This window comes from Cobetia sp. BL01, from assembly GCF_056493605.1.
Genome location: NZ_JBVBEE010000004.1, coordinates 169,278 through 284,620 on the forward strand (window position 1 = coordinate 169,278; position 115,343 = coordinate 284,620).

At 63.3% G+C, this 115,343-nt stretch carries 94 protein-coding genes (1 of these 94 only partly in view); 63 read left to right on the forward strand and 31 right to left on the reverse strand.

From position 1 onward, the window contains the following. From ACZYGA_RS09490 to ACZYGA_RS09515, 6 genes are all read left to right on the forward strand, one after another. A protein-coding gene (locus ACZYGA_RS09490) for a PepSY domain-containing protein (protein WP_174775669.1) crosses the window boundary here: on the forward strand, nt 1–342 show its 3' portion. 138 nt of this gene lie to the left of the window's left edge; 342 of the gene's 480 nt are visible here — the last part of the coding sequence; its start codon lies beyond the left edge, outside the window; its stop codon occupies nt 340–342. 90 nt (nt 343–432) lie between these two features. Beyond that, nucleotides 433–1,152, forward strand: a complete 720-nt coding sequence (locus ACZYGA_RS09495; protein WP_077378872.1) for a response regulator transcription factor — start codon at nt 433–435, stop codon at nt 1,150–1,152. Next, nucleotides 1,149–2,513 (forward strand): sensor histidine kinase, encoded by a 1,365-nt coding sequence (locus ACZYGA_RS09500; RefSeq protein ID WP_077378875.1) that lies wholly within the window; start codon nt 1,149–1,151, stop codon nt 2,511–2,513. The genes ACZYGA_RS09495 and ACZYGA_RS09500 overlap by 4 nt, the downstream gene beginning before the upstream one ends. Nucleotides 2,514–2,911: 398 nt before the next feature. Further along, nucleotides 2,912–3,583: an ankyrin repeat domain-containing protein gene (locus ACZYGA_RS09505; RefSeq protein ID WP_077378878.1), complete on the forward strand. Its 672-nt coding sequence runs from the start codon at nt 2,912–2,914 to the stop codon at nt 3,581–3,583. Between the two features lie 26 nt (nt 3,584–3,609). Continuing rightward, a complete protein-coding gene (locus ACZYGA_RS09510; RefSeq protein ID WP_303565846.1) occupies nt 3,610–4,107 on the forward strand; it encodes a DUF3592 domain-containing protein in 498 nt (165 codons plus the stop codon). A gap of 79 nt (nt 4,108–4,186) precedes the next feature. Continuing rightward, the gene (locus ACZYGA_RS09515; protein ID WP_084209393.1) at nt 4,187–4,726 is read left to right on the forward strand and encodes a retropepsin-like aspartic protease family protein; all 540 of its coding nucleotides are present in this window, start codon (nt 4,187–4,189) and stop codon (nt 4,724–4,726) included. Between the two features lie 152 nt (nt 4,727–4,878). Here ACZYGA_RS09515 and gnd read toward each other — a convergent pair whose 3' ends face one another. From gnd to ACZYGA_RS09530, 3 genes are all read right to left on the reverse strand, one after another. Next, on the reverse strand, nt 4,879–5,862 hold the full coding sequence (gene gnd, locus ACZYGA_RS09520) for a phosphogluconate dehydrogenase (NAD(+)-dependent, decarboxylating) (protein WP_077378886.1): 984 nt from the start codon (nt 5,860–5,862) through the stop codon (nt 4,879–4,881). Between the two features lie 168 nt (nt 5,863–6,030). Further along, nucleotides 6,031–7,284 (reverse strand): ribonucleotide-diphosphate reductase subunit beta, encoded by a 1,254-nt coding sequence (locus ACZYGA_RS09525; RefSeq protein ID WP_479399009.1) that lies wholly within the window; start codon nt 7,282–7,284, stop codon nt 6,031–6,033. Nucleotides 7,285–7,565: 281 nt separating this feature from the next. Further along, nucleotides 7,566–10,466 (reverse strand): ribonucleoside-diphosphate reductase subunit alpha, encoded by a 2,901-nt coding sequence (locus ACZYGA_RS09530; RefSeq protein WP_084209391.1) that lies wholly within the window; start codon nt 10,464–10,466, stop codon nt 7,566–7,568. Between the two features lie 617 nt (nt 10,467–11,083). Between ACZYGA_RS09530 and ACZYGA_RS09535 the strand changes: the two genes are divergently transcribed. From ACZYGA_RS09535 to ACZYGA_RS09550, 4 genes are all read left to right on the forward strand, one after another. Beyond that, nucleotides 11,084–11,794 carry a winged helix-turn-helix domain-containing protein gene (locus ACZYGA_RS09535; RefSeq protein ID WP_077378895.1) on the forward strand — a complete coding sequence of 237 codons (711 nt, stop codon included), beginning with the start codon at nt 11,084–11,086 and terminating at the stop codon, nt 11,792–11,794. A gap of 3 nt (nt 11,795–11,797) precedes the next feature. After that, entirely contained in the window at nt 11,798–13,459 is a 1,662-nt protein-coding gene (locus ACZYGA_RS09540; protein WP_479399011.1) for an ATP-binding protein, read from the forward strand. 65 nt (nt 13,460–13,524) lie between these two features. Next, nucleotides 13,525–13,989 carry a lipocalin-like domain-containing protein gene (locus tag ACZYGA_RS09545; RefSeq protein WP_279874762.1) on the forward strand — a complete coding sequence of 155 codons (465 nt, stop codon included), beginning with the start codon at nt 13,525–13,527 and terminating at the stop codon, nt 13,987–13,989. A gap of 214 nt (nt 13,990–14,203) precedes the next feature. Next, nucleotides 14,204–14,410, forward strand: coding sequence for a cold-shock protein (locus ACZYGA_RS09550; protein WP_077378903.1), 207 nt, complete (start codon nt 14,204–14,206; stop codon nt 14,408–14,410). 232 nt (nt 14,411–14,642) lie between these two features. Here the strand turns inward: ACZYGA_RS09550 and ACZYGA_RS09555 are convergent, their stop codons facing one another. Further along, nucleotides 14,643–15,554 carry a LysR family transcriptional regulator gene (locus ACZYGA_RS09555; protein ID WP_479399012.1) on the reverse strand — a complete coding sequence of 304 codons (912 nt, stop codon included), beginning with the start codon at nt 15,552–15,554 and terminating at the stop codon, nt 14,643–14,645. A gap of 537 nt (nt 15,555–16,091) precedes the next feature. Here ACZYGA_RS09555 and ACZYGA_RS09560 point away from each other — a divergent pair. Both ACZYGA_RS09560 and ACZYGA_RS09565 read left to right on the forward strand, forming a co-directional pair. After that, nucleotides 16,092–17,114, forward strand: a complete 1,023-nt coding sequence (locus ACZYGA_RS09560) for an MliC family protein (RefSeq protein ID WP_479399014.1) — start codon at nt 16,092–16,094, stop codon at nt 17,112–17,114. A 166-nt stretch (nt 17,115–17,280) separates the two neighbouring features. Further along, a complete protein-coding gene (locus tag ACZYGA_RS09565; RefSeq protein WP_084209388.1) occupies nt 17,281–17,901 on the forward strand; it encodes an FMN-dependent NADH-azoreductase in 621 nt (206 codons plus the stop codon). A 142-nt stretch (nt 17,902–18,043) separates the two neighbouring features. On the opposite strand, the gene ACZYGA_RS09570 is transcribed toward ACZYGA_RS09565, so the two are convergent. Together ACZYGA_RS09570 and ACZYGA_RS09575 are read right to left on the reverse strand one after the other, a co-directional pair. Continuing rightward, the gene (locus ACZYGA_RS09570; RefSeq protein WP_136939070.1) at nt 18,044–18,670 is read right to left on the reverse strand and encodes an IMPACT family protein; all 627 of its coding nucleotides are present in this window, start codon (nt 18,668–18,670) and stop codon (nt 18,044–18,046) included. 26 nt (nt 18,671–18,696) lie between these two features. Beyond that, nucleotides 18,697–19,173: a LexA family protein gene (locus tag ACZYGA_RS09575; protein WP_077378921.1), complete on the reverse strand. Its 477-nt coding sequence runs from the start codon at nt 19,171–19,173 to the stop codon at nt 18,697–18,699. A gap of 478 nt (nt 19,174–19,651) precedes the next feature. Between ACZYGA_RS09575 and ccmA the strand changes: the two genes are divergently transcribed. The 13 genes from ccmA (at nt 19,652) to ACZYGA_RS09640 (ending at nt 35,430) form a co-directional block, all read left to right on the forward strand. Further along, a complete protein-coding gene (ccmA, locus tag ACZYGA_RS09580; RefSeq protein WP_479399139.1) occupies nt 19,652–20,365 on the forward strand; it encodes a cytochrome c biogenesis heme-transporting ATPase CcmA in 714 nt (237 codons plus the stop codon). Beyond that, nucleotides 20,362–21,084, forward strand: a complete 723-nt coding sequence (ccmB, locus tag ACZYGA_RS09585) for a heme exporter protein CcmB (RefSeq protein ID WP_077378925.1) — start codon at nt 20,362–20,364, stop codon at nt 21,082–21,084. Before ccmA ends, ccmB begins: the two co-directional genes overlap by 4 nt. A 150-nt stretch (nt 21,085–21,234) precedes the next feature. Continuing rightward, nucleotides 21,235–22,032 (forward strand): heme ABC transporter permease, encoded by a 798-nt coding sequence (locus ACZYGA_RS09590; protein ID WP_479399140.1) that lies wholly within the window; start codon nt 21,235–21,237, stop codon nt 22,030–22,032. After that, nucleotides 22,032–22,226, forward strand: coding sequence for a heme exporter protein CcmD (gene ccmD / locus ACZYGA_RS09595; RefSeq protein ID WP_077378928.1), 195 nt, complete (start codon nt 22,032–22,034; stop codon nt 22,224–22,226). Before ACZYGA_RS09590 ends, ccmD begins: the two co-directional genes overlap by 1 nt. 81 nt (nt 22,227–22,307) lie before the next feature. Beyond that, entirely contained in the window at nt 22,308–22,805 is a 498-nt protein-coding gene (gene ccmE, locus ACZYGA_RS09600; RefSeq protein ID WP_084209386.1) for a cytochrome c maturation protein CcmE, read from the forward strand. Then, nucleotides 22,805–24,805 carry a heme lyase CcmF/NrfE family subunit gene (locus ACZYGA_RS09605; protein ID WP_479399016.1) on the forward strand — a complete coding sequence of 667 codons (2,001 nt, stop codon included), beginning with the start codon at nt 22,805–22,807 and terminating at the stop codon, nt 24,803–24,805. The genes ccmE and ACZYGA_RS09605 overlap by 1 nt, the downstream gene beginning before the upstream one ends. After that, a complete protein-coding gene (locus ACZYGA_RS09610) occupies nt 24,802–25,371 on the forward strand; it encodes a DsbE family thiol:disulfide interchange protein (protein ID WP_479399018.1) in 570 nt (189 codons plus the stop codon). The genes ACZYGA_RS09605 and ACZYGA_RS09610 overlap by 4 nt, the downstream gene beginning before the upstream one ends. After that, on the forward strand, nt 25,368–25,901 hold the full coding sequence (locus ACZYGA_RS09615) for a cytochrome c-type biogenesis protein (RefSeq protein ID WP_103751472.1): 534 nt from the start codon (nt 25,368–25,370) through the stop codon (nt 25,899–25,901). Before ACZYGA_RS09610 ends, ACZYGA_RS09615 begins: the two co-directional genes overlap by 4 nt. Further along, nucleotides 25,898–27,235, forward strand: coding sequence for a c-type cytochrome biogenesis protein CcmI (gene ccmI / locus ACZYGA_RS09620; protein ID WP_479399020.1), 1,338 nt, complete (start codon nt 25,898–25,900; stop codon nt 27,233–27,235). The genes ACZYGA_RS09615 and ccmI overlap by 4 nt, the downstream gene beginning before the upstream one ends. A gap of 250 nt (nt 27,236–27,485) precedes the next feature. Continuing rightward, nucleotides 27,486–31,004: a chromosome segregation protein SMC gene (gene smc, locus ACZYGA_RS09625; protein ID WP_479399021.1), complete on the forward strand. Its 3,519-nt coding sequence runs from the start codon at nt 27,486–27,488 to the stop codon at nt 31,002–31,004. 283 nt (nt 31,005–31,287) lie between these two features. Then, nucleotides 31,288–32,523 carry a cell division protein ZipA gene (locus ACZYGA_RS09630; protein WP_479399023.1) on the forward strand — a complete coding sequence of 412 codons (1,236 nt, stop codon included), beginning with the start codon at nt 31,288–31,290 and terminating at the stop codon, nt 32,521–32,523. Between the two features lie 421 nt (nt 32,524–32,944). Continuing rightward, a complete protein-coding gene (gene ligA / locus ACZYGA_RS09635) occupies nt 32,945–35,053 on the forward strand; it encodes an NAD-dependent DNA ligase LigA (RefSeq protein ID WP_479399141.1) in 2,109 nt (702 codons plus the stop codon). Nucleotides 35,054–35,127: 74 nt separating this feature from the next. Beyond that, nucleotides 35,128–35,430, forward strand: a complete 303-nt coding sequence (locus ACZYGA_RS09640; RefSeq protein ID WP_240499610.1) for a YheU family protein — start codon at nt 35,128–35,130, stop codon at nt 35,428–35,430. A 148-nt stretch (nt 35,431–35,578) separates the two neighbouring features. Here ACZYGA_RS09640 and ACZYGA_RS09645 read toward each other — a convergent pair whose 3' ends face one another. Further along, nucleotides 35,579–36,889 carry a 2-hydroxycarboxylate transporter family protein gene (locus ACZYGA_RS09645; protein ID WP_084209380.1) on the reverse strand — a complete coding sequence of 437 codons (1,311 nt, stop codon included), beginning with the start codon at nt 36,887–36,889 and terminating at the stop codon, nt 35,579–35,581. Nucleotides 36,890–37,158: 269 nt separating this feature from the next. Here ACZYGA_RS09645 and ACZYGA_RS09650 point away from each other — a divergent pair, with 269 nt between their 5' ends. Both ACZYGA_RS09650 and ACZYGA_RS09655 read left to right on the forward strand, forming a co-directional pair. Continuing rightward, nucleotides 37,159–38,928, forward strand: a complete 1,770-nt coding sequence (locus ACZYGA_RS09650) for an ATP-binding protein (RefSeq protein ID WP_479399025.1) — start codon at nt 37,159–37,161, stop codon at nt 38,926–38,928. 63 nt (nt 38,929–38,991) lie between these two features. After that, a complete protein-coding gene (locus ACZYGA_RS09655; RefSeq protein ID WP_479399026.1) occupies nt 38,992–39,729 on the forward strand; it encodes a response regulator in 738 nt (245 codons plus the stop codon). Between the two features lie 82 nt (nt 39,730–39,811). Here the strand turns inward: ACZYGA_RS09655 and mnmC1 are convergent, their stop codons facing one another. From mnmC1 to ACZYGA_RS09670, 3 genes are all read right to left on the reverse strand, one after another. Further along, entirely contained in the window at nt 39,812–42,154 is a 2,343-nt protein-coding gene (mnmC1, locus tag ACZYGA_RS09660; protein ID WP_479399028.1) for an FAD-dependent 5-carboxymethylaminomethyl-2-thiouridine(34) oxidoreductase MnmC1, read from the reverse strand. Between the two features lie 143 nt (nt 42,155–42,297). Next, nucleotides 42,298–42,597 (reverse strand): YciI family protein, encoded by a 300-nt coding sequence (locus ACZYGA_RS09665; RefSeq protein ID WP_077378958.1) that lies wholly within the window; start codon nt 42,595–42,597, stop codon nt 42,298–42,300. After that, on the reverse strand, nt 42,597–43,178 hold the full coding sequence (locus ACZYGA_RS09670; RefSeq protein ID WP_479399029.1) for a septation protein A: 582 nt from the start codon (nt 43,176–43,178) through the stop codon (nt 42,597–42,599). Before ACZYGA_RS09670 ends, ACZYGA_RS09665 begins: the two co-directional genes overlap by 1 nt. 255 nt (nt 43,179–43,433) lie before the next feature. Here ACZYGA_RS09670 and ACZYGA_RS09675 point away from each other — a divergent pair, with 255 nt between their 5' ends. From ACZYGA_RS09675 to ACZYGA_RS09685, 3 genes are all read left to right on the forward strand, one after another. Next, on the forward strand, nt 43,434–44,438 hold the full coding sequence (locus tag ACZYGA_RS09675) for a PHP domain-containing protein (protein ID WP_240499608.1): 1,005 nt from the start codon (nt 43,434–43,436) through the stop codon (nt 44,436–44,438). A gap of 163 nt (nt 44,439–44,601) precedes the next feature. Continuing rightward, nucleotides 44,602–45,225 carry an L-threonylcarbamoyladenylate synthase gene (locus ACZYGA_RS09680; protein ID WP_077378966.1) on the forward strand — a complete coding sequence of 208 codons (624 nt, stop codon included), beginning with the start codon at nt 44,602–44,604 and terminating at the stop codon, nt 45,223–45,225. Nucleotides 45,226–45,400: 175 nt separating this feature from the next. Beyond that, nucleotides 45,401–46,210, forward strand: a complete 810-nt coding sequence (locus tag ACZYGA_RS09685) for a 5'-nucleotidase, lipoprotein e(P4) family (RefSeq protein WP_404625945.1) — start codon at nt 45,401–45,403, stop codon at nt 46,208–46,210. Nucleotides 46,211–46,331: 121 nt separating this feature from the next. On the opposite strand, the gene ACZYGA_RS09690 is transcribed toward ACZYGA_RS09685, so the two are convergent. Together ACZYGA_RS09690 and ACZYGA_RS09695 are read right to left on the reverse strand one after the other, a co-directional pair. Next, complete coding sequence (locus ACZYGA_RS09690) at nt 46,332–47,372, reverse strand: ion transporter (protein WP_084209376.1); 1,041 nt, start codon at nt 47,370–47,372, stop codon at nt 46,332–46,334. Between the two features lie 178 nt (nt 47,373–47,550). Further along, a complete protein-coding gene (locus ACZYGA_RS09695; RefSeq protein WP_479399030.1) occupies nt 47,551–48,558 on the reverse strand; it encodes a CYTH domain-containing protein in 1,008 nt (335 codons plus the stop codon). Nucleotides 48,559–49,037: 479 nt separating this feature from the next. On the opposite strand from ACZYGA_RS09695, the gene ACZYGA_RS09700 reads away from it, so the two are divergent. The 7 genes from ACZYGA_RS09700 (at nt 49,038) to glrR (ending at nt 58,208) form a co-directional block, all read left to right on the forward strand. Then, nucleotides 49,038–49,718 carry a TIGR00153 family protein gene (locus ACZYGA_RS09700; RefSeq protein WP_077378976.1) on the forward strand — a complete coding sequence of 227 codons (681 nt, stop codon included), beginning with the start codon at nt 49,038–49,040 and terminating at the stop codon, nt 49,716–49,718. 41 nt (nt 49,719–49,759) lie between these two features. Further along, complete coding sequence (locus ACZYGA_RS09705) at nt 49,760–51,043, forward strand: inorganic phosphate transporter (RefSeq protein WP_077378980.1); 1,284 nt, start codon at nt 49,760–49,762, stop codon at nt 51,041–51,043. A 203-nt stretch (nt 51,044–51,246) separates the two neighbouring features. Continuing rightward, nucleotides 51,247–51,942, forward strand: a complete 696-nt coding sequence (locus ACZYGA_RS09710; RefSeq protein ID WP_479399032.1) for an aspartate/glutamate racemase family protein — start codon at nt 51,247–51,249, stop codon at nt 51,940–51,942. A gap of 147 nt (nt 51,943–52,089) precedes the next feature. Beyond that, entirely contained in the window at nt 52,090–53,400 is a 1,311-nt protein-coding gene (argA, locus tag ACZYGA_RS09715) for an amino-acid N-acetyltransferase (RefSeq protein ID WP_077378983.1), read from the forward strand. Between the two features lie 1,211 nt (nt 53,401–54,611). Continuing rightward, the gene (locus tag ACZYGA_RS09720; protein ID WP_077378985.1) at nt 54,612–56,108 is read left to right on the forward strand and encodes a sensor histidine kinase; all 1,497 of its coding nucleotides are present in this window, start codon (nt 54,612–54,614) and stop codon (nt 56,106–56,108) included. Between the two features lie 44 nt (nt 56,109–56,152). Next, a complete protein-coding gene (locus tag ACZYGA_RS09725) occupies nt 56,153–56,719 on the forward strand; it encodes a hypothetical protein (protein WP_077378987.1) in 567 nt (188 codons plus the stop codon). A 121-nt stretch (nt 56,720–56,840) separates the two neighbouring features. Further along, nucleotides 56,841–58,208 carry a two-component system response regulator GlrR gene (gene glrR / locus ACZYGA_RS09730; RefSeq protein ID WP_127736341.1) on the forward strand — a complete coding sequence of 456 codons (1,368 nt, stop codon included), beginning with the start codon at nt 56,841–56,843 and terminating at the stop codon, nt 58,206–58,208. 292 nt (nt 58,209–58,500) lie between these two features. Here glrR and xseA read toward each other — a convergent pair whose 3' ends face one another. From xseA to ACZYGA_RS09750, 4 genes are read right to left on the reverse strand one after another with little or no spacing between them, the layout of a single operon-like run. After that, entirely contained in the window at nt 58,501–59,871 is a 1,371-nt protein-coding gene (xseA, locus tag ACZYGA_RS09735; protein ID WP_479399033.1) for an exodeoxyribonuclease VII large subunit, read from the reverse strand. Next, on the reverse strand, nt 59,832–61,526 hold the full coding sequence (locus tag ACZYGA_RS09740) for a tripartite tricarboxylate transporter permease (RefSeq protein WP_479399035.1): 1,695 nt from the start codon (nt 61,524–61,526) through the stop codon (nt 59,832–59,834). Before ACZYGA_RS09740 ends, xseA begins: the two co-directional genes overlap by 40 nt. 18 nt (nt 61,527–61,544) lie before the next feature. Next, nucleotides 61,545–61,985: a tripartite tricarboxylate transporter TctB family protein gene (locus tag ACZYGA_RS09745; RefSeq protein WP_084209370.1), complete on the reverse strand. Its 441-nt coding sequence runs from the start codon at nt 61,983–61,985 to the stop codon at nt 61,545–61,547. After that, complete coding sequence (locus tag ACZYGA_RS09750; protein WP_255304463.1) at nt 61,982–63,007, reverse strand: Bug family tripartite tricarboxylate transporter substrate binding protein; 1,026 nt, start codon at nt 63,005–63,007, stop codon at nt 61,982–61,984. The genes ACZYGA_RS09745 and ACZYGA_RS09750 overlap by 4 nt, the downstream gene beginning before the upstream one ends. Nucleotides 63,008–63,186: 179 nt before the next feature. Between ACZYGA_RS09750 and ACZYGA_RS09755 the strand changes: the two genes are divergently transcribed. The 5 genes from ACZYGA_RS09755 (at nt 63,187) to guaA (ending at nt 69,797) form a co-directional block, all read left to right on the forward strand. Continuing rightward, the gene (locus tag ACZYGA_RS09755) at nt 63,187–63,858 is read left to right on the forward strand and encodes a response regulator (RefSeq protein ID WP_077378999.1); all 672 of its coding nucleotides are present in this window, start codon (nt 63,187–63,189) and stop codon (nt 63,856–63,858) included. Then, nucleotides 63,855–65,243: a sensor histidine kinase gene (locus tag ACZYGA_RS09760; RefSeq protein WP_479399036.1), complete on the forward strand. Its 1,389-nt coding sequence runs from the start codon at nt 63,855–63,857 to the stop codon at nt 65,241–65,243. Before ACZYGA_RS09755 ends, ACZYGA_RS09760 begins: the two co-directional genes overlap by 4 nt. A gap of 59 nt (nt 65,244–65,302) precedes the next feature. Then, the gene (locus ACZYGA_RS09765; protein ID WP_479399038.1) at nt 65,303–66,334 is read left to right on the forward strand and encodes an ABC transporter substrate-binding protein; all 1,032 of its coding nucleotides are present in this window, start codon (nt 65,303–65,305) and stop codon (nt 66,332–66,334) included. A 253-nt stretch (nt 66,335–66,587) separates the two neighbouring features. After that, nucleotides 66,588–68,057, forward strand: a complete 1,470-nt coding sequence (guaB, locus tag ACZYGA_RS09770) for an IMP dehydrogenase (RefSeq protein ID WP_077379374.1) — start codon at nt 66,588–66,590, stop codon at nt 68,055–68,057. Between the two features lie 165 nt (nt 68,058–68,222). Then, nucleotides 68,223–69,797, forward strand: a complete 1,575-nt coding sequence (gene guaA, locus ACZYGA_RS09775) for a glutamine-hydrolyzing GMP synthase (protein WP_077379004.1) — start codon at nt 68,223–68,225, stop codon at nt 69,795–69,797. Nucleotides 69,798–69,970: 173 nt separating this feature from the next. Here guaA and ACZYGA_RS09780 read toward each other — a convergent pair whose 3' ends face one another. The 3 genes from ACZYGA_RS09780 to ACZYGA_RS09790 form a co-directional block, all read right to left on the reverse strand. Further along, complete coding sequence (locus ACZYGA_RS09780; RefSeq protein ID WP_479399039.1) at nt 69,971–70,588, reverse strand: hypothetical protein; 618 nt, start codon at nt 70,586–70,588, stop codon at nt 69,971–69,973. Then, a complete protein-coding gene (locus tag ACZYGA_RS09785) occupies nt 70,585–71,778 on the reverse strand; it encodes a DUF3500 domain-containing protein (protein WP_479399041.1) in 1,194 nt (397 codons plus the stop codon). The genes ACZYGA_RS09780 and ACZYGA_RS09785 overlap by 4 nt, the downstream gene beginning before the upstream one ends. A 142-nt stretch (nt 71,779–71,920) precedes the next feature. Continuing rightward, a complete protein-coding gene (locus ACZYGA_RS09790; RefSeq protein ID WP_479399042.1) occupies nt 71,921–72,811 on the reverse strand; it encodes a pseudouridine synthase in 891 nt (296 codons plus the stop codon). A gap of 317 nt (nt 72,812–73,128) precedes the next feature. Between ACZYGA_RS09790 and ACZYGA_RS09795 the strand changes: the two genes are divergently transcribed. Further along, nucleotides 73,129–74,409 carry an NAD(P)-binding domain-containing protein gene (locus ACZYGA_RS09795; protein WP_479399044.1) on the forward strand — a complete coding sequence of 427 codons (1,281 nt, stop codon included), beginning with the start codon at nt 73,129–73,131 and terminating at the stop codon, nt 74,407–74,409. A gap of 74 nt (nt 74,410–74,483) precedes the next feature. Here the strand turns inward: ACZYGA_RS09795 and ACZYGA_RS09800 are convergent, their stop codons facing one another. Continuing rightward, nucleotides 74,484–74,663 (reverse strand): hypothetical protein, encoded by a 180-nt coding sequence (locus tag ACZYGA_RS09800; protein ID WP_479399045.1) that lies wholly within the window; start codon nt 74,661–74,663, stop codon nt 74,484–74,486. A 352-nt stretch (nt 74,664–75,015) separates the two neighbouring features. Here ACZYGA_RS09800 and ACZYGA_RS09805 point away from each other — a divergent pair, with 352 nt between their 5' ends. Then, nucleotides 75,016–76,719, forward strand: a complete 1,704-nt coding sequence (locus ACZYGA_RS09805) for a DUF262 domain-containing protein (RefSeq protein WP_077379013.1) — start codon at nt 75,016–75,018, stop codon at nt 76,717–76,719. A 117-nt stretch (nt 76,720–76,836) separates the two neighbouring features. Here the strand turns inward: ACZYGA_RS09805 and ACZYGA_RS09810 are convergent, their stop codons facing one another. Continuing rightward, nucleotides 76,837–77,151: a hypothetical protein gene (locus ACZYGA_RS09810; protein ID WP_077379015.1), complete on the reverse strand. Its 315-nt coding sequence runs from the start codon at nt 77,149–77,151 to the stop codon at nt 76,837–76,839. Nucleotides 77,152–77,367: 216 nt separating this feature from the next. Continuing rightward, nucleotides 77,368–77,829, reverse strand: a complete 462-nt coding sequence (locus tag ACZYGA_RS09815) for a hypothetical protein (protein WP_479399047.1) — start codon at nt 77,827–77,829, stop codon at nt 77,368–77,370. A gap of 295 nt (nt 77,830–78,124) precedes the next feature. On the opposite strand from ACZYGA_RS09815, the gene ACZYGA_RS09820 reads away from it, so the two are divergent. Further along, nucleotides 78,125–78,565, forward strand: a complete 441-nt coding sequence (locus tag ACZYGA_RS09820; protein WP_077379019.1) for a hypothetical protein — start codon at nt 78,125–78,127, stop codon at nt 78,563–78,565. 338 nt (nt 78,566–78,903) lie between these two features. Here ACZYGA_RS09820 and ACZYGA_RS09825 read toward each other — a convergent pair whose 3' ends face one another. Further along, on the reverse strand, nt 78,904–80,433 hold the full coding sequence (locus tag ACZYGA_RS09825) for a hypothetical protein (RefSeq protein ID WP_479399048.1): 1,530 nt from the start codon (nt 80,431–80,433) through the stop codon (nt 78,904–78,906). 835 nt (nt 80,434–81,268) lie between these two features. Here ACZYGA_RS09825 and dbpA point away from each other — a divergent pair. From dbpA to ACZYGA_RS09840, 3 genes are all read left to right on the forward strand, one after another. After that, nucleotides 81,269–82,669, forward strand: a complete 1,401-nt coding sequence (gene dbpA / locus ACZYGA_RS09830) for an ATP-dependent RNA helicase DbpA (RefSeq protein ID WP_077379020.1) — start codon at nt 81,269–81,271, stop codon at nt 82,667–82,669. A gap of 224 nt (nt 82,670–82,893) precedes the next feature. Beyond that, nucleotides 82,894–83,466, forward strand: coding sequence for a GNAT family N-acetyltransferase (locus tag ACZYGA_RS09835; protein WP_077379022.1), 573 nt, complete (start codon nt 82,894–82,896; stop codon nt 83,464–83,466). A gap of 225 nt (nt 83,467–83,691) precedes the next feature. Further along, the gene (locus tag ACZYGA_RS09840) at nt 83,692–83,859 is read left to right on the forward strand and encodes a hypothetical protein (RefSeq protein ID WP_164850377.1); all 168 of its coding nucleotides are present in this window, start codon (nt 83,692–83,694) and stop codon (nt 83,857–83,859) included. 170 nt (nt 83,860–84,029) lie between these two features. Here the strand turns inward: ACZYGA_RS09840 and ACZYGA_RS09845 are convergent, their stop codons facing one another. Next, nucleotides 84,030–85,388: a NarK family nitrate/nitrite MFS transporter gene (locus tag ACZYGA_RS09845; RefSeq protein ID WP_077379024.1), complete on the reverse strand. Its 1,359-nt coding sequence runs from the start codon at nt 85,386–85,388 to the stop codon at nt 84,030–84,032. A gap of 609 nt (nt 85,389–85,997) precedes the next feature. Between ACZYGA_RS09845 and ACZYGA_RS09850 the strand changes: the two genes are divergently transcribed. The 3 genes from ACZYGA_RS09850 (at nt 85,998) to ACZYGA_RS09860 (ending at nt 88,654) form a co-directional block, all read left to right on the forward strand. Then, nucleotides 85,998–86,573, forward strand: coding sequence for an ANTAR domain-containing response regulator (locus ACZYGA_RS09850; RefSeq protein WP_077379026.1), 576 nt, complete (start codon nt 85,998–86,000; stop codon nt 86,571–86,573). 50 nt (nt 86,574–86,623) lie between these two features. Beyond that, nucleotides 86,624–87,832, forward strand: a complete 1,209-nt coding sequence (locus tag ACZYGA_RS09855; protein ID WP_084209361.1) for a CmpA/NrtA family ABC transporter substrate-binding protein — start codon at nt 86,624–86,626, stop codon at nt 87,830–87,832. Between the two features lie 201 nt (nt 87,833–88,033). Next, complete coding sequence (locus ACZYGA_RS09860) at nt 88,034–88,654, forward strand: TetR/AcrR family transcriptional regulator (protein ID WP_077379030.1); 621 nt, start codon at nt 88,034–88,036, stop codon at nt 88,652–88,654. Nucleotides 88,655–88,837: 183 nt separating this feature from the next. Here the strand turns inward: ACZYGA_RS09860 and preA are convergent, their stop codons facing one another. The 4 genes from preA to ACZYGA_RS09880 all read right to left on the reverse strand — a co-directional run bounded on the left by preA (nt 88,838) and on the right by ACZYGA_RS09880 (nt 94,222). Then, nucleotides 88,838–90,202 (reverse strand): NAD-dependent dihydropyrimidine dehydrogenase subunit PreA, encoded by a 1,365-nt coding sequence (gene preA / locus ACZYGA_RS09865; RefSeq protein WP_141392783.1) that lies wholly within the window; start codon nt 90,200–90,202, stop codon nt 88,838–88,840. Beyond that, nucleotides 90,202–91,593, reverse strand: coding sequence for an NAD(P)-dependent oxidoreductase (locus ACZYGA_RS09870; RefSeq protein WP_479399050.1), 1,392 nt, complete (start codon nt 91,591–91,593; stop codon nt 90,202–90,204). Before ACZYGA_RS09870 ends, preA begins: the two co-directional genes overlap by 1 nt. Nucleotides 91,594–91,792: 199 nt before the next feature. Continuing rightward, nucleotides 91,793–93,235 carry a dihydropyrimidinase gene (gene hydA, locus ACZYGA_RS09875; RefSeq protein WP_479399051.1) on the reverse strand — a complete coding sequence of 481 codons (1,443 nt, stop codon included), beginning with the start codon at nt 93,233–93,235 and terminating at the stop codon, nt 91,793–91,795. A gap of 84 nt (nt 93,236–93,319) precedes the next feature. After that, nucleotides 93,320–94,222 (reverse strand): nitrilase-related carbon-nitrogen hydrolase, encoded by a 903-nt coding sequence (locus ACZYGA_RS09880; RefSeq protein ID WP_084209357.1) that lies wholly within the window; start codon nt 94,220–94,222, stop codon nt 93,320–93,322. Nucleotides 94,223–94,991: 769 nt separating this feature from the next. On the opposite strand from ACZYGA_RS09880, the gene ACZYGA_RS09885 reads away from it, so the two are divergent. Next, nucleotides 94,992–96,518: an NCS1 family nucleobase:cation symporter-1 gene (locus tag ACZYGA_RS09885; RefSeq protein ID WP_170877479.1), complete on the forward strand. Its 1,527-nt coding sequence runs from the start codon at nt 94,992–94,994 to the stop codon at nt 96,516–96,518. 125 nt (nt 96,519–96,643) lie between these two features. Here the strand turns inward: ACZYGA_RS09885 and ACZYGA_RS09890 are convergent, their stop codons facing one another. Beyond that, the gene (locus ACZYGA_RS09890) at nt 96,644–97,537 is read right to left on the reverse strand and encodes a LysR family transcriptional regulator (RefSeq protein WP_077379042.1); all 894 of its coding nucleotides are present in this window, start codon (nt 97,535–97,537) and stop codon (nt 96,644–96,646) included. A gap of 239 nt (nt 97,538–97,776) precedes the next feature. Here ACZYGA_RS09890 and ACZYGA_RS09895 point away from each other — a divergent pair, with 239 nt between their 5' ends. The 10 genes from ACZYGA_RS09895 (at nt 97,777) to ACZYGA_RS09940 (ending at nt 111,935) form a co-directional block, all read left to right on the forward strand. Continuing rightward, on the forward strand, nt 97,777–98,886 hold the full coding sequence (locus ACZYGA_RS09895) for an S-(hydroxymethyl)glutathione dehydrogenase/class III alcohol dehydrogenase (protein WP_077379043.1): 1,110 nt from the start codon (nt 97,777–97,779) through the stop codon (nt 98,884–98,886). A gap of 133 nt (nt 98,887–99,019) precedes the next feature. Next, on the forward strand, nt 99,020–99,883 hold the full coding sequence (gene fghA / locus ACZYGA_RS09900) for an S-formylglutathione hydrolase (protein WP_404983504.1): 864 nt from the start codon (nt 99,020–99,022) through the stop codon (nt 99,881–99,883). 690 nt (nt 99,884–100,573) lie between these two features. Next, nucleotides 100,574–101,863 carry a choline metabolism transcriptional regulator GbdR gene (gbdR, locus tag ACZYGA_RS09905; RefSeq protein WP_240499605.1) on the forward strand — a complete coding sequence of 430 codons (1,290 nt, stop codon included), beginning with the start codon at nt 100,574–100,576 and terminating at the stop codon, nt 101,861–101,863. Between the two features lie 289 nt (nt 101,864–102,152). Beyond that, nucleotides 102,153–102,914 carry a monofunctional biosynthetic peptidoglycan transglycosylase gene (gene mtgA, locus ACZYGA_RS09910; RefSeq protein WP_479399143.1) on the forward strand — a complete coding sequence of 254 codons (762 nt, stop codon included), beginning with the start codon at nt 102,153–102,155 and terminating at the stop codon, nt 102,912–102,914. 248 nt (nt 102,915–103,162) lie between these two features. After that, on the forward strand, nt 103,163–104,173 hold the full coding sequence (locus tag ACZYGA_RS09915; protein ID WP_279856141.1) for a dipeptidase: 1,011 nt from the start codon (nt 103,163–103,165) through the stop codon (nt 104,171–104,173). A gap of 123 nt (nt 104,174–104,296) precedes the next feature. Then, nucleotides 104,297–104,833 (forward strand): DUF5943 domain-containing protein, encoded by a 537-nt coding sequence (locus tag ACZYGA_RS09920; RefSeq protein ID WP_043333737.1) that lies wholly within the window; start codon nt 104,297–104,299, stop codon nt 104,831–104,833. A 307-nt stretch (nt 104,834–105,140) separates the two neighbouring features. Further along, the gene (dgcA, locus tag ACZYGA_RS09925; RefSeq protein ID WP_077379051.1) at nt 105,141–107,219 is read left to right on the forward strand and encodes a dimethylglycine demethylation protein DgcA; all 2,079 of its coding nucleotides are present in this window, start codon (nt 105,141–105,143) and stop codon (nt 107,217–107,219) included. A 31-nt stretch (nt 107,220–107,250) separates the two neighbouring features. Next, the gene (locus ACZYGA_RS09930; protein WP_479399053.1) at nt 107,251–109,455 is read left to right on the forward strand and encodes a (Fe-S)-binding protein; all 2,205 of its coding nucleotides are present in this window, start codon (nt 107,251–107,253) and stop codon (nt 109,453–109,455) included. Beyond that, nucleotides 109,452–110,972, forward strand: a complete 1,521-nt coding sequence (locus ACZYGA_RS09935; RefSeq protein ID WP_479399055.1) for an FAD-binding protein — start codon at nt 109,452–109,454, stop codon at nt 110,970–110,972. Before ACZYGA_RS09930 ends, ACZYGA_RS09935 begins: the two co-directional genes overlap by 4 nt. A 33-nt stretch (nt 110,973–111,005) precedes the next feature. After that, entirely contained in the window at nt 111,006–111,935 is a 930-nt protein-coding gene (locus ACZYGA_RS09940) for an electron transfer flavoprotein subunit beta (protein ID WP_479399057.1), read from the forward strand. Nucleotides 111,936–112,001: 66 nt separating this feature from the next. Here the strand turns inward: ACZYGA_RS09940 and ACZYGA_RS09945 are convergent, their stop codons facing one another. Beyond that, nucleotides 112,002–112,709 carry a DUF4174 domain-containing protein gene (locus ACZYGA_RS09945; RefSeq protein WP_136939039.1) on the reverse strand — a complete coding sequence of 236 codons (708 nt, stop codon included), beginning with the start codon at nt 112,707–112,709 and terminating at the stop codon, nt 112,002–112,004. Between the two features lie 440 nt (nt 112,710–113,149). Here ACZYGA_RS09945 and ACZYGA_RS09950 point away from each other — a divergent pair, with 440 nt between their 5' ends. Continuing rightward, on the forward strand, nt 113,150–113,542 hold the full coding sequence (locus ACZYGA_RS09950; protein ID WP_077379061.1) for a DUF4168 domain-containing protein: 393 nt from the start codon (nt 113,150–113,152) through the stop codon (nt 113,540–113,542). Nucleotides 113,543–113,639: 97 nt separating this feature from the next. Here the strand turns inward: ACZYGA_RS09950 and ACZYGA_RS09955 are convergent, their stop codons facing one another. Then, nucleotides 113,640–115,229: a BCCT family transporter gene (locus ACZYGA_RS09955; RefSeq protein WP_077379063.1), complete on the reverse strand. Its 1,590-nt coding sequence runs from the start codon at nt 115,227–115,229 to the stop codon at nt 113,640–113,642. Nucleotides 115,230–115,343 lie beyond the last annotated feature (114 nt).

Sequence of the window (115,343 nt, forward strand, 5' to 3'; positions counted from 1 at the left end):
GACAGTGAGCGCTGGCGTAGCCTGCACGATGAGGTGGCTGCCGGCCGTGTCATTTCACTGTCTGAACTGCTGGACAGTCTCGAGCGTGACTGGCTGGGGCAGGTGGTCGAGGTGGAGCTTGAAGACATCCATGGCGAGCTGATCTACGAGGTCGAGATGCTCGGGCCGCAGGGCCAGATGGCCAAGTTCACCGTACGGGCCGCGGATGGAGAGCTGCGAGAGGTGCGTGGCGTCAATCTGGACGCGATGCGCCGTCATGCTCTCGAGAGCCCGGCAGGCCCGTCGCCAACCCTGAGCGAGCGTCAGCCAACGGGCGGTCTTGAGGGTGCCGAAGACCCCTGAGGACCGTTATGCTTGCAGCAGTGTCCTCGTGTGATGCCGTGACGCGGTATTCGTCACCGGATAGCGACTGCCCAGGAGTGCCCAGAATTCATGAAGATATTGTTGGTGGAAGATGACATGCCGTTGGCCGAAGCGCTGATGGCACGCCTCAGTGAGGCAGATGTGCTGGTCGAGCATGCCGTCAATGGTGCCGATGCCGATTTCCTGGTGCAGACCGAGCGCTATGATGCGGTGGTGCTGGACCTTGGCCTGCCGGATGGTGATGGCACCCGCTGGCTGGCCCAGTGGCGTGAGGCCGGCATCGAAGTCCCGGTGCTGGTGCTGACGGCGCGTGAGCGCTGGTCGGACAAGGCGGCCGGCTTCTCTGCCGGTGCGGATGATTACGTGACCAAGCCCTTCGAGACGGCCGAGGTCATCTTCCGCCTGCGCGCGCTGGTGCGTCGCTCGCGCGGGCATGCCCATCCGGTGCTCAAGCTGGGGGATCTGGCCTGTGATACGCATGGCGGCACCGTCAGCCTGGCGGGGCGCCCCGTGTCACTGACGGCACAGGAGACGCGGTTGCTGATGCACCTGATGCATGCCGTGCCCGGCGTGGTGAGCCGTTCGGAGCTGGTCGAGCATGTCTATGATCGCGACCACGAACCCGACTCGAATGTCATCGATGTCCAGATCAGCCGCCTGCGTCGCAAGCTGGGGGCTGAGCGTATCGAGACCCTGCGCGGCCGCGGTTATCGCCTGCGCGACCCGGATGCCGAATCGGGTGGCGCAGACGGGGCCGGCGCAGCGGGAGCGGACGGCCGCGACGCATGAAGCCATTGTCCGTCGGCCGGCGACTGCTGGGTGGCTCGCTGGTCATCGCCTTGATCGTCATGCCGTTGACCGGACTGGGGCTGGCGTGGAGCTTTCGGGATGCGGTGACGACAGCCTTTGACCAGCGGCTGCTGTCGCTGTCGAAGGTGTTGATCGCCGCGATCCAGTTCGATCGCGAGAAAGGCCGTCCGGGGCTTACGCGCTCGTTGGGTGATCCGCGTTTCGATCAGGCCTACTCCGGCTGGTATTGGCAGATTTCCGATCGCCACGGCAATGTGCTGACCTCGCGCTCGCTGTGGGATCAACGCCTGCCGATTCGCGATGAGATCAGTGCCGACGGGTTCCTGAGCCGGGATCTCGACGGACCGCGTCATCAGTCGTTGCGCGCCATCGAGCGTGATATTCGCCTGCCGGGCCGCAGCCAGCCACTGCATGTGATGGTGGCGGCGAGTCGCAGCGAGGTGGACGCCGAGGTCGCGCGTTTCGAGTGGTTGCTGGCGGGAGCGCTTGTCGCGCTGGCGTCGTTGCTGGTGTGTGGTTCCGCCGCGCAGATCAGCTGGGGGTTGGCACCGCTGCGGCGGTTGCGGGCACGCCTCAAGCGGGTCGCGGAGGGTGAGGCAGACAGGCTGGAGGAAACACGCCTGCCGCCTGAACTGACAGAGCTGACGCGCGCGATCAATGCAGTGCTGGAGCGAGATCAACGCCTGATCGAGCGTGGGCGTGCCGCGGCGGGCAATCTGGCGCATGCGCTCAAGACGCCAGTCAGTGTGCTCAAGGCCCAGTCCGAGCGCTTTGATGGCGAGGACCGCGCCCGCATCGATGCCGAATTGCGACGTATCGATGAGGCCGTGCGTCACCATCTGGCGCGGGCGAGTGCCGCGGGCGGTGCGCATCTCAGTGGGCGAGTCAGTCTGCGCGAGGCCGCCGGGCCGGTGTTCGATGGCCTTGGGCGCCTGGCGAGCCGGCGTGGCATCACTCTCAGCCTCGCGCTGGAGGATGATGCCGGTGTGCGCGTCGACCCGCAGGACCTGCAGGAGATGGTCGGCAATCTGCTCGAGAACGCGCTGCAATGGGCGCAGCAGCAGGTACGTGTGACCAGCGAGTCCCGCGATGGCGGTGTGCTGCTGGTCATCGAGGATGATGGCCCGGGCATGAGCGACGAGCAGAGCGCCGCCGCGCTGGGGCGTGGTGCACGTCTCGATGAGGGGCGCTCCGGTTCAGGACTCGGGCTTGCGATCGTGGACGACCTGATGGCGCTGTATGGCGGCGAGCTGAGGCTGGAGCGCTCCGCTCTGGGCGGCCTGGCGGCGCATGTCTGGCTGCCCAGCTCACCGCTGGTGGGGACCAAGCCCACGGCCTGATGGGAAGAGGGGTGTCCTGCAGTCCTTTGATATAAGCCTATTGAAAGATATCAACTCATAGAGATTGGCTATCATCTCGATCCCGAGAGATGATTGGGCGTCATACCAGCCGCACCGTATTCTGAAGGGGTTCGGCTGGCAGCCGGACGGGCTTCGTTTCTGAGTCTCGTCTGCCGCGCCCTGCGGTGATGACGAACTGGCGCTCCTTCGGGGGCGCTTTTTTTATGCCTGATATCTCCCTGTTCCGGCAGCGAGATGCGCGCGTGACAGTGACCCCGGGAGAGGGTTGACGGCTGTGCAAGGCGGAGATTGAACGCAGGGAGGCTAACGGTCGTCTTCAGGATCGCATAGGCTGTCAGACAGGAGTCGTGTGAATTCTCAGGCGTCAGGAGGTGGGCATGAAGGACATGACGATGTGCGCTCAGCGTGGGGATCTGGAAGGGCTCAGGGAAGCGCTTGCCGAGCCCGGGGCGCGTGAGCGCCTCAATGATGTCGATTATCGCGGACGCTCGCCGTTGATGGTGGCCGTGCAGGCCAATCAGCCCGAAGCGGTGGCGGTGCTGTTGGCCGCGGGAGCTGACAGCGAGCAGACTGACGCTCTGCATGACACGCCTTTGCTGGCTGCCGCGGCGCTGGGATATGGCAATTGCCTGACCTGCCTGCTTGAGCACGGTGCCTCGGCCACGGTGCTCAATCGTTTCTCCTCCACGGCCCTGATGTCCGCCAGCGAGCGCGGCCATGCGGATATCTGTCGCGTGTTGCTGGAGCAGACGGACGTGCCGCCTGATCATCAGAATCGCCTTGGCTGGACGGCGCTGATCGAAGCCGTATTGCTGGGGGACGGCGGGGATGCCTATCAACAGGTGGTCAAGCAGCTGCTGGATCACGGCGCTGACGTCAATCTCGCGGATGCCGAGGGAGTGACACCTCTGGCGCACGCACGCTGGCGCAAGTTCGAGACCTTGAGTGACATGCTGGAAGCGGCTGGTGGTCGGGAGCAGGGCGTGGCGCATGTCGTGTCGGACGAGACGCTTCAGGCAGCCCGCTCGGCGAGTTCCCGCCAGACATGATGGCCAACCTACGCAGGAGGCAGCGCATGGTATTACCCTGGGGGCTGTTGATCATCGGCGTGGCGCTGCTGTTGCTGGGTGCGCTTCGCTGGCAGTACGCACAATCACTCGCACGGGAAAGCGTCCAGGTGATGGGAGAGGTGATCAGTCATGATCGCGCCCTGAACGTGGAAGGGCGCGGCCGTATCCATCTGCCCAAGGGCGGTGAGTTGAGTGAGGACGAGGCCCTGGCGATGGCAGGCTTGCCGCCGGGGGGACGCTTCAATGTCGAGTCGATCCAGTACGCGCCCATCGTGCGTTACCAGGACAGTCGTGGCGGTTGGCATGAATATGTATCACCGCTGGCGGTACAGACGCCGACGCCTGCGGTCGGCGAGACCGTGGCCGTGAACTATCGACGCAGTGCGCCTCATGAGGCCAGTCTGCCTGGCACGCGCGGCTGGTTGATCGGCGTCCCATTGGCGCTGGGGATCGCGCTGTGTCTGGTGGCGCTGCGTCTGTTGTTGAGAGGGCCGGTAGCATGAAGAGGGTCGGTAGCATTAAGAGGGCCGGTGGCATGGAGGGGGATGCATGTTGGCAACCGGCTGTCAGAGGTGAGGGTGAATGAAGGATTCTGAAGGCCAGGGGGCAACCCGGCGTTACGGTATCGGCATGCTGGTGCTGTGCTGGGGGCTGATACTTGGCATGCTGGTGTGGTGGTTCCAGGGGCAGCTCGAGGAGCGTACCCGCCCGAATGCCTCGCTGGCCGGTCAGGCATTGTCCCAGGGGGAGCCGCTGACCCTGACGCGCAACCGCTCAGGGCACTTCGTGGCCCCCGGCGAGATCAATGGTGAGCCGGTGACCTTCCTGCTGGATACCGGCGCCACCTATGTCTCGGTGTCCGAATCACTGGCCGAGCGTCTGGCGTTGCCGCGCGGGCGCGATGCCCGCTTCACCACCGCCAATGGGGTGAGCCATGGCGCACTGACCACGCTGGATGTCGTCAGTCTGGCGGGGCTCAACCAGCGCGAGGTGCGCGGGGCCATCGTGCCGGGCATGCATGATGAGGTGGTGCTGCTGGGAATGAGCTTTCTGGGGGAGTTCGATATCAACATGCGGGGGCAGCAGATGACACTCACGCCGGTTGCGGGGCGTGGCGGCTGACGAGACTGCCGGTCAGGAGAGGCCGGCCAGATAGTCAGACTGACAGGTTCTGATGCTCATGCTGTCTTGCCAACGATGGCCTCGCCAACGAAACGCCCCGCTCATGGGAGACCATGAGCGGGGCGTTTCACGTCTGACGCGTCAGCGGAAGATCAGTCCTGCTTGGGCGGCTCGACATGGCCACCGAAGCCGAAGCGCATCGCGGACAGCAGACGGTTGGCGTAGGTGTTTTCCTTGCGCGAGCTGAAGCGCGAGAACAGCGCGTTTGCCAGCACCGGCACGGCAACGCCCTGCTCGACGGCGGCATCGACGGTCCAGCGGCCTTCGCCACTGTCGGAGACGGCACCGCTGTAGTGATCCAGGCGCGCATCGCCGGCGAGCGCCTGGGCGGTCAGGTCGAGCAGCCAGGAGGAGACGACGCTGCCACGACGCCAGACTTCCGCGATGTCGGCCAGGTTGAGGTCGAAGCGCTGGTCTTCCGGAAGGTCCTCGGAGCCCTTGCTCTGCATCAGCTCGAAGCCTTCGGCGTAGGCCTGCATCAGGCCGTACTCGATACCGTTGTGCACCATCTTCACGTAGTGGCCGGCACCGACCGGGCCTGCGTGGATATAGCCACGTTCCGCGCGCTCATCCGGGGCATTGCGACCCTTGGTGCGCTCGAGGTTGCCATAGCCGGGGGCGAGGGTGTCGAACAGCGGCTCGAGATGATCGAACACGGCCTTCTCGGCGCCGATCATCATGCAGTAGCCGCGCTCCAGGCCCCACACGCCACCGGAGGTGCCCACGTCCACGTAGTTCAGACCCTTGTCCTTCAGCGTGGCAGCACGACGGATGTCGTCCTTGTAGAAGGTGTTGCCGCCATCGATGATGGTGTCGCCGGCTTCCATCAGCTCGGCCAGTGCGCTGATGGTCTGCTCGGTGATCTCGCCCGCCGGCAACATGACCCACACGGCACGCGGTGCCTTCAGCTGCTGGACCAGCGCCGCGAGATTGTCGACGTGGGTCGCGCCGTCAGCGACCAGTGACTGGGCAATCGCCTCGTCACGGTCATGGGCGACCACTTCGTGGCCATTGCGCATCAGGCGGCGGGCGATGTTGCCGCCCATGCGGCCGAGTCCGATGATACCGAGTTGCATGTTCGTTCCTTTCACGTGAAGCCGGGGAGAGTCGGGACGGCGCGAAGCCTACCCTGTGCGGGCGCTGGACGCAAAAACGGGCCATATCAATGACATGGCCCGTTGGGGTGCTCAGCGGAGACAGGCGTCAGTCGCGTGCCTGTCTCCGGGAGAGGGAGTGATCAGCGATCAATCCCAGCTCAGGGCACCGCCGACCTGATATTCGGTGACGCGCGTCTCGAAGAAGTTCTTCTCCTTGCGCAGGTCGATGATCTCGGACATCCACGGGAACGGGTTCTTGGCGCCCGGGAACTGCTCCTTGAGGCCCAGCTGCGCGAGGCGACGGTTGCAGATGAAGTGGAGGTATTCCTCCATGATGGCCGCGTTCATGCCCAGTACGCCGCGCGGCATGGTGTCACGCGCGTATTCGATCTCGAGCTGGGTGCCTTCCAGAATCATCTGGGTGACTTCGTCCTGGAATTCGGCGGTCCACAGGTGCGGGTTCTCGACCTTGATCTGGTTGATCACGTCGATGCCGAAGTTCAGGTGCATGGACTCGTCACGCAGGATGTACTGGAACTGCTCGGCGACGCCGGTCATCTTGTTGCGACGACCCATGGACAGGATCTGGGAGAAGCCGCAGTAGAAGAAGATGCCTTCGGTGACGGCGTAGAAGCCGATCAGGTTGCGCAGGAATTCCTGATCCGCTTCCGGGGTGCCGGTGTGGAAGTCGGCACGCGCCAGTGCCTGGGTGTGCTTGAGGCTCCAGGCGGACTTGCGCGCCACGGAGTCCACTTCACGGTACATGTTGAAGACTTCGCCTTCGTCCATGCCCAGGGACTCGATGCAGTACTGGTAGGCGTGGGTGTGGATCGCCTCTTCGAAGGCCTGGCGCAGCAGGTACTGGCGGCACTCCGGGTTGGTGATGTTCTTGTAGACGGCCAGCACCAGGTTGTTGGCGACCAGCGAGTCGGCAGTGGAGAAGTAACCCAGCGAGCGCATCACGATCAGACGTTCGTCCTCGGTCAGACCGTCCTGGCTCTTCCAGAGCGCGATGTCCGCGTTCATGTTCACTTCCTGCGGCATCCAGTGGTTCGCGGAGCCGTCGAGGTACTTCTGCCATGCCCAGTCGTACTTGAAGGGCACCAGCTGGTTGACGTCGGCGCGGGCATTGATCATGCGCTTCTCGTCGACCTGAATGCGCTGGGCACCCATTTCCAGTTCTTCCAGACCCTTGGCCACGTCAAGATCGTCCAGCGCCTGCTGGGCGCGGGCGATGCGTTCCGCTTCGCTGACCGCGTAGCCTTCGCTGTTCTCGCTCGCGACGGCAACTTCATCCGCAGGGGCAGTCGCCGGGGCTTCGGCCTGCGGCGCCGGTTTGGCAGCGGCCGGCTTCTCGGCAGCGGGGGCTTCGTCTTCGTGGAAATCGTCCCAGTTCAACATGTTGCGTTCCTCGTGTTCGTAGTGGTCACGCGGGCAATCAGCGTGACAAGAAGGCGTTGGCGGTGCGTCCTGCGACGCTGGCGCCATCGAGAGGCGTGATCTGCCGAGAGGGAAGGTCAGGCCCGGGCCGTGTTTCGAGACAATGTCAGGAGGCAGTGATTGTTGTGTCGGCACAAGACCGAGCCAGGCTCGGTCTTGAGAAAGTGCCGCAGCCCGCCTGCCGGGGATGTCATCGCAGGCGGGGAGTCAGGCAGGGCCTGACTCGAGTCTTGCGCAATCGCTTACTGACAGGCCTCACAGCCCAGCTCATCGATGTTGCTGGCGGAGGGGGCACGCTGACCGCTCTTGCCTTGCAGGAAGTCTTCGATGCCACGCGGTTCCGGCTTGGCTTCCGGTGCCGGGGTCGGCGCGGGAGCAGGAGCCGGGGTCGGTGCGTTGCCGACGGCGTTGTGCTTGCTGCGATCGACGGTGGACTTCTCCACGGCGGTTGCACCCAGAGCACGGAGGTAATAGGTGGTCTTGAGGCCACGGAACCATGCCATGCGGTAGGTCACGTCCAGTTTCTTGCCGGACACGCCCTGGATGTACAGGTTCAGGGACTGCGCCTGGTCGATCCACTTCTGGCGACGCGAGGCGGCTTCGACGATCCACTTCGGCTCGACTTCGAAGGCGTTGGCGTACAGCGCCTTGAGGTCTTCCGGAATGCGCTCGATCGGCTGGACGCTGCCGTCGTAGTACTTGAGGTCGTTGATCATGACCTCATCCCACAGGCCGCGCGCCTTGAGGTCGTTGACCATGTAGGCGTTGACCACGGTGAACTCGCCAGACAGGTTCGATTTGACGAACAGGTTCTGGTAAGTCGGCTCGATGGACTGCGAGACGCCACAGATGTTGGAGATCGTCGCGGTCGGCGCGATCGCCATCACGTTGGAGTTGCGCATGCCCTGAGTGCGGACCTTCTCGCGGATGTAGTCCCAGTCCTGAGTCTGGCTTTCGTCCATCTCGATGTAGTCGGCGCCACGCTCGGTCTTGAGCTTCTCGATGGAATCGATCGGCAGGATGCCCTGACTCCACAGAGAGCCGTCGAAGCTCTCGTAACGGCCACGCTCGGCCGCCAGATCACTGGAAGCTTCGATGGCGTGATAGCTGACGAGTTCCATGGATTCGTCGGCGAAGGTCACGGCTTCTTCGGAGGCATAGGCGATGGACTGCGCATAGAGCGCGTCCTGGAAGCCCATGATGCCGAGGCCGACCGGACGGTGACGCATGTTGGAGCGACGCGCCTGCGGAACGGCGTAGTAGTTGATGTCGATGACGTTGTCGAGCATGCGCACGGCGGTACGTACCGACTTCTTGAGCTTGTCGCCATCCAGCTTGCCGTCGATGACGTGCTGCGCCAGGTTGATCGAGCCCAGGTTGCAGACCGCGATCTCATCCTCGGAGGTGTTGAGGGTGATCTCGGTGCACAGGTTGGACGAGTGCACGACACCGGCGTGCTGCTGCGGGCTGCGCAGGTTGCACGGGTCCTTGAAAGTGATCCACGGGTGGCCGGTCTCGAACAGCATGGAGAGCATCTTGCGCCACAGATCACGCGCCTTGACGCGCTTGAACAGCTTCAGCTGGCCCTGACGGGTCATCTCCTCGTACTGCTCGTAACGCGCCTGGAAGGCCGCGCCGTACAGGTCGTGGAGGTCCGGGCAGTCGGACGGCGAGAACAGGGTCCACTCGGTGTCATCGAAGACACGCTTCATGAACAGGTCCGGCACCCAGTTGGCGGTGTTCATGTCGTGGGTACGACGACGGTCATCACCGGTGTTCTTGCGCAGGTCGAGGAATTCCTCGACGTCCATGTGCCAGGTTTCCAGGTAGGCACAGACGGCGCCCTTGCGCTTGCCACCCTGGTTGACGGCAACGGCGGTGTCGTTGACGACCTTCAGGAAGGGCACGACGCCCTGGGACTTGCCGTTGGTGCCCTTGATGTAGGACCCCAGTGCGCGCACCGGCGTCCAGTCATTGCCGAGACCGCCGGCCCACTTGGAGAGCATGGCGTTGTCGCGGATGGCACCGTAGATACCGTCGAGGGCATCCGGCACGGTGGTCAGGTAGCAGCTGGACAGCTGGCTGCGACGGGTGCCGGCGTTGAACAGGGTCGGCGTGGAGGCCATGTAGTCGAAGCTGGACAGCAGCTCGTAGAACTCGATGGCGCGACCTTCGCGGTCTTCCTCGTTCAGGGACAGACCCATGGCGACACGCATGAACATGACCTGCGGCAGCTCATAGCGCACGTCGTTCTGGTGCAGGAAGTAGCGGTCGTACAGAGTCTGCAGGCCGAGATAGGTGAACTGGTTGTCACGTGTGTGATCGATGGCGGCGCCGAGGCGATCCAGATCGAAGGTGGCCAGTTGCTCATCCAGCTGCTCGAAGGCGATGCCGCTCTCGATGTAGGCCTTGAAAGCGACCGGATAGTGGTCCTTCATCTCGCCGAAGGTGGCCTCGTCAGCGACCTTGAGGAAGCTCAGGGCTTCGCGGCGCAGGTTGTCCTGCAGCAGGCGGGCGGTGACGTAGGTGTAGTTCGGGTCCTTCTCGACCAGCGTGCGCGCGGTCATCATCAGCGCGGTGGACACGCCATCGACCGGCACGCCGTCGTACAGGTTCTTCAGCGAGTCATCGACGATCTTCTGGGCGTCGACGTTGGACAGCTCGGCGCAGGCATCAAACACGAGTGTCTCGATACGGCCCAGATCCAGCGGACGCACGCTGCCGTCGAGGTGCGTGACATTGATGGTCGGGTGCGGCTTGGCGATGCCGTCGTTCTGCGCGCTGCGGGCACGGGCGTGCTCGTCACGGTAGAGAACGTAGGCGCGGGCCACCTTGTGCTCGCCGGAGCGCATCAGGGCCAGTTCGACCTGGTCCTGGATGTCTTCGATATGCAGAGTGCCACCATCAGGCATGCGACGCTGGAAGGCATCGGTGATCTGGCTGGTCAGCTGCTGGACCAGATCGCGGATGCGCGAGCTGGACTCGACCTGATCGCCTTCCACGGCGATGAACGCCTTGGAGAGTGCGACGGAGATCTTGCTGGCATCGAAGGGCGCAACATCGCCAGTGCGCTTGATGACGCGCAGGCGCTGGGGTGCGGTCACGTCGACTGCCGCCTGATCGGTGCTGAAAGTGGAATCCATGACGCCTTCCTGAATCGTCTGAAGGTGAATCGTTGCCCGGCGAGGGCCCGTGGGCAAAGCGTGTGTCACTGCCGGCGAGGCACCCGGTGGGGCGTGCCATCACGTACGGCTGGCTGACATATCATCTGTTCGCTGTCTCGGCTGGCATGACCCGTCAGGCCACTGAAAGGCGGTCAGACAGGAAATTCGGTACCGATGACAGCTTGGTTGCGGCAGATCATGCGTTGCCGCGCCATCTGCTGAATCATCTCTTTCGGGCTTGACTTGAGGCTTGAAAATTGCCTTTCCGGCTTATGGGTGCGGACGTCGCCAAAACCCTACATATGGGGTGTGAGCTGAATTTGGACACAAGATAGTGTTGTTTTTGGGGTCGTGCAAGTGGATAACTTGTGGGTAAGGTGTGGTTGAAAATCCGTGCCTGCCGCCCGGGGATGTCAAGACATTGCGTGTTAATTTCTTTGCCCCTCGTCAGTGCGCATGTGTGCGGGACAGCTGGCGCGTAAATCCCCAAATTGGCGTATCATTCGTGACAAATCACCCTGAAAAGGTTACGACGTGGCACAGGACGGTAACTCCCTGTGAGCCGCTGGCCACGCCGACCCAACGATGCGGATGGAATGCCCTTGGATACCAATGCGCAAGAACATGTACTGATTGTCGAGGATGACGAGCGTCTGGCGACATTGACGCGTGAGTATCTCGAAGCCAACAACTTCCGCGTCAGCGTCGAACACGATGGCGGCCGGGCAGTGGACCTGATCATCAGCCTGCGCCCCGACATCGTGATCCTCGATCTGATGCTGCCGGGCGAGGATGGCCTGTCCATCTGTCGTCGCGTGCGGCCCCAGTTCTCCGGCCCCATTCTGATGCTGACGGCACGTACTGATGACATGGATCAGGTGCTGGGCCTCGAGATGGGCGCCGATGACTACGTGCCCAAGCCGGTGCAGCCTCGCGTGTTGCTGGCGCGCATGCGTGCCTTGCTCAGGCGGGCCGACGGCCCGGAAGAGGCGGCAGGCGAGACGCGTCTCGTCTTCAATGACCTGGAGATCGACAACGCTACCCGTGAAGCCTGGCTGGCGCGTGAGCGTATCGAGCTGACCAGTGCCGAGTTCGACCTGCTGTGGCTGCTGTCTTCCAATGCCGGGCGCGTGCTGACTCGTGAAGAGATCTTCTCGGCACTGCGTGGCATCAAGTATGACGGCCAGGATCGCTCCATTGACGTGCGCGTCTCGCGCATCCGGCCCAAGATCGGGGATGACCCCAATCACCCTGAGCGGATAAAGACGGTACGCAGCAAGGGTTACCTGTTCGTCAAGGACCTCTGATTCATGCGGCGTGCGCTGTCTGACAGTATCTTCCTGCGCGTCTACGTGGTGCTGCTGCTGGCGTTGCTCCTGACGCTGGGCGTGGCGTTGGGCGGTTATCAGCTGACCAACGCTGTCCGACTCGAGGCCTACCAGACCCGCCTGGGGGCGGCGCCGATGCTGCTGCTGACCCGGCAGGTGGCCGAGGCGCCTCCTGCCGAAAGGTCGAGCCTGCTGGAGCGCTCCTCGCGCCTGCTGGATGCGCGGCTGATGCTGGCGCCTGTCGAGGTATTCGACCTCAACTGGTGGGAGAAGCGCCGTCTGGCTGCCGGCCGGCCTCTGGTGCATGAGCATCAGGATGCCGGCTGGCAGCTACTGATGCAGGTGCCGGGCGAGGAGCAGGTGCTGGAGCTCAGGCTGCTGCATCTGGCTGAGCGACAGTTGCGGGGATTGATGTCGTTACTGCGGGAAGCCTTGTTGCCCATGGCACCGGAGCAGCGTGTCGCTCTGTTGTCGGAGCTGCAGGATGCCTCCGGGCTGGCCTTCGCTCAATTGCCTGACATGCCCAACGGGCTGGATGCGCAACAGGTCGGGCGGATCAACGACCAGCGAGTGGTGCTCAACATGGCAAGCCATGGACAGGCGCTGGCGCTCTATACCCGCCTGGAGGGTCACAACCTGATCAAGGTCGGGCCGCTGCAGGTCTTCGAGACGACCCCGGCGGCATTGATCGTTGCCATGATTCTGGCCGTCATCAGCCTGTTGGGGGGTGTCATCTATCTGGTCGTGCGTTCGCTGGAGGCACGGTTGACTCGACTGGAGAAGGCGGCGACCCGGATTGCCGGCGGCTACCTCGATACGCGGGTCAGGATCGAGACCAATGACTTTCTTGGCCGTCTCGGCATGGCCTTCAATGGCATGGCCGAACGCGTGCAGGGATTGCTGGGAGCCCAGCAGGACATGATTCGCGCCGTCTCCCACGAGCTGCGTACCCCGGTGGCACGTATCCGCTTCGCGCTGCAGATGATCGAGGACATGGTGGATGATGATTTCGTGCTCCGGCAGATCAAGGGCGCCGATGGTGACATCGAAGAGCTCGACAAGCTGATCGACGAGATCCTGACCTATGCACGCCTCAATGACGCCGCCGGGGTTCAGCTGGATCTGGGGGCGGTGGACTGTCGGGAAGTGGCGGAGCAGGTCTGTGAAACCCTGGCGCCACTGCATCCTGAGCTGCTGCTGAGCATTGAAGGCGGTGCCTTTGATGTGGAGGCGGAGGCACGCTATCTGCAGCGTGCGCTGCAGAATCTGGTCTCGAATGCCTGTCGGCATGCAGATTCACGTGTGCTGGTGCGCATCTCCAGAGACCCGCAGGTGGTGCGCATCGATGTCGAGGATGATGGCCCCGGCGTGGGCGAGGAGGACCGCAAGAAGGTCTTCAAGCCATTCGCGCGACTGGATGATTCACGCACGCGATCTTCAGGTGGCTATGGTCTGGGGCTCTCCATCGTGCAGAAGATCATGCACTCTCATGGCGGAAGCGTGGTGGTCGATCGGGGCATCGCCCTGAAAGGGGCACGTTTCAGCCTGCTGCTGCCCTTGTCCAGCAGCAAGCTGGGACGTGAGGCGCCTCCTTCCTTGCCGCCCGTGACCCCCGGGGAGGGGGATGACGGGCAGCGCACCTGAGCGATGCTACTCTATCGTGATACGCAGTGGTGCGAAGCGATGTCATCAGCGAGGAGGGCAAGTGGATGAATCTGCAAGATGCGAGCCGTGACGTCGGGGCTCTGCATGACGCATTGATCGGCTCCTGGGAGCTGCAACGCTTCTGGTATGCCTGGCCGGATGGGCGTGAATGGGAGCCATTGGGGAGGTGTGCGGGTCAGCTGCACTATCTCCCCAATGGCTTCATGAGCGTTCAGCTGGCGGCTCGTGAGCGTGAACCTCTAGGGGTGGCGCCCACTGATGATCAATTGATGGCGGCCTTTCGGCAGGGCTTTGCCTATTGTGGGCGCTGGTGCTGGGATGAGCAGCGTCAGGAGGTCCGTCATCAGGTAGACGTCGCGAGCATCGCGGACTGGAGTGGCGTGACGCTGGCGCGGCGAGTCCAGCTCACCGGAGAGTCACTGCTGCTGGGCACGGACGCGCCCAATCTTCAGCTGCCTGCAGGGGGCTATACCACCTGGCTTGCCTGGCAGCGTCTTCATGATAGATGACATCATTACCGAAAAGGCTTGACGGGATCATGGCTTAAGGTGCAAGGTAACCCCTGTTGGATAGCAAGACGCACCACTCAGTCGCCTGTGCTGCTCGGTAAAACGCCTTGAGCGCCCCGAAATGCCTCGCTGATTTGATGCATGGTTTTGCTTTGCCCACGCTCTTCGGGTAATGCCCGTTATTTCAAACATGCTAATCAGAGAGGAATTTCTCATGGCAACTGGTACAGTTAAGTGGTTCAACGACGCGAAAGGTTTTGGTTTCATTGCTCCGGCTGACGGCGGTGACGATCTGTTCGTTCACTTCTCCGAAGTCCAGGCAGAAGGCTTCAAGACCCTGCAGGACGGCCAGCAGGTCTCCTTCGACGTGACTCAGGGCCAGAAAGGCCTGCAGGCAGCCAACGTCAAGGCTATCGACTGATCATCACTCGCTGCGGAATTCGTTCCGTGTGAGATGATAGATGTCTAGAAGCGCCCCAGCTCATGCTGGGGCGCTTCTGTTTGTGTGCGTGCAAAAAATGCAGTATCGGTGACCTGGCACACTCCGCAGAGGCATGCCATGAACAAGAGCCCCGTCCCATTGCACGATAAGCGCAGTGGGACGGGGCTCTTGTCGTTCAAGTGGTTGTCCGGAGATGCCCTGGGGCATTGGCTCAGGCTGGCTTCACGCCGCTGAGCACCTCAAAGGAGGTCTCGCGGGCAGTGCGCAGGAAATCATCCATCCAGGGAGTGCCCAGCAGATCCTCTCGCACCGCGGCATAGAGCGTCGCCCAGATTCCGTCGCCCAGAGGCAGGCCACGAACATAATCGCGGTTCAGGTATTCGGCCAATGCCCAGTTGGGCAGTGCCGTCACGCCGCGACCGCTGGCGACAAGCTGCATCATCATGACCGTCATCTCGGCATGGCGGATCTCGCGAGGGCTGATGCTGGCGGGTTCGAGGAACTGGGTGAACACGTCCAGCCGGTCATGCTCGACAGGGTAGATGATCAGCACTTCTTCCCGCAGGTCTTCCGGTTCCACACGGCCCTTGAGAGCCAGTGCATGCTGGCGTGCCACGGCCAGCATGACTTCGTAGCGGAACAGTGGCAGGTACTGGATACCGGTCATCTCCACCGGATTGGCTGTGATGACCAGGTCCAGCTGCTCGCGACCCAGCGCCTGGAGGGGAGAGAAGCTATGGCCCGAAGGAATGTCGACCTCGATCTCCGGCCAGTGATCCCGGAAGCGATCCACCGTCGGCATCAGCCATTGGAAGCAGCTGTGGCATTCGATGGCCATATGCAGCCGTCCTTGCTCACTGCCTGCCATGCGCGCGATGTCACGCTCTGCCATGCGAAATTGCGGCAGTACCTGTTCTGCCAGTGACAGCAGGCGTTGCCCTGCACGGGTGAACTCGACCGGGCGCGTCTTGCGAATGAACAGTGGCGTGCCCAGGCGCTCTTCCAGGTCCTTCAGTTGATGTGAGAGGGCGGACTGGGTGAGGTGGATGCGCTCGGCAGCCTCGACCAGCGAGCCGGCATCACGCAGTGCCAGCAGCGTGCGGAGATGGCGTAGTTCGAGCATGATGAGTTTTGCTCATTTGGATGAGTGAACAGTTCATTTTCATTCAATTCTTGGGCGAAGTGCTGCGCAGGTCAATCGCTGCTGCGCGAGGAAGCGTCAATGAGCTCCGTTGGGCATTCCCCCTGAGCCTGATGGATCTCGGCATGGCCATCGCAGAGGGAGGTGTCTCATGCAGGCAGTGCCAGTGTCTTCACGATGACGGCACTTCATGGGAATTGCCGTGAATCGAGGCCCACAAGGCTGGCTGCGCTTGATAGACTTTCTTCATGCGCCAGGATGGCGTTGCTCTCTACGCCTTGAAATCACGCTGTGTCGCCGCCTCTACAGGAGTGCGGTGCGTTACGTTCTGTCGTCAGGCATGCCCAGGGAGGGCTTTTCATGTTTCCGTTTCATTCGCGCCCGGATCATACGAGGGCTGCTGCCTGTTCGGCGCCAGATGTCTCGCCTTGGCGTGGCGGGCGTCAGGTGGCCACTATCTCGACATGCACTGCGACAGGTATCTCGACAGGCGCCTCGGCCAATCTCCTGTGCGTGTCGATGATGGCGCTGCTGAGTGGCTGCTCCATGCTGTCGGATGAATCGCGTGATGCGCCGAGTGCGCAGGTGATGCCGGCACCGCTGAAGATTCCTGAAGTGCGTCCTGCCACGAAACCAGTCAAGCCCAGGGCACCCAGTGCCGAGTCGCTGGGTCAGGCGCCGGCGGTGACATTGCCCGCGACCTTCCTGCCGCCTCGGGGGGCCAGCGAGTATCAGGTCTGGCGCTGTACGCCGGCGCAGGATCTGTTGATGGCCTTCAGTGATGGACAGGACGCGAGGGGCAGGCCTCCCGTCTCTGTGGCGACGGACACCCCTCAGGAGGCGACTGCTGAAGGCTGGCTGCGGCTATGGTCGCGTCAGCACGCCTACGCCCTGGGGCATGTGGTGAGTGCTTCCGGCGCTCGTTATCGGGCCAATGACGCCCCGGTCTCCGAGCGGCAGCGTCAACAGGCGGAGGGGGGAGCCCGTGAACTGGAAGTCTGGTTCAAGGGGCGGGAAGCCACGCTGCACAATGCGCGCGGCAACCTTGAGTGCGTTCAGGATGATCAGCGCACCATCCAGATCCCCGATGACCAGCCGCTGCTGGTGGCACAGGGTCACGAGCCTGAGTGGCGTATCAGTCTGGATCGAGCGCATAACCGGATGACGGTGACGGCATCGCCCGGCCTGTTGGGTGCCGTGCAAGGCAAGGCGCGGGTGTCGCAGGACGCTACAGGCACCGATGACAGCAGCTCTGGCGTTGCCGGGAACGAGAGCGGCAAGCAGGATCAGGAGTCATCGTCGCTCAGTCAGTTGACGTTACCCTATCGGGTCAATGACGACGGCAAGCATGGCAAGGTGCTGTCGGCGCGCTTGCCGCGCGCTTCAGTCGGCAGGGGGTGGCTGAAACTGAGCCTGACGCCGGGTGCCTGCTTCGACACCATGCAAGGTACCCCGTATCCGCTGACCTCCGAGCTGACTCTGACGCGAAAAGGAGGAGAATCTCGAGATCTGAGTGGCTGTGGAGAGGCATACCTCCCCTGACATGACGTTTCTTTTCGTCGATTTTTTCGAATGGTTGGTGCGATCTTTATCGCTTTTCGTGCCACGGAGTTCATCTATCATGGCGGGCAGCTCTCCATTACGGGCAACGGATGCCAAGCCTGGCTCGTGATGGGAAATCGTCCTTTCTGTCTGCGGAGAACCTGCCATGTCTGCCACACCGCTCAATGTTCTGCTGGTCTCATCTTCCCTGTTCGGAGAAAAAGGCAACTCTCGTGAACTGGCTTCCGCGTTCGTGGATGCCTTGCAGGCGTCCGGTCACGAGCATCAGTTGACGCATCATGATCTGGTCGAGCGCGATCTTCCGCACCTGGGTGCCGCCGAGATGCAGGCATGGATGACGCCGGCGGATGAGCGAAGCGCTGAGCAACGCAAGCTCGCCGAGCTGTCTGATGGTTTCCTGGCCGAGCTGAGAGCGGCTGACCTGCTGGTCATCGCGGCACCGCTCTACAATCTGGGCCTGCCGACGCAGATGAAGGCGTGGTTCGACCGGGTGCTGCGTGCCGGCGAGACCTTCCGCTACACCGAGAAAGGGCCCGTGGGTCTGCTGGAAGGCAAGCAGGCACTGGTGCTGGCAGCACGTGGCGGGATGTATGCGGGCAGTGACCTGGACTCCCAGACGCCGCATCTCACATCCATGCTTGGGCTGATGGGCATCACGGATCAGCACTTCGTATACGCTGAAGGCCTCAACATGGGCGATGAGCAAAAGGTGGGAGCTCTGTCAGAGGCCAGGACAGGCATCGCCAACTACGTAGATGCTCTCTGACCCGGTGTATCTGCCGTAGCTGAGTCACATTGGTTGAGCATGATGAATGAAAACGCCACCGCCGCTCTGAGAGGAGCGGCGGTGGCGTTTGTGCTATCGGGAAGCAGAGGTCACTGGGGGAGGAGCCAGTGGCCGGAAACGCTCAGCCTTGGTCTTCGAGTACTTCCAGTGCGCCCTTGAGGCGCGCATGCAGCTCTTCCAGCGGCGGCTGAGCGCCGCCTTGCGGCCAGCCGGCCGTCAACACCACGCCATCGGCGGCATAGTCGCTGGCATCCACCGGTACATCGTAGCCGTTCAGCCAGTGACGCACGTCGGCCTCATGAGCGAATCCGACCTTGAGGCGTCTGGGTGTACGCGGCGTGAAGGTGGTGGTGGGCAGTCGCTCGAGGGCGTCGAGCACGGCACGACTGTATGCACGAGCCAGACCACCGGTGCCCAGCTTGATGCCGCCGAAGTAGCGGATCACCACGCAGGCGATCTGTCCCACGCCGCTGCCTTCCAGTACCTGATACATCGGCCTGCCGGCGGTACCGCCCGGCTCTCCGTCATCGGAGAAGCCGATGGCATTCTGCTCATTCGGCGCACCCGCGATGAATGCCGTGCAGTGATGACGTGCATTGGGATGGGCGAGATGCGCCTTTACCAGCAGCCGCGTCATGGCGTCTGGTGTCGGAGCGTGGGCCAGCCAGGCGATGAAGCGGCTCTTCTCGATCTCGATGCTGTGCTCGTGATGCGCCTCTGGCGCCAGTGCAGGTATCTGATAGCTCATCGTGCCATCTTAGCAAAGCGTCGCCCTCAATGAGTGACGGCGTTGCCGCGTACGACACCCATCACCATGCCCAGCACTTCGATATCGGCATTCTTGAGGTAGATGGGGGCCATGCTGTCGTTGGCCGGTTGCAGGCGTACACCGCTCTTCTCGATATACAGCTTCTTCAGCGTCACTTCCTGCTGGTTGATCATCACCACGGCGGTCTCACCGTTCTCGGCACTTTCACTGCGCTCGATGATGATGATGTCGCCATCATGAATGTTGCAGTTGATCATCGAGTGGCCGCGAACGCGCAGGGCGTAGGTGTTGCGTCGCACCATGCGCGTCGGCACGGCGATCGTGCCGCAGTCGGCGATGGCTTCGATGGGCATGCCGGCGGTGATGTTGCCGAGCAACGGGATATCCATCATGTCGCTGGCAGTGATTTCCTGCCAGGCCTCGTCATTGAGCGGCAGATTGTGAAGGCGCTGAAGGTAGTGTGGAGCGTGAAGACGTGACATGAGCTATCCCCTGATGCTGTGCGGTCGGCAGAGGGAGCCGACCTGCGATGCAGCGTGAAAGGTCGTCAGGCTGAGTTCATCTGCGGCCTGATAGGCTCTGCGAACATGATGACAACGCGATGAGAGCCGACCCGTTCGGTCTGCTGCCCGGGCAATGCCAGGCATGCGATGACGATACTGTATGAGTACTGTTTTTGTATACAGTGTCTGCATCATAGCAAGCCAGCGCGAGGTGGCAAGGGGTGAGTCGGTCGTCGATGCCAATCAGGCGATGGGTGTGTCGTATGAATGTGCACCATGCTTTGCTGATGGAGCGCGCGAGAACTTGACTCCCGTGCAAGGCTCGACGCGTGCGGGTCGCGTCATTCGGGCGACCGGTGGTCAGTGCCGGCTTCAGCTCGTAGAATGACGCGATTGGATCCCTCGGGACCAGCCTCTGATGTCGCGCTCCGCGACTGACCAGCCGCGAGATGTCGGGATGTCGATCCAGCCAGTCAGCGATGAAGCCCGTTGCGTGCCGCCCTTGCTGGCGGTGCGGGCGCTTGGGTGTGAGCGCGATGAGCGCTGGCTGTTCCAGACGCTCGACTTCAGCCTCGCGGCGGGCGAGATCCTGCAGATCGAAGGCCCCAATGGCAGTGGCAAGACCACCCTGCTCAAGATTCTGTCCGGGCAGTTCCATGATCACGAAGGCGAAGTGCTCTGGCAGGGGCAGCCTGCCTCGCGGGTGCGCGACGACTTTCTGGGATCACTGCTCTATCTGGGTCACCAGCCCGGCATCAAGGGCACGCTGACGGCATTGGAAAATCTTGCCTGGTATCAGGCGCTCGGTGACGCCGCATCTTCTCGAAACGCCGCGGAGCGACGCTCGCTCGCCTGGGCAGCGCTGGACGCCGTGGGGCTTGCCGGCTTCGAGGATGTCCCGGCCCAGCAGCTGTCGGCTGGTCAGCAGCGGCGCATCGCCCTGGCGCGATTGCACCTGACACCGCGTCAACTGTGGGTGCTCGACGAGCCCTTCACCGCCATCGACATCGATGGCGTCCAGGCGCTGGAGGCGCTGCTGCTGGCGCATGCCGAGCGGGGTGGCAGCGTGGTGATGACGACCCACCATCGCTTCTCGGATGTCTCGCGATTGCGCCGAATAGGCCTTGGGCAACGCGCTGGCGCGGAGTCGAGGGAGGGCGCCTGGGCATGAGACATGATCCTCTGACACCATTGTCCGAGTCTCCCGTTGCCTGCTCGTTGGGTGGAGCACTCAAGGCGACACTTCGACGCGACCTGCGTCAGGCGTTGCGCCGGCGCAGTGAGCTGATCAACCCGCTGGTATTCTTCGCCCTGGTGATCACGCTGTTTCCGCTGGGGATCTCGCCGGACAAGGCGCTGCTGGCGACACTGGCGCCGGGGCTGCTGTGGGTGGCGGCCTTGCTGGCCACGTTGCTGTCACTTGAGGGGCTGTTCCGGCAGGACCTCGACGACGGTAGCCTTGAGCAACTGCTGCTGACCCCCCAGCCGTTGCCATTGCTGGTGCTGGCCAAGGTGGCGGGGCACTGGCTGTTGACCGGTCTGCCGCTGGCGCTGATGGCACCGCTGCTGGGCGTGATGCTGGGGCTGCCGAGCGGCGCCTTCGGGGTGCTGATCGCCTCGCTGGCGCTGGGCAGTCTGAGCCTGTCGCTGATCGGCGCGATCGGCGCGGCGCTGACGGTCGGGCTGCGGCGCGGCGGCGTGCTGCTCTCGCTGATCATCCTGCCGCTGTACATTCCCGTGCTGATCTTCGGCGCCGGCGCGGTGCAGAGCGCCGTCACCGGCATGCCCAGCGCCGCCCACCTGGCCATGCTGGGTGCGATGCTGGCGCTGGCACTGTTGCTGGCGCCGCTTGCCATCGCCGCCGGCCTGAGGCTGAGCATCAATGGCTAGTCCCTGCTCCCTGCCGGCTGGCAGAGGGTGGCCTGAGTGCCGCCAGCACTTCGCCAGATATCCTTTCGCCCCTGACAAGAGGCTCGTGTGAACGCCGATTCCGACTCTCATCAAGCGCCTGCTCGCAAGGTTCGCCCGCGCAAGGGCGGGCTGTGGCCATGGCTGCATCGCTTGGGCACACCGGCGACCTTCTTCGCGGCCAGCCAGCGCTGGCTGCCGTGGCTATGGGCCGTGGCGATCCTCGCGCTGGTGGCCGGCAGTGCCTGGGGACTGGCCTTCGCGCCGGCGGATTACCAGCAGGGCAACAGCTTCCGCATCATCTATGTGCATGTGCCGGCGGCGATTCTCGCCCAGTCCTGCTTCATGCTGCTGGCGGCATGCGCACTCATCTTCCTTGTCTGGAAGATCAAGCTGGCGGACATGGTCGCCACGGCCGCCGCCCCCGTCGGCGCCTTGATGACGGCGCTGGCGCTGTTTTCCGGCTCGGTATGGGGCATTCCCACCTGGGGCACCTGGTGGATCTGGGATGCCCGGCTGACGTCGATGCTGATCCAGCTGTTCCTGTATCTGGGCGTGATCGTGCTGCGCGGTTCCTTCGCCAGTCGTGACAGCGGCTCGCGTGCCGCCTCGATTCTGGCGCTGGTCGGCATGGTCAATATCCCGATCATCAAGTATTCGGTGGATTGGTGGAGCACACTGCATCAACCTGCCACCTTCACGCTGAGTGAAGCACCGCCGATGCCGGCCAGCATGTGGATTCCGCTGCTGCTGATGGTCATCGGCTTCTACGCCCTGTTCGGTGCGCTGGTGCTGATGCGCACGCGGGTCGAGGTGCTGAGGCGTGAGAGTCGCAAGCAATGGGTGCGTGACCTGCTGAGCCCGCACTCGGACTCACGCCCCGGCCAGAATTCGCCTGCAGGCCCCGTTTCCACAGAGGGTGATCACTGATGAGCTTGCCCGATGTCGCCTTCTCGAGTGTCAGCGAGTTCTTCGCCATGGGAGGGCACGCCCTCTATGTGTGGTCCGCCTGGGGGCTGACGGCGGCATGCCTCGCGGGGCTGGTGATCGCCACGCGGCTGTCCCGTCGCGCGGTGGAGGCCGATATTCGCCGTCGCCTGCGTCGGGAATCCGCCCGTTCCTGAATCCATTCTCGACCTCCCGTGCCAGCCGTCCCGCTGGTCGCGAGAGGCATGATCGTCCCTTGCCCTGATCGAGCCCTGACCATGACCCCCAAACGCAAGCAGCGCCTGTATCTCGTCACGGCCATCGTGCTGCTGGCCGCCCTCGCGGTGGGCCTCACGCTCTATGCCCTGCGCGCCAACATCAATGCCTTCTACACCCCGACCCAGATCGCCAGTGGCGAGGCGCCCCAGGGGCGTCAGATTCGCGCAGGCGGCATGGTGCGCGATGGCAGTGTCAGGCGTGACAACGAGACGCTGGATGCCATCTTCACCGTCACCGATTTCGATCATGACGTGACGGTGCATTATCAGGGCATCCTGCCGGACCTGTTCCGTGAAGGGCAGGGCGTGGTGGTGATGGGCACCTTCGATGGTGAGCATCTCGAGGCCAGCGAAGTGCTCGCCAAGCATGACGAGAAGTACATGCCGCCGGAGGTATCCGAGGCTCTCAAGGCGTCCGGACGTGATGTCTCTGGCAACAGGACGGGTGACAGGATAGACACCGGGATGACAGAGAAAACACCTCAGGAGGCGCAGTGATGTTGACGCAACTGTTGCCGGAAATCGGCCATTTCGCGCTGATTCTGGGGGCCTGTCTGGCCTGCGTGCAGGCGGTGGTGCCGCTGGCGGGAGCCGCCACGCGTCGCCCGCTGTGGATGAGTTTCGCCCAGCCGATGGCCTGGGGGCAGTTCCTGTTCGTGCTGATCGCCTATGCCTGTCTGACCGCGAGCTTCCTGCTGGATGACTTCAGCGTCGCCTACATCGCCAACAACTCCAACAGCCAGCTGCCGTGGTACTTCAAGTTCAGTGCCGTGTGGGGCAGTCACGAGGGTTCGGTGCTGCTGTGGAGCCTGATACTGGCGGGCTGGGGCTTTGCCGTCTCGCTGGGCGCGCGCGATCTGCCGCGCGACATGCTGGCGCGGGTACTGGGCATCATGGGATTGATCTCCACCGGCTTCATGGCCTTCGTGCTGCTGACCTCCAATCCCTTCGCACGTCTGCTGCCGGACATGCCGGCAGATGGCGCGGATCTCAATCCGCTGTTGCAGGACATCGGGCTGATCATCCATCCGCCGATGCTCTACATGGGCTATGTCGGTTTCTCGGTGGCATTCTCGTTCGCGATGGCGGCCCTGCTGGGCGGGCGCCTCGATGCGGCCTGGGCACGCTGGGCGCGCCCCTGGACCAACATCGCCTGGGCCTTCCTCACCGTTGGCATCGCGCTGGGCAGCTGGTGGGCCTACTACGAGCTGGGCTGGGGCGGCTGGTGGTTCTGGGACCCGGTGGAGAACGCCTCCCTGATGCCGTGGCTGGCGGGTACCGCCCTGATCCACTCACTGGCGGTCACCGAGAAGCGCGGTGCCTTCAAGAGCTGGACGGTGCTGCTGTCGATCTTCGCCTTCTCGCTGTCACTGCTGGGGACCTTCCTGGTGCGCTCCGGCGTGCTGACCTCGGTGCACGCCTTCGCCAGTGACCCGGACCGCGGCCTGTTCATCCTCGTGCTGCTCGGTATCACCGTCGGTGGCTCGCTGTTGCTGTTCGCGCTGCGCGCACCGCGCGTGCGCTCGACGCTCGGCTTCCACTGGCTGTCGCGGGATGCCTTTCTGCTGGTCAACAACCTCGTGCTGCTGGTGATGATGGTCACCGTGCTGCTGGGCACTCTCTATCCGCTGGTGCTGGATTCGCTGGGGCTGGGCAAGATCTCGGTGGGCCCGCCGTACTTCAATGCGCTGTTCGTGCCGCTGACCACACTGCTGTGCGCCTTCATGGGGCTCGGGCCGGCCTCGCGCTGGAAGCAGATGCCTGGGCGCGAGCTTGCACGCCGTCTGGCACTTTCCGGCGGCGCGGCACTCATCATCGGCGGGCTGCTGCCGCTGTTGCTGGATATCGAGTGGAGTCTCTCGGTGGCGCTGGGGCTGGTCATCGCGCTGTGGGTGGTGCTGCCGCTGCTGCGCGACCTGTGGGACAAGAGTGCCTCCAGGGCAGGGCGTCTGGCAGGTCTCAAGCGCCTCACGCCCAGCTACTGGGGCATGCAGCTGGCGCATCTGGGCCTGGCCGTGACCATCGTCGGCGTGACGCTGGTCTCCAATACCGAGGTCGCCGAGAACGTGCGCATGGTGCAGGGCAAGGAAGTCAGCGTGGGCGGCTATCAATTCCGCATGACTGAGCTTGGCGAGTATCGCGGCCCCAACTACCTGTCCGACCGCGCCACGGTGGAGGTCAGTCGTGATGGCGAGGCGGTGACGACGCTGCATCCCGAGAAGCGCCTGTTCCTGGCCAGCGGCATGCCGATGACCGAAACCGCGCTGGATGCCGGCTTCACGCGTGACCTCTACGTCGCCATGGGCGAGAAGCTCGATGACGATAGCTGGGCAGTACGCATCCAGGTCAAACCCTTCGTGCGCTGGCTGTGGCTGGGCGCCTTGCTGATGGGCGCGGGCGGCGTGATCGCCGTGCTGGATCGCCGTTATCGTCGGCGTGTCGAGGCCAGTACGGTGACCGACAATCCCTCACTCACCGCGCAGGAGGCTCACCCATGAATCTTCGTCGTCTGGTGCTGTTCTTGCCGTTGGTGGTCGTGGTGGGGCTGGGCGCTTTTCTCTATAAGCGCCTCGATGATGACCCTTACGCACGGGACTCCGCGCTGCTGTCGCGCCCCTTCCCCGCATTCTCGCTCAGCACCCTGGGTGACCCGCAGGCGAGCCTCGATGCCTCGCTGCTCAAGGGCCAGGTCAGCCTCGTCAACGTCTGGGGCGAGTGGTGCCCGACCTGCAAGCACGAGATGCCGCAGCTGCTGGATCTCGCGAATCGCGGTGTGCACATGGTCGGGGTCGACTACAAGGACACGCGTGCCAAGGGCCGCCAGTTCCTCGAGGAATTCGGTGACCCGTTCAGCGTCAATCTCTTCGACCCGGATGGCACCCTGGGGTTTGATCTCGGCGTCTATGGGGCACCGGAAACCTTCCTGGTCGATGCCGAGGGCGTGATCCGCTATCACCACACCGGCTATATCCGTCCGGAAGATGTTCGCGATGTGATCCTGCCGACACTGGAGCGGATCGCGAAACCTGCGACTGGTGCCGCCGGCGAGGAGGCCAGCTCATGAAGTCCGTGCTCAAGAGTGTCGCCATCCCGCTGGTGCAGGCGCTGGTCGTGCTGCTGTTTCTCTCGTGGCTGGCGGCTGGCAAGGCGCAGGCTGCCATCGAGGTGCATCAGTTCGACAATCCTGTGCTGCAGAAGCGCTACGACAGCCTGACGGCCGCGCTGCGCTGCCCCAAGTGTCAGAACCAGGCGATCGGTGACTCGGATTCCCCCATCGCCGGTGACATGCGCCAGAACGTGGCGGATCTGCTCAATGATGGTCGCAGTGACAGCGAGATCCAGAATTTCATGGTCGCGCGTTTCGGCGAGTACGTGCTCTACAACCCGCGCCTCGATGGGCGTACCTGGCTGTTGTGGGGCGGTCCGGCGGCCCTGATCGCGCTCGGACTGCTCATCGTGGCCTTGATCGTGCGGGCTCGGCGACGGGCACGGGTGCGTGCGCTGGACGATGATGAGCAGGCACGCCTGTCGGCGCTGCTCGACAGGCATCGCGATGCCGGCAATGCACCGCAAGACGCCAAGGAGCGCTCATGATTCTGTTATGGCTGGCGATCGCCGTGCTGCTGCTTCCCGCCGGTTGGCTGCTGTTGCTGCCGCTGCGCCGCGCGCGCCGCGTGCATGCCGCCCAGCAGGCCTTCGAGGACAACGACAGCCTCGGCGCCGAGAACGTGCGTGTCTATCGACGTCGACTGGCCTCACTGGAGCGCGGCCATGCGCGCGGCGAGCTGGATGACACGGCGCTGGCGGAAGGGCGTGTCGAGCTGGAACGCAGTCTGCTGGAAGATGCCGAGGCTTTGAGGCGCTCCCCGCTCAAGGCGGCCGGCAGTGGTCGTGTGCTGGTGCCCGTGTTGCTGGTGGCGATGGTGGCGGGCTCGCTCTACTGGTATCAGCGCGAAGGGGCGAGCGGCGATCTGGCGCTGGCGCAGGCGATTGCCGCCACGCCGATCCATGATGCCGCCAGCTTCAATGCGCGCATCGCGCGTCTGCGTGCCGAGGCCGAGGCACAGCCGGATAACGCCAAGGTGTGGATGGCACTGTTTCCGCTCTATCGTGATGCCGGACGCCTCGATGAGGCGATGCAGTCGCTCGAGGCATTGATCGCGCTCGAAGGTCGGGTGCCCGCGCTGGTCGCGCAGCTGGCGCAGCTCAAGTTCTTCGCCGCGCAGCGCACGCTGACCGATGAGGTGCAGGGGCTGGTCGACGAGGTGCTGGCAGCCGACCCGCGTCAGCCTACCGTGCTCGGCCTGTTGGGTATCGAGGCGTTCGAGCAAGCCCGCTATCCCGAGGCCATCGACTACTGGCGCAAGGCGATTGCCGGTTTCGAGAACCCCGATGCCGCCAAGGCCCTGCGTGAAGGCATCGCGGCCGCGCGTCAGCGCATGGCGAGTGCCGGTGAAGTCGATGCCTCGGTGGCGCTGGACAGCCCGGCAACGGCTGCTGCTCAGGACAGTCAGGCAGGCACTGCACGTCTGACCCTCAAGGTGTCGCTGGACCCCGCACTCGAGGCGCAGCTGGCGGCGATGCCGGTGAGTGCTGACGAGGCGACCCTGTTCATCGTGGCGCGTGATGCCGAAGGCAAATTGCCGCCGCTGGCGGTGGTGCGTACCACCGCAGACACGCTGCCGCTGACGGTCACGCTCTCGGATGATGATGCCATGGCCCCGATGGCGCGGCTCTCGATGGCGGAGCGCGTCACTCTCGTCGCGCGCATCTCCGCTTCCGGTCAGCCGGCGGCGCAGTCGGGGGACCTTGAAGGCAAGCTCGAGAATGTCATCGTTACTCGCAGCACCGAGGCCGATGCTGATGTCAGCCACGAGGCTGCGGACGCACCGCTGATGCTGCGTATCGATCACCGCGTCGCACGGTGAGTCGCGATGTGCCCCGACTCGACGATCTGATCACGTGGATCATCATTGCGCCGGTTGGGGCCATCGCCGCTTTTGGGTAGACTGCGCGCTGGTTTTTCGAAATGCCCTCGATGAGCGGCTGCTTCGTCGTTAGGACATGTTTACCCTGCAGCGGCGCGGGCTCTCCACCGGGAGACCTGAGAGACCGCGGCGGTTCAGGTTTTCCTGCTTCAGCTCTTCTTCCTCCAGACTCAAGGACGCGCCAGGCGCAATGCGGCTCAAATCGATCAAGCTGGTCGGCTTCAAATCCTTCGTCGATCCGGTCACCGTGCCCTTCGACAGCAACATGACGGCGATTCTCGGCCCCAACGGCTGCGGGAAATCCAACGTCATCGATGCTGTGCGCTGGGTCATGGGCGAGTCCAGCGCCAAGAACCTGCGCGGCGAGTCGATGACGGACGTCATCTTCAATGGCTCCACCGGGCGCAAGCCGGTGGGCCAGGCCTCCATCGAGCTGACCTTCGACAATGCCGACGGCAGCCTCGGTGGCGCCTGGTCCGAGTACGCCGAGATCGCCGTCAAGCGTCTGGTAACGCGTGACGGCCAGTCCGGCTACTTCCTCAATGGCCAGAAATGTCGCCGACGTGACATCTCCGATGTCTTCCTCGGCACCGGACTCGGCCCGCGTTCCTACTCCATCATCGGTCAGGGCATGATCTCGCAGCTGATCGAGGCGCGTCCGGATGATCTGCGCAGCACCCTCGAGGAAGCCGCCGGCATCTCCAAGTACAAGGAGCGCCGCCGCGAGACCGAGAACCGCATGAAGCGCACTCAGGAGAACATGGAACGCCTGGATGATCTGCGCGAGGAACTCGACAAGCAGCTCGAGCGCCTCAAGCGTCAGGCCGAAGCCGCCAAGCGCTACCAGACCCTCAAGCAGGACGAATACCGCCTCAAGGGCGAGCTGGCCGTGCTGCGTCGGCGTGGCCTGCGCGCGCAGCAGCGTGAGCAGCAGTCACGTGTCGCGGAGCTGGAAACCGGTGTCGAGCGCGAGATTCTCGGTCAGCGTCAGTGTGAGAGCCAGCTGGAAGAGCAGCGCTATCAGCACGACGAGCTGGCCGGTGAGCTGGAAACGCACCAGGCCGCCTTCTATGAGACCGGTGCCCAGATCGCCCGTCTCGAGCAGAGTCTCGAGCACGCCCGAACCCGTGAGCAGCAGCTGGCGGCGGATCTCGAGATCGCGCGGCGTGAACTGAGCGACATCCAGCGCGTCGAGGGCGAGGACGGCGAGCGTCTCGAGATGATCGAGGCGCGTCTGGAAGATATCGCGCCGGAACTGGAGCTGGCGCGTGAGACGCTGGAAGGCCTTGAGCTTTCGCTGGAAGAGGCCGAAGAGCGCCGCCAGGACAGCCAGAGCGAGTGGGAGCGCTTCAGCCAGGCTGACAACGAATCCCAGCGCGGGGCCGAGCGTGCCCAGAGCGAGATCCAGCGCATCGAGAATGCCATTCGTGACGCCGAGACTCAGCGCGAGCGCCGCCGTCAGCAGCTGGCGGAGCTGCCGGATGTCGCCGAACTGCGCGAAAGCCGTGAGGAACTGCGCGAGCAGCTCGACGAGCTGACGCTCGGCAGCGAATCGCTGGAGTCGCGCCGCGAGCAGGCCAGTGAATCCCGTGAGCAGGCACAGACGGATCGTCTGGCGCTGGACGGTGAGCGTGACCAACTGCGCCAGCGTCGCAACTTGCTGCAGGGCGAGCAGGCCTCGCTTCAGGCGCTGATCGATGCCGCGCTGCGGGATGACGATGACAGCCTGGCGACGCATCTGGACCGACATGGTCTCGCGCAGGCCCCGGCGCTGGCCGAGGGGCTCGAGGTCGCCGAGGGCTGGGAGTCCGTCAGTGCCTGGGTGCTGGGGCCCTTCCTCAAGGCACGCATGTCCCGTGCAGAGTCGGATGTGACGGCTGCCCTGATGAGCGAGTTGCCTGGTGGCGAGCTGTTGCTGGTCGATGCTGCCGGGGAGACGAATGCCACGGCCCCTGAAGGCACGCTGGCGGCGCGGATCAGCGGTGCCCCGGCGCTGACGGGCTGGCTATCCAGCATTCACTGCGTCGAGTCACAGGCCGCCGCCTGGGGCCGGCGCGATTCGCTGGCCGCCCATGAAAGCGTGCTGACACCGGACGGCCTGTGGTTGGGACGTGGCTGGAGCCGGCGTCAGATAGCGGGCGAGCGTGCCGACAGCGTGATTGGCCAGCGCGCGCGTCTCGAGCAGGTCGTGCTGGAACTGGAAGCGCTGGAGTCGCGACTCGACGATATCGAGGCGCGGCTGGCTGCCGCTGATGAACAGATTGCCGGCGCCGAGCAACAGCTCGAGCATCTGCGGGTCGAAGAGCGGGAGCTTGGCGAGCGTCAGCGTGAGCTGAGCCTCAAGGAGGCGGGGCTCGCCAGCCGACTCGAGCACGTCGATGGCCGTGCCCGTGAGCTTGAGGAAGAGCTCGAGCAGCTGGCGGAGACCCGCGAGAATCATGCCCTGACGCTTGAGGAAGCGCGTGAGCGCTGGCAGCAGGCGCTGGAGTCAGTGGAGAACAATGCCCAGTCGCGTGAGTCGCTGGAGCGCTCACGGCGCGAGCATCAGGAGGCGCTGGCCGGGCTGCGTGCCCAGCTGGCGCCCGCGCGGGAGCAGGTCAGCCGTCTCGACATGGAGCGTCAGCGCCTGGTGACAGAGCGCGATGGCATGCAGGGCCAGCGCATGCGAGCCGTCGAGCAGCGCGAGAAGCTCGCCGAGCGCATCGAGCTGCTCGAGGCCAGCCGTGAAGAAGCCTCGCTGCCGCAGGAAGAAGAGCGCGAACAGCTCGAGATGTTGCTCGAGACACGCCTCTATCAGGAAACCAAGCTGAATGCCTGTCGTGACAAGACTCATGAATTGGTCGAACAGATGCGTCAGGCCGAGCAGTCGCGCCAGACCCATGAACGCAATCTCGAGGGCATTCGTCAGCGCCTCGAGGAAGGGCGCATGCAGGTGCAGGCCTTGACCTTGAAAGCGGATGCGCAGGATGAGCAGCTGGTGGAGCTGGGCTATGACGAGGCGGCGATCACGCTGCTGGAGGACGAGTTGGACCCGAACGCCACCGAATCGGCCTGGAGCCACAATCTGGAGCAGGTCGGGGAGCGCATCAAGCGGCTGGGGGCGATCAACCTCGCCGCCATCGAGGAGTACGACCAGCAGGCCGAGCGTCGCAACTACCTGGAAGCCCAGCATGCGGAGCTGGCCGAGGCGCTGGAGACCCTTGAGCGTGCGATACGCAAGATAGATCAGGAAACGCGGGTGCGTTTCAAGGACACCTTCGACAAGGTCAACGCCGGAATCCAGACGCTTTTCCCGAAGATCTTCGGTGGCGGAACCGCGTGGTTGACACTGACAGGCGATGATTTGCTCGAGACGGGCGTGGCGATCATGGCACGCCCGCCCGGCAAGAAAAACTCGACCATTCATCTTCTGTCAGGTGGGGAGAAGGCTCTGACGGCGCTGGCGCTGGTCTTCGCCATCTTCCAGCTCAATCCGGCCCCGTTCTGCATGCTCGATGAGGTGGATGCGCCGCTGGATGATGCCAACGTCGGGCGTTATGCAAGGCTGGTGAAAGAGATGTCGGAAAGCGTACAGTTCATCTATATCACCCATAACAAGATCGCCATGGAGGCGGCGGATCGGTTGATGGGCGTCACCATGCAGGAACCGGGCGTCTCGCGTCTTGTCTCTGTAGGGATCGAAGAAGCGGCGGTACTGGCTGAAGCGTGAGTGAAAAGCCGTGCAGGAGGCCAAGGTCATCCTTGTGCGCGGTAGCCAGCGGCCGTCTTTGCGGCCAAGTTGGCAAAATCGTGTTGCACATAGAGATCGAAAGCACTACGAGTTTGCGTCATAGTGTCAGTCAGGGATAATTGAAGGGCGATTGCGCAGGTCACCACCACAGGATTGACATTCGAAAAATGTCCCCTTTTTCTGCAATCGCGCTATGCTGTTCACGTGCATGGTGCCCAAGCAAACAGGCTAATGACCCATGGAATTGAGAGAGTGGCTCATCTTGTTGGGGTTGGTGCTGGTCGCAATCATCGTCGTTGACGGTGTGCGCAGGCTCCAACGTCAACGTCGAGTACCCCGACTGGATCGAGCGGGTACGGAAGATTCCACCGAAGAGGCGGGTGTTTCCGCGGTGGAAGAAGAGGAAGAACGTGACAACTGGGAGCTGCCGAATGGCGGCTACCGGGTGGTTGGCGATGCCGAAGCGCAGGCCGAGGCGGAGCAGGATGCCGTGCTCGACAATGCCCATGGCATCAAGGCCTCACGGGTGACGCAACCGAGTCGTCCGGCACAGCCCATGGAGCGCCGTGAAGCGCCGGAGCGCAAGGGCTTCGGCGAGCGTGCGGCGGCCTTCGGTGCGCGTGCCAGCCAGTCGATGCGCGACGTGACCGCCAGTCTGGGCGCGCGGCGCGACGACGAGCATGACGAGGCGCATCGCGAGCCTGTGCTCGGCACCGCCTCCAGCGAGCAGTCAGAGACGGCGCGCGAAGAGGACTTCCATGAGAAGCCGGTGATCACCGCCGAGGATGACAGCATCAGCGTCTCCTCCACCCAGGCTGATGATCTCGAGCCGATGGCCGAGATCGAGGAAGGTCAGGATGTGAAGGTCGAAGCGTCCTCCGCTGGCCAGCAGGCCGATGACGAGCGCGCGGCTTCCGAGCGCAAGGAACCTTCGCTGGAAGCGGCCGCCGTGCCTGCTGCCGACACGACAGTCTCCGAGGATGATCGCCATCCGCTGGTGCTGCGTGCCGAGCGCAATCAGGTCGATGACCAGCTCGCCCGTGACACCCTGGCCGATGCCAGTGAAGTCATCATCATCTCGGTGATGGCGCGTGGCGAGGAAGGCTTCAGCGGTGAAGACGTGCTGGGCATCTCGTTGGCCTGTGGTCTGCGCCATTCCGAGATGGGGCTGTTCCTGCGCCATGAGGAAGATGATGACGACAGTCCCTTGCAGTTCGCGATGGCCAACGTGGTCAAGCCGGGGATCTTCACGCCGGCCGAGATGGTGGACAGTCAGCTGGATGGCGTCACCTTCCTGATGCCGCTGCCGGGCGCGGACGACACTTCTGCCGCCTTCGAGACCATGGTCGAGATCGCCATGCTGCTGGTGCGTCGCCTGGGCGGTGAGCTCAAGGACGAGAACCACAGCGTGATGACGGCCCAGACCATCGAGTTCAAGCGCCAGCAGGTGCACGAGTTCGAGCGTCGCAATCGTCTGCATCGCTACCAGGCCAACTGATCGACTCGCGAGCCATTCTCAGAGTGGGTCCGTCATGCCACAAACGCCAACGGCGACCTTCGGGTCGCCGTTGGCGTTTGTGGTTCATGCGATTCACCGTCCTCGTTCTGAAGCGCCTGATGCCATGTGTCATCTGCGGCCTTTCCTCTCAGCCGGGAGTGGGGTCCATCGAGCGCTTTGAGTACAATGACGGCATCATGGCGATCCTCCGGCCCTGCGATTCAGGCCGGAGGACCTGTCGCCACCCGCTTTCCGGTCGATCAGCGCAGCCCTTTGGGCGCTGCTGATGAGGCCACCGTTTCGAGTGAGTGTCATGTCAGCCCAGGATGATCTGTTTTCGGCCCCTGCCGATGATTCCAGCGCCTCGAGCGTTCCTCAGTCCGCTGCCCCGGCCGCGGTGGAAGGTGTGCCTGCCAAGGTCATGGAGGAGGTCGCACAGCTGCATCGCGAGCTGCTCGAGGCCAGCCACCGCTATTACGTGCTGGATGACCCGACGCTGACCGATGCCGACTACGACACGCGTCTGCGCCGTCTCGAGGCACTGGAAGCCGACTACCCCCAGCTGATCACGTCGGAGTCCCCCACCCAGCGTGTCGGGGCCGCACCGGCCAGCGGTTTCGAGGAAGTGCAGCATGCGGTACCGATGCTGTCGCTCAACAATGCCTTCGATGACGATGAGCTGCGTGCCTTCGTGCAGCGTGCGGCGAAAACCCTGGAGTTGGGCGATGCGGAAGACGCAGGCGAGGCATTGAGCTTCTGCTGTGAACCCAAGCTCGATGGCCTGGCCGTGTCGCTCATCTACGAGAATGGCGTGCTGGTGCAGGGCGTGACGCGCGGCGATGGACGTACCGGGGAAGGCATCACCACCAATCTGCGCACCATCCGCTCGATCCCGCTCAGGCTGCGGGGGGATGATCTGCCGGCGCTGCTTGAAGTGCGCGGCGAGGTCTACATGAGTCACGCCGGCTTCGAGGCGCTGAACGCGCGCGGCCGCGACGAGGATGGCAAGGTGTTCGCCAATCCGCGCAATGCCGCCGCCGGCAGTCTGCGTCAGCTGGATTCCAGCATCGCTGCCTCGCGCCCGCTGGAGTTCTGTGCCTATCAGGTCGCGCGCCTCGATGAGGCGCTGCTGGCCACGGAGGTCGGTCAGAATCATTCCAGCCTGATGGCGCTGCTCAATGACTATGGCTTCCGCACCAGCCCGCAGCTTGAGGTGGTGCGCGGCGCCCAAGGCATCATCGAGTACACCCGCCGTCTCGGTGAGCAGCGCGAAGGGCTTGATCACGACATCGATGGCGCGGTCATCAAGCTGGATGCGTTGCGTCTGCAGCGCGAGCTGGGCTTCGTGGCGCGCGCGCCGCGCTGGGCCATCGCCTTCAAGTATCCCGCGCAGGAGCAGGAAACCACTCTGGAAGGCGTCGATTTCCAGGTCGGACGGACTGGCGCGCTGACACCGGTCGCCCGGCTGGCACCGGTGCAGGTCGCCGGGGTGGTGGTCTCCAATGCCACGCTGCACAACATGGACGAGGTGGAACGTCTCGGCGTGCAGATCGGCGACAGCGTGATCATCCGGCGGGCCGGCGATGTCATCCCGCAGGTGGTGCGGGTCGCCAGCGAAGGTGCCAGCCGCGAAGCCATCGTGCTGCCGGACGGCTGCCCGGTGTGCGGCTCCGAGATCGAACGTCTCGAAGGCGAGGTGGTGGCACGCTGCGCGGGCGGACTGATCTGCGCTGCCCAGCGCAAGGAAGCCCTCAAGCACTTCTCCAGCCGCAAGGCGCTGGATGTCGATGGCCTCGGCGAGAAGCTGATCGAGCAGCTGATCGAGCGTGAGCTGGTCAAGACACCGGCGGATCTGTTCCATCTCGACGCTGCCACGCTGGCCGAGCTGCCGCGCATGGGTGAGAAGTCCGCCGCCAATCTGGTCGCCTCGCTGGACAAGAGCCGCCACACCACCCTGGCGCGCTTCATCTATGCTCTCGGTATCCGCGAAGTCGGCGAAGCCACCGCGGCGAATCTGGCCACGCACTTCGGTACGCTTGAGGCGCTGCGCGCGGCGGATCAAGCCGCGCTGGAAGCCGTGGAAGATGTCGGCCCCATCGTCGCGGCGCATGTCCATACCTTCTTCCAGCAAGCGACCAACAACGAGACGCTGGAGGCGCTTCTCGCCTGTGGTCTGCGCTGGGAAGAGGTCGAGATCGGCGAGCGGCCCCAGCCGCTGGCAGGCCAGACCTGGGTGCTGACGGGGAGTCTCGACAGCATGACGCGTGATGAAGGCAAGGCGCGCCTGCAGGCGCTGGGCGCCAAGGTGGCGGGCAGTGTCTCGAAGAAGACCGCTGGTGTCGTCGCCGGGGAGGCGGCGGGCAGCAAGCTCGAGAAAGCCATGCAGCTGGGGCTCACGGTGCTGGATGAAGCGGCCTTCGTGGCGCGTCTGGCCGAGTGGGAAGCCGGCACTGACTCAGTTTCAGGCTCAGATTCAGATTCGGACGCGCAGAAAGCCGATGCGCAAGACAGCGCAGGAGAGGATGCATGAGTACGGACACGCTGAATGATGCACCGCAGGCGCCAATGGCTGCGTCACGTTCCACGGATGAACAGGAGCTACCCATGAGTCAGATGCCGCTTGATCAGATGGACCCGAAGGATCGCTTCATCGAGGTGCCGCAGACCATGCTGCCCGCCGACACGCGTCGCGCCCTGCTGGAGACCTTCGTCACCCGTCAGGGCTACGACACCACCGATGTCGGCGAAGGCATGGCCGGCTGGGTCGCGGAGCTGGAAGGCCAGTTGTCACGCGGCAAACTGTTGATCGTCCATGACATCGGCACCGAATCCACCGAGGTGATGACGCTGGAGCAATGGCAGTCCTTCGGGCGTCAGCTGGCAGACGATGAGGAAGAGGGCGACTGAGCCCGGCCAGCGGTCATGATCCGTTGGCGAAGCCCTGACCTTGCTCCTGTCCCTGGAAACGACGACGCCCCCGGCACAGGCCGGGGGCGTCGTCGTTCCTGCAGCGTCTGTCGAGGCACCTGGCGTCGGTGCTCCTATCGAGGGCGGATCATGCGAACCACATCGGCACGACCAGACTCGAGATCAGCAGGATCAAGGCCCCGCCCAGGCGCGAGGAAATCTGCGCGAAGGGCATCAGCTGCATGCGATTGGCCGCCGAGAGGACCGCGACGTCACCCGTGCCGCCCATGTTGGCCATGCACAGGCCAGCGGTGATGGCGGACTCGATGGGATAGAAGCCGACCAGCTTGCCCACCAGCCCTGCACCGAAGGCGGCACCGGCGACGACACCGAAGACGATCACCACGTAGGTGATGGTGATGGCGTCGATCACCTGGCCCAGGTCGGTGTAGGCCACGCCGATGCCGAACAGCAGCGCGAAGGTCCAGTTGCCCGCGACGAAACGGAACCATTGAGCGGCGGCCTGGTTGATGCTTTCCGGCACCAGGTTGGCGCACTTGAGTACGGCAACCGCGATGATCATCAGCGCGTAGGGGTGCAGCGGGATGACCTTGCCGAGAATCTGGCTGGCGACGAAGAAGCTCAGGGCGATGACCATGCCGATGCCCAGCTGGGAGAGATCAGGCGCGCTCTTCTCTTCACGGACATCGACACCCGGCATCATCTGGCCGCCGCCGGTCAGTGACGGGAAGCGCTTGCCAAGCCCGTTGAGCAGCCCGGCGATGATGATGGCGAAGACATTGCCCAGCGCCAGCGCCGGTACCAGGATCGAGATGTAATAGCTGGCCGGCTGTCCCAGCAGCTGCTCGTAGATCTGGCTCATCGGCACGGCGCCTGCCCCCATGCCACCGCCCATGATGGGCAGAGCGATGACCATGACGGCATCCTTGGGCGAGAAGCCCATGATCCAGCCGACCAGCATCGCGAAGAGTGCCGCGAACAGCACCGAGCACAGCAGCGGCAGCGCGAAGCGTGCCCCGACCTTGACCAGCACGCGGGAGTCCATGCCGAGAATGCTGCCGGTGATCAGTGCCGCGATGTAGAAATTCAGAAAGCCGCCGGCCTTCATGAACTCGCTGACGCTGGCCGTGACATCCTGTGGCAGCCAGCCGCTGTAGACCAGCGCTGCGGCACCGAAGATGGCGAGAATCGCTCCGCCTCCCAGGTAGCTGTTGATGATCGGCAGGCGATCACCCAGAAAGCCCAGCAGCTCACCGAGGACCATCATGACCATCAGGGCGCCGATCATGCCGGCCGGCAGGGTATCGGTGGCGATGGCGGCGATCAGGACCAGAAACGACAGGGCGAAGATCGGCAGGGACATGCCGAAGATGCGTGTCTTCAGGTAAGGCGACTCGTCGGCAGGCGTGGCCGTGGCGGTCTGCGAGGAATGTGTCATGCAGGCTCCTTGTCCTGCACTCTGTCGTTGCAGGACCTGTTGTCATGTCCGGATGCGCTGGCGTGGCATCGCGGGATCGGTTGGGACAAGGTGGGACATCATGTCCGCGCAGTGGATGCGCGTCACAGGGAGCTTACGATGTGGCTTTCGAGGGCCAAGTTTTGCGAATTAAAGAAAGCCTTTTGAAACTTATGAAACCGCATGGCGCGGCTCGCTCACGTGCTGGGCGAATTGGCCATGCCACCAAGGGGGCACGTGGACTGTCTGGCGTGTTGCATTCTTCTCAACCCGGACTGAGCGCGCTGACCTCGCTGCTGGCTGCCGGCATGGTGATCGTCAGTCTGCTGGTCGCGGCCTGGCTCTTCAGTGCGCAGCTGGAGCGGACCCAGCATGAGATACAGGGACAGCGCATCGCCGCCCTCGCGCAACGCATCGCGCGACTGCCTGAGGTGCGCGCCACCTTGAGCGAAGCCAACGCCTCGCAGGCAGCGCCTCCTGCCGCGGATAGCCGCCTGGCGGCACGCATCGAGCGGCTGCGCCGCGAGAATGCCGTCGACTTCATCGTGGTGATGCGTCCGGACGGCGTGCGACTCAGTCACCCGGAGCCCGCGCGGATCGGCCAGCCGTTTCAGGGGGGAGACGAGCAACGTGCGCTCGGAGGCGCGGCCTATCTCTCCGAGTCCCGCGGTACGCTCGGCGAAAGCCTGCGCAGCTTTGCCCCGGTGATGGCCTCTGCATCCGATGGCGAAGCGCGTTCCGTCATCGGCGCCGTTGCCATCGGCATCACGCTGGATTCGCTGGGGCGGCGGCTGGCCGATGAGAAGCGTCAGCTGCTGATCGGGCTGGGCATCCTGATGCTGTTCGGCACGCTGGGGGCGCTGGGGCTGGCACGCTATCTGCGCAGACAGCTCAAGGGGCTGGAGCCGGCGGCCATCGCGCGTCTGGTGGAAGAGCATCAGGCGGTGCTGGCCAGCCTGGAAGAGGGCATCATCGTGGTCGACCCCGAGGGGCATGTCACCCTGGTGAATGCCGCGGCGCGCGAGCTGCTGGGGACGGCCCCCGAACCGGGAGAATGCCTTGAGGCGTGGTTGCCCGATACCGGCATGCACGAGTGTCTAGCCGCGCACTCGCCGGTGGCGGAGCAGGACGCGGCTCGCCTGCGTCAGGTCACCCATGATGGGCGGCGATTGTGGGTGCGTTGCCAGCGGGTGCATGATGGCGAGCATCTCATGGGCGGCGTGCTGGTATTGCGTGAGCACGACCGCATGCAGCGCCTTGCCGAGGAGCTGACCGGCGTTCGCCGACAAGCAGAGTCACTGCGTGCCGCGCGCCATGAATTTCGCAATCGGTTGCATGTGTTGTCAGGGCTGACGCAGATGCAGGACCTCGACGGCCTGCGAGATTACCTGGCATTGCTGGTGGAGCGGGAGCTGCCAGCGGATGCCGCGGCCGCCGAGCGCATCGCGGACCCTCTGCTGGCAGGATTGCTGATCGGCAAGCACAGTGAGGCCCGCGAGCGGGGTATCGCGCTCAATGTCGAGCTGGACGTCGAATGGCATCATGCACGGCCCGAGCACCGGGAGATGCCCGGCGCAGCGCTGTCTCAGTCCGAGTTGTCTCAGGCCGAGCTGTCTGAGGCCGTGCTGCCGGTGCTGGAGCGCAGCTTGAGCCATGATCTGGTCAGCGTGATCGGCAATCTGCTCGACAATGCCTTCGAAGCGCTGGAGGAGATGGACGATGCCACACACGCCCCGGCCGTCACTCTGAGCCTGATGCTGGAATCCGTGGGTGAGGCGTCAGAGGCCCAGTTGTCGATCAGCGTGGCAGACAACGGCCCCGGCATGCCGGCGGAGCTCATGGAGACGGCGCACGCGGCGGGGGTAAGCAGTCGTGGTGAAGGTCGCGGGCTGGGGCTGTCGCTGGTACAGGAGATCGTGACCGCGCGCGCGGGAGACTGGCACTTCTACTCGCCCCCGGGCGGCGGCACCCTGGTCGAGCTGACCTTGCCCTGCCAGCGGTCGCCCACTGCGGCGCCCTGAGAGCATTTCACGTCGTTGGACGGCTGCCGTCCAAGACCCCGCATGATCAAGGAGCCTGAGCGCATGCGTGTGCTGATAGTCGAAGACGACCCCATGGTCATGCGTCTCAATGTCGAATACCTCAATCGTATCGATGGCATGCGCCTGGTCGCCCAGTGCGAGGATGTCGCCGCGGCGCTGGAGGTGCTGGCGCAGGAGGCGGTGGACCTGGTGCTGCTGGATGTCTATCTGCGCAGCCGCAGCGGTCTGGAGGTATTGCGCTGGTTGAGACGCCATGCCGCCCCTGACATCCAGGTGATCCTGATCACCGCCGCCAGTGAGGCGGACACGGTGCGCAGCGCGCATGCGCTCGGGGTTTGCGATTATCTGGTCAAACCCTTCAGCTTCGCCCGCTTCCAGCAGGCACTGGCACGGGCACGGCGTGGTCGCCAGCAGCTAGAGAGTCTCGAGGGGGAGATCAGTCAGCAGCAGCTGGACCAGCTGTTCGGCTCGCACATGGCAGTCAGTGGCGCGGTGGGGGCGGTGTCTGATGGCCGCCTGCCCAAGGGCGTGACGGCGGCGTCCCTGGCGCTGGTCGCCGGTGCCATCCAGGCGCTGCCACGCGCTGAGGACAGTTTCACCAGCGAGGCGTTGCTGAGCGCCACGGGCATGTCGCGCGTGACCATCCGCAAGTACCTGCGCCACCTGGCGGCCTGCGGCATGCTCAGCGAGGCCTTCCACTACGGCCAGATAGGCCGCCCCTCCTTCACCTATCAGGTCATCGATCGTCAGGCGCTTGCCAGGCAGTGCCGGCTTCCCTGAAGGGCGTCATCGGAGGGCGAGCCCTGTGTCTCTGCCAGTGCCCACCCACGTCTGCCAGTGTCCACCCATGTCTGCCAATGCCTCAGCGCCGCTGCACGATGTCGCGAATCAGGCGGCGTCCCGGGTGCAGGTGCTCGGCCAGTTCGCGCTCCAGCGGCAGCGGCTCGCCGCACAGCTGTGAGGCGATCAGCTCCGCACACAGCGGTGCGGTGGTGAAGCCGCGTGAGCCATGCGCGGTGGAGAGCCACAATCCCGGTAGATGGGCGCCGCTCAGTGATGGCACGCGCTTTTTCGCATCGAAGGCCATGGCGGCGTAATCCTCACGCCATTGCGCGGCGTCCGGTGCCGGGCCGGCCAGCGGGCTCTTGTCGGGGCTGGCGGCGCGCCAGGCGACACGCCCCTGCCAGGCATCGTCTTCCAGCCTGACGCCACGCGCCCGCTCCCAGGCAGCGACGAAGGCGGGCAGCGCACTGCGCAGCTCGGCGACATTGGCGATGTGATCCGCCTCACGTACCGCCTCATCCTCATCGCGCGGGGCGAAGGTCGCGCCGAAGCTGAGCGTCACGCTGCCGTCGGCGTGACGTTGACAGGGCGAGACATAGCCACCGGCACACACCACGCTGTCGAGCATGGGCAGCCCTGCTGCCTGTTCGGGCGGCACCGTGATCTCGCTGACCTGACCACGAATCGGCTGCAGCGGCAGATGCGCGAGCGGCTCGGGCAGGTGTGTCTGCTCCCCCAGCGCGACGATCAGCTGATCCACTTCCAGACAGCTGCCGTCGCTGGCTTGCAGCTGCCAGCGTGGCGCGCCGTTGCCTGTCTTTCCGCCTTCCTCTCTGCCTTCCTCGGCCCCCAGCGACTGAATGGCCACGATGCGCGCCTGCCGAAAGCTGACGCCCGGTGTGGCGGCGAGGTGCTGGCACAGCGCCTTCGGACGCACCCAGCCCGCGACGGGATAGAAGAGGCCATCGAAGGTGATCTCGCTGCCGGCGATCTGGCTGGCCTGGCCGGCAGTGACCGGCCTGAGCAGCGCCTCGGGCAGCGGGTGATTGTCCGCGAAGCGCTGTTGGCGCTTGCGCTCACGCTCGCTGGTGGCCAGCTGCAGCACGCCGCTGGCGGACCACAGGGTCTGCTCGGGGTCGAGGCTTGCCAGCCAGCGCCGGCTGTATTGCAACGCGGCCAGCTGGAAGCGGCTGGCAGGGTTGGTCTCGGCGGCCAGCTTCACGTAGAGCGCCCCCTGGGTATTGCCGGAGGCCCGCGCACCGGGGGCTTCGGCGTCGATCAGCGTGACCTTCACGCCACGCCGCGCCAGCGCCTCGGCGCAGCTGGTGCCGGCGATGCCAGCGCCAAGTACCGCGACGTGTGTCTCGCGGGAGATGGGCGCCGGCTGGGGCGGCTGCGTCCAGGGCTGTTCCCGGCGCAGCGGATGAAGCACCCCGCGCTGTGCGGGCGATGTCAGCGGGGGCCGGGGCCGGTCATGCTGTCCCTGCCTTTCGGCAAGCCCCATCAGCTCGGCGCGCGCCGCCGAGGTGGCAGCGTCTAGCTCGCCGCAGATCATCTCGCGCTTCATGCCATGGCCGGGCACCTTGCGCCAGGCGAAGCCTGCCGCCCGCAGGCCGCGTCGCACGAAGCCCGCGGCGGTGAAGGTGGCGAAGGTCGCCTCGGGATGCGAGATGCCGGCCATGGCCGCGAACAGCGCCGGTGACCACATTTCCGGATTCTTCGACGGCGAGAAGCCATCGAGGAACCAGGCATCCACGCCTCCTTCGAGGCGTGAGAGGCGCTCGACGGCATCGCCGAAGTGCAGATCCAGCGTGATGCGCTCATCCAGCCACAGACGATGCACGCCGAGTACCGCAGCCGGCCATTGTGCCACCAGCGGTTTCGCCAATGAGGCGAGATCCGGCCAGGCGGACAGCGCGCGTTCGAGATCCGCGGCACGCATCGGATGCTTTTCCACCGAGACGACATGCAGGCGTGCCTCGGCGGGTGCCGTGGCCAGAAAGCGCTGGGCGGCGCACAGGATATTGAGGCCGGTGCCGAAGCCGGTCTCGCCGATCACGAAGGGGCGCGCTTCCCGCCAGTCACGGAAGCGCTCGCTCAGACGATTGCTGTCGAGGAAGACGTGCACGGTCTCGGCGCGGCCATCGTGGATCGAGAAGTACACATCCCCGTAATCCATGGCCTGTGGGGCCGCGTCATCCCATTCAAGGCGTGCCTCTTCCAGCGCGGCCAGCGGTGCCAGCGGGACCTCCGGCACCACGCCGGGGGCCGTGACAGGGTCGATCGCGCTCGGTGGCGTCGTCGCAGGCTTGCGTGTCATGGCGTTCGGCCTGCCCTTCGGCGCCGCGTCGGACACTGACGATGCGGACGGCTCAGGCGTGGCGGAAGCGGGCTGGCGGGGGGAGGAGGGGCGATCGTTCACGGGCATTCCTGGCAGGAGGTCGAGCGGGAGAGCAGGGCATCAGGGCAGTGGCCGGGCAACGTCTCCAACGCAGACGACGGACAGCCAGGCTGTCCGTCGTCAGGGGGCGAAGCCGCCGGTCAGCGGCCGAGCGGCAGTCAGGACTAGGGCAGTGTCTGCTTGAACGGCTTCACTTCGGCGCTTGCATAGACACCGGCGATGACGAAGGGATCGGCATCGGCCCACTTCTGGGCCTCTTCGAGGGAATCGAACTCGGCGATGATGACGCTGCCGCTGAAGCCGGCGTCTCCCGGTGCTTCGCTGTCGATGGCCGGGTTGGGGCCGGCGATGACCAGACGGCCTGCGGCATTCAGGGCCTCAAGACGTGCCAGATGTGGCGGTCGTGCTGCCATGCGCGCTTCGAGGCTACCTTCGACATCCTGACAGACAATGGAATACAGCATCACGAATCATCCTTATGTGAAGAGGTGGAAGAGGAAGACTCTTCCTGAGGGGCCTGCACCATGTGACGGGACAGATAGACGCCCTGAACGATGACGAACAGCAGTGTCAGGCCAAGCATGCCGAACAGCTTGAAATCGACCCAGATGTCTTCCGAATAGTGGCTGAAGACATAGATGTTGAGGCCGCCCATGGCGAGGAAGAATACCACCCACGCCAGGTTGAGGCGGTGCCAGATGGCACGCGGCAGCTGGATCGCCTTCTCCATCATGCGCTCCACCAGCGGCTTGCCGCCGAACAGCGGCGAGAGCAGGAAGGCGACGGCAAACAGCCAGTTGACCACGGTCGGCTTCCACTGGATGAAGGCGCTGTTGCCGAACAGCACGGTCGCGCCACCCAGCACGACGACCAGCGCCAGCGTGACCAGCTGCATCTTCTCGACACGCTTGTGACGCCAGTAGATATAGAGCACCTGAACGAGGGTGGCAGGGATCAGTACGGCCGTGGCCATGATCATGTCGCCAGTCGTCTTGTAGACGGCGAAGAAGATCACGATCGGCAGAAAGTCGAGCAACATCTTCATGAGAAACACACACTCCTGGACACGACGGCGGTGCCGTCGGGAAGGCAAGGGCTTGTGCGAGTGGTATCCTTTGGCAACCAGCGGCGCACCCTTGCCTGCATGCGTTCATTCTGCCGCCATTGCTGCCTGCTGACAAAGCCCATGTGGCTTCCAGACATATACGGCAGTCAACACTGCCCCTGACGTCCTTGCCGAGGGCTTGCCAGCATGATCGGCAACTCGAGGCTCTGGACGTTCATCCCGAGAGGTTTTCCCGTGTCCGACGTCCTGTCCGACCATCCGCCGACATCCGAGTCGCCCGCTCACCAGCCATCATCGCCACCGCCTGCCCGTCCGGTCCCCCGCGCGCTGCCCCAGCGTTTCGAGACGGACATCGAGGTGCCGGACATCGACCTGCACATGCACTCGACCGCCTCCGATGGCGGCATGGCGCCGGCAGAGCTGGTCGCGCTGGTCGCGCGGCGCGGCGTCTCGCGCATGTCACTGACCGATCACGACAGCATGGAAGGCATCTTCGAGGCTCAGCAGGCGGCGATCGCCCATGGCGTCACCCTGCTGCCGGGCTGCGAGCTGTCCGTGCGCTGGCGCAATCAGACCATCCACCTGGTGGCGCTGATGCCCGAGGGCGCCGGAGACGCGTTGAGCGCCGGCCTCAGGCAGCAACATGATGCACGTGAGCGGCGCAGTCACGAGATCGCCGCGCGCATGGAGAAGCTGGGACTGAGTGATGCCATGCAGCGTGCCCGTGAGCAGGCCACGCTCAGCGGGTCGGGAGACCGCCCCCTGTCGCGGCCGGACTTCGCGCGCGCGCTGGTGGAGGCGGGACTGGCCCGTGATCTTCAGGATGCCTTCAAGCGTCACTTGGGCTCCGGCCAGAAGGGCGACGTCAAGGCACACTGGCCCGAGATGGAAGAGGCGGTGGGATGGATACGTGCTGATGGCGGTGTCGCGGTGATGGCGCACCCGATGCGCTACAAGCTGACCCGCACCAAGCGCGGTGAGCTGCTGCGGGACTTCATCTCTGCCGGCGGTGAGGCCGCCGAGCTGGTCAGCGGCTTCCAGAACATCGACCGTGCGCGTGACCTGGCGCGTCAGCTGGATGAACTGGGCCTCTATGCTTCCGTCGGCAGTGATTTCCACTTCCCCGGGGGGCCGCTGGCACCCGGCAGCATGAGTCCGCCACCGCGCACCAGGGTGCCGCCCGTCTGGTGTCATCCGCGCCTCGCACCCTTTTTTGCGGCCGCCACCGCCACCATGTGATAGAGATGGCTGGACCGGCCTGGCTGACGTGTCGCGTCGTGTCAGGCCGGTCTTGTCGAGAGTTCGCCGAGAATTTGCCGAGAGTTCGCCGAGAATTTGTCGAGAGTTCGCCGAGATCAGTGCGCCAGTGTCCGGCGCACTGTGCTGACGCAAGGAGCGCCGCATGGGACAGTTTTTCCAGATACACCCTGAAAACCCGCAGAAACGTCTTATTGATCAAGCGGTTGCCATCATTCGGCAGGGGGGCGTGATCGCCTACCCGACCGATTCCGGCTATGCACTGGGTTGCCACCTGGGCGAGAAGAAAGCCATCGAGCGCATCAAGCGTCTGCGTGAACTCGATGACAAGCACAACTTCACCCTGATGTGCTCGGATCTGTCGGAAATCGGCACCTACGCCAAGGTGGACAATGCCGTCTTCCGACTGCTCAAGAGCCACACGCCCGGAGCCTTCACCTTCATCCTCCACGCGACCACCGAAGTGCCACGCCTGCTGTTGCATCCCAAGCGTCGCTCCATCGGCGTGCGCGTGCCGGACCATGCCATCACGCATGCCCTGCTGGAGGCACATCACGAGCCGCTGATGAGCGTGACGCTGATTCCGCCGGGCGAGGAGCTGCCGATGACGGACCCGGAAGAGATCCGTCAGCGCTTCGGGCATGCGCTGGATCTGATCATCGATGGTGGGGCCTGCCGCCTGGAGGCCACCAGCGTGGTGGACCTGCGCGACCTGCCGCCCGTCATCGTGCGTGAAGGACGAGGCGACATCTCGAACTTCGTCGAGTGAGGCACGCCGCATGACGCGCGTGGCGAGATGCTCATGACGAGTTGCTCATGACGACGAGAAGCGGATGGTGACATGGCAGGCGAGGTCGTTGAACAGGAATTCAATAACGCTGAGTGTTAATATTCTGCCGTCTTGATAACTCAACGACATACCTATCATACACAGAGGATCATCGATGCCGATCACGTCTTCATCTCAAGCGCGTGTCTCGTTGCTGGCGAGAGCCACCAGGGTCGCGACACTGGCAGGAATCATGGGCCTGGGAGTCGCTCCCGTCAGTCAGGCGGCCGAGACACCCGAGGCAGCGCAGTGTCCGCCGGCAGCATATGCCATGGCACTGCGCTATCAGCAGCAATCGGCGGAAGTCGCGGCCCTGCAGCGTCAGAGCTATGCGCTGGCGACACGTCAGCTGGAGACACTGCTGGCATCTCGTGATGACGAGAAACCTGCCGCGATCATGACCGACCTTGATGAAACCGTGATCGACAACTCCGCGCTGCTGGTGCGTGATCTGAAGGCCTGTCATGACTTCACGGGCTGGGACACCTGGAAGGCGTGGGAGCGAGAGGGCAAGCCGACCCTGATTCCGGGTGCCAGGGAGTTCCTCGAACTTGCCGCATCGCGTGGCGTGGCGATCTACTACGTGTCGGATCGCTACGAGGAGAACAAGGACGCCACGGTCACCACGCTGAAAGCCCTGGGTCTGCCCGGTGTCGATGACGCCCATGTGCGCCTGCTGGGGCCGAGCAAGTCGGTGCGTCGCCAGGCGATCGCGAAGGATCACGACATCGTGATGCAGCTGGGCGACAGCCTGCATGATTTCGCGGATGACTTCTCCGACAAGACGCCCGAGCAGCAGAAGGCGCTCGTCGCGGAGCAGGCGCAGCATTTCGGCAAGGATTGGATCATGTTGCCGAATGCCTCCTACGGCAGCTGGAGTGAGGCCACGCTGACCGCCTGGGACAAGCCCTTCTCTGACCGCTAGCCCTTGCCGGCTTCCGGCTGAATGACAACGCCCCCGGACCTTGCGGTCTCGGGGGCGTTGTCATTTCCGAGGCGTTGTCATTTCCGAGGCGTTGTCGTGTGCCGAGTGACACTCGGCCTCGTCAGCTGCGATCGCGGTCGGGGGAGTCGTCGCCTGGGGAGGCGGTTTCCTCCTTCGCTGGCGGCTCGGCGTCGGGCTCAGGTCCGGGTTCTGGGTCTGTCTCAGGCTCTGGTTCAGGCTCTGGCTCGCGTGGGTCACGCGTGTCTTCATCCAGCCAGGTGCCGCAGAACTTGCAGTACTTGGCATTGCGATCATGGCCCTCACGGCCACAGCCGGGGCAGGCTTCATCGCTGGTCTGCTGCATGCGCAGGCCGTTGAGCACCTCGGCCGAGAACACGCCGGTGGGCACGGCGAGAATCGAATAGCCCAGTATCATCATCATCGCCGAGATGAACTGGCCCAAGGGCGTGATGGGGGCGATATCGCCGTAGCCCACCGTGGTCAGCGTCACCACCGCCCAGTAGAGCGCCTTGGGGATGGAGGTGAAGCCGGCTTCCGGGGGTTCTATCAGATAGATCAGGGCGCCGAACACCGTGATGATGCTGAGTACGGTGATGAAGAACAGCAGGATCTTGCGACGACTGCGCGCGAGAGCCTCGACCAGCATGCGACCTTCGCCGACGAAGGCCATCAGGCGCAGCACGCGGAACAGCCGCAGCACACGCAGCACGCGCACCACCAGCAGTGCCTGCGCCCCCGGAATCAGCAGCGAGAGCCAGGTCGGGGCGATCGACAGCAGGTCGAGCACGCCGTAGAAGCCCTTCGCCCAGGTGCCGGGGTGTTTGAGGCAATAGAGGCGTACTGCGTATTCCAGCGTGAACAGCAGGGTGAAGGTCCATTCCAGGATACGGAACAGCTCCCCATGGCGGGCATTCAGCGATGGCACGCTATCGAGCATCACCACGGCGACGCTGGCGAGAATCATCGCGACCAGCGCGATATCGAAGGCCTTGGCCGCCTTGGTGTCGGACTCGAAGATCCAGTGGAATAGCCGGGCGCGCAGCCTGCCGCTGGCCGGCTCGAAATCGCTGGAGCGAGGGGGGGCGGTGGCAGATTGTGACGTACTGCCGTATTCGTTGGCCGGCCCTTGGCGTTCAGGCATGCGGGCTTCCTTGACTGGCGTCGCAGCGCCGGGGCGGGCTGCGACGCGATGGTGGGGGCAGGGCAGGTGAGGGCGCGATGGCCAGGCGCTCAGCGAGCGATTTCACCGGGGTCTCTCAATGAGCTGTCTCAACGAGCTTTCTCGATGAGCTGTCTCACTGAGCTTTTAATGAGCTGCCTCACTGGCCTCGGCTGCGCAATGCCGCCAGCAGCGACAGGCTGTGCTGACCGAAGACCGCTGTCATCCAGCTGTCTGGCGTGCCCTGCTCACGGGATTCGCTCAGCGCCTCCGTCAGCGCCACCGCATGGACATGACCGGGATGCTGACTGGCGGCCAGGCGCGAGGCCAGGGCCGAGAAGGCGGCCAGGGCGTGATCGTGCCAGCGCATGTCATCTTGCTGCTGGCGGTCGGCATGTGCATCCAGGGCATCGATGGCCGCGGCGAGCAGGGCATTCGTGTCGGTGGTATCCAGCGTCTTCTCGTGCCATTCGCCATCTCTGAGTGCGGCACCGCGGCGTGCCTTGCTGGCATCTGCCGGGCGCAGGGCCAGTCGGCTGGCCAGGGATTCCGCCAGCGCCCACAGCACCCCTTCGCGCTGCTCGGCGCTCAGGTCGTCACCGCCAGTGAGTTCCAGTTCGATCTCGCGGATGTGCGTTTCCCGACCTGCTGCCTTCACGTGGCCGAGATCCAGCGCCATCTCGACGCCGACACTCGCCGTCTGGCCATCCTGCGTCACCGTCAGCTCCAGCTGCCAGGCATGACGTTCGAAATCCGTGCTGAAGGTAGGGGCGAGGGCGCCGAGCAGGTGCTCACGCGGACCTTCCTCAAGCGCCTGCAGAGGGGGAAGGCCGCGCAGGCCATCGAGATCGAGGCCTGTCTGGCCATCGGGCAGCGCCCATTCCCACTCGCCGCGCGAATGCAGGCCGCCATGGCTTTCGCCACTGGTCTTGAGGGTCTGGCGCAAGGGGCCCGGACTGTCGGCATCCTCTCCACTGCGGCGCAGGCGCAATGCCATCTTGGCGCGTTCCAGTGCATGCTCAGGCGTGTCGAAATAGGTATTGGCCAGCCAGCGACGACGGGGCGTGGTGCCAGCCAGTTCCGCGATGTCCGCAAGACGTTCCAGAATCGCCGTGCGTCCGAGGCCGCTGTGGGTCAGCGCCAGCTTGAGTTCGATTTCCTGCGCCATGACGACGGCACTCCCTGTACGAGAAGATGAAGAATGAAGATGGCCGGGCATGGATGACGACAGCGATACGAGGACGCTGGCTGCCTGTCCGAGATCCCGGAACAGGCAGCCCCCGGCGGCTTCATGCTCGCGCCTGTCCCTTGCCAAGGCAAGCTCAGAGCGTGTCGCCAGCCTTCCCACGCAGGTGATTCGTCAGCAGAATCACAGTGATATGACAGTATCGTGACATTTGTGTGACATGAATTGCCTGCCGCCAACTCCTTGGTTATATTATGAACAATGTAATCAGTCAGCGACCCCGCGTCCTGTCACTACATGACAATCTCTCCTCTGGAATCCTTCGAGTTCCCCCCGACTGCCGCTGATGTTGCGTGAAGTACAACAGCATGGCGGTATCGTGTCGTTACGATGAAAGTTATGTGATCGTCACAAAGGCTTTGCTACACTCCGCGCGTCAATCCTTAACGCCGACGGCCACTATGGTAACGACCAACCCTTTCTCTTCGATGTTCGGGCGCTCGCCTTTCAAGGCGCTGCACACCCACATCATCAAGACAGACGACTGTGCCCAGCACTTGCTGACCTTCTTCGACGCCTGCGAACAGGGTGATTGGGATCAGGCGGCCAGCATTCGTCAGACCATCAGCAAGCTGGAGCGTGAAGCGGACGAACTGAAGACGCAGCTGCGTCTCAATCTGCCCAATTCGCTGTTCCTGCCGGTATCCCGTTCCGACCTTCTCGAGCTGATCCATGTCCAGGATTCCATCGCGAACGTCACCAAGGATATCGCCGGCATCATGCTGGGTCGCCACATGCAGATACCCACCGCGCTGGTGCCCGCCATGCGTGAGTATCTGAAGACTGCGGTCGAATCGGTCTGCCAGGCGCGCCGTGCGCTGGGCGAGCTGGAAGATCTTGTCGAGTCCGGCTTCGGGCGCAACATGAGCGAGCTGGTCGACAAGCTGATCAATGAGCTGCATGAGCTCGAGAAGCAGTCCGACGAACAGCAGATCGCGATCCGCCAGACCCTGTTCTCGCTGGAAGCCGCTCTGCCACCGGTCGACGTGATCTTCCTCTACAAGATTATCGACTGGGTCGGCGATGTCGCCGATCAAGCTGAAAAGGTCGGTACCCGACTGCAGATCCTGATGGCGCGCTAAGCGCTGTCAGGACGTCCTGCCATCTGCTCAAGAGTTCCCTAATGTCCATCATTGCTCAATACGGCGATGTGCTCGTCATCCTTGCCTGCGTATTCGGTTTCTTCATGGCGTGGGGTGTAGGCGCGAACGATGTCGCCAATGCCATGGGTACCTCGGTTGGTTCCAAGGCCATTACCATCAAGCAGGCGATCGTCATCGCCGTGATTTTCGAATTCCTCGGTGCCTGGCTGGCTGGTGGTGAAGTCACCGATACCATCCGCAAGGGCATCATCGACCCGTCACTGCTGATCCAGAATCCGCAGTTCCTGGTCTACGGCATGCTGGCATCACTGCTGGCCGCCGGTATCTGGCTGCTGATCGCGTCCATGAAGGGCTGGCCGGTCTCCACGACCCACTCCATCGTCGGTGCCATCGTCGGCTTCGCGGCGGCGGGTCTCGGCGTGGATGCGGTCGAGTGGCCCAAGGTCGGTCAGATTGCGGCCTCCTGGCTGGTCTCGCCGCTGCTGGCGGGCTCCATCGCCTTCGTGCTGTTCAAGTCCGTGCAGACGCTGATCTTCGACAATGAAGACCCGTTCGCGGCCGCCAAGCGCTATGTCCCGATGTACATGTTCCTGGTCGGCTTCATCATCTCGATGGTGACCATGGTCAAGGGCCTCAAGCATGTCGGGCTGCACCTGAGCTTCGAGTCCAGCCTGCTGCTGGCCGTCGTCATCGGTGCCATCGTGATGGGGATCGGCGTGCTGATGGAGCGCAAGGTCGCGCGTTCTCGCCTCAAGGAGAAGAATCGCGCCACCGGTGATGATTTCGACTTCAGCGGCGTCGAGAAGGTCTTCGGCCTGCTGATGATGTTCACCGCCTGTGCCATGGCCTTCGCCCACGGCTCCAACGACGTGGCCAACGCGGTCGGTCCGCTGGCAGCCATCATCAGTGTCGTCGATTCCGCCGGTCAGATCGGCGCCAAGGCCAGCATGCCCTGGTGGGTGCTGGTGCTGGGTGGCGGCGGTATCGTCGTCGGCCTGGTCACCTATGGTCGCCGCGTCATCGCCACCGTCGGTACCGGCATCACCGAGCTGACCCCGTCTCGTGGCTTCGCGGCCACCCTGGCGGCGGCCTCCACCGTGGTGCTGGCCTCCGGCACCGGCCTGCCGATCTCCACCACCCATACCCTCGTCGGTGCGGTGCTGGGGGTAGGTCTGGCACGCGGCATGGCAGCGCTCAACCTGCGCGTGATCGGCACCATCGTAATGTCCTGGCTGATCACTCTGCCGGCCGGCGCGATCCTGTCGATCCTGTTCTTCTTCATGTTCAAGGGCATGTTCGGCTAAGCCGACGCATGGTTCAGAGCTGAATTGGAAAAACGAGAAAGGCGACCTTCGGGTCGCCTTTCTCGTGTCTGAACGGTATGTTAATCAGCATGTGATGAACTGGAGTATTTACCTTGCCTACGCTGGTTTGAATCGTAGTTCTTGTAGGTCGTCATCCAGACCCGTACGTGGCTTCAATCTCTCTTGTCGACAAGGATTCGCTGATGAAGACTATTGGTCTGTTGGGAGGAATGAGTTGGGAATCCACCGTCAGTTATTACAGCGCTATCAATCGCGAAATCAATGCGCGCCTGGGCGGTCTTCATAGCGCGATGATCTGCTTGCAGAGTGTGGATTTCAGTATCATCGAAAGCTATCAGCATGCGGGTGAGTGGGACAGGACGGCTGCCATCCTTGCAGAGTCAGCCAAGGCAGTAGAGGCCGGAGGGGCTGAGTGTCTGGTGATCTGCACGAATACCATGCACAAGGTTTTCGCAGAGATAGAGACTGCGATTTCCATCCCTGTCATCCATATTGCGGATGCCACGGCAGCGAAGATGCTCGGCGACGGCATCAAGAACGTCGGACTGCTGGGCACGCGTTTCACCATGGAGCAGGATTTTTATAAAGGCCGCCTTGCCGAAAAGTTCGGTATTGACGTCGTCGTTCCGGCAGAAGACGAACGCCAGCTGGTACATAAGATAATTTATGATGAATTGTGCAAGGGCGTCATCAGGCAGGAATCCCGCGAGGTATTTCTGGCTGTGATCGCGGACTTGTATCAACAAGGCGCTGAGGCGGTAATTCTGGGGTGTACCGAGATATCGTTATTGGTTGAGCAAGCTGATACTGATGTTCCGCTCTATGACACTACGGCGATTCATGCGCTTGAAGCTGTCGATTTTGCATTGGCAGAGTGACGCGGGCAGTGAAGGGCGGTCGCCTTTCTCGTGTCTGACACATGGATGTCAGGGGCACCGCTCGCCGTGCAGGCTGCGGCGCTGATATGATGATTCATGGGCATGCCTGACATGCCATTTTCCCTCTCTCCTGCCCGGAGCTGGCTCTTGAACACGCGTTTCCCCTTCGCGGACTGGTTTCGCAACTCCTCTCCCTATATCAATGCCCATCGTGGCCGTACCTTCGTCATTCTGATCGAGGGCGATGCCCTGTCCTCGTCACGACGAACGCAGTTGATTCAGGATCTGGCGTTGCTGCACACCCTCGGCGTGCGACTGGTGGTGGTGTTCGGCGTGCGTCCGCAGGTCAGGGAAGCACTGGAGGGAGTGGGAATCGAGGCCGAGCGTCATCAGGGACGTTGGGTCGTCACCCGTGACATCCTCGCGCATCTGGAGCAGCAGGTCGCCACGTTGCGCCTGCGCCTGGAGGCCAGCCTGTCGCTGGGGTTGCCCAATACCCCGCTGCATGGTGTCGAGCTCTCCGCCGTGTCGGGCAATCTGGTGATGGCCAAGCCGCTGGGCGTGCGAGAGGGCGTCGACTTCCTGCACGGTGGCGAGGTGCGTCGGGTGCGCAGCGAGGCTATCCAGGGGCTGCTTTCCCAGCAGGCCATCGTGGTGCTGCCGCCGCTGGGCTTCTCCAGCACTGGCGAAGTCTTCGACCTCGATGCGGCCGAGGTGGCCGAGCACGCGGCCGTGGCGCTGGCCGCCGACAAGCTGATCCTGCTGGGAGAAGGGGAGGGGCTGTTCGATGAGCATGGCGTACTGTTGCGTCAGCTCAACCCTGAGCAGGCCGCCGCCCTGGCACCGCCACGTGAGGATGACAGCGAACTGTCTCGTCATCTGGCCGCGGCCTGTGGTGCGGCGCGGCGCGGCGTCGGTCGCACTCACCTGCTCAGCTGGCGGGATCGCGATGCGTTGCTGGGCGAGCTGTTCACCCGCGACGGGATCGGCACCATGATCACCCGCCAGGGCTACGAACAGCTGCGCAAGGCACGCCTGGAGGATGTCGGAGGATTGCTGGCATTGCTGGGGCCGCTGGAGCAGCGCGGAATCCTCGTCGCTCGCTCGCGTGAACGCCTCGAGCACGAGATCGACGACTATGTCGTGCTCGAGCGTGACGGCATGATCATTGGCTGTGCAGCCCTGCATGTCAGTCGTGACGCTGCCATGGGTGAGCTGGCCTGCGTGGCCGTGCATGATGACTACCGTCGTGGCCAGCGGGGTGAGCAGCTGCTGGCCGAGATCGAGGTGCGTGCACGGCGTGGTGGCCTCACGCATCTATTCGCGCTGACCACGCATACCCTGCACTGGTTCATCGAGCACGGCTTCGTGTCGGCCGGCCTGGATGACCTCCCGCCGATGCGACGAGAGATCTACAACTCCGCGCGCAATTCCAAGGTGCTGATCAAGGCGCTCTAGTCACGACCCAAGCACGTGGCGCTCAAGACGCTTGCCGTCGCCCTCAAGACTCTCGACCCCCGTCAGCCGCCTGAACTTTCAGGTGACTGACGGGGGTCTTGTGCATGATGCGCGGGAAATTCCGGCAAGATGCCGCGCTTCTGGCTCGATGTCGCACTTCTGGATCGATGCCGCACTTCTGGATCGATGCCGCGCTTCTGGATCGATGCCGCGCTTCTGGATCGATGTCGCACTTCTGGATCAGTGAGTGGCGCGATGTCTTGCAAAGGAGACGTTTCAATTGATTGATATGGAAGGAGAAAATCGGATACCAACGATAACTGTTGGCATTTTGCGACGAAAAGGACGTGTATTTTATCGTTTCACGTCTCGTGCGTGGGAATCCACGCCGATGCCGGTTTTTGTGTCTTTGCAAGTCATTGTTTTTGAATGTGTTTTGCGGTTATTGGCACGGCATTGGCAATAGTCATGTTGAGCACGAGGGAGTGCCCATGAAAATGGACATTCTCTCCGGCCTTCCAGCGATGACGGTACTCACTACCCTGTGCGCTCCGTGATCGCTGACAGGCCAAGCGTCTGCTCCACGCGATGTGTGACTTCAGGTTGCGATGAGACAGGTACGGCCCCCAGAGGGCATGGAAAGTATCTTTAGGGCAAGGATGCCCGGGCATGGATGCCCGATACTGGATGCGGTGATGCTTGATCCGTCACCGCCATCCCCGGAATTCAGGTGAGCGCCGGGAAGTGCCCGGCGAGCGCCGCAAGCATTGCGATGCATCGCCCCCCTGTGATGTATCCGATAGGGAGCTCGGACCCTGTCCGAGGCGAGTGTCAACTGACCTGGAACGACCACCAGGTGGCACTGGCGACTCCCGGGCCAGCGACAGGCAGACCACCTGTCAGGCCCAGCAATCACGATGGAGGTCTGCTCTCCAGGTAACAGGCATTCGTCGTGATGACTGACCCTTCAGTTCCCTGCGTACTTGGGCCGGCTCTTGCCGGCCCTCTTTTTGTGCGTTTCACGAGGATGGGTCAAGTGAATCATCCACGACACCTGCCCGGGCGCGGTTTCTGTCGTCGAGCGGGGATGAATTAAATCAGAATCATATTGATTAACGAACTGGCAACCGCGATGGGCGCTGGCGAACTCTGGTATCCTTGGAAGACGTGATTCGATGATGACCACCCCTTTCCTGCATAGAGTTCTTTCAATGGCCTCCAAGGTGACACGGCACTGGCGCCCCCGCTCTCTGCTTCAATTGGTATTGATGGCATTCATGGTGGTGATGCTGCCGATTGCAGTGCTGATGTTCCAGGCGGGTCAGGCACTCTCCGAGCTCTCGGAGCTGGCCGATGTCAGCGCTCGCCAGGCGGTTGACCAGACTCGCCGAGCCCGCACCCTGACCAATCTCGCCGTCGAGATGGAGCGCAGCGCACGCCAGTACGCGGTGCTGGAAAATCCGGATCTGATGAAGATCTACGCTGACAAGGCCAGTGCCTTCCGCGAGCTGCTGGACGAGCAGGCGCGCCTGCTGGGCGAGGGAGACCCGCGCGTCAGCGAACTCAAGGGCTCACTGTCGCAACTCGAGCGCATGCCCGAGATGAGCGTGGCGCAGGTCAGCAGTCATCTCGAGGACTTCGGTCCCTTCTCCATCCAGGCCAGCGGCCTTCTGAACTCCACCCGTGAACTCGTCGATGCCCGCATCGAGGGCATTCGTGCGCGCGCCTCCCAGGTGAAGACTCAACTGTGGTGGCAGACGGCCGCGCTCGTCTCCATCAGCCTGTTGCTGATGCTGTTCTTCACCTGGCTGATCATTCGTCCCATCCGTCAGCTGGAGCGGCGCATCAATGGTCTCGGCAGCGGCACCGACCGAGAGGGTCCGCTCATCAAGGGGCCCGCCGAGCTGGTCCAGCTGGGTGAGCGTCTCGACTGGCTGGCGGCACGCCTGGATGAGCTGGAAGAGCAGAAGCAGCAGTTCCTGCGTCACATGTCGCATGAGCTCAAGACACCGCTGGCCAGCATCCGTGAAGGCACCGGGCTGTTGATCGATGAGGTCGCCGGTCCGCTCAGCCCGCATCAGATGGAAATTCTTGGCCTGCTGGATGACTCCAGCAAGGAATTGCAGAAGCTGATCGAGCAGCTCCTGGACTACAATCTGCTGCAACACAATCAGGGGCTCGAACGTAGCCGCTTCGATGTGCACGAAGTCTTCAAGGAAGTGCTGTCAAAGCACCGCCTGGCACTGGAGAAGAAGGGCATGCGCGTGCACCTGCCACCCGCCAGCCTCAGCTGGGAGGCGGATCGTCCGCGTACCGGCCGGATTCTCGACAACCTGATCTCCAACGCCATCGCCTATGGGGAAGATGGCGGCGATCTATGGCTGAGGGCGCGCAAGGAGCGTCGCCAGCTGGTGATCGAGGTCGCCAACAGCGGCGAACCGATCGCCCCGAAGGACCGCGATCACCTGTTCCAGCCCTTCTATCAGGGCGCGGTGAAGCGCAAGGGGCCGCTCAAGGGCTCCGGTATCGGTCTTTCGGTGGCCGCTGACAGTGCTCGCGCCCAGTTTGGTCAACTGGCGCTGGTGGAGGACGCCAAGGCCGACGTCTGTTTCCGCCTGACCTTGCCGACCCCCAGCCGCTCACCCTCCTCTGGTCAGGAAGGTGAGCAGGTCCTGCTGGGTGGTGACAGTGCACCCCATACCACATGAAATGGCACCCGAGAGTGCCATCAGACACGCAAGGAAGAGAAGTGATGAAGGGTCAACGACTGTTGACGGGAATCACCACCGGCATGCTGGTCAGCTTGCTCAGTGCCTGTGGCGCCCTGTCGAATATCACCTTGCCGGGCAACGAACACGTCGCCGATACTCCCAGCGTTCAGGACAGCTGTCATGGGGCGGGCGATCTGCCCGATTTCAAGGAAGGAAACTGCCTGCTGGATGAGTGGGTCGCCTTTGCGCTGCAGGCTCAACGCGGCAACGATCAGTGGCGCGACAGCACCCTGATGCAGCTGGAAGGCAACCGCCATGACCGTCGTCTGGCGCGTGCCATCGTGCTCAGCTGGGGAGACGAGTCCGATTGGGAACTGGCCTCTGACCTCTACAAGGCGGACCTGCCCACCGCGCCGAGTCGTCTGCAGCCGCTGCTGCGCCAGTGGCTCAACGGGCTGGAGGAGCGTCGCGGCCTGATCGCGGATCGCGACAAGAGCGAAGGCGTCCGCCGCAAGCTGAGTGCCGAGAACGCCCAGCTCAGCAAGAAGCTCGAGGCGCTGACCGCCATCGAGGAAGCCATCAATTCTCGCCGTCAGACCACGCCCTGAATCCGATGCCGGGCGTGTCTGGCCACGAACTGTCATTGGCCCAACCGGCTGCATGACGCAAGACTGTGCGGGACTGACGTCGGAGGGATTTCCGAGCGACAGGCCCGCAAGGAGAGTTAGTGTGAAATACGCTCAAGCGCATATTCTGCTCGTGGATGACGATGCAAGTCTGCTCAAGCTGCTCGGCATGCGTCTCGAAAGCCGTGGCTTCAAGGTCACCACCGCCAGTAGCGGCCGTGAGGCGCTCAGCCGTCTGGAGGCGGCGCGTCCTGACCTGGTGCTGTCTGACCTGCGCATGGATGAGATGGATGGCATGGCGCTGTTCGGCGAGCTGCAGAAGCGTCAGCCGGGCATGCCGGTCATCCTGCTCACGGCGCATGGCTCGATCCCGGATGCCGTCAGTGCCACTCGTCAGGGTGTGTTCAGCTTCCTGACCAAGCCCGTCGACAAGGATGAGCTGTTCGCGGCCATCGACGAGGCGCTGGCCCAGGCACCGCCCGTAAAGGAGGGTGACGATGCCTGGCGTGCCGGCATCATCACGCGTTCCCCGCAGATGGAGCAGATTCTCGAGCAGGCACGCATGGTCGCGGCTTCCGATGTCAGCGTGCTGGTCACCGGCCCGTCCGGCTCCGGCAAGGAGCTGATGGCCAAGGCCATCCACAACGCCAGCCCGCGTGCCTCGCGTCCCTTCGTCGCCATCAACTGCGGCGCGCTGCCGGAGCAACTGCTGGAAAGCGAGCTGTTCGGTCACGCCAAGGGCTCCTTCACCGGTGCGGTCAGCGCGCACCAGGGCCTGTTCCAGGCGGCGGATGGCGGTACCCTGTTCCTCGATGAGATCGGCGACATGCCGCTGGCGTTGCAGGTCAAGCTGCTGCGTGCGCTGCAGGAGCGTCAGATCCGCCCGCTGGGCTCCACGACGTCGGTGCCCATCGATGTGCGCATCATCTCCGCCACGCACCGCAACCTCGACAAGGCGATGCATGACGGCGACTTCCGCGAAGATCTCTACTACCGCCTCAACGTGGTCAATCTGAAGCTGCCCGCCCTGCGCGAGCGTGCCGAGGATGTGCCGCTGCTGGCCAAGTACCTGATCAGCCAGGCGGCTGCCCGCCACAAGCCGTTCGTGAAGGGCTTCTCGCCGGAAGCGCTCAATCTGCTGGCCTCCAGTGCCTGGCCGGGCAACGTGCGTCAGCTGGTCAACGTGGTCGAGCAGTGTGTCGCGCTCACCAGCTCCTCGATGATTCCGGAAGCGCTGGTCTCCCAGGCGCTGGCCGCGGAAGAGAACGCCTTGCCGTCCTTCTCCGAGGCGCGTGCCGGTTTCGAGCGCAGCTATCTGATCAAGGTGCTCAAGATCACCGAAGGCAACGTGACCCAGGCCGCGCGGATCGCCGGGCGCAACCGCACCGACTTCTACAAGCTGCTGGGACGTCATGATCTGGAGCCGGGCGCCTTCAAGCCGGGCGCCGAGCAGGGACCGCCTGACTTTTGATCCAGCGCGCCCGAAGCTGCGCGAAAGGCGTAAGGTCAAAAGCGATCCAGCGCGCCCGAAGCTGCGCGAAAGGCGTAAGGTCAAAAGCGATCCAGCGTGCCCGAAGTCACGCGAAAGACCAGGGTCAAGACCTGCGTAGCCGTTCACGCGTGTCAGTGTGAGTGGTGCGCAAGGCGAGTGATCAAGAGCGGTCCGGTGTATCTGACGTGAGCCGCCCATGAAAAAGCCCCGTTACCGGTTCCGGTAGCGGGGCTTTTTTCGGTCTGGCGGCGCATCAGTGCCGATCAGGTACTCAGGGCCTGGGCTTGTAGCGGCGCTTGACCTCGACGGCCAGACGGCCCTCGCCGAGGCGGATCGAGAGCATCTCGCCGGGCTGGGTCTGATGGGCGGCGCGGATCACCTTGCTGTCGTCCGCTGCCGGCGTCTGGCTGCCGCCGACGCGCTCGACGATGGCATAGCCGCGGTTGAGCACGTTGAGCGGGCTGACCGCGTTCAGTGCGCGCATCGCGCCCTCCAGTCGCTCACGATCCGCTGCCAGCCGGCGCGGCAGGGCATTGTCGACGCGTGGTGTCAGCATCGCCAGCTGCTGGCGATGGCGCTGGATGTCACGTGCGGGGCTGGCCTGCTGCAGGCGGCGGGTCAGCTGGTCGGCCTTCTGCTGCTCACTGGTCATGCGCATGCGCACTGCGGCGTGCAGGCGGCGCTCCAGTTCACGGGCTTGCTGGCGCTGGGCCTGCAGCTCGCGCGCCGGATGGCGCAGGCGCGAGCGGGCGTGATCCAGTCGCTGTGCCGCCTGATCGAGCCGTCCGCGCTGAGCACGCCACAGGCGCTGCGTGAGGGCAGCCAGCTGCTGCACCTGGGCACGTTGATCCGGATACAGCGCCTCGGCGGCGGCGGATGGCGTGGGCGCGCGCAGGTCGGCGGCCAGTTCCGCCAGTGTGGTGTCAGTCTCATGGCCGATGGCCGCCACCACCGGCAGGCGCGAGTGGAAGATCGCGCGCGCCAGATGCTGGTCATTGAAGGCCCACAGGTCTTCCAGGCTGCCGCCGCCACGCGTGATCAGCAGCGCATCACAGTCGCTGTCGCGATTGGCCATCGCCACCGCGCGAATCAGCTGTGGCACCGCCTGCGGCCCCTGCACGGCGACCGGCAACACGCTCAGATGCGCCTGGGGCCAGCGCTTGCGCGTCACCGCGATCACGTCCTGCAGCGCCGCGCCGGTGGCGGAAGTGATCACGCCCAGATGGCGCGGCGGATGGGGCAGGGCGCGCTGATTGGCGAACACGCCCTCGGCCGCCAGTTGCTCCTTGAGGCGCGCCAGTCGCGCCAGCCACTCCCCCAGCCCCGCCTGCTGCAATGCCTCGACGATCAACTGATAGTCGCCGCGCGCCTCGAACAGTGACACCTTGGCGCGCACTCGCACCCGGTCACCATCCTTGGGCTTCTCGCGCAGAAACTGGGCACGGCTCTTGAACAGCGCACAGCGCACCTGGGCGTTGTCATCCTTGAGCGTGAAGTAGCAGTGGCCGGAGCGTGGCTGCGAGAACCCCGAGATTTCCCCCTCGATCCAGAGCTCCCCCAGGCCTCGCTCCAGCAGGCCCTTGGCCTCGCGGTTGAGCTGGGTCACGCTGATGGCGTTGGCGGCAGACGAGGTTTCGAACACGCGACATTCCTTGTATGGGAGCGAGTGAGGGCGCGGGGCGGAAGCTTGGCCGAGTGAGGTGGACATGATGCCACAGGCGATGGCTCTGCCACCAAAAAGCCCCCGCACTCCTGAAGGAGAGCGGGGGCTTGGGGATTGCCACAGAGAGGGTCTGGATCAGGCTGCCTGAGTCTTGCGCTTGCCGAGTCGAGCAGGAACGGCCCGAGCAGCAGCACCAGTGAGGCCAGCCACAGGCCCTGTGAGATGCCGGATTGCCACAGGATGCTGCTGTCCCCGCCGCTGATGGCCAGGGCGCGACGCAGGTTCTCTTCCATCAGCCCGCCGAGCACGAAGCCCAGCACGATGGTGGCCAGCGAGAAATTCAGCTTGCGCAGCAGGTAGCCCAGCACGCCGATGCCCAGCATCAGATAGATGGCTCCCATGTCGGAATGCAGCTGATAGACCCCGACGAAGGACAGGATGACGATGCCCGGCACCAGTGCCCAGCGCGGGATGGTCAGCACGCGAGCGAAGAAGCCGGCCAGCGGCAGGTTGAGCAGCAACAGCACGATGTTGCCGATATAGAGTGAAGCGATCAGGCCGCCCGCGACCTTGGGATGCTCGCTGAACATCATCGGGCCGGGCGTGATGTTGTAGAGCATCAGGGCGCCCAGCAGCACGGCGGTGGTGCCGGAACCCGGGATGCCCAGAGTCAGCATCGGCACGAAGGAACCCGCCGCGGATGCGTTGTTGGCGGCTTCCGGCGCGGCCAGGCCGCGCATGTCGCCGGTACCGAAGGTGTTGTGCTTGTCGCTGACGCGCTTTTCGGTGGTGTAGGAGACGGCACCCGCCACCGAGGCACCGGTGCCCGGCAACACCCCGATCAAAAAGCCGAGCAGGCCGGAGCGCAGCATCGCGCCCTTGCAGTAGAGAATTTCCTTCATCGTCACGAAGACGCGGCCGATGACAGGCAGGGCGCCGGTCTTGCCATGCTGCAGGCGGCTTTCCAGCATCAGCAGGATTTCACTGATCGCGAACATGCCGATGATCAGCACCACGAAGTCGATGCCGTCGTAGAGGTCGGGGATATCGAAGGTGAAGCGCTGGATACCGGTGCCGGAATCGACGCCGACGGTGCCGATCAGCACGCCGAGAATGGCGCCCAGCGCCGTCTTGACCGGGTCCTTGCCCATCATCACCGACATGGACGCGAAGGCGAATACCATCATGGTGAACAGTTCCGCCGGACCGAACTGCACGGCCACCTTGGCCAGCAGCGGGGCGAACAGGGTCAGACCCAGGATCGCGATGCTGGCACCGACGAAGGAGCTGATCGCCGAGATGCCCAGTGCCGGTCCCGCCAGGCCCTGCTTGGCCAGTGGATAGCCGTCGAGGGTGGTCATCACGGCGCCGGCATCCCCCGGCACGTTGAGCAGAATGCTCGACATCCGGCCGCCGTATTCGGCACCGGTATAGATGCCTGCGAGCAGAATCAGTGCCGATTCCGCCGGCAGGCCGAGGGTATAGGCCAGCGGCATCAGAATGGCGATGCCGTTGATGGGGCCGATGCCCGGCAAGGCACCGAACAAGGTGCCCAGCAGTGCGCCACTGAAGGCCAGGCCAAGGTTGAGTGGCGTCAGTGCGACGCCAAAGCCCTGGAGGATGAAATCAAACATGAGAAAGCCCTCTCGGAATCAGGAAAACCACAGCCCGGTCGGCAGCGAGATTTCCAGTACGGCGGTGAACAGCACGTAGCTTGCGCCGGCCATCAGCACCCCGGTCACGCAGGCAGCGCGCCAGCGGGCACCGAACAGGCGGGCGATGGCGGTGATGGCGGCGACGGCCGTGATGGGGTAGCCGAGGCGCACGAAGAAGAAGGCGAAGGCGATCAGGATCACCATCACCAGCCCCAGTTGCAGCATCACGCTGGCGGATGGCCAGTCACCTTCCGGGCCGGGGCGCAGGATCAGCACCAGCGAGAAGATGGCCATCAGGATCGAGAGGCCGATGGGAAAGGCCTTGGGGCCTACCGGGTCGTAGGCGAAGGGCACTTCGATATTCAGGGACTGGGCGACGATGAACGCCGCCAGTCCCATCAGGGCGAAGCCCAGGATGCGATCGGCGGCGAGTCTCATTTTGTCAGTCCCACTTCCTTGGCGAGGGTCTTGAAGTCGGCGACCTGGCCTTTCACGTAATCGTCAAAATCCGCGCCGAACTTCTGGATCGGGAACAGACCGCGCGCTTCACGGATCTCGGCGAATTCCGGTTTTTCGCTCAACTGCTTGAGGCGTTCGACCCAGGCGTCGTAGTCGGCATCGCTGACGTCCTTGCCCATGTAGTAACCACGCCAGATCGGCCAGGTCACGTCATAGCCCTGTTCGGCAGCCGTGGGAATCTCGGCGAAGGCGCCGTCCATGCGTTCTTCGGACAGCGCGGCCAGTACGCGAATCTTGCCGCTGGAAAGCTGGGACTTGAGCTCGGACAGATCACCGGTATAGACCTTGATGTGATTGCCCAGCAGTGCCGCCAGGGCTTCACCACCGCCCTCGAAGGACACGTAACGCAGCTTGCGCGGCGAGACATCGATGGACTTGGCGATCAGCGCGGCCTTCATCCAGTCCTGGCTGCCGATGGTGCCGCCGGCGCCGAAGGGAATCTCGCTGGGATGTGCCTTGAGGTCCTGCATCAGTTCATCGAGGGTCTGCCACGGGGCGTCTGCATTGACGACCACCGCGCCATAGTCGACCCCCAGTGCGCCAACCCAGCGGACGTCATCGGCGCTGAACTTGCCGAACTTGCCCAGCGCGAGATTGACGGCGGCACCGGTGCTGGCGGCCACGACCAGATTGGGGTCATCACTGCGTACCCCGATGACGTGGTTGTAGGCGACCGCGCCGATACCGCCCGGCATGTAGGTGACCATCATCGGCGAGTCGATGATGCCGGTTTCCAGCAGGCCGTTGGCGGCCAGGCGGCAGGTGAGGTCGTAGCCACCGCCGGGCTTGGCCGGGGCGATGCATTCGCTCTTGTCGGCCGCGGCGGCGGGCATGGCGACCAGGCTTGCCGCGGCCAGCGCGAGCGGCGCTGCCATGGCGGCGGCGAGGCGCAACGGCGTGATGTCGCGAAGGGAAGAGGGCAGGCGTCGGGACTGGCGCATGGTGTGCTCCTGATGGCTGTTGTTTTTGTCTTCACAGCGCCTTTTGCTTTATGTTCATGGCGACAGGGTGGCGCTGTCTGATCGGTATATCGCAGCGGTAGTTGCGATACCGGCATGGTAGGAGCGCGACCTTTCATCAACCTGTCACTTTCCCTTCCCCTTACTGAGACTTTGGATGCATGCGCCTGCTCGTCGTCGAGGATGATCCCCTCATTTCCCGCACCCTGCAGCGCAGTCTGTCGACGCTGGGCTATGCCATCGATGTCTTCGATACTCTGGCACCTGCACGGGACGCGGCGCGCCAGGGCGGCTTTGATCTGATCCTGCTTGATCTCGGCCTGCCGGATGGGCAGGGCATGGACCTGCTGTCGGAGTTGCGTCAGCGCAATGACCTGACGCCGGTGCTGATCATCACGGCGCGGGATGGGGTGGACGACCGGGTGCGTGGACTGGATCTTGGGGCCGATGATTACCTGGCCAAGCCGTTCTCGCTGGTGGAGATGGAAGCCCGTGTGCGGGCCTTGCTGCGGCGCAGTCAGGGGCGCAGTGACAACACGCTTCGCTTCGGTCCGCTTGCCATGTCGACCCGCAGCGGCACTTTCACGCTGGTGGGCGCGACGCTGGATCTGCCACCACGGGAGCGTCTGCTGCTGGAAAGCCTGATGCTGCACGCCGGCAAGGTGGTGTCGCGGGAGGTGATCGAAGGCAAGGTATTCGGCTATGGCGAGGTGGGCTCGAATGCGTTGGAGGTCTACATCAGTCGGCTGCGCAAGCGCCTGGCAGGCAGTGAGATACAGATCCGTACCCTGCGTGGGCTGGGCTATCGTCTCGAGATGACAGACGCCGGATGATCATCCACGGCAAGCTGCGCAATCGCCTGCTGGGGTGGATGCTGAGCATGATGCTCATCGTCGGCGGGCTCGTGTTGATCGATGCCTGGGTCACCAGTCAGCGCTCGGCCCAGCGCGCCTTCGACAATCAGCTCGAGGATGCGCTGCTGGCCATGTCAGAAGCCATCCAGTGGCAGGATGACAAGCCGCGCATCATGATGCCGCCGGCTGCCCTCAAGATTCTCTCCACACGACATCAGGAACGTGTCTTCTACCGCCTGCTGGATGATCAGGGGCAAGTACTGGCCAGCAACCTCGAGATCCCGCTAACCCCGCAGATGCTGCGCGAGGCTGGAGAAAGGGATGTCTGGCAGGACATCCGTTATCAGGGCGTCACGTGGCGGCTGCACGCGCGCAGCGTGCGTTCCGCAGGCTGGGAGCGGCAATTTCGTGTGCAGCTCTGGGTCGGACATACCACCGAAGGGCGCCGGCAGCTGGCGCGCGAGCTGATGATTCGGGCCACGGGCCGCATGCTCATCATGGGGGTGCTGGCGGTGGTGATGATCCTGATCACGCTGAGGTTGGCGCTGACACCGCTCAAGCGTCTGCGGCATCAGTTGCGTCGGCGTCAGCCGCAGGATGCCACGCCGCTGGAGGGCACCATGCCGGAAGAGATGCGCGAGCTGGTCGAGACGCTGGAGCAGCTTTTCCACCGTCAGGGAGAATCCCGCGATGCGTTGCTGCGTTTTACCGCCGATGCCAGCCACCAGCTGCGCACGCCGCTGGCGGGAGTGCAGAATCTGGCGGAGTTCGCGCTGACGAGCTCATCACCTGACGAATGGCGCGCAGCGCTCGGGGATATCCACGCCAGCGCTGCACGTACCAGTCGCTTGGCGGGGCAGTTGTTGAACCTGACGCGGCTGCGTCACCTGGCATTGCCCACTGAGCAGGACGCGCTGGATCTCGGTGAACTGCTTCGCGGCGTGGTGCTGGAGTGGGTCGATCACGATCTCGCGCGCCAGCATGACCTGGGGCTGGCCGAACTGCCTGCACAGCCGGTCTGCGTGATTGGCGAGTCGTGGGCGCTGCGCGAACTGATCGGCAATCTGATCGAGAATGCGTTGCGCTATACCCCACCCGGCAGCGAGATCACCCTGCGCCTTGCCGCCCATGACGATAGCGTGCTGCTCAGCATCGAGGACAACGGCCCCGGTGTGCCGAAGGAGATGCTGGAACGACTCTGTCAGCCCTTCGAGCGCGCAGGGCGTCAGGACACCGACGGTTCGGGACTTGGACTGGCGATCGTCGAGACGATTGCCCTGCGCCATCAGGCTGACTTGCAGGTCACCAATCGCGATGTGGGAGGGCTGTGCATTCGCATCCGCTTTCCGAGGTGGCCGTCATGAACCTCATGTCTGGCAGGCTGCGCGCCACCCCAGGGGCCCGTCGAGTCACGAGTTGCCTGGTGCTGGCCCTGTGGGCAGGTCTCGCCATCCTCCTGGTTGCCAGGCCAGTCATGGCGGCACAGGACCGCCTGGTCATTGAAGCGGCAATGGATCGCCAGGTCACGGCGCCCTTGCTGGCGGCCTTCTCGCGCCAGTATCCCGCCATCGAGATCGTCTATCACGATCGCACGACGATGACGCTCAATGCACTGGCCGTTCAGGACGACGCGGGGGCCGATATCATCATCAGCTCGGCGATGCCCTGGCAGGTGGCGCTGGTCAATCAAGGACTGGCCCAGCGACTGGACAGCGAGGCTGCAAGGCAATGGCCCGAGTGGGCCAAGTGGCGCGATGAAATCTTCGCCTTCACCTTCGAGCCCATCGTGATGGCCTACCGGCTGGATCTCGCGACCAGAATGATGCCGCCATCCTCGCATGCCGACGTACTGAACCTGCTGACGGAGCATGCCGAGACACTGACGGGGCGAGTCGTGGCCTATTCGCCCTCGAAGAGCGCACTGGGATACGCGCTCCATCTTCAGGATTCCTACTATTCAGGACGCTTCTGGAAACTGGTCGCGGCGCTCGGACAGGTCGACACCACTCTCGAGACCAGCACGCAGCGCATGCTGGAAGGCCTGAGCGATGGCCGCTACTGGCTGGGGTACAACCTGCTGGGGTCCTACGCCATCCGCTGGGCACAGTCCCACCCTGAGGTCATCGTGCAGATGCCCACTGACTATGCGCTGATCTCCATGCGCACCGCCTTCATCCACCGCGATGCTCCGCATCCGGAGGCTGCGCGAACCTTCATGGATTTCCTCATCGGACGGCAAGGGCAGCATGTGCTGGCGGGCGAGACACCGCTCTACAGCATCCGCACGGATATCACCGGCCCCTACACCGCCCAGTCGCTGTGGGATCAGGTCGGCCAGCGGCTCTACCCGCAGCCTCTGGACGCCTCGATTCTGAGCATGCTGGACACGGCGCGTCGTCACGATTTTCTCGACCGCTGGTTCGATGCCTACTCCGGCGGTACGCCGACCCCCTGACGCCAGCGCATCCGCCGGCGCATCCCGCCGCAGGCCACGTCGTACGGGGCTCTAGTTGACCAGATGGTTAATGTCAGGGGGGTACGAAATCGCGAGATTGATAGCCTGCGACGTTTGTCTCGAATGGGGCGAATGGGTTATCATGGGTGATTACCTCGCAGCAACCGCTAGAACCGTAGTCATGGCGCCCGTCCATCGGGCCCTGCACTGCGGCTTTCGCGCATCCCTCATAAACTGCTACTGGGCGTTCGACATGCTACGTATAGCGCAAGAAGCTCTGACGTTTGATGACGTTCTTCTCGTCCCCGGCTACTCCGAGGTCCTCCCCAAGGACGTCAGCCTGAGATCACGTCTCACACGCGACATCAGCGTCAATATCCCGCTCATCTCCTCTGCGATGGATACCGTCACCGAAGCACGCCTGGCCATCGCCATGGCGCAGGAAGGTGGTGTCGGCATCATCCACAAGAGCATGAGCATTGCCCAGCAGGCCGCGGAAGTCCGCAAGGTCAAGAAGCACGAGAGCGTCATCGTGCGTGACCCGGTCACTGTCAGCCCGAAGGCCAAGATCCAGGATCTGCTGGCGATGTCCGAGGAGCATGGCTACTCCGGCTTCCCGGTGGTCGAGGGTGAATACCTGGTCGGCATCGTGACCGGTCGCGACATGCGCTTCCAGCCTGACTTCAGCGATACCGTCGCCGGCATCATGACCGGCCGCGACAAGCTGGTCACCGTGCTGGAAGGCACGCCGCTGGAACAGATCAAGGCCAAGCTGCAGGAAAGCCGCATCGAGAAGATGCCGATCGTCGATGACGAATTCCGCCTGCGCGGTCTCGTCACCGTTCGCGACATCGAGAAGGTCAAGACCTACCCGAACGCGGCGAAGGACAGCAACGGCAGCTTGCTGGTCGGCGCCGCCGTCGGCACCGGCCCGGAAACCCCGGACCGCGTCGCGGCTCTCGCCGAAGCCGGCGTTGACGTCATTGTCGTCGACACCGCTCACGGTCACTCCAAGGGCGTGATCGACCGCGTCGCCTGGGTGAAGGAGCATCATCCGAAGATTCAGGTCATCGGTGGCAACATCGCGACCGCCGAAGCCGCCATCGCCCTGGCAGAAGCCGGCGCGGACGGCGTCAAGGTCGGCATCGGCCCGGGTTCCATCTGCACCACGCGCATTGTCGCCGGTGTCGGCGTGCCGCAGATGAGCGCCGTCGCCAACGTCGCGGCCGCCATGGCCAAGTATGACGTGCCGGTCATCGCCGATGGCGGTATCCGCTTCTCCGGTGACATCGCCAAAGCCATCGCCGCAGGCGCCAGCATCGTCATGATCGGCGGCCTGCTCGCCGGTACCGAGGAAGCGCCGGGTGAAGTCGAGCTGTTCCAGGGCCGTACCTACAAGGCGTATCGCGGCATGGGTTCCATGGGCGCCATGTCCCAGACCCAGGGTTCCAGCGATCGTTACTTCCAGGACAAGAACGCCGGCGTCGAGAAGCTGGTACCGGAAGGCATCGAAGGCCGCGTGCCCTACAAGGGCATGATGAGCGCCATCGTGCACCAGCTGATGGGCGGCCTGCGTGCCTCCATGGGCTACACCGGCAGCCAGACCATCGAAGAAATGCGCACCAAGCCGCAATTCGTGCAGATCACCGGTGCCGGCTTCGCCGAATCCCACGTCCACGACGTGCAGATCACCAAGGAAGCGCCCAACTATCGGCGCGACTGAGACATAGCGAAGCGCGATGCAAAGCGGGAGCCCTACACGGGTTCCCGCTTTGCTTAGGTCGAAGAAACTTCTGGTCTCGGCTATTCTCGGCGCCAGATTGTGTCGACCCCGCGCTCCCTCGCAGCTCCGAAGCGGGTCACATGACTCCCCAATGAGAGACTGAAGATGCAAGACATCCATTCCCACAAGATCCTGATCCTCGATTTCGGCTCCCAGTACACTCAGCTGATCGCACGTCGCGTGCGTGAGCTGGGCGTGTTCTCCGAGGTGCGTGCCTTTGACATCACCGAGGAAGAGATCCGCGAGTACAACCCCAACGGCATCATCCTGGCCGGTGGCCCGGAATCCGTGACCGAGCTGGACTCGCCGCGTGCACCGCAGTGCGTGTTCGAGATGGGTCTGCCGGTGTTCGGCATCTGCTACGGCATGCAGACCATGGCCGAGCAGCTCGGCGGCAAGGTCGAAGGCTCCAACGTGCGCGAATTCGGCTATGCCCAGATTCGTGTCGATGGTGAGTCCGCGCTGTTCAAGGACATCAAGGACCACCTGGACGACGAAGGCCGCCCGCTGCTCGACGTCTGGATGAGCCACGGTGACAAGGTCGCGAAGGTCCCGGAGACCTTCACCGTCACCGCCTCCACCCCGAGCTGCCCGATCGCCGCCATGGCGTGGGAAGAGAAGCAGTTCTACGGCGTGCAGTTCCACCCGGAAGTCACCCACACCCTGCAAGGCCAGCGCATCCTCGAGCACTTCGTGATCGAGATCTGCCAGTCCGAGCGCCTGTGGACCCCGGCCAAGATCATCGAAGACCTGACCGATCGCGTTCGCGCCCAGGTCGGTGACCGCAAGGTGCTGCTCGGCCTCTCCGGTGGCGTCGACTCCTCCGTGGTCGCGGCGCTGCTGCACAAGGCCATCGGTGACCAGCTGACTTGCGTCTTCGTCGACAACGGCCTGCTGCGCAAGAACGAAGGCGACCAGGTCATGGAAACCTTCTCTCGCCACATGGGCGTCAAGGTCATCCGTGTGGACGCCGAAGACCTCTTCCTCGGCAAGCTCAAGGGTGTCAGTGACCCGGAAGCCAAGCGCAAGGCCATCGGCAACACCTTCATCGAAGTGTTCGATGCCGAAGCCGCCAAGCTCAAGGACGTCGACTTCCTCGCCCAGGGCACCATCTACCCGGACGTGATCGAATCCGCTGCCAGCAAGACCGGCAAGTCTCACGTCATCAAGTCCCACCACAATGTCGGCGGCCTGCCGGACGACATGAAGATGGAACTGGTCGAGCCGCTGCGCGAACTGTTCAAGGACGAAGTCCGCAAGGTCGGCCTCGAACTCGGCCTGCCCTACGACATGGTCTACCGTCACCCCTTCCCGGGGCCGGGTCTGGGCGTGCGTATCCTTGGTGAAGTGAAGAAGGAATATGCGGACATCCTGCGTGAAGCCGACGCCATCTTCATCGAAGAACTGCACAACTTCGACTGGTACCACAAGACCAGCCAGGCGTTCGCCGTCTTCCTGCCGGTCAAGTCCGTCGGTGTCGTCGGCGATGGCCGTCGTTACGAGTGGGTCATCGGTATCCGTGCCGTCGAGACCGTCGACTTCATGACGGCCCGCTGGGCGCACCTGCCGTATGAGCTGCTGGAGAAGGTCTCCAACCGCATCATCAACGAGCTGGAGCACGTCTCGCGCGTCACCTATGACGTCAGCAGCAAGCCGCCGGCCACCATCGAGTGGGAATGATCGCCTGACGATCCCCCCTCGCTGAGCTGACGCAGCGTTCTGTCGAGACGGTCTCTCGAACTGGTCGATACGAGAACGCAGCAAGCAAAAAGCCCTTCTGGCCATTGGCCGGAAGGGCTTTTTTGTGGACGCGATTCAGGAAACGCTTACTGCCTTGTTTACTCCAGCTCGGCTCACTCCTGCCTGGCTGGCGTCTGCCTCGCCTTGTGTAGATCGAGTCGTACGCCGTGGGCGGAGTGGAAGAAGCCGAAGCCGGCCAGCGGGCGGGTGGCGCCGTCAGGCGTCTGCCAGTAGACATCGGCGCGGTGATTGCGGACTTCGTGCATCACGGCGTCGTATTTCAGCAGCAGTGAGTCCGGTTCGGGCTTGTCGGTCTTCACGTTCCATTCGGTGATGACCAGCACGTAGTCGCCGAGTTGTGGTTGATAGGTGGATGCGAGATGCGCCCCGTTCAGCGTCATCGGCAGGCTGTCGCCATCCTCGGAGAGCGCGAGGTGGTGGCTGAGGTAGTCGCCGAGTTGATCCACCAGTGGCTGCGGCAGGGGCTGGCCTGGTGTCTGCTCACCAAGGGCTGCCAGTTCCGGCGCGGCGATCAGCAGGTCTTCACGCGGGAATTGGAGCGTGAGGTGCAGCGTGTCCTTCGGTTGCTGCTCGAATGTCAGCACGCTGCCGGGCAGAGCGTGGGCGTGAGCCGTCTCGATGAGGCCGCCTCCCGCCCCGCTGGCCGCATTGCCGAGGGAGATCACGGCAAGGGCGAGCAGGGCGGTGCGCCAGGAAGCGCGCCGGCTCATTCGGTCTGGCCGCCGTAGTCGTCGGTGCGATCCCGCCATACCGAGTGTGGATGGTTGCCGACCTTGTCGGTGGACTTGTTCGACTGCAACGAGAATTCGATCCACAGCGAGGGACCGTGAATACGCACGTAATCGTTCTCGGCGCTGACCTGCGGCGTGCCGGAGAAGCCGAGGTAGGTATCCGGAAGTTCTGCGGTGTACTTCGCCATGTAGGCCTTGGCCTCCGGCGCGGAGATGTCGTCCACGTAGGTCTCGATGGCCGTCAGCAGCAGCGCTTGCTGGTCGTCATCCAGCTCGGAGACGGGAATGCCTTCATAGCTATCGGGGATGGCATCGTCGGCCTGGGGGCCAGCGAGGATGTCACGGTAGGTGCCTTCCAGTGTCGCTTCGGCCTTTTGATCCTCGGAGAGCGAGCTGAGCAGGGTGGCGAAGGCATCGCGTTCCTGGGTCAGCGGCTCGTTCACGCGCCCGTTCATCTCGAAATACGGGAAGGGTTCCACGCCACGGAAGGAGGGCGTGGCACCGGCCAGCTTGCCATCGGTGTAGGTATTGGCGAAGGCCATGTGGTGGCCGCCGTAGTACAGCTCCCAGGTGCCGCTCTCACCCGGCGTGCCGAGGAAGGCGAACTTGGTGTTGTAGGAGGAGTAACCGGCCTTGTAGTCGGTGCTGACGGTGTTGATGTAGTCATCGGCGTTGAGCGTCTGAATCATCTCGTCGAAGCCTTCATCCGGCGCGTGGCCGGTGGCTTCCAGCATGATCGCCTTGACGAGGCCGCGCTGCTTGATGTTCAGCTCGCCCAACAGCACGCCGGGGCGTTTCGGGAAGGCGCCAGCGGGCAGGTTGCTCCAGTTCTCGGCTTCTGCGAGGGAGTAGTCATGCTGCAGGTTCTGCATGATGGCATCGTCGGAGATATCGGCCTTTAGCAGACCGATCAGGCACAGCATGCGCTCATAACCTGGCGTGTCGCCGCACTCGGCGGCGCTCTCGGGGATGGGCACGCTCTGCATCAGGGTGCTGGTGTCGCCCATGCGCGCGCGCAGCGCCTCGCTCAAGGCCTGGTCTTCCGCTGACATCGGCGGCGGGCCATCGTGATCGGGCGGCGGCCCGTCGTGCCCTTGTTGTGCAAGGACGGGGAAGGACAGGAGCGCGGCCAGCGCGGCTCCTCCGGTCACTGCGAGACGTCGGGACATCGATGGGCCTATTTTCCGGGGACAGGAAGAAAACCTTAGCCCGCCTGACGTCGAGCAGGAAGCCTTCGCCAGATGAATTCTTTGTGCACATGCCGTGGGCTGCGCGTCGGCTGGCGACGACAACCACTGGCTATCTCGCGCCTCACGCCAGCGTCAGATCACCGCCGTATTCGAAGCACCTTTCCTCGCCGCTGACGGGATCAATGAACTCAAATCCCTTGGAGAGCAGCTGCAAGGGGCGCGCGTAGTCATCCGGCGAGAGCGGTTGCAGCTCGGGGTAGTAGCGGTCATTCAGGATCGGCCAGCCCAGTGACTGCATGTGCACCCGCAGTTGATGGCGACGCCCGGTGATGGGGTGCAGCTCGAACAGCGCCTGACTACCGCGTTGCGCGACACAGCGGATCAACGAGTGGCTGTTGGGCTCGCCTTCGGAGACCTGAAAGCGGAAGCGTTGCTCGGCCTGTTCAAGGCGGTTCTTCACCTCCCACTGCTGGCCCACCAGGGACTCATCGCTGTGTGTCTCGGCAATGGCCCGATAGGTCTTGTGGATATTCCGCGACTTGAACAGCTCATGATAGCGGTGACGCGATTCGGGATTCAGTGAGCACAGCACCAGCCCGGCGGTGGCCCTGTCCAGGCGATGCACCGCCTGCAGCGCCTCTATTCCGGTACTGTCGCGCAGGCGCTGCTGCAGGCACTCGTTCACGTACAGGCCGCCGGGCGTCACCGGCAGAAAATGCGGCTTGTAGGCCACCAGGATGTGCTCGTCCTGATGGAGAATCCGCTCCGCGAAGGGGATGCTCGGCTCGCGCGCCACCTCACGGTAATAGAAGACGCGCAGATGTGGCTGGTAGGGCGTCTGCGGGGTGATCAATGCGCCATCCTCGCGATGCACCTTGCCGGTGGCCATGCGCTCGCGCCAGGTGGCCTCATCGATGGCCGGAAACTTCTGCAGCAGATATTCCAGTACCGTCGCCACGCCGGGGTTGATCTGCGGCAGGCTCAGCTTGGAGGGGCGGGCGGAAATGGACATGGAAGGCATCACGGTGGCGAGAAGAAAGGGCGAGTGTGGGGCGAGCAAGCCTCACCCTCATGGCGATGGCCCAGTGTAACCGAGCGACGCATGGCTGTCGGGGCAGATGGCCTTGCGAGAGGTTGGCGCGGGAGTGGAGCGATGCGTGCGAGAGGCTTGCCGAGGCGACCAGCGCGGCCTGTGAGTGGCGGTGTGTGGCTGTGGATATGCGGGTTATCTTTAGAAGAAAATAGCCAAATAAGCCTTGTCGTCTTACGCTGAAAGCCACGCATGACGAGGCTTTCATCCCCACCCCCCACCACTGGAGCGAAGACGCGATGCAAGATGCCAACAGCCACCTGCCGATTGCCATCATCGGGGCAGGCCCGATAGGGCTGAGCGCTGCGGTCAATCTGCTGGCAGCGGGCCTGGAGCCCATCATCTTCGAATCAGGCGAGCAGGTCGGGGAGCATCTGACTCGCTGGGGGCATGTGCGCATGTTCTCGCCGTGGTCCTACAACGTGGACCCCGTGGCAGCCGAATGGCTCACGTCCACCGGCTGGCAGGCGCCACGAGCGGATGCCTTCCCCACCGGCGCGGAGCTGCTCGCCGACTACCTCCAGCCGCTGGCCGCGTTGCCGGAGATTGCCTCCCGCCTGCATACCGCGACGCGGGTCACGCATGTCAGTCGCCTGCAGCATGATGTGCTGCGCTCCAATGGGCGAGAAGAGGCACCCATCGTGCTGCGTGTCTCGGGGCCGGATGGCGAGCGCGACGTGCTGGCACGGGCGGTGATCGATGCCTCCGGTACCTTCCAGTGCCCCAATGGCATCGGGGCGCATGGCATTCCTGCACTGGGGGAACTCGCGGCGGCAGAGCGGATCGCCTACGGCGTGCCGGATATCACCGGCAAGGCGCGGGAAGACTATGCCGGCAAGACGGTGCTGGTGGTCGGGGGCGGGCATTCGGCCTTCAACGCGCTGCAGGATCTGGTCAGCCTGGCCGAGCAGAATCCGGACACGCGCATCCTGTGGGGCGTGCGCTCCGCCACGCTGGACAACGTCATCCGCTCACCGAAGGACGATGAGCTGCAGGAGCGCCGGGCACTGGAAGTGCGTATCCAGCAATGGCTGGAAGACGGCAGATTCGAGGTGGTGACCAATCTCGCCATCGAGGCGATTCATCCACAGGAAGAGCAGGGTGCTCGCCTCGTGGTGGAAAGCGGTGGCCAGCGCCTGCCGGCGGTGGACCGCATCATCGCCGCCACCGGCTTCCGCCCGGATCTCGCGCTGCTCTCGGAGCTGCGTGTCTCGCTCGACCCCGCCACCCAGAGCCCGGCGCGCCTTGCACCGCTGATCGACCCCAACCAGCACAGCTGTGGCTCCGTGCCGGAACACGGCGCCGCCGAACTGACCCACGCGGAACCCGGCCTCTATATCCTCGGCATCAAGAGCTACGGTCGCGCACCCACCTTCCTGATGCGCACCGGCTACCGCCAGGTGAAATCCGTCGTCGCCGCACTGCTGGACCCCGACGCCGTCACCCCCGCCCCGGTGTGTGGCGCCACCCGCAGCGCTGCCAATCAGGCATCACGCCAGTGTGAGCCAAGCTGTGGGTAAGAGCAGGTAAGGACTGACAATGAAAAAAGCCCTCCCGGCATCGCCGGGAGGGCTTTTTTCATGCGTCTTGCGGACTACGTTCTCCGATGGATGATTTGCATGTCCTCATCGCTATGCTTGCCCTCGGCCATGAGCTCGCGCCAGCGTGACTCGGCAATCGCCGGAAACTTGAGCAGCAGATACTCCAGCACCGTCGTCACACCGGAATTGAGCTGAGGCAGGCTCAGCTTTGAAGGGCGGGCGGAAATGGACATCGTGGGCCTGAGAGCATGGAGTTGTAGTAAAAAGAGTGAGTCCAGCAAGCTTTATTTTTCAATGATAACGATAGTGTAACCGACTAGGTCAAAAATTTTGGATCACTTTGATGGTACCAGTCCATTAATAGTTGAACTGAGAGTTGAAAGAAATGTTTTGTTAATTTCGGGGGATCTATCCTTGATCGAATATTATATAAAGCATGTATCATTACTAAAAACTAGATTTAATGTTAGGCTAACTGCTATACGTAAATTGTTTGTAGGTGTGGTATGTTGTGATGATTTTTGATAAACATATCAACGTTGAGAATGTTCAATATGGAAAGCTATTGTATTTAAGGAGTGCGCTGTGAAGACATTTAGTTTTGATGATATTGGTATCGCAAAAATTTTCTCTGATTATTCTTTGAATATACCTGCGCATCAGAGAGATTATGCTTGGACAGATGAAGAAGTAGAACAACTCTTTTCAGATTTAGAGGCAGCATATAGAAATAGTTCTGAGTATTTTCTAGGTACTATTGTAGCTATTGAAAAGACATCCTCCAGTGATCTTAATGTTGTAGATGGCCAACAAAGACTTACTACCACTTATTTGCTTTTAACGGCAATTCGTGATCATTTAGAAGCTTACAATATAGGAAGCGATATATCTACATCATTACAAAATAGCTATTTATTTAAAAGCGATCGTAGAGAAGGCTTTAAGCAGAGGCTATCACTAAACACAGATGATCGAGATTACTTTAAGGAATTAACGGCTCAAAAGCGAGGTGATAAATGGCCACCTGAGCCAAATAGAACATCGCATAGGCTATTAAAGAATGCATATTTTAAAGCCAAAGAGAGAGTAGAGGGTATAGCTAAATCTATAGCAGGGGTGGATGCACAAGATACATTTAACTCTTGGATAGATTATTTGGAAAACCAGGCTCAAGTTATACTTCTGAGAGCTCATGATGAGGGACGGGCTTTTAAAATGTTTGAAACTCTTAACGATAGAGGGTTGCGCACATCACAGGCAGACTTAGTTAAAAGTTATCTTTTTGGCCAATCAAAAACACAAATAGATATAGCACAAACTAAATGGTCAAATATGCTGGAGAATCTTCAAGAACTTGGAGACGATGATCCACAAGTTTCTTTTTTAAGACATCATCTTATTGCATTTTCAGGATTTGTAAGGATGGATGGTGTATATGAGTCAATACAAAGTAAGTATAAAAATGAAAATTCTTCTATCACTTTTCTAGGTTCACTTTCAAATAATTCTAGAGCTTATGTTGCCACTTTTAATTCAGACAATGACTATTGGGATAGCTATAGTAAAGTATCTAGAAAGTATTTGTCAGATTTTAATATGTTCGATTTAAAACCAATGCGGCCTTTGCTTTTGGCAATTGCTGTTAATTTTAATAAAAAAGAATTTGAGCTTGCCATTAAGTTTTTAACTTCACTTAGTGTTCGGTTAGTGCTTACGGCTAGAACTCGTAGTGGAGTAAACGAGCAAGCATTTGCAGATTCAGCTATTAATATCTCTAATAAAGTTATATTAACAAGTGGTGATTTAATCGAAGCTCTGCAAAAGATAGTGGTTTCCGATAAAGAGTTTGAAGAAGTGTTTAGTGTTTGTAGGGTCTCGAAAACCTATTTGGCCAGATATTACCTGAGAGAACTCGAGCATACTTCCAATACTCAAAGAGAAGAGCTTGAATGGGTTAATGATGATGTCGATGACATTACATTGGAGCACATATTGCCAAAATCAAAGAAAAAGGATTGCTGGGTAAACTTTAGTGAAGAAGAACATTTAGAAAATAAAAATAGACTTGGGAATCAATGCTTGTTAAAGAAAAGCAGAAATAATTCAATGTCTAATGATAGTTTTGAAATAAAAAGAAAGGTCTTTAGTGAGAGCAGTATATCCACAACTTCTGCGATAGCTCAATATGAAAGCTGGAGTCCTGAAACAATCAACAATCGACAGCTAGAGATGGCTAAAATAGCCTTGGCTGCGTGGCCAATTAATAAAACCTGCTATACAAGAAAGTAAGTGATTTCATAAGAAGTTTAAAAAGCCCTCCCGGCATCGCCGGGAGGGCTTTTTCATGCGTCTTGCGGACTACGTTCACCGATGGATGATCTGCGGGTTTCTACTGAGATCATCGTCTTACATCGGGTGTTGCTCTTCTTCGTAGAGCTCGGCCTTGGCGTCGCGTAGGACATCTTCGCAGGCGCTGTGGTTGGCCAGTTGCAGCATCAGATTCTGGCTGAGGGCGAAGCCCTTGCCCAGACAGGTGTCGACCTCTTCGCGACTGAGCGCCGGGGTGACATTGCAGTCAATCTTCATCGTACGACTACCGCCATCAAAGCGGTCGGCGAGGGCGCGCAGGCGCCAGGCAAGCCGTGTTTTCCAGCGGGCGGTGGGGTCGGGGCCTTCCGTCACGTCGAGCGTGCAGCGCCATTCAGGTTTGTAGACCTTCATGTGAACCTCCTCGGCTGGTCGTTTCAATGATCGATCGTGATGTTCTGCTCCGCTTGCTGTGCTTGATGTCTTGCGTTGTTTCTCGTACCGGAAGTCCGTTCCAGACGTGCTCCTGGTCGTCGTGCGCGTGCATCTGCCACGAGGGCGGCGGCGAGACATGGACTGTCGTCAACCGGGCCCGTCACTTCACCATACGAGTTTTGGGCCCGGGTTACATCAGTTCGAGTGTAAACGTTGGTTATCCTCATGTGTTCTCAGCAGGCATTCCAGTGCCAGATGCAGCCAGTCAAAGGTGTCACGCGGGGCTACCGCTGGCGAATCATCAGGGCTGAGGGCTCTGGTGTGCTCGCCCAGCAGCTCCGTAAGCGTCTCGATCTGCATGGCCTGATGTAATGCGAATGTCTCAAGCTCCCCACTGGTAGACCAGATCTCCTGCATCACGGTCGGCACGGCGCTCATGGCGCAGGCGGCGTCCAGTATCTCGCCGCGTGCACGCTCGGCCTGTATGCGCGCAGCATGCTCCAGCAGCCTTGCGCTCAGGGCGGGAAAGCGTGCCTGGGCAATCGCGGGCGGCAGGTGGGAGGGAGATGTGCACGGCGGGTGGGCAGAAGCGTCGCGGGGGGCCTGCCAGCGGCGCAGCGGTGCGCCGGATGTCGGCGTGTCTGGTTGAGAGGCCATGTGGATAACTCCAGTGTGCAAGCGCCAGTGCTACAGGTGTCTTGAGGATGGGCAGGCATTCAAGCGTTGTCAGTCGCGGCAGGAGGACAGATATGAGGCGCTATCACCGCTGACGCAGCAGTGACTTGCGCCGAAGAGCGCAATCGCGTGATGGACTGCCAAGTGGTTCATTTCGCGAGAAAAAAGTCGATCTGGATGCAACCAGACCTCAATGGTGTGCGTACACAGGAAGACGTGCCCGGCACGAGGCGGCGCTGACTGCCTGACAGGCCCATTTCCTCTGGAGAGAATTGACATGACGAAGTACGCCGATCGAATCCGCATTTCCCTGCTGCTGCTGCGCCTCGGGGTCTTCCTCGTGATGACAATGTGGACGTTGGACAAGTTCTTCAATCCCGGTCACGCCGCGGCCATCTTCGAGAAGTTCTATTCCATCGGCGGTGTCGGCGAAGGCATCGTCATCGTGATCGCCGCCATCGAGATGGTGCTGTTGCTGATGTTCCTGGCAGGCGTGAAGAAGACCCTCACCTATGGGCTGGTGCTGGTGCTGCATGCCGGCTCCACGCTGTCTGCCTTCAATCAGTATCTCGCGCCGTGGGAGCACTTGCTGTTCTTCGCCGCCTGGCCGATGCTGGCCGCCTGTGTGGCGTTGTTCCTGCTGCGGGAAATCGATACCTGCTTCACCCTCGGCGGCAAGCAGGCACGTCTCGCGCAAGCACAGACCCAGGCCGGCTGAATCTCGGGTTCGTGAGTCACCCGTTGCCTGTGCGCTGACAGCAAGCGCCAGTAGCCAAAAGGCCCGGTCATGCGATGCATGGCCGGGCCCTTCATGTGCTTTCTGCAGGGTCTCGTGTGTGTCTTTCGCCTAGTGTGTCAGAGTGCCATTTCTCGTTATTGTTATCTTTGTGATAATCATAATGACGTTGTTGAGATTGGTAGCGCCTTGTTGGCGTATTCATAACGACGCCAGATCATTACGTAAGATCTGACGCAAGGCGTGGCATGAGCCCTCATGCCTTGTCGATGCTTGCCTTGTCGATGCATGCCTTGTCGATGCATGTCAGGCGATGCAGGTCAGGCGATGCTGGAGCGCAGTGGCGAGGACAGAGTCTCGCTCAGCGTGTTCAGCGCCGTGGTCAGCTCGCGTTCGGCCTCCTTCACGCGTTGTGCGCCAGAGGATGGCGCTGCCTGCTCGGCCAGCTGGGTGGCGGCGGACAGCGGGTCCGTCACCGGTGCTGCCACATGCTGCGTTTCCAGGCGTGTGAGGATGGTCTCCAGCGCTGGCAGGCTTGCGTTGTTGTGGAATTGCCAGACGCCGTAGATGCGGCCATCGAAGGCGGCTTCGCTGCCCAGGGTGGGGTCTGCCGCCAGTCCGGCGCCGAGCCCGAACAGGTAGAGGCCCTCAAGGAGGTTGCCTGAGAGGTCTCGGGGATTGCCGGTGGCATCGGAATCCAGTCCGCCCTTCACCTGGCTGAGCGGTAGCGGCTGACGCGTCGCATCCAGCAGGCGCGGCAGAATCGGCTGATAGCCGTTGCACTGCACCACTACCGGCGCGTCGGCCAGTGCTTCGCTGGCCGCGAGCAGGCGTTGCTGAGGGCCGGGGCCGGTCTGGATGAGCCTGACCTGCATGTCGCAGTCTGCTATCCGACCGCTGGAAAGCACTTGCTGGCCGATGCTCAGGGCACGGTAGCGCAGCCCGCCGGAGCGATTGATGCGTCCGCTGATGGGGCAGACATCGCGCTCGGCATCATAGGAATAGCCCGCGGCCTTGGCCTCTTCGGCGTTCTCGAAGAACAGCCGGACAGGCGAGCGGTGGAGCAGGGTGATCTCGTCGATGCGCGTCTTGTGGAATGCGCTGGCGAGCAGATCCAGCATCGAGAAGGCGCTGTGGGAGCCACCCACCACGCAGACACGACCACCACGCCGCAGGCGCGGCAGCAAGAGGCTGCGCAGCTGACCTTCCGGCATGCGCAGCAGTTCGTCACCGCTGTAGATGCGGGCACGCGGTGACAGGGACAGTCCCTGACGCGAGAGGTCCTGGGTCAGGTGTTCCGGGCATTGATAGCCGCCGAGATTGAGCACCAGGTTGGAGGTGCGAATCCGTGTCGGACGTGACGCGTGTTCCGGCGTGTGAGTCAGCGTCAGCAGATTGTCATCCTCGATGCGCTCAACCTCATCGAGACTCGTGCCGCACCACAGCTCCACGCCGGCAAGGCGGGTGGCGTGTTCCAGCACCAGCCGGGACGCCGCTTCCAGCAGGGCGCCCACTTCGCTGAGCGCCGGGGCGGTGAAGGCCTGGGCGCGGATGTTCTCCAGGCACGGATCGCCTTCCAGCGGAGCGAAGACTTCCGCGAGGGCCGGGTCTCTCAGGCAATCGAGAAAGACGTCCCCCACCGAGTTGGCCGTGATGCGATATTCGCCCAGCCGTCCGGCCCCCAGAGGCGCATCCCGATGAATGCCTCCGGCATCCAGTATCAGCAGACCATGGCGTGCGAGTTGCGCCAGTTTTCCGGTTTTCAAGGCATTGAATAGAAACCCCATGCCCGCTGGGCCAACACCGGCCACGACACATCCGTAGGCGGTGATTCGTGAAATATCCTTCATCAGGTTCTGCTCCCTTTGTGGTTCGCTGCGTCCTGAAACTGTCTTGATGACGGGGTGTTTCTCCTGACCAGTGGAGCCCCTGTTCCTCAAGAAGATCGTGGCCATTCAGCGCCAGTCTGTGCTGGCTCGTGAAGGCGTCATTGGCGTCGTCGGCCCTGGCCCACGCGGAGGGTATGAGCGTGTTCGGGCTGTCATGCCTTCATGAAAAGGCATTGATATTTCTCATTGATATCAATTTAATCAACAAGATAGCGGAGTAATGGGCGTGATGATGCGGTGATGCTCTCATGACGGGACATGGGTGTTGCACAGATGATGCAGACGATGATCAGTGACGAGACTCGATACCGGTGCGTCCCTTTTTCGTTGAGGTCCGCACCCTTGATGCAACGCTTGAGGCATGGCGATAGGTATCGATGACAATCAATTCTCACACGCGCACGATCACTCGTGGCGTGGCGCAAGACGTGGGAAATGACAGGAACGTCAACGGGTATTCTGGTGAATCGGACAGGATTAATAAATGACCTGAATCAGGATTGAAAACGGCTGATGACGAAAATCATTCATTGCCATTAATGCGATATCGTTTGCCTCATGCGAGGGGATTATCGACTGGTGCGAGGAAGGGACTGACAACCAGCAGTCGATCAGCTGTCGTGTCGTTGGAAAGGATGGCAAACGTGAACGCGGCCGGCGTGCTGGCAGGAACCCGCAGACATGTGAATTCGCAGGTGGAGGCGTGCAGGCGAGCGAGCGCTGGCTCTGTTATGCTCTGCGCCCGCACGCATGCCTGTTCGGCTCGTGCCTGTTCATCGACTGAAGGAATGTCCTCGTGACTGACGCCACCGCCACCCCTGCCTTTGCCTCTCTGGCGCTGGCGCCCGAGCTGCTCACCAATCTGGAGACGCTCGACTATCACACCATGACGCCGATTCAGGCACAGAGCCTGCCGCCGATGCTGGAAGGGCGCGATGTCATCGCCCAGGGCCAGACGGGCTCCGGCAAGACCGCCGCCTTCGGCCTCGGCCTGTTGTCGCGCCTCAAGGTCTCGCGCTTTCGTGTCCAGTCGCTGGTGCTGTGCCCCACGCGTGAGCTGGCCGATCAGGTCGCCGGCGAGATCCGCCGTCTGGCGCGCGGTCTGCACAACGTCAAGGTGCTGACGCTGTGTGGCGGTGCGCCCTTCGGCCCGCAGCTGGGCTCGCTGGAACACGGCGCGCATATCATCGTCGGCACGCCGGGCCGTGTGGACGAGCACCTGCGCAAGGGCAGCCTGAGCCTTGCCGAGCTCAATACCCTGGTGCTGGACGAGGCCGACCGCATGCTCGACATGGGCTTCGCCGAGGTGCTGGATGCCATCATCGCCGAGACCCCGGAAGCGCGTCAGACGCTGCTGTTCAGCGCGACCTTCGCCGATGGCGTGCGCCCGATCGCCGAGCGCATCCTGCGGGAGCCGGTCAGCATCGAGGTCGCCTCCACCCACGATGACAGCAGCATCCGTCAGCTGTTTCACCGGGTAGCGGATGAAGAGGCGCGTTTCGAGGCGCTGCGTATTCTGCTGCTCAAGTATCGTCCTGACACCAGCGTGGTGTTCTGCAACACCAAGCGTGAGGCACAGGAGGTCAGCGATGCCCTCAATGAGCACGGTTTCAGTGCCATGGCCCTGCACGGTGATCTGGAGCAGCGCGAGCGTGATCAGACGTTGGTGATGTTCGCCAACAAAAGCACCTCGATTCTGGTGGCCACGGACGTCGCGGCACGCGGGCTGGATATCGACGCTCTGGATGCTGTCTTCAATTACCAGATCGCCCGGGACCTCGATGCCCACGTCCACCGTGTCGGGCGTACCGGTCGCGCGGGCAGCTCCGGTATCGCCTGTACGCTGTATACCGAGAAGGAAGACTATCGCTTGGCCAAGCTGGGAGATTTCCTCGAGCAGACGCTGGAAGCCGAGCCGCTGCCGGCGAAGAGCATGCTGACCCGTGAACCCTTCCGCGCGCGCATGGCGACGCTGCAGATCGATGGCGGCAAGAAGGACAAGCTGCGTCCCGGCGACATCCTCGGTGCCCTGACGGGCGATGGCGGCCTGCCGGGCAGCCAGATCGGCAAGATCAAGGTACTGGCCCGCACCACCTACGTGGCGGTGGAGCGCGATGTCGCCAAGGCCGCGCTGACCCAGTTGATGAACGGCAAGCTCAAGGGCCGTTCCTTCCGCGCGCGTCGCCTCAAGAGCTGACAGGGGCGCCCGCCTGATGGCGTGGAAATCAGCAGAGGAGTGACATGGCAGGTCCCACGTCTCTCATCTGGATCACGACCTTGTCATCACGTCATTCGATGCCCGCCACTTCGGCGGGCATCGTGCTTTTTGAGCAGTAGATTGACTCTCGCGGGCCATGACGGCGGTGGCTAAGCTTGGGGGTGACGGCCCTGATCGACAGGGCGCTGAACCGGTAACTCGTGATGACTGACAATCCCGCCGATAATCTTCGCATCCGTGAAGAACGTCTCATCGATCATGAGCGCATCTACCGCATCCATGAATCCGTGTTTGCCGGCCACCGGGAGGCTCGCCTGGGCGACAGACTGCGTCGCAGTGATCTGGCGCAGATCTCGCTGGTGGCCGAGCGCTTCTCTGACCCGGAAAGCGGGCGTCACCTCAGTGAAGGCGAAGGAGGGCTGCTGGGGCATGTGATGGCCTCGCGCGTGGAACTCTCCGGCTGTCCGGGGCGCGTGCTGATGGCATTGGCGCCTCTGGCGGTGTTGCCCCAGCACCAGCGTCATGGCATCGGCAAGCGGCTGGTGATCTCGGCGGTCAAGCGTTGTCGTCTGCTGGGAGCGGGCGCCGTGGTGGCGGCGGGTCATGCCGAATTCTATGCACATCTGGGCTTTCATCCGGCGCGCCATTACGGCCTTTATTGCCATCACGAGGATGTGCCTGGCGCCTTCGTGGCCATCGAGCTGGTGCCGGACTATCTGGCGGGGCTGGGAGGCGAGGTGCTGTTCGACCATGGTTTCTCTGACCTGGGCCTCTGACCTGGGCCTCTGGCTCGAGCGCAGATTCGCGCTCTGAGCCGGGCTCCTCGAAGGGGCTTGCCCTGTGGTGTGCCTCTTCACTCGGTCATCCCCTTGCAACTCGGCGTTGCGCCACCCTTGAAACCGCGCGACACCCGCTCCATGTCCTGTGTATCCCCGCGCTGTTGTCTGTACTGGTGTGCAGGCCGGGGCGTTATCCCGACCGATGATTCAAGGAGAGACATCATGAAGCTCAAGACTCTGGGTAGTTCGCTGATGATTGCCATGCTGGGTCTCGGTGGCCTGTCACTCGCCGGTTGCGAGGACGAGGGCCCGATGGAGAAGGCTGGCGAGAAGATGGACAATGCCGTGGAAGACGCCGGTGACAGCGTCGAGAACGCTACCGACAGCTGATGGCTGGCCGTGACTCGCTCACGAGCACGGCGAACCGCAAGGTGTGAATGCACAAAGGCCCCGCCTCTCAAGAGGCGGGGCCTTTGCATGTCAGGGCTCCGTGTATCAGGGCTCCGTATATCAGGGCTGCATGTGTCAGAGGTTTGAGAAAGTCTCAGGAAGAGACAGGCTCAGACAGACACGGGCTGCTGGTCGCTCTGCTGCTTGCGTTCCGCGACGGCGGCTTCATAGGCGCGGCCTTCCTCGGCCTCGGTGGCGGCGCTGAAGCGCACCAGCAGGGCGAACAGCGAGATCACGATCACGCCCATGCCCAGATACATCAGGCCTTCCTGGTAGGTCAGTTCTTCACTGCGGAACAGGAAACCCGCGGCGACAGCCCCCGCGTTGCCACCCGCGCCGACGATACCGGCCACCGCGCCCAGTGCCTTGCGATTGACGAAGGGCACGATCCCGAAGGTGGCGCCTTCCGCCATCTGCACGAACAGGCTGAACACCAGCATGATGCCGATGGCCACCGCGAGGGTTTCCATCTGGGCGAAGCCGACCAGCGCCACGCCTTCACACAGCAGCGCGATGAACAGCCAGCGCACGCGACCCTTGAGGCCGGACTGACGGGCGAACAGGTCGGAGAAGACGCCGCCCAGGGTGCGCGCGAACAGGTTCATCAGGCCGAACAGGCCCGCGATGAGGCCGGCGGTGGCGAGATCGAGGTCGAAGTGATCGAAGAAGTAGATGGCGGCGACGTTGTTGATGGTCAGCTCGACCCCGAAGCAGGCGCCGTAGACGAGGAACAGGGCCCAGACACGGATATCGCGTGCCGCCGCGCCGAAAGTGGCGCGCATGCTGTATTCCTTCTCGGCCTTGGGCAGCTCACCACGCTCACGCAGCTCGCTGAAGTTGCCGTCCGGGGCATCCTGGGTGAAGAAGTAGTAGGCGATCCCGGTGAGGAACAGCACGATGCCCGGCACGACCATCGCCAGACGCCAGCCCAGGGTCTGCTCGACGCCCAGCATCAGAAGGCCGGCCATCACCAGCGGCATCAGCATCTGGGTGGTGCCGCCGCCCAGGTTGCCCCAGCCGGCGGTGGTGGCATTGGCGGTGCCGACCACGTTGGGGCCGAACATCACGGAGGTATGGTACTGAGTGATGACGAAGGACGCGCCGATGGCACCGATGGCCAGACGGGCGAGGAAGAAGGATTCGAAGCTGTCGGCGAAGCCGATGCACATCACCGGCAGAGAGCCGAGGCACAGCAGCCAGGTGTAGGCCTTGCGTGGCCCGATGCGATCACACAGCACGCCGATGGCAAGTCGCACGATCACCGTGATGGCGACGGAGGCGATGATGGTGTTGCCGATCTGGGTCTTGGTCAGGCCGAGGTCATCGCGCACCACGGCCATCAAGGGCGCGATGCCGAACCAGCCGAAGAAGCAGACGTGGAAGGCGAACCACGACATGTGGAAGGCGCGCATCTGCGGGGTATTGAAGCTGAACAGCCGGATACGGCTGGCCTTGTTGCGAATATCCATGAGTGGGCTCCTGGTACAGCGTCGGTGCCGGACGCCAGGGTCTCGGCGCACGACGGGTGGTCGAACAGCTGTGAACGACAGCGGGGCGCCTCGTCATTGAGGGGCCTGGTTCGACGCACTCGTACTCCCGGGAGCCTGGTCCACGTCATGGATGATGCATGGCACGCTTGTCTGCCATTGCCTGACTCAAAGCAAGTAGCGCGCCACTTGCAGGGGTGTTGTGCGTCCAACCCCCGTCATATCAAGGGCTTGGAATCATCATGTCGGGCAAGACAGCAGTGGGGAGTAAGCAGGGCGATGCCCAGTGGCGGTGCGCGGTGGGGTGAAGATGATCCAGTCTGGCGCACGTGGCGGGCGAGAGATCGCCAGATCACGCCATGCATCATTGCTGTGCAGTCGGGCGCGCCCTTGCGCACTGCGGAAGGCCTTTCAGGCCAGCGCTGCACCAGTTTGTGGCATGAATCCTGCAGTGTCAGAGGCGTGACGCCATCCTGACTCCCGCTTGCGAAGACGCCGTCGTCCTTGATCTCGGACGTCGGTGCCTGATCGCTCGAGGCGTCGCCTGACACCCCGGCACCACCGCCTGACACACTGCCAAGGAAGCCTGATATGCCCGTGACCGTGTTGATCGTCGATGTGCGCAGCGAGCGTTCCGCCGCTCTGGAGCAGGCGCTGTTGAGCGCCGGCTTCGAGGTGGCGCTGCGGGTCGATGAACACGAGGACCTGCATGCGCTGGTGCAGCACCATCAGCCGGATGCCGTGATCATCGACGCCGACCTGCCCAGCCGTGACACCCTCGAGCACCTCGGCCAGCTGGGGCGTCACTATCCCAAGCCGATGATCATGCTGGCCAGTGAGGACGCGCCGGACCTGGTGCGCCAGGCGGCTGGCGCCGGCGTGTCCGCCTACGTGGTGGATCACGTCATGCCGGCGATGGTGCGCAGCATGGTCGAGGTGGCCATCACCAGCTTCGAGGCTCACCGTGCCCTCAAGGGCGAACTCAATCGCACCCAGACCACTCTGATACAGCGGCGCAGCGTGGATCGCGCCAAGGCGCTGGTGATGGAGAGTCGCGGACTGGGGGAGGATGCGGCCTACCAATATCTGCGCAAGACCGCGATGAATCGGCGTCTGGCATTGCACGAGCTGGCCGATGAGCTGCTCAAGGCGTCGCGTCGGCACTGAGCCGAGTCTCGTGATGTCCTTCTCTTTCGATCGTTCAAAAGGTGGATGTGATGCTCAGTGATTCTCTTCTCAATGGCCATCAGTTGACGCTGGGGTTGATGCCGCTCAATGACGCGGCACCTCTGGTGGTGGCGGAGCGTCAGGGGTTCTTCCGTGAGGAGGGGCTGGCCGTGACGCTCAAGTGGCAGCCGTCGTGGGCGGCACTGCGCGATGACCTGCAGACCGGCGTGTTGCAGGGCGCGCAGATGCTGGCGCTGATGCCGCTGACCTCGACCCTGGGGCTGGATGGCCGCGCCACACCGGTGATCAGCGCGATGACGCTCAATCTGGGCGGCAACTCCATCACCCTGTCGCGGGCCCTGATGGCGGCGCTGGCCGAGGAGGGGCATGACCTGGGCTCTCCGCTGGCGGTGTCTCGGGCGCTGGCGGCGCACGTGCAGGCGCGCCGCGAGCGTGGGGAGGCGGCGCTCAAGCTTGCCAGCGTGCATCCCTTCTCCTCGCACCGCTATCTGCTGCGTTACTGGCTGGCGGCCGGCGGGATCGACCCGAATCGCGACATCGAGATGCGTGCGGTGGCCCCGCCGTTGATGGCCGCCCAGCTGGCAAGTGGCGCGCTGGACGGCTTCTGTGTCGGAGAGCCCTGGAACAGTCTGGCCGCCGTGCAGGGCATGGGGCAGGTGGTGGCGGGCAGTCATGATATCTGGCGCTTCGGACAGGAAAAGGTGCTGGGCGTGCGCGAGGACTGGGCGGAGCAGCACCCGCTGGCGCATCAGGCGCTGATTCGCGCGCTGCTCAAGGCCTGTGCCTGGCTGGACCGCCCGGGCAACCGTGAGCAGGCCGCGCAGTGGCTGCATGATGAAGGCATGCAGGAAGTGCCGCTTTCGGTGGTGGCGCGTGGACTGCGCGACGTGGATGTCGAGCAGTCGGTGGAGGCGTTCCAGCGGGAAAATCCCGGCTGGACCATCTTCCATCGCTACGCGGCCAACTTCCCGTGGCGCTCGCAGACCCGCTGGTATGCCGCCCAGATGCAGCGCTGGGGGCATCTCGAGGGAGTCAGCGACAATGACCTCGAAGCGACCCTGGCACGCTGCGTACGCCCGGACCTCTACCGCAGCGCAGCCCGCAAGCTGGGCATGGTGGTGCCGGTGGCGGATGAGCGCAGCGAAGGCACGCATCCGGCACCCTGGTGGCTGAGCGGCGAGGCAGGGCAGGTGCCGATGCCGGCGGATGGCTTCATCGATGGGGCGGTCTTCGAATGACACCGCTGGCGCGCGCGGAAGCGTGAGGCGACAAGCCGAGGGGTGAGCAGTGGGAAGCGAGTCAAGAGGCGAGGGGTGAGGGGTGAGGGGTGAGGGGGTAGAGAAAAGACGCCCGCGAGCGCGAAACCTGTCGGCTCAGGCATGTTGGCAGTGCGGTTATGATATTCTCATCCCACTGCCAGCACCGCGTCAGGGGATCGCATGACCACTCGCAAGTCTCAGATTCGCAAGGATAATGTCGGCCGCATCCTGCTCGCCGCCGAAAAGATCTTCGCTCTCAAGGGCTATGTCGGCGCCAGCATGGTCGATATTGCCGCCGAGGTAGAGCTGCCCAAATCCAATCTGCATTACTACTTCAGCACCAAGGAAGCGCTGTATCGCGCGGTCCTCGATGGTCTGCTGGCGCTGTGGAAGGAAGATGCGCTGTGCTTCGAAGCCTATGACGACCCGCAGCTGGTGCTCTCCACCTATATTCGCGCCAAGATGATGCACTCGCGCCAGCGTCCGTATGGCTCCAAGGTATGGGCCAGCGAGATCATGCAGGGCGCGCCGGTGCTGGGCGAGGAGCTGACGGTGTGGCTCGACGAGTGGGCCGAGATGAAGAAGTCACGCCTGCGCCAGTGGATCAGTGAGGGGCGCATTGACAACGTCGATGCTTCCGCCTACCTGTACATGATCTGGGCCAGCACCCAGCACTACGCCGACTTCGACCACCAGATCGCGGTACTCAATCAGGGCAAGGCGCTGAGTGATCGCGAATTCGAGCAGGCGGTGCAGAACGTCACGCGGGTACTGCTGAAGGGCGTTGGCTTGTCCGCCTGAGTCATCAGGTGATGTCATTATCATATTACCCTAAGGCTAACAATGATCATCATTGATGGATCATGAGACCATTGAAAAGGGGCTGCCATTGCTGGCAGCCCCTTTCTGTTTTCACGCCACTGAACGTGGCGTCATGCGCTGGAATCTGTGCGGATCATCCAGATCTTGTCCGCAACGTCAGGGTCACGCCGCGCGATGCGGGTTGCGAGGGTCCTCCATCCAGTTCATGTACGGCTTGCCGGTGTCCTGCACTTCCATGGTGATGCAGTCCTCGACCGGGCAGGTGATCTCGCACAGGTTGCAGCCCACGCAGTCGGCGTCCTTCACCTCATAGCGGGCGGTGCCGTTGTCCCTGGCCAGATGCAGGATGGCCTGGTGCGAGGTGTCCTCGCAGGCGATGTAGCAGCGTCCGCAGCCGATGCACTTGTCCTGGTCGATCCGCGCGATCACCTGGTAGTTCATGTCCAGCTGCTTCCAGTCGGTGGTGTTGGGCACCGCCGCGCGGGAGAACTCGTCGATCCGCTGATAGCCCTTGCTGTCCATCCAGCGCCCCAGGCCGTCCTTCATCTCCTCGACGATACGGAAGCCGTGCAGCATCGCCGCGGTGCACACCTGCACGCTGCCCGCGCCGAGGGCGATGAATTCCGCGGCATCTTCCCAGTTGGAGATGCCGCCGATACCCGAGATCGGCAGGTTGGCGGTTTCCGGCGTGCGCGCGATCTCGGCCACCATGTTCAGCGCGATGGGCTTCACGGCGCTGCCGCAATAGCCGCCGTGGGTGCTGCGGTCACCGACGATGGGATGCGCGACCATGCGGTCGAGGTCCAGATGGGTGATGGAGTTGATGGTGTTGATCAGCGAGACGGCATCTGCGCCGCCACGCCAGGCCGCCTTGGCCGGTTCGCGCACGTCGGTGATGTTGGGGGTCAGCTTGACGATCACCGGCAGCGAGCTGTAGGTCTTGCACCAGCGCGTGACCTGCTCGACATACTCCGGCACCTGGCCCACCGCCGCGCCCATGCCGCGTTCCGGCATGCCGTGGGGACAGCCGAAGTTGAGCTCGATGCCGTCACAGCCGGTAGCCTCGACCTGCGGCAGGATGGTCTTCCAGGCCTCTTCCTCGCACGGCACCATCAGCGAGACGATCAGCGCGCGGTCCGGCCAGTCCTTCTTGACCTGGGTGATCTCGCGCAGGTTGATCTCCAGCGAGCGGTCGGTGATCAGCTCGATGTTGTTGAAGCCGCTGACCTCGCCATTCGGGCCATAGTGCGCCGAATAGCGCGAGGAGACGTTCACTGCCGCCGGGTCTTCCCCCAGCGTCTTCCAGACCACGCCACCCCAGCCGGCCTCGAAGGCGCGTACCACGTTGTAGGCCTTGTCGGTGGGCGGGGCGCTGGCCAGCCAGAAGGGGTTGGGGGCACGGATGCCGGCGAAGTTGACCGACAGATCGGCCTTGTAGCTGGCGACGTGATCGTCAGCCGCTGCAGAACTTGAACCAGAGCCTGCCGGACGCGCGTTGTCATCATTGAGCGGGGTATGAATGGTCATCAGGCGGCCTCCACCTTGAGCATCAGATCGTGATGGATGGCCTCGGCGGCCAGCTTGCCGTGGGCGACGGCTTGAACGGTGAGATCCTGTCCGCGGGCGATGCAGTCACCGCCGGCATAGACGCCCGGCAGACTGGTGCGCAGCATCTCGTCCACCTCTATCTTCGCCCCCTCGCGGGCCAGCCCCGCGGCATGCGCATCGCTCAGGCTCGCGTCATCGAAGCCCTGGCCGATGGCGGTGAAGACCCCATCGCAGGCCAGCGTGAAGGTCTCGCCGGTATCGACGAGTCGGCCATCCTCGACCCGTGTGCGCGCGAACTGCATCGCATTGAGCGCGGCGGCATCACTACCCTCACTGTCGCTTGCCACATCGATGGCCAGCGGGCGCGCCCAGGTGTGGATCATCACGCCATTGGCACGCGCGATTTCCTGCTCGTGATGGGTGGCGGACATCTGCTCCTCGCCACGCCGATAGACCAGGTCCACCGTCTGCGCGCCCAAGCGTTTGGCCTGCACGGCGATGTCGATGGCGGTGTTGCCGGCGCCGATCACCACCGCGTGCCTCGGCACTGCCAGCGCGTTCAGTTCGCCGCTCTGACGCAGCACCTTGATGAAGTCGGTGGCCGCCATCAGGCCGCTGGCATCCTCGCCGGTCAGGCCGAGGGCATGGCTGGTGCCAAGGCCGAGGCCCAGGAAGACGCTGTCGAACTCGCGTGTCAGTGCGGCCAGCGCCAGGTTGTCGCCGAGGCGCTGGCCATGGCGGATCTCGATGCCGCCGATCTCGAGCAGGAATTCGACTTCGCGGGCGGCGAAGTCATCGGTCAGCTTGTAGCGAGCGATGCCGTATTCATTCAGGCCACCGGCTTTCTCCTCGGCCTCGAAGATCACCACGTCGTGGCCGAAACGCGCCAGACGATGGGCGCAGGAAAGCCCGGCAGGCCCGGCACCGACCACGGCGATGCGCCGGCCGGTGCTGGCTGCCCGCGTGAACGGGTGAGCCTCGAACTGGGCGTTGTCCAGTGCATGGCGCTGCAGCAGACCGATCAGCACCGGCTGGCACTCATCGCCCTGATTGCGCACGCAGGACTGCTCACAGAGGATCTCGGTGGGGCAGACGCGGGCGCAGCTGCCACCGAGGATATTGGCATCGAGAATCTCGCTGGCGGCGCCGTCGAGATTGTCATCGTGGATACGGCGGATGAAGGTCGGAATATCGATGCTGGTCGGGCAGGCCTTGATGCAGGGCGCGTCATAGCAATACAGGCAACGCGAACTCTCGATGAAGGCCTGACGCTTGGTGAGCGCCGGATGCAGATCAGTGAAGCGCGCACTCAGCGCCTCTTCCGCGAGCCCGGACGGGGCCCAGTGGGAAGGAGTGGAGGATGTCGTCACGGTGTGGCTCCTGCCCGCGCTCAGGCGCGGGGTCGTTGTTGTTGGTCTTGCAGGCGAGTCAGGTTGCGCGGCTTGGTTGGCAACGCCTTGATTGGCAGCGCTTCGGGACCGGCAGCGCGTCAGGTGCGCTGCCAGGCCGTCGGTCAGTCGTGTCGTTCAGTCGTGCCGGTCTTGTCTTGTTCGAGTCGTTCGTCGGCCGTCAGCTGCGATCCACGGCGGTGACGACATTGCTCTCGGCGCGGGCCTTGAGCTGGTCGAAGACACTGGGGTAGGGCGGGCGTTCGACGTATTGGCCGTGACCGCGCTTGGCATGCAGCTCGCCATCGCGCCATGCCCAGTCGCCGCGGCTGATGGTGTGACGCGGGATACCCTTGACGGTGCGGCCTTCGAAGATGTTGAAGTCGATGTTCTGGTGGTGAGTCTTCGCCGAGATGGTGCGTTCGGCGTTGGGGTCCCAGACCACGATGTCGGCGTCGCTGCCGACCCGGATCGCGCCCTTGCGCGGGTACAGATTGAAGATCTTGGCGGCGTTGGTGGAGGTCAGGCCGACGAAGTCCTCGGCGGAGAAGCGCCCGGTGTTGACGCCCTCGTGCCACAGCATCGCCATGCGATCCTCGACCCCGGCGGTGCCGTTGGGAATCTTCGAGAAGTCGTCCTTGCCCATCTCCTTCTGCTCGGCGCAGAAGCAGCAGTGATCGGTGGCGGTGGTCTGGAGGTCACCGGATTGGATGCCGCCCCACAGTGCCTGGCGGTGCTCCAGCGAGCGGAACGGCGGGCTCATCACGTGGCCTGCCGCGAATTCCCAGCTCTTGTTCTGATAGACCGCTTCATCGATCAGCAGATGGCCTGCCAGCACCTCGCCGTAGACCGGCTGGCCGTGCTCGCGGGCGTAGCGGATTTCCTCCAGCGCATCGGCGGTGGAGACGTGCACCAGATACACCGGCGTGCCCAGAGTGCCGGCGATGCGGATGGCGCGGCTGGCGGCCTCGCCCTCGACCTGCGGCGGACGCGACAGCGGATGTGCCTCGGGCCCGGTAATGCCGTCGGCCAGCAGCTTCTGCTGCAGGTGGTAGACCAGCTCGCCGTTCTCGGCATGCACGGTGGGAATCGCGCCCAGCTCCAGACAGCGCGCGAAGCTCGAGACGAGGGTGTCGTCCGGCGCCATGATGGCGTTCTTGTAGGCCATGAAGTGCTTGAAGCTGTTGACCCCGTAATCGGCGACCAGCGTCTGCATGTCCTGGCTGACGCTCTCGTCCCACCAGGTGACGGCGACGTGGAAGCTGTAGTCGCAGCACGACTTCTCGGCCCACTCGCGCCAGGTGTGATAGGCCTCCATCAGCGGTTGCTGGGGGGAGGGAATCACGAAATCGATGATCATGGTGGTACCGCCGGCCAGCGCCGCGGCGGTGCCGCTCTGGAAATCCTCGCTGGCCACGGTGCCCATGAAGGGCAGCTGCATGTGGGTGTGCGGGTCGATGCCGCCGGGCATCACCAGACAGCCGCTGGCGTCGATCACCTCGCAGTCGTCCGGTACCTCGAGGTCGGTGCCGATGGCGGTGATGGTCTCGCCGTCACACAGCACATCGGCGGTGTAGCGCTCTTCGTGGGTCTGGATGCTGCCGCCCTTGATCAGGATTGCCATGAGTCTCTCCCGGCCGCATCGCGCGGCCTTGTCCGGCATTGAGTGTCAGGTCGTCTTGTTGTTGTCGTGCGGGTCGTCAGTCCGTCACTCGCCATCGGTGAGGCGGGTATAGGCGTCCGGACGGCGGTCGCGGAAGAACTGCCAGTTGTTGCGCACCTCGCGCACCATCGACATGTCGAGGTCGTGGATCAACAGCTCGTCCTCGGTGGCACTGGCCTGGGCTTCGATCTGGCCGCGTGGATTCACGAAGTAGGAGGAACCGTAGAACTCGCCGATATCCCAGGGTTGTTCATGGCCGACACGGTTGATGGCGGCGATGTAGCAGCCATTGGCGGCGGCGGAGGCGGGCTGCTCCAGCTCCCACAGATACTGGGAGAGGCCGGCGACGGTGGCGGAGGGATTGAAGATGATCTCGGCGCCGTTGAGCGCCAGCGCGCGCCAGCCTTCCGGGAAGTGGCGGTCGTAGCAGATGTAGACGCCGATGCGCCCGTAGGCGGTGTCGAAGACCGGCCAGTCGGACTTGCCGGGCTTGAAGAAGAATTTCTCCCAGAAGCCCGCCACCTGCGGGATGTGGGTCTTGTGATACTTGCCCAGATAGCTGCCGTCGGCATCGATGACGGCGGCAGTGTTGTAGTACACCCCCGGCTGCACTTCCTCGTAGAGGGGCACGATGATCACCATCTGATGCTTCTTCGCGTACTGCTGCATCAGGGTGACGGTGGGGCCGTCGGGCACGCGCTCGGCGGCGGCATACCACTTGGCATCCTGGCTCGGGCAGAAATAGGGCTGATTGAAGACTTCCTGGAAGCACAGGATCTTGACGCCTGCCTCACCGGCCTGGTCGATCAGCGGCAGGTGGGCCTCGTTCATGGCATCGCGGATCTGTGCGGGCTCGAGGTCGGTGGAGACGTTGAGTCCCATCTGGATGACGGCGCAGCGCAGCTTGCCGGCATCCTCGCGGTAGGAGATGCGGGAGTCGTTCGACATGTCATCCTCATCGGGCGGCTTGGCGCCGGTTGTTGTTGTCTTCAATGAGTGCTGGTGGGCAGAGCGGGTGAGCCGGGATGGCGCGAAATGGGTCCTGGAAAATCACTCCGCCTGTCCGGAAAGTCTGCATGCCCGCGGCAGGTATCGTGGGTCAGGGAAGGTCCGATGCAGATCCTGTCTCATCAGTCAGCTTAATGAACATTAGACAGTGTTCCCGCGTTCGGCAAGACGAAGTGTCAAATAAAGTCTCGTGAATTTATCTTGTTGTTATAAAAGGATTTTCGGTCAAGATTTCGCATGAATTCACCATTGTGGTGCCAGGAGAATCAGCGTGGTTCACGCGATTTTTAAAGGAAAACTCAATGCACATCAGTGGCTTGTGATCGTCTGTATGGGCCCTGTGCAAGACCGCCTTGCACCAGCTTGGAACCTGACCATACTGACAATTGGCGCGAACACGGCGTGTCGCCACCTGACGGGCATCAGACGGTCAAACCCGCGCCATTGCCTCTCAAGTTGTCTTGCGGGACAGGTTTGATTTGACGGCAATAATGCCGCCATCGGCATGCGATTTGCCCATGAAAGGTACCGCTTCATGTGGATGGGTAATTCAAGCATCCCTTGGCTGAAACAGGGTGGAAAAGTGAATCAGGAGGGTGAAGGAAGGGACGGATCTTCAAAGACGGCAAGACGCGCCACAGAGCGCAAAGGCAGGACAAGCGACGTGCATCACCCTCAACAATAACAACAGCTGAACAGGTGAGGACTCATGGCCCCGACACAGACTCGCTCGCACATGGTGCGCAGCAATGAGGAAATGATCGAGCTGGTGGTGGCGCAGGACGTCGCCCGCAGCCCGCGCTACAACGAGGATATCGCGCCGACCAGGAGTGCCGAGCGCACCTGGTCGCGCTGGAACATCGCCGCGCTGTGGGTCGGCATGTCGATCTGCGTACCCACCTATACCCTGGGCGGCGTGCTCACTGCCTACTTCGGATTGAGTGTCGGCGAGGCGCTGATCACGATTCTGGTCGCCAATCTGGTGGTACTGATTCCGCTGACGCTGAACGCCTTCCCCGGCACGCGTTTCGGGATTCCCTTTCCGGTAGTGCTGCGTTCATCGTTCGGGATCATCGGCTCCAACGTGCCGTGCATGATTCGGGCGGTGGTCGCCTGTGGCTGGTTCGGTATCCAGACGATGTTCGGCGGCCTGGCGATTCACCTGCTGCTCTCGAGCCTCTCGGCGGACTGGAAGGCGCTGGGCGGGGTGGGCGAGGTCATCGGCTTCTTCATCTTCTGGGCGCTCAACCTGTTCGTGGTGATTCGCGGCGCGGAATCCATCAAGTGGCTGGAGACGCTCTCCGCGCCCTTGCTGCTGGCGGTGGGGGTCGGCCTGATGGTGTGGGCGCTGCCGCATACCTCGATCAGCGAACTGCTGGCCCAGCCACCGAATCGTCCCGAAGGCGATGGCGTGGCCAGCTACTTCATGGCGGGCCTGACCGCGATGGTCGGCTTCTGGGCGACGCTGTCGCTGAACATTCCTGACTTCAGCCGTTACGCGAAGAGCCAGAAGGACCAGATCGTCGGTCAGATCATCGGCCTGCCGCTGACGATGTTCTTCTTCGCGGCGCTCGGCGTGGTGCTGACGGCCGCTTCCAGCTCGCTGGTGGGGGAGACCATCTCCGACCCGGTCAACCTGATCGGTCGCATCGACAGCCCCGGCTGGGTCGCCATCGCCATGGTGCTGATCATCATCGCGACGCTCTCCACCAACACCGCCGCCAACATCGTCTCGCCGACCAATGATTTCCAGAACATCGCGCCGAAATTCATCAACCAGACGCGCGGCGTGCTGCTCACCGGGCTGGTCGGGGTGCTGCTGATGGGCTTCGAGCTGATCAAGAAGATGGGCTGGATCGTCTCCGACGTGAGCCTCGAGAGCCTCTATTCCAACTGGCTGCTGGGCTATTCGAGTCTGCTGGGGCCGATCGCGGGAATCATGATCGTCGACTATTTCGTGATCCGTCGCCAGTCCTTCGATCTGCCGGCGCTCTATCTGGATGGCAGCACCTACCCGGCCTTCAATCCAGCGGGCTTCATCGCCTTCTTCGTGCCGGTGGGGCTGACGGTGATCAGCTTCTCGCAGCCCGGGCTTTCCTGGTTCTACGACTACGGCTGGTTCACCGGCTCGCTGCTGGGGGCGCTGGTCTACTTCGTGGCCAGCAAGCTGCTGGTCAAGGCACCGCCGGTGCATCTGCCGGAGGCGATACCGGGTGGCGGCGCGCAGCGTGCCTGACGCCGCTGGCGGATAGCTCGCAACGCAACGTCACGTGCAACGACAGACGGGCTGCCCATCGGCAGCCCGTCTGTCGTCGTGGCAAGGGGAAGTGACGGCCGGTTGAGGTATTCGCGCCCTGGCCGTCAGCCCACCAGGCCGGGGATGCCGTCCTCGAAGCGCTCGACCATGAAGTCGACGAACTGGCGCACCTTGGGCGAGAGATGGCGGTGGCGGGGATAGACGATCCACACCCCGGTATCGCGCACCTGATATTCATCCAGCACCGAGATCAGCTTGCCACTGGCCAGGTGAGGCGCGACGTAATAGTCGGGAATCTGGGCAAGCCCGAGGCCCTTGAGCGTGGCGTCCAGCAGTGCCGGCCCGGAATTGGCCTGCCAGCTGCCGGAGATGCGCACCTCGCGTCGCTGGCCCTCGACCTCGAACAGCCATTCACGCTTGGAGCCCGCCAGACAGCGGTGGCTGGAGAGCTCCGCCAGCGTGTGCGGACGCGGCGCACGCTGAAAGTAGTCGTGCGAGGCGACGACATACTCCTGGCGGTCTACCAGTCGCCGCGCGATCAGCGAGGAGTCCTTGAGCACGCCCATGCGAATGGCGACATCGAAGCCCTCGTCGATCAATTCCACCGGACGATTGGTGAAGTGCATCTGCACTTCCAGCTGCGGGTGCATCAACTGGAAGTCGTTGACCAGTGGCGCGACGTAGCGCTCACCGAAGGTGGTAGCGCTGGTCAGCTTGAGCACGCCGCTGGGACGGGCATGGAAGTCGCCGATGGCCTGTTCGGCGGCGCGAAAGCCATCGAAGAGGTGATGGCAGTGCTCGTAATACACCTGTCCGGCATCGGTGAGACGCGTCTGACGGGTCGTGCGATAGAGCAACTGGGTATCAAGCTGGGCTTCCAGCTGGCTGATCAGGCGACTGACATGTGAGCTGGAGACCCCGAGATGACGGGCGGCACCGGAAAACGAGCCGATTCTGACGACTTCCACAAAGGCTTCGATGCGGTCCCAACGCTGCATGCCCGCTCCTCATCATTGTTGTTGAGTGACAATAATCATCTGAGTGCTGACGGCTTAATCCCGCCAAGGTCACTGCGTAGACTGTGTTGCATACTGATGGCACCGCACGCGTTGCGGCAATGCATTGCTCCTTGCCTGTCCCCCTGCGTGAACCCCTTGTGAGCAAGGGGGCACCGGCAGGCTCGCCGGGAGAATGCCACGGATCAGTCTACCGCCATTGTTGCTCCGAGGAGATATTAATGAAATCACGTGCTGCGATTGCGCTGGAAGCCGGCAAGCCGCTGGAGCTGGTCGAGATCGATGTCGAAGGACCGAAGGCCGGCGAGGTGCTGGTACGCATCGTCAATACCGCCGTCTGCCACACCGATGCCTACACCCTGTCCGGCGCAGACCCCGAAGGCCTGTTCCCGTCCGTGCTGGGCCATGAAGGCGCGGGTATCGTCGAGGAAGTGGGCGAGGGTGTCACCGGTCTGGTGCCGGGCGACCACGTCATCCCGCTCTATACCGCCGAATGTGGCAAGTGCAAGTTCTGCCTCTCCGGCAAGACCAACCTGTGCAGCGCCGTGCGCGCCACCCAGGGCCGTGGCCTGATGCCGGATGGCACCTCGCGCTTCTCGCTGGACGGCAAGATGCTGCACCACTACATGGGCACGTCTACCTTCTCCGAGTACACCGTGGTGCCGGAAGTCTCGCTGGCCAAGGTCTCCAAGGAAGCGCCGCTGGACAAGATCTGCCTGCTGGGCTGTGGCGTCACCACCGGTATCGGTGCGGTGATGAATACCGCCAAGGTCGAGCCGGGTGCCACCGTGGCCATCTTCGGTCTCGGCGCCATCGGTCTGGCCGCCATCCAGGGCGCGGTGATGGCCAAGGCGTCGCGCATCATCGCCATCGACATCAATGAGGACAAGTTCGATCTGGCCCGCAAGTTCGGCGCCACCGACTTCGTCAACCCGAGCAAGCTGTCCGTGCCGGTCCAGGAAGCCATCGTCGACATGACCGACGGCGGCGTCGATTACTCCTTCGAGTGCATCGGCAACGTCAAGGTCATGCGTGCCGCGCTCGAGTGCGCGCACAAGGGTTGGGGCGAATCCATCATCATCGGCGTCGCCGGTGCCGGTGAAGAGATCGCCACCCGTCCCTTCCAGCTGGTGACCGGGCGCGTCTGGAAAGGCTCCGCCTTCGGTGGCGTCAAGGGCCGTACCGAGCTTCCGGGCTACGTCGAGCGCTACATGGATGGCGCGATCAACCTCGACGACTTCGTCACCCACCAGATGCCGTTCGAGAAGATCAACGAGGCCTTCGACCTGCTGCATGAAGGCAAGTCGATCCGTACCGTGCTGAGCTTCTGATCCGCGAGCGATCTTTGGCTGAAACGCCTCCGGGCCGGGCAGGCAAGCGTGATGCCTGGGCGGGCTCGGAGCGTGAAACGGCGTCGGCTTGCCGACGCCGTCTTCATGAGGCGATATCACAAGGGAGAGCATGATGACCGCGACCGAACAACTCGAGCTGGTCAGCGCCAACAAGGTGCATGGTGGCTGGCTCAAGCGTTACCGTCACCGCAGCGGCAGTCTGGATTGCGACATGGTGTTCGCCATCTACCTGCCGCCGCAGGCCGAACAGGGCCCGGTGCCGATGCTGTGGTGGCTGTCGGGGCTGACCTGCACCGACGAGAACTTCATGCAGAAGGCCGGCGCGCAGCGCAAGGCAGCCGAGCTGGGCATCGCCCTGATCTGCCCGGACACCAGCCCGCGTGGCGTGGACCTGCCCGGCGAAGACGACAGCTACGACTTCGGCAGCGGTGCCGGCTTCTACGTCAATGCCACCCGCGAGCCGTGGGCGCGCCATTACCGCATGTACGACTACGTCACCGAGGAGCTGCCGGCACTCGTCAAGCGTCACTTCCCGGTGGATGGCGAACGCGAGTCCATCTCCGGTCACTCCATGGGCGGCCACGGCGCGCTGATCTGCGCGCTGAAGAATCCGGGCCGCTATCGCTCGGTCTCCGCCTTCGCGCCGATCGCCAATCCGATGGCCTGCCCGTGGGGCGAGAAGGCCTTCAGCGGCTATCTCGGCGATGACCGCACCCAGTGGGCGCAGTGGGATACCTGCGAGCTGGTCAAGCAGGCGGGCAACAGCGGTGCCGCGCGTCAGGAGCTGTTCGTCGAGCAGGGCGAGAATGACCAGTTCCTGGAAGAGCAGCTCAAGCCGGAGCGTCTGGAGACGGTCTGCGCCGAGCAGGACCACCCGCTGATCCTGCGTCGCCAGCCCGGCTATGATCACAGCTACTTCTTCATGGCCAGCTTCATCGATGAGCATCTGACCTACCATGCGAAACACCTCCTTTGAGGTGTGAGGATGGTAGCCAATGAAGATGAAAAGGCATGCGAAGCACCTCCTTTGAGGTGTGAGTGTGGTGGCCGGTAGAGATGAAGAGGCATGCGAAACACCTTCTTTCTTGAGGTGAGCCTGAAGCCTCGAGCTGTGATGTGACATGGCCAGCCACAGGGGATCGCTCCCCGAGCAGAGAACCTGCGTGAAAGACAGAAACGACAGCCCCGGCATCCATCACAGGATGTCGGGGCTGTCGTTTTTCCGTCATGAGCGACACCGCCTTTCAGAACCTTTCGCTATGAAGGGCGGTTTTCGTGGCTCGCGGTTATATCGCGTCGATGTCAGCCAATCACGGCGTTATTCTGTGCCGTACAGCAACGATGATTTGCCGTGCAGCGGCGATTTAATCGCTGCGCGGTATCAGGGCGATGGTTTACTGTCGAGAGGTGGACAACGCACGACGTCCAAGCAGTGATTCACGACACCCCTGACGTTATCGGACTCCTTCGGGTCGCATCCCGAGTCGCTCAAGCGAGAGATCACGATGATGGCTGTCATCACTGCTGGAATCGCCAGCCTTCCGGTCGATTCCCTGCTGAGTGCCAACAACGACAATATCGCGGACCCCCTGATCGCCGACTGATCCGGGTGAGGGCATTCATGCTCCGGTCTGCAACTCAGGCAGATAGCAAGAAGGAGTTCCCCATGGCACTGACCAGTGGCCGCATTGATCGCCCGCACGATCGCTCTCACATGACATCCGGCTTTTCCTCCGATTCCCGCCGGGCGGGGGCTCGCTCGCTGGGCCCTCAGGCCGGTGAGACACGCCAGCCGCAGACCATCGGCTTCCTGTTGCTCGACAGCTTCACGCTCATCTCGCTGGCCTCGGCGGTCGAACCGCTGCGCATGGCCAATCAGCTGGCCGGACGTGAGCTGTATCGCTGGTACACCGTGACCCTGGAAGGCATGCCCGTGCGTGCCAGCGATGGTCTGCAGGTCACGCCGGATGTGTCGGCCGAAACCTGCCCGGCGCTGGACATGGCCATCGTCTGTGGCGGCGTCGGTATCCAGCGGGCGGTGCAGCGCCCGCATGTCAGCTGGCTGCAGGCCCAGGCGCGCGCTGGCCGTCAGCTGGGCGCCGTGTGTACCGGCAGCTGGGCGCTGGCGCAGGCCGGACTGCTGGAAGGTCACGAGACCAGCATTCACTGGGAGTGTCTGGCGGCCATGCAGGAGGCCTTCCCGCGCGTACCGCTGACCACGCGACTGTTCTCCATCGACCAGCAGCGTGCCACCGCCTCGGGCGGCACCGCGCCGATGGACATGGTATTGACCATGATCGCCCGCGAGCATGGCCGTGAGCTGGCGGCGGGCATCTCCGAGATGTTCATCTGTGACCGCGTGCGCGGCGAGCAGGACCAGCAGCGTGTCCCGCTCAAGCACGTGCTGGGCACCACCCAGCCCAAGCTTCTGGAAATCGTCGCGCTGATGGAGGCCAATCTGGAGGAGCCCATCGGTCTGGACGAGCTGGCCCACTACGTGGATGTCTCCCGCCGTCAGCTGGAGCGCCTGTTCCAGCGCTATCTGCACTGCTCACCGTCGCGCTACTACCTCAAGCTGCGCCTGACGCGGGCGCGTCAGCTGCTCAAGCAGACGGCGCTGTCGATCATCGAGGTAGCCTCGGCCTGTGGCTTCGTCTCCACGCCGCACTTCTCCAAATGCTACCGCGAGTACTTCGGCATGCCGCCGCGCGATGAGCGTATCGGTGGTGAGCGTCAGCCCGGCGTGTCTGACGTGCCGTGTCGTGCCGATGTCGATCATCAGCTGCACGGCGTGGCCAGTCTGGAAGGCGTACTGCATGGTGCCATCCATCAGTCGCTGAGCCAGACGACTGCCTCCTCGCCGCTGCATACCGCCGCCGAATCGCCGGTGTCCTCGGCGATCCTGGCGCTGGCCAATGCGCGTGGCGAGCCAACCTACGCAAGCGTCAGGCTCTGATCGCCATACACCTGCGTGACGGGATGACCCCTCGATGCCCCTGCCCTTCGGCCGGGGCATCTTGGTTTTCACAGGAGCCATCGGCGGGCTCTGGTACACTCGAGCGCTGCATGAGGCAGTAGCTGACAACAAGGGCTGGGAGACGGGATGATCCGTCGTGATCAGCCACGACACGCGCGACAGGGGACGGCGAGGGATGGCACGAACACAGGGGCAGAAGACCCGCGATGGGCAATCGGCACGCCGCGGCGCGACACGCAGGCCGGCGGCGTCCGTGAAGATGCGCCCGATGGAGCGTCTGCGCTGGCTGGCGACATGGGCGATCAAGGTGCTGGGCTGCTGGATGGTCGCCTGCATCGGCCTGGTGGTGTTGCTGCGCTTCGTGCCATTGCCGGTGTCGATGGTGATGCTGGAGAAGTGGGGCTACAGTCTGGTCTCGGGGGCGCCGATGGCGCTCCAGCATGACTGGGTGCCGATGGAGGAGATTTCCCGCAATGCCCGGCTGGCGGTGATCGCCTCGGAAGACCAGAAATTTCCCGATCACTACGGCTTCGATGTCGATCAGATCGTCAAGGCCATCGATGCGCGCCTGGCCGGTGAGCGTCTGCGTGGCGCCAGTACCATCAGCCAGCAGACCGCCAAGAATGTCTTCCTGTGGAACGGGCGCAGCTGGGTGCGCAAGGGGCTGGAGGTCTGGTTCACCATCCTGATCGAGGTGATCTGGCCCAAGGAGCGCATTCTCGAGGTCTATCTGAACGTCGCCGAGTGGGGGCCGGGGGTGTTCGGTGTCGAGGCCGCGGCCGAGCATCACTTCAATACCGATGCCGCCAGCCTGTCCGCCTACCAGGCCAGCCTGCTGGCGGCGGTACTGCCCAATCCGATCCGCTTCAATGCCGGCAAGCCCTCGGCCTATATCCAGCGGCGTGCCAGCTGGACACGGCGCCAGATGAACAATCTCGGCATGGGCTATCTCAAGCGGCTGGAACAGCCGCGTGGCTGGTTGAGCTGGGACCTGCTGCCTTCGCTGAAGGAGCTGTCCCCCGCGCACTGAGCGGCGTGACGCTACACCCTCGGCTGTCCCACGACGCCCCGGCTCTCTCGAGTCGGGGCGTCGTCGTTTCAGAAACGACAGTCCTGACGCGATTCGGTAGCCACGCGTCGCATCTGGCGTCAGAGGGGGAAGAGGGCAGGACTATGCTGGCACAGCCTGCTGGAGATCGTGTTCCGGCAGACCCTGTCCGCCGGGTACGGGCAGTGACCTGACTTCCAGAGCCGCCTGCCCAGCGCCGGAGCGACATGATGTCCGAATTCTCCTCCTCCTTCGGTGGGTCCGATGCGGCCCGCGCCCTGCACGATGACAGCATCGTCATCGATGGTCTGGTGATCGCCAAGTGGCAGCGCGAGCTGTTCGAGGACATGCGCAAGGGCGGTCTGACCGCGGCCAACTGCACCGTCTCGGTCTGGGAAGGCTTCCAGGCGACCGTCAACAACATCGTCAAGAGCAACCAGCTGATCGCCGAGAGCAGTGACCTGGTCTGCGTGGCGCGCACCGCCGCCGACATCCGCGCCGCCAAGGCCGCGGGCAAGACCGGCATCATCTACGGCTTCCAGAATGCCAACGCCTATGAAGACCAGATCGGCTATGTCGATGTCTTCAAGCAGCTCGGCGTGGGCATCGTGCAGATGTGCTACAACACCCAGAATCTGGTCGGTACCGGCTGTTACGAGCGCGATGGCGGCCTGTCCGGCTTCGGGCGCGAGATGGTCGCCGAGATGAACCGCGTCGGCGTGATGTGTGATCTCTCCCACGTCGGCTCGAAGACCTCCGAGGAAGTCATCCTCGAATCCAAGGTCCCTGTCTGTTACTCCCACTGCGCGCCGGCCGGTCTCAAGGACCACCCGCGCAACAAGTCCGATGCCGAGCTGCGCTTCATCGCCGAACACGGCGGATTCGTCGGCGTCACCATGTTCACCCCCTTCCTCCGGGCCGGCGTCAACGCCACCGTCGATGACTACGTTGAGGCCATCGAATACGTGATGAACCTGGTCGGCGAGGATGCCATCGGCATCGGCACCGATTTCACCCAGGGGCACGGTCAGGACTTCTTCGAGTGGCTGACCCACGACAAGGGCTACGCCCGTCGTCTCACCAACTTCGGCAAGATCGTCAATCCGGAAGGCATCCGCACCATCGGCGAGTTCCCCAATCTGACCGAGGCGCTGCTGCGTCGCGGCATGAGCGAGCATCAGGTGCGCAAGATCATGGGCGAGAACTGGCTGCGCACGCTGGAAAACGTCTGGGGCGGCTGAGTCTGCCTGCCTGGGCCTTTTCTGGTTCGCTCTTTCTTGATCGCACTTTCGTGATCTCTCTCCTGATCTCTTTCTTGAACTCTCTTTTGCATCTCCCTTTCAGCCCCTTTTGAGGACACCGACATGAGCAAGATGGCCCCTGAACTGCCGATCGAGGTGGATAGCGAGACCGGCGTCTGGACCTCCGACGCACTGCCGATGCTGTACGTGCCGCGTCACTTCTTCATCAACAACCATGTCGCGGTGGAAGAGGCGCTGGGCGTGGAGAAGTACGCCGAGATTCTCTACCACGCCGGCTACAAGAGCGCCTGGCACTGGTGCGAGAAGGAAGCCGAGCTGCACGGCCTGGTCGGGGTGGAAGTCTTCGAGCACTACATGAAGCGTCTGTCGCAGCGCGGCTGGGGCCTGTTCATCACCGAGGAGATCGATCTGGAGCGCGGTACCTGCAAGGTGCGCCTGGAGCACTCCTGCTTCGTCTATCAGCAGGGCAAGACCGGCACAAAGCTTGAGTACATGTTCACCGGCTGGTTCGCCGGCGCGATGGACCAGATTCTGGCCGCGCGTGGCAGCGAGCTGCGCACCGTCGCCGTCCAGACCCAGAGCGGTGGTGAGGAAGGCTGTGATGTGGGGTATTTCGAGGTCGCTCCCGGAACAGTGTGACGTTTTCGGATCAGCCACTCTTGGCGTTATCGCAGCGCCGCGCAGGACACGTGCAGCGAATCGAGCATGTCAGCCGATTCGCTGCCTTCAGGATCAGCCTCTGGCCCCGTTGGCGCTTCACGACACTGCTCGATATCACTCGATACCTACTACACAACAACGACAACGCAACGCCTGAATGCCGCCTTCCCTGACACGCATGACGCCTGACCTGCATGCTTGCATGCTCGAGTCCTGACTCACTCCCACCCGGAGTGACAGTCGTCGCTGAAGAAGGTGGCATTCTCCCCGGCGAGGAGCTTTCACCATGGCATTCGACGCACTCTTCCAGCCGATCGAGATCGGCAAGCTGACCATCCGCAACCGCGTCGTCAGTACCGCCCATGCCGAGGTGTATGCCACCGATGGCGGCATGACCACCGAGCGCTACGTGCGCTACTACGAAGAGAAGGCCAAGGGCGGGTGTGGCCTGTGCATCTGTGGTGGCTCCTCGGTGGTCTCCATCGACAGCCCGCAGGGCTGGTGGAGCTCCGTCAATCTGTCGACCGACCGCATCATTCCGCATTTCCAGAATCTGGCCGATGCCGTGCACAAGCATGGTGGCAAGATCATGATCCAGATTACCCACATGGGCCGTCGCTCACGCTGGGACGGTTTCGACTGGACCTCGCTGATGTCACCGTCCGGCATCCGCGAGCCGGTGCACCGCTCCACCTGCAAGACCATCGAGGTGGAAGAGATCCAGCGCATCATCGCCGACTTCGCCCAGGCGGCGCGGCGTGCCAAGGAAGGCGGTCTGGATGGCGTCGAGCTGTCCGCCGTGCACCAGCACCTGATCGACCAGTTCTGGAGCCCGCGCGTCAACAAGCGTACCGATGAATGGGGTGGCAGCTTCGAGGGCCGCATGAAGTTCGGTATCGAAGTGCTCAAGGCGGTGCGTGCCGAAGTCGGTGATGACTTCGTGGTCGGCATGCGTATCTGTGGTGATGAATTCCATCCCGATGGCCTGTCGCATGACGACATGAAGCAGATCGCCGCCTATTACGACGCCACCGGCCTGCTCGACTTCTTCGGCGTGATCGGCTCCGGCTGTGATACCCACAACAGCCTCGCCAACGTCATTCCCAACATGTCCTACCCGCCGGAACCCTTTCTGCACCTGGCCTCCGGCATCAAGGAAGTGGTCAAGATTCCGGTGATCCACGCCCAGAACATCAAGGACCCCAATCAGGCCGAGCGCATTCTGGAAGGCGGCTATGTCGACATGGTCGGCATGACCCGCGCGCACATCGCCGACCCGCACATCATCGCCAAGATCAAGATGGGCCAGCTCGACCAGATCAAGCAGTGCGTCGGTGCCAACTACTGCATCGACCGCCAGTACCAGGGCCTGGATGTGCTGTGCATCCAGAATGCCGCGACGTCACGCGAATACATGGGCCTGCCGCACGAGATCGAGAAGACCAGCGGCCCGGTGCGCAAGGTCGTCATTGTCGGCGGCGGTCCGGCCGGCATGGAGGCGGCCCGCGTGTGTGCCGAGCGTGGCCATGCCGTGACGCTCTTCGAGGCGAAGGAAGAGCTGGGTGGCCAGATCACCACGGCTTCCAAGGCGCCGCAGCGTGACCAGATCGCCGGTATCACGCGCTGGTATCAGCTGGAGCTGGCACGTCTGAAGGTCGACCTGCGCCTGGGCACCCGCGCCGATGAAGCGACCATCCGTGACCTGCGCGCTGACGTGGTGATCCTGGCGGTGGGCGGCCGTCCGTTCATGGAGCAGTTCGAATCCTGGGGCTACGACGAAGACCCGGCCAAGAGCCTGATCGTCTCTTCCTGGGACGTGCTGGACGGGCGTGTCGCGCCGGGCAGCAACGTGCTGATCTACGACAGCATCTGCGAATTCTCCGGTGTCTCGGTGGCCGATTATCTGGCCACCAAGGGCGCCAGGGTCGAGATCGTCACCGATGACATCAAGCCGGGGGCGGCGGTCGGCGGCACCACCTTCCCGACCTATTACCGCAGCCTGTATGCCAAGGAAGTCGTGATGACCTCCGACATGGTGCTGCATGAGGTCTACCGCGAAGGCGAGGGGCTGGTGGCGGTGCTCGAGAATGAATACACCGGCACGCTGGAAGAACGCGTCGTCGACCAGATCGTGGTCGAGAACGGCGTGCGCCCCGATGAAGCGCTCTACTACGCCTTCAAGGACGGCTCGCTCAACAAGGGCCAGATCGACGTCGAGTCGCTCTACGCCATCAAGCCGCAGCCGTGCCTGAGTCAGGCCACCGACGGGGATGATTACCTGCTGTTCCGTCTCGGCGACTGCAATGCACCGCGCAACACCCACGCCGCCATCTATGACGCCCTGCGCCTGTGCAAGGATTTCTGATCGCGTCTGACACATCGGTGGGAGGTTTGCTATGAACGAAACAGTGTTGTCGGTGTTGATCTTCGCCGCCTTGGCGCTGGCCGCCATCGGTGCGGTCAAGCGCATCGGCCTGTGGCGCCAGGGGCGGGCGAATGCCACGTCGATGAGTTTGGGTGAGCTGATCGCGAGCCTGGCCAAGGTGCCGCGCCGCTACGGGGTGGACCTGCACCACGTGGTCGCGCGGGACCGCTACATGGCCAATACCCACGTCGCCACCGGCGGTGGTTTCGTGGCCGCGGCGCTGCTGATGGTGGTGGTCTACGGCTTCGGCATCGACTCCGCGCTGCTGGGGGGGCTGCTGCTGCTGGCCAGTGGCGCGATGTTCGCTGGTGCGCTGTTCGTGCGTCGTCGTCGTCTCGACCCGCCGGCGCGCCTGTCGCGTGGTCCGTGGATGCGTCTGCCAAAAAGCCTGCTGGTGTTCTCTGCCAGTCTGTTCGTGATGAGTCTGTCACTGGTGCTGCCGGAAGGCGTCGGCGGCATGATCTCCGGCGGTATCCTCGGGCTGGTGCTGGTGGCGGGGATCGCCTGGGGGCTGCTCGAGATGATCGTCGGCATGACCGGTGGCGGCTCGCGCATCACCGGGCCGATGAAGCATGCCTTCGCGGGCGCGCTGCATCTGGCCTTCCATCGGCGTCCGGCGCGTTTCAGCACCCGTGACAGTGCCGGCATCCGCGACAGCGCGCTGCTGCCGCTGGATCTTTCCAATCCCGAGGCACCGCTGGGCGTCGGCAAGCCTGCCGACTTCAACTGGCGTCAGCTGCTGGGCTTCGATGCCTGCGTGCAATGCGGGCGCTGTGAAGCGGTGTGTCCGGCGTTCGCGGCCGGTCAGCCGCTCAATCCCAAGAAGCTGATCCAGGACATGGTGGTGGGCATGGCGGGGGGCAGTGACGCCGCCTACGCCGGTTCGCCCTATCCGGGCGATGAGCCGAAGCGCGCGCCCGGCCAGCATGGCGGTGGCCCGCAGCAGGCCATCGTCGGGGCCTCTCCGCATGCTCGCCCGGCAGGTCAGGCAGCATCATCCGGGCCGATCCAGATCAAGGCGGCGCCGGGCGCTGCGGGCAAGCCGGCAGACGCCGACAAGCTGATCCACGAATTCACGGTACTGGTCGAGCCGGAAACCCTGTGGGCCTGCACCACCTGTCGCGCCTGCGTCGAGGAGTGCCCGATGATGATCGAGCACGTCGATGCCATCGTCGACATGCGGCGCCACATGACGTTGGAGCAGGGCGCGACCCCGGGCAAGGGCGTCGAGGTGCTCGACAACCTGATCGCCACCGACAACCCGGGCGGCTTTGCGCTCGAGGCGCGTCTGCACTGGGCGGCGGATCTCGACCTGCCGCGCATCGCCGAGCTGCAGGCCGCTCGGGAAGCGGCGCGTGATCCACGTCCGGTGGAAGCGCTGCTGTGGCTGGGCGATGGTGCCTTCGACATGCGCAACCAGCGCACGCTGCGCGCCTTCGTGCAGGTGCTGCGCGCGGCCAGGGTCGATTTCGCCATCCTCGGTGCCGAGGAGCGTGACAGTGGCGACGTGGCACGCCGTCTGGGTGACGAGGCGACCTTCCAGTCGCTGGCCACCCGCAATATCGCCACCCTGTCGAAGTACCGCTTCGCGCGCATCATCACCTGCGATCCACACAGCTTCCATGTGCTGGGACGTGAATATGTCGCCTTCGGTGGCGACTACCTCGTCAATCACCACACCAGCTACATGCACGAGCTGCTGGCGGCGGGACGTCTGAGTCTGGATGCCAGCAAGCTGGCCACGCTCGGCTCGGTCACCTGGCATGACCCCTGCTATCTGGGTCGCTACAACGGGGAATTCGAGGCGCCGCGCACCTTGCTGGCGGCGCTGGGTCTTGAAGTGCGCGAGATGCAGCGCTCCGGCTTCCGCTCACGCTGCTGTGGTGGCGGCGGTGGTGCGCCGGTGACGGATATTCCCGGCAAGCAGCGTATCCCCGACATGCGCATGGGTGACGTGCGCGAGACCGGCGCCGAGGTAGTGGCGGTGGGCTGCCCGCAGTGCACCGCGATGCTGGAAGGCGTGGTGGCGCCGGCTGGTGAAGCCGAACCCCAGGTGCTGGATCTGGCGGAGCTGATGGCGCGGGCGCTGGTAGCGGATGCGTCCACTCAGGGCTTGTCCACGCAGGGCTTGGCGACGTCGACCACGCAGCCCACTGACGCGGAGGTGGCGGCATGACGATCCCCGTCGATCCACAAGCAACCGAGCATCCACACCCATCAGAGCATCCACACGCATCCGAGCGCGAGCCACTGCCACGCCGTGACCCGCGCCTGGAGCAGCAGGCACGCAATCGTCTGCACCCGCAGCATCTCAGCGCGCTGCAGGCGCTGGGCCGAGGCGCGGCCACTCCTCAGGAACGCTGGATGGGCCCGAAGGGCGTGATGCGTCGCAATCCCCACGTCGGCCACTTCATCGCCGCCAATGGCCGCAAACGCATCGATCGCAGTGGCCGCTCCGGGCCTGTCGCGGCAGGTACCGGTCAGGCCGCCGTCGTTGCCAAGGCGCGCGTGCTGCCGCTGGTCGAGATCGTATCACCCGCCTTCCTGATCGCGGTGGTGCCGGACATGACCGGCGGGCGACTCTCGAGTCACGACCGCGATGTGCTGGGGCTGGCGCGTCAGATCGCCGATGCCGACCCCGCCCATCTGGGGGCGGTGCTGGCCGTCACCTTCGGCACCTTGCGCGAGGAGGGTGACGCCGCCGACAGTGTCGGACTCGGTGCGGCAGGTGCCGATCGCTGGCTGCACTTTGCCGACAGTGTCCACGATGGTTACGCGCCGCTGGCCCAGCTGGCGGAGCTTGAGGCCATCGATGGCAAGCTGGCACCACGGCTGTGGTTGCTGCCGGAATCCCGCACTGGTGGTGGTGAACGCGGCCGGCGGCTCGGTGCGCGTCTGCTGTGCCAGGGCGATGCGCTGGCGCGGCCCAGCGGCAATGTCTATCAGCTCGAGGGTGAGCTTGCCGCCATCGGGCGTGGCGAGCTTGCCGAGGTGAACGTCACCGGGCGCAGCGGCAATGGTCAGCAGGACCTGACCCGTCCGCTGACCCGTATCCTGCTGTGCGAGGCGGAATGCGCCGAGCCGGTGGAAGATGTGCGCCACGCCGCGCTGCCGCTCGAGTGGGAGGCGGACAGCACCGCGCGCGCCATACCAGACGTGATCGAGGATCTGGGCCCGGTGGCCGTCGATCCCTCCGCAATCGCGCTGGGCGAGGCGGAATTCATTCTCTCGGCGGGCAACGGCATTCGCGATTGGGATGGCTTCCACCGTGCCGCCAGCCTGCTGGGGGCCACCGAAGGCGCCTCGCGGGTGGCGGTGGATGACGGCTTCATGCCGCGTGCCCGTCAGGTCGGCGCCACCGGTACCTGGGTGACGGCGCGGGTGTACGTGGCGGTGGGCATCTCGGGGGCCATCCAGCATCTGCAGGGCATCCAGCGCTGCGACAAGGTGGTGGCGATCAATCTCGATGGCGGCTGTGACATGGTCAAGCGCGCGGATCTGTCGGTGATCGGCGATGCCGGGGCGATCCTCGCCAGTCTCTGTCAGCAGCTCGAAGCCGAACGCGGTGCCGGTGGTGACGCCCAGGCGGCAGGTGGTGCCTCGGCGGCGGGTCAGTCGTCTACTGCGCCCGCCATGTCCTCCAACCCGTCCTCCAACCCGTCATCCGCCACGCTTGCCGCCGACGCGGCCTGAACTCGCGCCTGCGACAGGAGAAAGGAGAAGGACATGAAGGCAGATCATTCGTCCATTGCGCAGCAGGCCTCGGAACCGCTTGAGGTCGTGAGTCTGGTATCGCTGGGGCAGCACCCGGTCTCGGGGCGTCTGCGGCGCGCCGAGCAGGACGCCCGCGCCCTGGAGCTGTGTCTGGCATTGGAGCGCCAGTCGGCACCCGGTGCCGTCAGCCTCAGCGCCTGGCACGCCAGTGGCAGCAAGATCGCGCCTGGCAGCGAGCAGGACCAGGCGCTGCGTGGCTATCTGGGCATGGGGCTGGAGTCGTTGACGCTGGTGACGCCTGACTCTCTTCAAGCTGAACCGCTCACGGCTGTCGATCCGTCGCTCACGGCTGTCGATCCGCAGGCGGCGGCTGCCGATCAACCGGTCATCGATGTCTGGCCGCTGCTGGTGACGCGCCTCAAGCAGGCGGCACCGCAGCTGGTGGTGTGCGGTGGCCAGAGTGAGACCGGCGAGGGCAGTGGCCTGCTGCCGCATCTGCTGGCGGAGAGCCTCGGCTGGCCGCTGGTGGAGGGTATCGTCGCGATCGAGAGCTGCGATGGCGCGCATCTCACCGCCTTGCAAGCCCTGCCGCGTGGCCAGCGGCGGCGACTGCGGGTGAAGCTGCCGGCACTTGTCAGCGTCGATGCCGCCGCGCCGGCAGCGCGTCAGTCGGCCTTCGCGCAGGCGCGGCGCGGTGAACTTGCCTCACTGGCCAGCGGCGAGCTTGCCCATGACGCGGTGGCGGAAACCTTTGCCATCGCGCCGGCTCGCAAGCGACCCAAGCGCTTGAAGCGCATCAAGGCGACCAGCGCGCGGGACCGCTTCAAGGCCGCGGCCGCCAAGGCCGAAGGGGGGAGCGGCAAGCGTCTGGAAGGCGTGAGTGCCGAGGAGGGCGCAGCGGAAATCCTCAAGCTGCTGCGCGAGGAAGGCGTGCTGCGCTGAAGCTGCGCAGACATGAAAACGCCCCTGTCAGCTCGGCTGGCAGGGGCGTTTCGTCGTTCAGGCGTGTCATTCATCCCACTGCCAATCCTCGTCATCCAACGGCGCGGGCGAGGTATGTTCCTCGCTGCCCGAGGAGGTCTGACGGGTGGCCTCGCCGGCTTCGCGCTGGCGCATCGGCATGCTGTCGATCACCTGATAGATCTGGTCCGGTGCGACGAACCCCTCCAGCTGCATCTTCTTGCCACCGTCCTTGCCGATCAGGATGACGGTGAAGGGCGCGCCCTCGCGCAGCTGCATGGCATCACGCAGGGCGCGAACCTCCTCGAAGCTCATCGGCACGCCATCGTGGATGCCGCGCGTGCCCATCAGCGTATAGAGCGTGACATCGCGCTGCTGCATCTCGCCACGCGTGGCGCGCAGCTCATCGCGCTGGCGTTCCAGCTCACGGTCCTGTTCATCCGGCGCGACCAGTACCAGCGAGCGACGGTTCCAGGTCTCGCCCAGCAGCGGGTTGGCGGCGGGGTCGACGTTGGCGGCGGTCATGGTGGTGTCTACCGTGTCTGGTGGAGAGGGCGGTGGCGGCGCACCTGCGGAAGTCTCGGCGGGCGCATTCAGCTGCGGATTCTCATCCAGCAGGCTGAGGGCCTGGGCGGGGAGACTCGTGAACAGTCCGGCCAGCAGGCACAGACTCACTCCTCGGGCGAATGCTGCCCGGACAGCGATGTGGCGCGGCAGCGAGCGGCGCGAGGGCGAAGACGGCGTATATCGGGACATGACAGTCCTCCGGCGGCGTGGGGCAAGAATGCAGGACAGTCCGGCATGGGACCGCAACGCAGGGGCCTGATGTCAGGTTATGTCAGTCTGCACCAGTTTGCCGACCTTGTGCAGGCGGTTTGTGTGGTACTGCACGGGGCGATATATCAGCGGTAACTGCACGGACATGACGCCTGCTGTCTGACAGGATGGCTGCCAGATGAGGGAAAGTGTCTGCATGATCTTTCTCGGGCAACTCGGTGCTTGTATGGGTGTCCAGCTCGCAGGAGGCCTGCCATGCGGGGCTTGGTGGTCTTTGCGTTGCTCGTTTGCGACAGTTGTATCCAGAGTTATCCGAATGTTTTTCAAACAGTTACACGAAAGATTGAACATCCGGCCGTGGTGTCCGTCTGAGTTGGTGTAATCACTTTTTGATGATCAATGAATGACTGGAGGTTGCAATGAAACGGATGACTGCATACATGACGGCTGCCCTGATCTCTGCGGGCATGATGTCTGCGCCGGCGTTCGCTGCTGACGCACCGGCCCAGGGTCAGGCTCCTGCTCAGGCGACACAGGCTCAGGCCGGTGACTTCAGCGATGCGCAGTTGGAACAGTTCGCTGCTGCCTCCCAGGAGATCGCACGCATTTCCCAGGATTTCGCCGGCAAGCTGCAGGAAGCTGACGACGAGACCGAAAAGCAGAGCGTCCGTCAGGAAGCCAATGACGAGATGGTCAGCGCGGTCGAGGACTCCGGTCTGGAAGTCGCGACCTTCAACTCCATCGGTCAAGCGGTGCAGAACAACCCGGACCTGATGAAGAAGGTGCAGAAGCTGGCTCAGGAAAACTCCTGATCTTGCCTGGATGACGTTCGGGTCATCCAATGAAGACGCCGCCCCCGGTTGCCGGGGGCGGCGTTTTTTTGTGCTCATGATCCGTCAGCGCCGCATGTCAGGCGCCGGTGACCGGTCGGGCGAGCGCGTCCTGCGCCTTCCTTTCCTGCATCAGACCACGGAACAGCGAATAGCACATCACCAGCAGTACCAGCGTGAACGGCAAGCCTGTCGCGATGGCACCGGCTTGCAATGAGCCGAGTGCGGCACTTCCTCCGCCGTACAGCAGGGCACCGGCAATCAGTCCCTCCATCGCCGCCCAGAAGACTCGCTGGCTGACCGGCGCATCCACCTTGCCGCCGGCAGTGATCGAGTCGATCACCAGGGAGCCGGAATCCGAGGACGTGACGAAGAACACCAGCACCAGCAGGATGGCGATGAAGGACGCCACGCCGGACAGCGGCAGGTTGTCGAGCATCTGGAACATGGCCAGTGACACGGAATCGATGCCATTGGCCAGCGCGCCGACCCCATTGATGGCCTGTTCCAGCGCCGTGCCCCCGAAGACGGACATCCACACGATGGTGACGAGTGTCGGTACCAGCAGCACGGCGGTGACGAATTCGCGCACCGTGCGGCCGCGCGAGACACGCGCGATGAACATGCCGACGAACGGCGACCAGGAAATCCACCACGCCCAGTAGAAGACGGTCCAGCCGTGGAACCAGCTCTCGTCCGGGCGATCGATCCAGTTGGACAGCGGCAGCAGGTATTGCACATAGCTGAGTGTCGTGGTGCCAAGTCCCGTGAGGATGGCCAGTGTCGGCCCGAAGATGAGGATGAAGATGATCAGCACGGCGGCGATGATCATGTTGATGTTGGAGAGCAGCTTCACCCCGCCGTCCAGGCCACGACTGACCGAGTAGATGGCGACCAGGGTCACCAGGATGATGATCGCGATCTGGGTCGGCAGGCCATCGCCGATGCCGAACAGGTAATCCAGCCCCGAGGCCGCCTGAGCGGAGCCCAGCCCCAGCGACGTCGCCAGCCCGAAGATGGTCGCCAGCACGGCCAGAATGTCGACGACATGCCCCATCCAGCCCCAGGTGCGCTCACCGAGTATCGGGTAGAACGCCGAGCGGATGGTCAGCGGCAGGCCCTTGTTGTAGGTGAAGAAGGCCAGCGACAGGCCCACCACGGCGTAGATGGCCCAGGGATGCAGGCCCCAGTGATACATGGTGGCACCCAGCGCGGCGCGTGCGCCCTCCGGCGTGCCGGCAGGCGCATTCAGCGGCGTGCCGTACCAGTCGGTGTAATAGGCCACCGGCTCGGCGACGCTCCAGAACATCAGACCGATGCCCATGCCGGCGGCAAACAGCATCGCGAACCACGAATGCGTCGAGAACTCGGGAGTCGCCTTCTGGCCGCCCAGGCGCAGCTTGCCCACCGGATGCACGATCAGCAGCAGGCAGAACAGCACGAAGAGGTTGCCGGCCAGCATGAACAGCCAGTCGCCATGTGCGATGGACCAGGCCTTGGCGCCGCCCAGGGCACTTTCCGCGCCCGCGGGGAAGACGATGGCAAACAGGATGAAGCTGACGATCAGCACGGCGCTGATCGCGAAGACGGGGTTATGCACATCGAGACCCATGACCTGGACATTGTCCTGGCCGATCTCGTAGTCCGTGTCATACGGATTCGATGACATGTGGTGACCTCATGTTGTTATTGGTGTCGCCATCCGAGCAGGGCGGGTGGGGCGAGTCGAGGCGTTGTCGCGGGTGTCTCCCGTGGCTGCGATGAGGGAAGGGGGTGGAGTGGC

Coding starts and splice junctions, on each gene's coding strand:
- ACZYGA_RS09745 (WP_084209370.1), bottom strand. CDS start 61,985: ATGAGACTCGCCGCCGATCGCATCCTGGGCTTCGCCCTGATGGGACTG.
- ACZYGA_RS09890 (WP_077379042.1), bottom strand. CDS start 97,537: ATGCAGCGTTGGGACCGCATCGAAGCCTTTGTGGAAGTCGTCAGAATC.
- smc (WP_479399021.1), top strand. CDS start 27,486: ATGCGGCTCAAATCGATCAAGCTGGTCGGCTTCAAATCCTTCGTCGAT.
- ACZYGA_RS09525 (WP_479399009.1), bottom strand. CDS start 7,284: ATGTTGAACTGGGACGATTTCCACGAAGACGAAGCCCCCGCTGCCGAG.
- ACZYGA_RS09820 (WP_077379019.1), top strand. CDS start 78,125: ATGACGAAGTACGCCGATCGAATCCGCATTTCCCTGCTGCTGCTGCGC.
- ACZYGA_RS09575 (WP_077378921.1), bottom strand. CDS start 19,173: ATGTCACGTCTTCACGCTCCACACTACCTTCAGCGCCTTCACAATCTG.
- ACZYGA_RS09940 (WP_479399057.1), top strand. CDS start 111,006: ATGAAGGCAGATCATTCGTCCATTGCGCAGCAGGCCTCGGAACCGCTT.
- ACZYGA_RS09500 (WP_077378875.1), top strand. CDS start 1,149: ATGAAGCCATTGTCCGTCGGCCGGCGACTGCTGGGTGGCTCGCTGGTC.
- ccmD (WP_077378928.1), top strand. CDS start 22,032: ATGAGCTTGCCCGATGTCGCCTTCTCGAGTGTCAGCGAGTTCTTCGCC.
- ACZYGA_RS09550 (WP_077378903.1), top strand. CDS start 14,204: ATGGCAACTGGTACAGTTAAGTGGTTCAACGACGCGAAAGGTTTTGGT.
- ACZYGA_RS09850 (WP_077379026.1), top strand. CDS start 85,998: ATGCCCGTGACCGTGTTGATCGTCGATGTGCGCAGCGAGCGTTCCGCC.
- ACZYGA_RS09540 (WP_479399011.1), top strand. CDS start 11,798: ATGCGGCGTGCGCTGTCTGACAGTATCTTCCTGCGCGTCTACGTGGTG.
- ACZYGA_RS09610 (WP_479399018.1), top strand. CDS start 24,802: ATGAATCTTCGTCGTCTGGTGCTGTTCTTGCCGTTGGTGGTCGTGGTG.
- ACZYGA_RS09935 (WP_479399055.1), top strand. CDS start 109,452: ATGACGATCCCCGTCGATCCACAAGCAACCGAGCATCCACACCCATCA.
- ACZYGA_RS09545 (WP_279874762.1), top strand. CDS start 13,525: ATGAATCTGCAAGATGCGAGCCGTGACGTCGGGGCTCTGCATGACGCA.
- ACZYGA_RS09780 (WP_479399039.1), bottom strand. CDS start 70,588: ATGAGCCGGCGCGCTTCCTGGCGCACCGCCCTGCTCGCCCTTGCCGTG.
- dgcA (WP_077379051.1), top strand. CDS start 105,141: ATGGCATTCGACGCACTCTTCCAGCCGATCGAGATCGGCAAGCTGACC.
- ACZYGA_RS09690 (WP_084209376.1), bottom strand. CDS start 47,372: ATGCCTGAACGCCAAGGGCCGGCCAACGAATACGGCAGTACGTCACAA.
- ACZYGA_RS09740 (WP_479399035.1), bottom strand. CDS start 61,526: ATGTTTGATTTCATCCTCCAGGGCTTTGGCGTCGCACTGACGCCACTC.
- ACZYGA_RS09915 (WP_279856141.1), top strand. CDS start 103,163: ATGTCCGAATTCTCCTCCTCCTTCGGTGGGTCCGATGCGGCCCGCGCC.
- ACZYGA_RS09570 (WP_136939070.1), bottom strand. CDS start 18,670: ATGAGCTATCAGATACCTGCACTGGCGCCAGAGGCGCATCACGAGCAC.
- ACZYGA_RS09665 (WP_077378958.1), bottom strand. CDS start 42,597: ATGCTGTATTCCATTGTCTGTCAGGATGTCGAAGGTAGCCTCGAAGCG.
- ACZYGA_RS09565 (WP_084209388.1), top strand. CDS start 17,281: ATGTCTGCCACACCGCTCAATGTTCTGCTGGTCTCATCTTCCCTGTTC.
- ACZYGA_RS09800 (WP_479399045.1), bottom strand. CDS start 74,663: ATGTCCATTTCCGCCCGCCCTTCAAAGCTGAGCCTGCCTCAGCTCAAT.
- ACZYGA_RS09505 (WP_077378878.1), top strand. CDS start 2,912: ATGAAGGACATGACGATGTGCGCTCAGCGTGGGGATCTGGAAGGGCTC.
- hydA (WP_479399051.1), bottom strand. CDS start 93,235: ATGGCAATCCTGATCAAGGGCGGCAGCATCCAGACCCACGAAGAGCGC.
- ACZYGA_RS09760 (WP_479399036.1), top strand. CDS start 63,855: ATGATCATCCACGGCAAGCTGCGCAATCGCCTGCTGGGGTGGATGCTG.
- ACZYGA_RS09880 (WP_084209357.1), bottom strand. CDS start 94,222: ATGTCGAACGACTCCCGCATCTCCTACCGCGAGGATGCCGGCAAGCTG.
- ACZYGA_RS09950 (WP_077379061.1), top strand. CDS start 113,150: ATGAAACGGATGACTGCATACATGACGGCTGCCCTGATCTCTGCGGGC.
- ACZYGA_RS09685 (WP_404625945.1), top strand. CDS start 45,401: ATGCCGATCACGTCTTCATCTCAAGCGCGTGTCTCGTTGCTGGCGAGA.
- ccmI (WP_479399020.1), top strand. CDS start 25,898: ATGATTCTGTTATGGCTGGCGATCGCCGTGCTGCTGCTTCCCGCCGGT.
- ACZYGA_RS09750 (WP_255304463.1), bottom strand. CDS start 63,007: ATGCGCCAGTCCCGACGCCTGCCCTCTTCCCTTCGCGACATCACGCCG.
- ACZYGA_RS09495 (WP_077378872.1), top strand. CDS start 433: ATGAAGATATTGTTGGTGGAAGATGACATGCCGTTGGCCGAAGCGCTG.
- ccmE (WP_084209386.1), top strand. CDS start 22,308: ATGACCCCCAAACGCAAGCAGCGCCTGTATCTCGTCACGGCCATCGTG.
- ACZYGA_RS09795 (WP_479399044.1), top strand. CDS start 73,129: ATGCAAGATGCCAACAGCCACCTGCCGATTGCCATCATCGGGGCAGGC.
- ACZYGA_RS09655 (WP_479399026.1), top strand. CDS start 38,992: ATGCGTGTGCTGATAGTCGAAGACGACCCCATGGTCATGCGTCTCAAT.
- ACZYGA_RS09710 (WP_479399032.1), top strand. CDS start 51,247: ATGAAGACTATTGGTCTGTTGGGAGGAATGAGTTGGGAATCCACCGTC.
- ACZYGA_RS09720 (WP_077378985.1), top strand. CDS start 54,612: ATGGCCTCCAAGGTGACACGGCACTGGCGCCCCCGCTCTCTGCTTCAA.
- fghA (WP_404983504.1), top strand. CDS start 99,020: ATGACCGCGACCGAACAACTCGAGCTGGTCAGCGCCAACAAGGTGCAT.
- guaA (WP_077379004.1), top strand. CDS start 68,223: ATGCAAGACATCCATTCCCACAAGATCCTGATCCTCGATTTCGGCTCC.
- ACZYGA_RS09955 (WP_077379063.1), bottom strand. CDS start 115,229: ATGTCATCGAATCCGTATGACACGGACTACGAGATCGGCCAGGACAAT.
- mtgA (WP_479399143.1), top strand. CDS start 102,153: ATGGAGCGTCTGCGCTGGCTGGCGACATGGGCGATCAAGGTGCTGGGC.
- ACZYGA_RS09510 (WP_303565846.1), top strand. CDS start 3,610: ATGGTATTACCCTGGGGGCTGTTGATCATCGGCGTGGCGCTGCTGTTG.
- ACZYGA_RS09885 (WP_170877479.1), top strand. CDS start 94,992: ATGGCCCCGACACAGACTCGCTCGCACATGGTGCGCAGCAATGAGGAA.
- ACZYGA_RS09790 (WP_479399042.1), bottom strand. CDS start 72,811: ATGTCCATTTCCGCCCGCCCCTCCAAGCTGAGCCTGCCGCAGATCAAC.
- ccmA (WP_479399139.1), top strand. CDS start 19,652: ATGTCGATCCAGCCAGTCAGCGATGAAGCCCGTTGCGTGCCGCCCTTG.
- ACZYGA_RS09605 (WP_479399016.1), top strand. CDS start 22,805: ATGTTGACGCAACTGTTGCCGGAAATCGGCCATTTCGCGCTGATTCTG.
- ACZYGA_RS09860 (WP_077379030.1), top strand. CDS start 88,034: ATGACCACTCGCAAGTCTCAGATTCGCAAGGATAATGTCGGCCGCATC.
- ACZYGA_RS09785 (WP_479399041.1), bottom strand. CDS start 71,778: ATGTCCCGACGTCTCGCAGTGACCGGAGGAGCCGCGCTGGCCGCGCTC.
- ACZYGA_RS09755 (WP_077378999.1), top strand. CDS start 63,187: ATGCGCCTGCTCGTCGTCGAGGATGATCCCCTCATTTCCCGCACCCTG.
- ACZYGA_RS09640 (WP_240499610.1), top strand. CDS start 35,128: ATGAGTCAGATGCCGCTTGATCAGATGGACCCGAAGGATCGCTTCATC.
- gnd (WP_077378886.1), bottom strand. CDS start 5,862: ATGCAACTCGGTATCATCGGACTCGGCCGCATGGGCGGCAACATCGCC.
- ACZYGA_RS09840 (WP_164850377.1), top strand. CDS start 83,692: ATGAAGCTCAAGACTCTGGGTAGTTCGCTGATGATTGCCATGCTGGGT.
- ACZYGA_RS09920 (WP_043333737.1), top strand. CDS start 104,297: ATGAGCAAGATGGCCCCTGAACTGCCGATCGAGGTGGATAGCGAGACC.
- ACZYGA_RS09825 (WP_479399048.1), bottom strand. CDS start 80,433: ATGAAGGATATTTCACGAATCACCGCCTACGGATGTGTCGTGGCCGGT.
- ACZYGA_RS09645 (WP_084209380.1), bottom strand. CDS start 36,889: ATGACACATTCCTCGCAGACCGCCACGGCCACGCCTGCCGACGAGTCG.
- ACZYGA_RS09945 (WP_136939039.1), bottom strand. CDS start 112,709: ATGTCCCGATATACGCCGTCTTCGCCCTCGCGCCGCTCGCTGCCGCGC.
- preA (WP_141392783.1), bottom strand. CDS start 90,202: ATGACCATTCATACCCCGCTCAATGATGACAACGCGCGTCCGGCAGGC.
- ACZYGA_RS09855 (WP_084209361.1), top strand. CDS start 86,624: ATGCTCAGTGATTCTCTTCTCAATGGCCATCAGTTGACGCTGGGGTTG.
- ACZYGA_RS09815 (WP_479399047.1), bottom strand. CDS start 77,829: ATGGCCTCTCAACCAGACACGCCGACATCCGGCGCACCGCTGCGCCGC.
- guaB (WP_077379374.1), top strand. CDS start 66,588: ATGCTACGTATAGCGCAAGAAGCTCTGACGTTTGATGACGTTCTTCTC.
- ACZYGA_RS09535 (WP_077378895.1), top strand. CDS start 11,084: ATGCCCTTGGATACCAATGCGCAAGAACATGTACTGATTGTCGAGGAT.
- ACZYGA_RS09530 (WP_084209391.1), bottom strand. CDS start 10,466: ATGGATTCCACTTTCAGCACCGATCAGGCGGCAGTCGACGTGACCGCA.
- ligA (WP_479399141.1), top strand. CDS start 32,945: ATGGAGGAGGTCGCACAGCTGCATCGCGAGCTGCTCGAGGCCAGCCAC.
- ACZYGA_RS09845 (WP_077379024.1), bottom strand. CDS start 85,388: ATGGATATTCGCAACAAGGCCAGCCGTATCCGGCTGTTCAGCTTCAAT.
- ACZYGA_RS09810 (WP_077379015.1), bottom strand. CDS start 77,151: ATGAAGGTCTACAAACCTGAATGGCGCTGCACGCTCGACGTGACGGAA.
- ACZYGA_RS09725 (WP_077378987.1), top strand. CDS start 56,153: ATGAAGGGTCAACGACTGTTGACGGGAATCACCACCGGCATGCTGGTC.
- ACZYGA_RS09560 (WP_479399014.1), top strand. CDS start 16,092: ATGATGGCGCTGCTGAGTGGCTGCTCCATGCTGTCGGATGAATCGCGT.
- ACZYGA_RS09695 (WP_479399030.1), bottom strand. CDS start 48,558: ATGGCGCAGGAAATCGAACTCAAGCTGGCGCTGACCCACAGCGGCCTC.
- ACZYGA_RS09895 (WP_077379043.1), top strand. CDS start 97,777: ATGAAATCACGTGCTGCGATTGCGCTGGAAGCCGGCAAGCCGCTGGAG.
- ACZYGA_RS09930 (WP_479399053.1), top strand. CDS start 107,251: ATGAACGAAACAGTGTTGTCGGTGTTGATCTTCGCCGCCTTGGCGCTG.
- ACZYGA_RS09835 (WP_077379022.1), top strand. CDS start 82,894: ATGACTGACAATCCCGCCGATAATCTTCGCATCCGTGAAGAACGTCTC.
- ACZYGA_RS09700 (WP_077378976.1), top strand. CDS start 49,038: ATGGTAACGACCAACCCTTTCTCTTCGATGTTCGGGCGCTCGCCTTTC.
- ACZYGA_RS09615 (WP_103751472.1), top strand. CDS start 25,368: ATGAAGTCCGTGCTCAAGAGTGTCGCCATCCCGCTGGTGCAGGCGCTG.
- ACZYGA_RS09515 (WP_084209393.1), top strand. CDS start 4,187: ATGAAGGATTCTGAAGGCCAGGGGGCAACCCGGCGTTACGGTATCGGC.
- ccmB (WP_077378925.1), top strand. CDS start 20,362: ATGAGACATGATCCTCTGACACCATTGTCCGAGTCTCCCGTTGCCTGC.
- ACZYGA_RS09670 (WP_479399029.1), bottom strand. CDS start 43,178: ATGAAGATGTTGCTCGACTTTCTGCCGATCGTGATCTTCTTCGCCGTC.
- gbdR (WP_240499605.1), top strand. CDS start 100,574: ATGGCACTGACCAGTGGCCGCATTGATCGCCCGCACGATCGCTCTCAC.
- ACZYGA_RS09680 (WP_077378966.1), top strand. CDS start 44,602: ATGGGACAGTTTTTCCAGATACACCCTGAAAACCCGCAGAAACGTCTT.
- ACZYGA_RS09705 (WP_077378980.1), top strand. CDS start 49,760: ATGTCCATCATTGCTCAATACGGCGATGTGCTCGTCATCCTTGCCTGC.
- ACZYGA_RS09555 (WP_479399012.1), bottom strand. CDS start 15,554: ATGCTCGAACTACGCCATCTCCGCACGCTGCTGGCACTGCGTGATGCC.